This window comes from Arthrobacter sp. TJ-178 (assembly GCF_058269275.1).
Genome location: NZ_JBZCNK010000001.1, coordinates 284,600 through 398,309 on the forward strand (window position 1 = coordinate 284,600; position 113,710 = coordinate 398,309).

106 protein-coding genes, 2 tRNA genes and 1 pseudogene (2 of these 109 cut by a window edge) are annotated in these 113,710 nt (G+C 65.2%); 42 read left to right on the forward strand and 67 right to left on the reverse strand.

The window, feature by feature from the left end:
• The 3 genes and pseudogenes from AC4D2Q_RS01280 to AC4D2Q_RS01290 all read left to right on the forward strand — a co-directional run.
• Window positions 1-647, forward strand: partial view of a methionine ABC transporter ATP-binding protein gene (locus tag AC4D2Q_RS01280; protein ID WP_490944387.1) — the 3' portion only. 343 nt of this gene lie to the left of the window's left edge; 647 of the gene's 990 nt are visible here — the last part of the coding sequence; the start codon falls outside the window, past its left edge; its stop codon occupies window positions 645-647.
• Window positions 644-1,321, forward strand: a pseudogene (locus tag AC4D2Q_RS01285) (methionine ABC transporter permease); the annotation flags it as partial. The gene AC4D2Q_RS01280 and the pseudogene AC4D2Q_RS01285, both read left to right, overlap by 4 nt.
• A 321-nt stretch (window positions 1,322-1,642) precedes the next feature.
• A complete protein-coding gene (locus AC4D2Q_RS01290) occupies window positions 1,643-2,482 on the forward strand; it encodes a MetQ/NlpA family ABC transporter substrate-binding protein (RefSeq protein WP_490926569.1) in 840 nt (279 codons plus the stop codon).
• A gap of 135 nt (window positions 2,483-2,617) precedes the next feature.
• On the opposite strand, the gene hemL is transcribed toward AC4D2Q_RS01290, so the two are convergent.
• The 8 genes from hemL to hemE all read right to left on the reverse strand — a co-directional run bounded on the left by hemL (window position 2,618) and on the right by hemE (window position 11,448).
• Window positions 2,618-3,943, reverse strand: coding sequence for a glutamate-1-semialdehyde 2,1-aminomutase (gene hemL / locus AC4D2Q_RS01295; protein ID WP_490926568.1), 1,326 nt, complete (start codon window positions 3,941-3,943; stop codon window positions 2,618-2,620).
• Window positions 3,943-4,926: a porphobilinogen synthase gene (hemB, locus tag AC4D2Q_RS01300; RefSeq protein ID WP_400931423.1), complete on the reverse strand. Its 984-nt coding sequence runs from the start codon at window positions 4,924-4,926 to the stop codon at window positions 3,943-3,945. The genes hemL and hemB overlap by 1 nt, the downstream gene beginning before the upstream one ends.
• Window positions 4,927-4,960: 34 nt before the next feature.
• Window positions 4,961-5,842, reverse strand: coding sequence for a uroporphyrinogen-III synthase (locus AC4D2Q_RS01305; protein ID WP_490944390.1), 882 nt, complete (start codon window positions 5,840-5,842; stop codon window positions 4,961-4,963).
• 24 nt (window positions 5,843-5,866) lie between these two features.
• Window positions 5,867-6,823, reverse strand: coding sequence for a hydroxymethylbilane synthase (hemC, locus tag AC4D2Q_RS01310; protein WP_490944392.1), 957 nt, complete (start codon window positions 6,821-6,823; stop codon window positions 5,867-5,869).
• A complete protein-coding gene (locus AC4D2Q_RS01315; RefSeq protein WP_490944395.1) occupies window positions 6,823-8,031 on the reverse strand; it encodes a ferrochelatase in 1,209 nt (402 codons plus the stop codon). Before AC4D2Q_RS01315 ends, hemC begins: the two co-directional genes overlap by 1 nt.
• Entirely contained in the window at window positions 8,028-8,747 is a 720-nt protein-coding gene (hemQ, locus tag AC4D2Q_RS01320) for a hydrogen peroxide-dependent heme synthase (protein ID WP_490944397.1), read from the reverse strand. Before hemQ ends, AC4D2Q_RS01315 begins: the two co-directional genes overlap by 4 nt.
• A gap of 74 nt (window positions 8,748-8,821) precedes the next feature.
• Window positions 8,822-10,312, reverse strand: coding sequence for a protoporphyrinogen oxidase (gene hemG / locus AC4D2Q_RS01325; RefSeq protein ID WP_490944399.1), 1,491 nt, complete (start codon window positions 10,310-10,312; stop codon window positions 8,822-8,824).
• A 74-nt stretch (window positions 10,313-10,386) separates the two neighbouring features.
• Entirely contained in the window at window positions 10,387-11,448 is a 1,062-nt protein-coding gene (gene hemE / locus AC4D2Q_RS01330) for a uroporphyrinogen decarboxylase (RefSeq protein WP_490944400.1), read from the reverse strand.
• A gap of 157 nt (window positions 11,449-11,605) precedes the next feature.
• Between hemE and AC4D2Q_RS01335 the strand changes: the two genes are divergently transcribed.
• Complete coding sequence (locus tag AC4D2Q_RS01335; protein WP_490944402.1) at window positions 11,606-12,964, forward strand: glutamyl-tRNA reductase; 1,359 nt, start codon at window positions 11,606-11,608, stop codon at window positions 12,962-12,964.
• Window positions 12,965-12,978: 14 nt separating this feature from the next.
• On the opposite strand, the gene moeB is transcribed toward AC4D2Q_RS01335, so the two are convergent.
• Complete coding sequence (moeB, locus tag AC4D2Q_RS01340) at window positions 12,979-14,169, reverse strand: molybdopterin-synthase adenylyltransferase MoeB (protein WP_490944404.1); 1,191 nt, start codon at window positions 14,167-14,169, stop codon at window positions 12,979-12,981.
• A gap of 116 nt (window positions 14,170-14,285) precedes the next feature.
• On the opposite strand from moeB, the gene AC4D2Q_RS01345 reads away from it, so the two are divergent.
• From AC4D2Q_RS01345 to AC4D2Q_RS01355, 3 genes are all read left to right on the forward strand, one after another.
• Window positions 14,286-14,900 (forward strand): TetR/AcrR family transcriptional regulator, encoded by a 615-nt coding sequence (locus AC4D2Q_RS01345; protein WP_490926558.1) that lies wholly within the window; start codon window positions 14,286-14,288, stop codon window positions 14,898-14,900.
• Between the two features lie 47 nt (window positions 14,901-14,947).
• A complete protein-coding gene (locus tag AC4D2Q_RS01350; protein WP_290169651.1) occupies window positions 14,948-15,172 on the forward strand; it encodes a DUF3107 domain-containing protein in 225 nt (74 codons plus the stop codon).
• A gap of 74 nt (window positions 15,173-15,246) precedes the next feature.
• On the forward strand, window positions 15,247-15,549 hold the full coding sequence (locus tag AC4D2Q_RS01355) for a hypothetical protein (protein WP_490944405.1): 303 nt from the start codon (window positions 15,247-15,249) through the stop codon (window positions 15,547-15,549).
• 10 nt (window positions 15,550-15,559) lie between these two features.
• Here the strand turns inward: AC4D2Q_RS01355 and AC4D2Q_RS01360 are convergent, their stop codons facing one another.
• A complete protein-coding gene (locus AC4D2Q_RS01360) occupies window positions 15,560-16,648 on the reverse strand; it encodes an SGNH/GDSL hydrolase family protein (RefSeq protein WP_490944407.1) in 1,089 nt (362 codons plus the stop codon).
• Window positions 16,649-16,810: 162 nt separating this feature from the next.
• On the reverse strand, window positions 16,811-17,518 hold the full coding sequence (locus AC4D2Q_RS01365) for a ferritin-like fold-containing protein (protein WP_490944408.1): 708 nt from the start codon (window positions 17,516-17,518) through the stop codon (window positions 16,811-16,813).
• A gap of 454 nt (window positions 17,519-17,972) precedes the next feature.
• Between AC4D2Q_RS01365 and AC4D2Q_RS01370 the strand changes: the two genes are divergently transcribed.
• Window positions 17,973-19,592, forward strand: coding sequence for a DEAD/DEAH box helicase (locus AC4D2Q_RS01370; protein ID WP_490945689.1), 1,620 nt, complete (start codon window positions 17,973-17,975; stop codon window positions 19,590-19,592).
• 19 nt (window positions 19,593-19,611) lie between these two features.
• On the forward strand, window positions 19,612-20,511 hold the full coding sequence (locus tag AC4D2Q_RS01375; protein ID WP_490944410.1) for a DNA-methyltransferase: 900 nt from the start codon (window positions 19,612-19,614) through the stop codon (window positions 20,509-20,511).
• A gap of 4 nt (window positions 20,512-20,515) precedes the next feature.
• On the opposite strand, the gene AC4D2Q_RS01380 is transcribed toward AC4D2Q_RS01375, so the two are convergent.
• Window positions 20,516-21,364, reverse strand: a complete 849-nt coding sequence (locus AC4D2Q_RS01380) for a PHP domain-containing protein (protein WP_490944411.1) — start codon at window positions 21,362-21,364, stop codon at window positions 20,516-20,518.
• Window positions 21,365-21,466: 102 nt separating this feature from the next.
• On the opposite strand from AC4D2Q_RS01380, the gene AC4D2Q_RS01385 reads away from it, so the two are divergent.
• Window positions 21,467-23,065, forward strand: coding sequence for an aminopeptidase P family protein (locus tag AC4D2Q_RS01385; protein ID WP_490944413.1), 1,599 nt, complete (start codon window positions 21,467-21,469; stop codon window positions 23,063-23,065).
• A 120-nt stretch (window positions 23,066-23,185) separates the two neighbouring features.
• On the opposite strand, the gene AC4D2Q_RS01390 is transcribed toward AC4D2Q_RS01385, so the two are convergent.
• Window positions 23,186-24,040: a YflT domain-containing protein gene (locus tag AC4D2Q_RS01390; protein WP_490944415.1), complete on the reverse strand. Its 855-nt coding sequence runs from the start codon at window positions 24,038-24,040 to the stop codon at window positions 23,186-23,188.
• A gap of 219 nt (window positions 24,041-24,259) precedes the next feature.
• On the opposite strand from AC4D2Q_RS01390, the gene AC4D2Q_RS01395 reads away from it, so the two are divergent.
• Genes AC4D2Q_RS01395 through AC4D2Q_RS01405 form a run of 3 tightly spaced genes read left to right on the forward strand, consistent with a single transcriptional unit; the run spans window position 24,260 to window position 27,296 of the window.
• Window positions 24,260-25,546: a magnesium transporter gene (locus AC4D2Q_RS01395; RefSeq protein WP_490944416.1), complete on the forward strand. Its 1,287-nt coding sequence runs from the start codon at window positions 24,260-24,262 to the stop codon at window positions 25,544-25,546.
• Complete coding sequence (locus AC4D2Q_RS01400; RefSeq protein ID WP_490926549.1) at window positions 25,539-26,150, forward strand: DUF1003 domain-containing protein; 612 nt, start codon at window positions 25,539-25,541, stop codon at window positions 26,148-26,150. The genes AC4D2Q_RS01395 and AC4D2Q_RS01400 overlap by 8 nt, the downstream gene beginning before the upstream one ends.
• Before the next feature lie 3 nt (window positions 26,151-26,153).
• Window positions 26,154-27,296, forward strand: coding sequence for an Mrp/NBP35 family ATP-binding protein (locus AC4D2Q_RS01405; protein WP_490944418.1), 1,143 nt, complete (start codon window positions 26,154-26,156; stop codon window positions 27,294-27,296).
• Window positions 27,297-27,310: 14 nt separating this feature from the next.
• Here the strand turns inward: AC4D2Q_RS01405 and AC4D2Q_RS01410 are convergent, their stop codons facing one another.
• The 3 genes from AC4D2Q_RS01410 to sigE form a co-directional block, all read right to left on the reverse strand.
• Window positions 27,311-27,733, reverse strand: a complete 423-nt coding sequence (locus AC4D2Q_RS01410) for a twin-arginine translocase TatA/TatE family subunit (protein WP_400931384.1) — start codon at window positions 27,731-27,733, stop codon at window positions 27,311-27,313.
• 73 nt (window positions 27,734-27,806) lie between these two features.
• The gene (locus tag AC4D2Q_RS01415) at window positions 27,807-28,763 is read right to left on the reverse strand and encodes an anti-sigma factor family protein (RefSeq protein WP_490944420.1); all 957 of its coding nucleotides are present in this window, start codon (window positions 28,761-28,763) and stop codon (window positions 27,807-27,809) included.
• A gap of 5 nt (window positions 28,764-28,768) precedes the next feature.
• Complete coding sequence (sigE, locus tag AC4D2Q_RS01420) at window positions 28,769-29,380, reverse strand: RNA polymerase sigma factor SigE (RefSeq protein ID WP_490944422.1); 612 nt, start codon at window positions 29,378-29,380, stop codon at window positions 28,769-28,771.
• Window positions 29,381-29,618: 238 nt separating this feature from the next.
• Here sigE and AC4D2Q_RS01425 point away from each other — a divergent pair, with 238 nt between their 5' ends.
• Window positions 29,619-30,254 carry an O-methyltransferase gene (locus AC4D2Q_RS01425; protein ID WP_490926545.1) on the forward strand — a complete coding sequence of 212 codons (636 nt, stop codon included), beginning with the start codon at window positions 29,619-29,621 and terminating at the stop codon, window positions 30,252-30,254.
• 20 nt (window positions 30,255-30,274) lie between these two features.
• On the opposite strand, the gene AC4D2Q_RS01430 is transcribed toward AC4D2Q_RS01425, so the two are convergent.
• From AC4D2Q_RS01430 to AC4D2Q_RS01455, 6 genes are all read right to left on the reverse strand, one after another.
• A complete protein-coding gene (locus AC4D2Q_RS01430; protein WP_490944424.1) occupies window positions 30,275-31,948 on the reverse strand; it encodes a leucyl aminopeptidase family protein in 1,674 nt (557 codons plus the stop codon).
• 10 nt (window positions 31,949-31,958) lie between these two features.
• On the reverse strand, window positions 31,959-32,126 hold the full coding sequence (locus AC4D2Q_RS01435) for a DUF3117 domain-containing protein (protein WP_354177852.1): 168 nt from the start codon (window positions 32,124-32,126) through the stop codon (window positions 31,959-31,961).
• A gap of 155 nt (window positions 32,127-32,281) precedes the next feature.
• Window positions 32,282-33,538 (reverse strand): hypothetical protein, encoded by a 1,257-nt coding sequence (locus tag AC4D2Q_RS01440; RefSeq protein ID WP_490944426.1) that lies wholly within the window; start codon window positions 33,536-33,538, stop codon window positions 32,282-32,284.
• Window positions 33,528-34,106 carry a DNA-3-methyladenine glycosylase I gene (locus AC4D2Q_RS01445; RefSeq protein ID WP_490926542.1) on the reverse strand — a complete coding sequence of 193 codons (579 nt, stop codon included), beginning with the start codon at window positions 34,104-34,106 and terminating at the stop codon, window positions 33,528-33,530. Before AC4D2Q_RS01445 ends, AC4D2Q_RS01440 begins: the two co-directional genes overlap by 11 nt.
• Entirely contained in the window at window positions 34,103-34,459 is a 357-nt protein-coding gene (locus AC4D2Q_RS01450) for a DivIVA domain-containing protein (protein WP_490944428.1), read from the reverse strand. The genes AC4D2Q_RS01445 and AC4D2Q_RS01450 overlap by 4 nt, the downstream gene beginning before the upstream one ends.
• A gap of 57 nt (window positions 34,460-34,516) precedes the next feature.
• On the reverse strand, window positions 34,517-35,287 hold the full coding sequence (locus AC4D2Q_RS01455; RefSeq protein ID WP_490944430.1) for an LOG family protein: 771 nt from the start codon (window positions 35,285-35,287) through the stop codon (window positions 34,517-34,519).
• 137 nt (window positions 35,288-35,424) lie between these two features.
• Between AC4D2Q_RS01455 and AC4D2Q_RS01460 the strand changes: the two genes are divergently transcribed.
• The 4 genes from AC4D2Q_RS01460 (at window position 35,425) to AC4D2Q_RS01475 (ending at window position 38,832) form a co-directional block, all read left to right on the forward strand.
• Complete coding sequence (locus tag AC4D2Q_RS01460; RefSeq protein ID WP_490926539.1) at window positions 35,425-36,201, forward strand: amino acid ABC transporter ATP-binding protein; 777 nt, start codon at window positions 35,425-35,427, stop codon at window positions 36,199-36,201.
• A gap of 143 nt (window positions 36,202-36,344) precedes the next feature.
• A complete protein-coding gene (locus AC4D2Q_RS01465; protein ID WP_400931366.1) occupies window positions 36,345-37,190 on the forward strand; it encodes a glutamate ABC transporter substrate-binding protein in 846 nt (281 codons plus the stop codon).
• 101 nt (window positions 37,191-37,291) lie between these two features.
• Complete coding sequence (locus AC4D2Q_RS01470) at window positions 37,292-37,960, forward strand: amino acid ABC transporter permease (protein ID WP_490944432.1); 669 nt, start codon at window positions 37,292-37,294, stop codon at window positions 37,958-37,960.
• Window positions 37,957-38,832 (forward strand): amino acid ABC transporter permease, encoded by an 876-nt coding sequence (locus AC4D2Q_RS01475; protein ID WP_490926537.1) that lies wholly within the window; start codon window positions 37,957-37,959, stop codon window positions 38,830-38,832. The genes AC4D2Q_RS01470 and AC4D2Q_RS01475 overlap by 4 nt, the downstream gene beginning before the upstream one ends.
• Window positions 38,833-38,918: 86 nt before the next feature.
• On the opposite strand, the gene dapE is transcribed toward AC4D2Q_RS01475, so the two are convergent.
• Window positions 38,919-40,010, reverse strand: a complete 1,092-nt coding sequence (gene dapE / locus AC4D2Q_RS01480; RefSeq protein ID WP_490944433.1) for a succinyl-diaminopimelate desuccinylase — start codon at window positions 40,008-40,010, stop codon at window positions 38,919-38,921.
• An 88-nt stretch (window positions 40,011-40,098) separates the two neighbouring features.
• Between dapE and dapD the strand changes: the two genes are divergently transcribed.
• Genes dapD through galE form a run of 3 tightly spaced genes read left to right on the forward strand, consistent with a single transcriptional unit; the run spans window position 40,099 to window position 43,017 of the window.
• On the forward strand, window positions 40,099-41,079 hold the full coding sequence (dapD, locus tag AC4D2Q_RS01485) for a 2,3,4,5-tetrahydropyridine-2,6-dicarboxylate N-succinyltransferase (RefSeq protein ID WP_490944435.1): 981 nt from the start codon (window positions 40,099-40,101) through the stop codon (window positions 41,077-41,079).
• A gap of 12 nt (window positions 41,080-41,091) precedes the next feature.
• A complete protein-coding gene (locus AC4D2Q_RS01490) occupies window positions 41,092-41,964 on the forward strand; it encodes a hypothetical protein (protein WP_490944437.1) in 873 nt (290 codons plus the stop codon).
• Window positions 41,965-42,000: 36 nt separating this feature from the next.
• On the forward strand, window positions 42,001-43,017 hold the full coding sequence (galE, locus tag AC4D2Q_RS01495; protein ID WP_490944439.1) for a UDP-glucose 4-epimerase GalE: 1,017 nt from the start codon (window positions 42,001-42,003) through the stop codon (window positions 43,015-43,017).
• Between the two features lie 80 nt (window positions 43,018-43,097).
• On the opposite strand, the gene AC4D2Q_RS01500 is transcribed toward galE, so the two are convergent.
• The 3 genes from AC4D2Q_RS01500 to fdxA all read right to left on the reverse strand — a co-directional run bounded on the left by AC4D2Q_RS01500 (window position 43,098) and on the right by fdxA (window position 46,048).
• The gene (locus tag AC4D2Q_RS01500) at window positions 43,098-44,390 is read right to left on the reverse strand and encodes a citrate synthase (protein WP_490926532.1); all 1,293 of its coding nucleotides are present in this window, start codon (window positions 44,388-44,390) and stop codon (window positions 43,098-43,100) included.
• Between the two features lie 180 nt (window positions 44,391-44,570).
• Complete coding sequence (gene dapC / locus AC4D2Q_RS01505; protein ID WP_490944441.1) at window positions 44,571-45,725, reverse strand: succinyldiaminopimelate transaminase; 1,155 nt, start codon at window positions 45,723-45,725, stop codon at window positions 44,571-44,573.
• Entirely contained in the window at window positions 45,722-46,048 is a 327-nt protein-coding gene (gene fdxA / locus AC4D2Q_RS01510) for a ferredoxin (RefSeq protein ID WP_104052634.1), read from the reverse strand. Before fdxA ends, dapC begins: the two co-directional genes overlap by 4 nt.
• 120 nt (window positions 46,049-46,168) lie before the next feature.
• Here fdxA and AC4D2Q_RS01515 point away from each other — a divergent pair, with 120 nt between their 5' ends.
• A complete protein-coding gene (locus AC4D2Q_RS01515) occupies window positions 46,169-46,402 on the forward strand; it encodes a putative acetyltransferase (protein ID WP_490944443.1) in 234 nt (77 codons plus the stop codon).
• 160 nt (window positions 46,403-46,562) lie between these two features.
• Here AC4D2Q_RS01515 and AC4D2Q_RS01520 read toward each other — a convergent pair whose 3' ends face one another.
• The 7 genes from AC4D2Q_RS01520 to AC4D2Q_RS01550 all read right to left on the reverse strand — a co-directional run bounded on the left by AC4D2Q_RS01520 (window position 46,563) and on the right by AC4D2Q_RS01550 (window position 56,788).
• On the reverse strand, window positions 46,563-46,985 hold the full coding sequence (locus AC4D2Q_RS01520) for a hypothetical protein (protein WP_490944445.1): 423 nt from the start codon (window positions 46,983-46,985) through the stop codon (window positions 46,563-46,565).
• A 64-nt stretch (window positions 46,986-47,049) separates the two neighbouring features.
• Complete coding sequence (gene typA, locus AC4D2Q_RS01525) at window positions 47,050-48,972, reverse strand: translational GTPase TypA (RefSeq protein WP_490944447.1); 1,923 nt, start codon at window positions 48,970-48,972, stop codon at window positions 47,050-47,052.
• A 285-nt stretch (window positions 48,973-49,257) separates the two neighbouring features.
• Window positions 49,258-50,964 (reverse strand): ABC transporter ATP-binding protein, encoded by a 1,707-nt coding sequence (locus tag AC4D2Q_RS01530; RefSeq protein WP_490944449.1) that lies wholly within the window; start codon window positions 50,962-50,964, stop codon window positions 49,258-49,260.
• Between the two features lie 14 nt (window positions 50,965-50,978).
• Window positions 50,979-51,971 carry an ABC transporter permease gene (locus tag AC4D2Q_RS01535; protein ID WP_490944451.1) on the reverse strand — a complete coding sequence of 331 codons (993 nt, stop codon included), beginning with the start codon at window positions 51,969-51,971 and terminating at the stop codon, window positions 50,979-50,981.
• Complete coding sequence (locus AC4D2Q_RS01540; protein WP_400931337.1) at window positions 51,964-52,890, reverse strand: ABC transporter permease; 927 nt, start codon at window positions 52,888-52,890, stop codon at window positions 51,964-51,966. Before AC4D2Q_RS01540 ends, AC4D2Q_RS01535 begins: the two co-directional genes overlap by 8 nt.
• 133 nt (window positions 52,891-53,023) lie before the next feature.
• Window positions 53,024-54,667, reverse strand: coding sequence for a peptide ABC transporter substrate-binding protein (locus AC4D2Q_RS01545; RefSeq protein WP_490944453.1), 1,644 nt, complete (start codon window positions 54,665-54,667; stop codon window positions 53,024-53,026).
• Window positions 54,668-54,988: 321 nt separating this feature from the next.
• Window positions 54,989-56,788, reverse strand: coding sequence for an ABC transporter family substrate-binding protein (locus AC4D2Q_RS01550; RefSeq protein ID WP_490944455.1), 1,800 nt, complete (start codon window positions 56,786-56,788; stop codon window positions 54,989-54,991).
• Window positions 56,789-56,967: 179 nt separating this feature from the next.
• Here AC4D2Q_RS01550 and AC4D2Q_RS01555 point away from each other — a divergent pair, with 179 nt between their 5' ends.
• Window positions 56,968-57,579 carry an NAD(P)-dependent oxidoreductase gene (locus AC4D2Q_RS01555; protein ID WP_490944457.1) on the forward strand — a complete coding sequence of 204 codons (612 nt, stop codon included), beginning with the start codon at window positions 56,968-56,970 and terminating at the stop codon, window positions 57,577-57,579.
• Between the two features lie 6 nt (window positions 57,580-57,585).
• Here the strand turns inward: AC4D2Q_RS01555 and AC4D2Q_RS01560 are convergent, their stop codons facing one another.
• From AC4D2Q_RS01560 to AC4D2Q_RS01575, 4 genes are all read right to left on the reverse strand, one after another.
• Window positions 57,586-60,630 carry a DEAD/DEAH box helicase gene (locus AC4D2Q_RS01560; protein ID WP_490944459.1) on the reverse strand — a complete coding sequence of 1,015 codons (3,045 nt, stop codon included), beginning with the start codon at window positions 60,628-60,630 and terminating at the stop codon, window positions 57,586-57,588.
• A 114-nt stretch (window positions 60,631-60,744) separates the two neighbouring features.
• Window positions 60,745-61,677 (reverse strand): GNAT family N-acetyltransferase, encoded by a 933-nt coding sequence (locus AC4D2Q_RS01565; protein WP_490944461.1) that lies wholly within the window; start codon window positions 61,675-61,677, stop codon window positions 60,745-60,747.
• A 211-nt stretch (window positions 61,678-61,888) separates the two neighbouring features.
• Window positions 61,889-63,262, reverse strand: coding sequence for a hypothetical protein (locus AC4D2Q_RS01570; protein ID WP_490944463.1), 1,374 nt, complete (start codon window positions 63,260-63,262; stop codon window positions 61,889-61,891).
• A 512-nt stretch (window positions 63,263-63,774) separates the two neighbouring features.
• Window positions 63,775-64,788, reverse strand: coding sequence for a hypothetical protein (locus AC4D2Q_RS01575; RefSeq protein WP_490944465.1), 1,014 nt, complete (start codon window positions 64,786-64,788; stop codon window positions 63,775-63,777).
• A gap of 95 nt (window positions 64,789-64,883) precedes the next feature.
• On the opposite strand from AC4D2Q_RS01575, the gene AC4D2Q_RS01580 reads away from it, so the two are divergent.
• On the forward strand, window positions 64,884-65,450 hold the full coding sequence (locus tag AC4D2Q_RS01580; RefSeq protein ID WP_490944467.1) for a TetR/AcrR family transcriptional regulator: 567 nt from the start codon (window positions 64,884-64,886) through the stop codon (window positions 65,448-65,450).
• Window positions 65,451-65,534: 84 nt separating this feature from the next.
• On the opposite strand, the gene AC4D2Q_RS01585 is transcribed toward AC4D2Q_RS01580, so the two are convergent.
• Together AC4D2Q_RS01585 and AC4D2Q_RS01590 are read right to left on the reverse strand one after the other, a co-directional pair.
• Entirely contained in the window at window positions 65,535-66,257 is a 723-nt protein-coding gene (locus AC4D2Q_RS01585) for a hypothetical protein (protein ID WP_490944468.1), read from the reverse strand.
• 51 nt (window positions 66,258-66,308) lie between these two features.
• Entirely contained in the window at window positions 66,309-66,866 is a 558-nt protein-coding gene (locus AC4D2Q_RS01590) for a dihydrofolate reductase family protein (protein ID WP_490944470.1), read from the reverse strand.
• Window positions 66,867-67,053: 187 nt separating this feature from the next.
• On the opposite strand from AC4D2Q_RS01590, the gene AC4D2Q_RS01595 reads away from it, so the two are divergent.
• From AC4D2Q_RS01595 to AC4D2Q_RS01605, 3 genes are all read left to right on the forward strand, one after another.
• Window positions 67,054-67,698 (forward strand): NAD(P)-dependent oxidoreductase, encoded by a 645-nt coding sequence (locus AC4D2Q_RS01595; protein ID WP_490944472.1) that lies wholly within the window; start codon window positions 67,054-67,056, stop codon window positions 67,696-67,698.
• Between the two features lie 527 nt (window positions 67,699-68,225).
• A tRNA-OTHER gene (locus AC4D2Q_RS01600) sits at window positions 68,226-68,292 on the forward strand.
• A gap of 33 nt (window positions 68,293-68,325) precedes the next feature.
• A tRNA-Gly gene (locus tag AC4D2Q_RS01605) sits at window positions 68,326-68,399 on the forward strand.
• A gap of 65 nt (window positions 68,400-68,464) precedes the next feature.
• Here AC4D2Q_RS01605 and AC4D2Q_RS01610 read toward each other — a convergent pair.
• Window positions 68,465-69,019 (reverse strand): hypothetical protein, encoded by a 555-nt coding sequence (locus AC4D2Q_RS01610; RefSeq protein WP_490944474.1) that lies wholly within the window; start codon window positions 69,017-69,019, stop codon window positions 68,465-68,467.
• Window positions 69,020-69,716: 697 nt separating this feature from the next.
• Between AC4D2Q_RS01610 and AC4D2Q_RS01615 the strand changes: the two genes are divergently transcribed.
• The 3 genes from AC4D2Q_RS01615 (at window position 69,717) to AC4D2Q_RS01625 (ending at window position 72,745) form a co-directional block, all read left to right on the forward strand.
• Window positions 69,717-71,075, forward strand: a complete 1,359-nt coding sequence (locus AC4D2Q_RS01615; RefSeq protein ID WP_490944475.1) for a hypothetical protein — start codon at window positions 69,717-69,719, stop codon at window positions 71,073-71,075.
• Between the two features lie 276 nt (window positions 71,076-71,351).
• Window positions 71,352-71,582 carry a hypothetical protein gene (locus AC4D2Q_RS01620; RefSeq protein ID WP_490944477.1) on the forward strand — a complete coding sequence of 77 codons (231 nt, stop codon included), beginning with the start codon at window positions 71,352-71,354 and terminating at the stop codon, window positions 71,580-71,582.
• A 536-nt stretch (window positions 71,583-72,118) separates the two neighbouring features.
• On the forward strand, window positions 72,119-72,745 hold the full coding sequence (locus AC4D2Q_RS01625; RefSeq protein WP_490944479.1) for a hypothetical protein: 627 nt from the start codon (window positions 72,119-72,121) through the stop codon (window positions 72,743-72,745).
• Between the two features lie 219 nt (window positions 72,746-72,964).
• On the opposite strand, the gene ychF is transcribed toward AC4D2Q_RS01625, so the two are convergent.
• The 3 genes from ychF to AC4D2Q_RS01640 form a co-directional block, all read right to left on the reverse strand.
• Window positions 72,965-74,050 (reverse strand): redox-regulated ATPase YchF, encoded by a 1,086-nt coding sequence (gene ychF / locus AC4D2Q_RS01630; RefSeq protein WP_490944481.1) that lies wholly within the window; start codon window positions 74,048-74,050, stop codon window positions 72,965-72,967.
• A 24-nt stretch (window positions 74,051-74,074) separates the two neighbouring features.
• Complete coding sequence (locus AC4D2Q_RS01635) at window positions 74,075-75,154, reverse strand: 4-hydroxy-3-methylbut-2-enyl diphosphate reductase (protein ID WP_490926514.1); 1,080 nt, start codon at window positions 75,152-75,154, stop codon at window positions 74,075-74,077.
• Between the two features lie 130 nt (window positions 75,155-75,284).
• Entirely contained in the window at window positions 75,285-76,100 is an 816-nt protein-coding gene (locus AC4D2Q_RS01640; protein WP_490944483.1) for a hypothetical protein, read from the reverse strand.
• Window positions 76,101-76,164: 64 nt separating this feature from the next.
• Between AC4D2Q_RS01640 and xseA the strand changes: the two genes are divergently transcribed.
• Both xseA and AC4D2Q_RS01650 read left to right on the forward strand, forming a co-directional pair.
• Window positions 76,165-77,490, forward strand: a complete 1,326-nt coding sequence (xseA, locus tag AC4D2Q_RS01645; protein WP_490944485.1) for an exodeoxyribonuclease VII large subunit — start codon at window positions 76,165-76,167, stop codon at window positions 77,488-77,490.
• The gene (locus AC4D2Q_RS01650) at window positions 77,487-77,726 is read left to right on the forward strand and encodes an exodeoxyribonuclease VII small subunit (RefSeq protein ID WP_490944487.1); all 240 of its coding nucleotides are present in this window, start codon (window positions 77,487-77,489) and stop codon (window positions 77,724-77,726) included. Before xseA ends, AC4D2Q_RS01650 begins: the two co-directional genes overlap by 4 nt.
• 2 nt (window positions 77,727-77,728) lie before the next feature.
• On the opposite strand, the gene AC4D2Q_RS01655 is transcribed toward AC4D2Q_RS01650, so the two are convergent.
• From AC4D2Q_RS01655 to AC4D2Q_RS01690, 8 genes are all read right to left on the reverse strand, one after another.
• Entirely contained in the window at window positions 77,729-78,946 is a 1,218-nt protein-coding gene (locus AC4D2Q_RS01655; protein WP_490944489.1) for a pyridoxal phosphate-dependent aminotransferase, read from the reverse strand.
• A gap of 117 nt (window positions 78,947-79,063) precedes the next feature.
• Window positions 79,064-80,038, reverse strand: a complete 975-nt coding sequence (locus tag AC4D2Q_RS01660; RefSeq protein WP_490926509.1) for an ABC transporter substrate-binding protein — start codon at window positions 80,036-80,038, stop codon at window positions 79,064-79,066.
• Window positions 80,035-80,820, reverse strand: coding sequence for an ABC transporter permease (locus AC4D2Q_RS01665; RefSeq protein ID WP_490945690.1), 786 nt, complete (start codon window positions 80,818-80,820; stop codon window positions 80,035-80,037). The genes AC4D2Q_RS01660 and AC4D2Q_RS01665 overlap by 4 nt, the downstream gene beginning before the upstream one ends.
• Before the next feature lie 9 nt (window positions 80,821-80,829).
• Entirely contained in the window at window positions 80,830-81,603 is a 774-nt protein-coding gene (locus AC4D2Q_RS01670) for an ABC transporter permease (protein ID WP_490944491.1), read from the reverse strand.
• 1 nt (window position 81,604) lies between these two features.
• Window positions 81,605-82,747, reverse strand: coding sequence for an ABC transporter ATP-binding protein (locus AC4D2Q_RS01675; RefSeq protein WP_490944493.1), 1,143 nt, complete (start codon window positions 82,745-82,747; stop codon window positions 81,605-81,607).
• Window positions 82,748-82,852: 105 nt separating this feature from the next.
• Window positions 82,853-83,299: an NUDIX domain-containing protein gene (locus AC4D2Q_RS01680; protein ID WP_490944495.1), complete on the reverse strand. Its 447-nt coding sequence runs from the start codon at window positions 83,297-83,299 to the stop codon at window positions 82,853-82,855.
• A complete protein-coding gene (locus tag AC4D2Q_RS01685) occupies window positions 83,292-84,218 on the reverse strand; it encodes an N-acetylglucosamine kinase (protein ID WP_490944497.1) in 927 nt (308 codons plus the stop codon). Before AC4D2Q_RS01685 ends, AC4D2Q_RS01680 begins: the two co-directional genes overlap by 8 nt.
• A gap of 94 nt (window positions 84,219-84,312) precedes the next feature.
• Window positions 84,313-85,563 (reverse strand): MFS transporter, encoded by a 1,251-nt coding sequence (locus AC4D2Q_RS01690; protein WP_490944498.1) that lies wholly within the window; start codon window positions 85,561-85,563, stop codon window positions 84,313-84,315.
• A gap of 177 nt (window positions 85,564-85,740) precedes the next feature.
• Between AC4D2Q_RS01690 and AC4D2Q_RS01695 the strand changes: the two genes are divergently transcribed.
• Window positions 85,741-86,214, forward strand: coding sequence for an Lrp/AsnC family transcriptional regulator (locus AC4D2Q_RS01695; protein ID WP_490944500.1), 474 nt, complete (start codon window positions 85,741-85,743; stop codon window positions 86,212-86,214).
• Between the two features lie 12 nt (window positions 86,215-86,226).
• On the opposite strand, the gene AC4D2Q_RS01700 is transcribed toward AC4D2Q_RS01695, so the two are convergent.
• From AC4D2Q_RS01700 to galU, 4 genes are all read right to left on the reverse strand, one after another.
• Window positions 86,227-87,504 carry a phosphotransferase gene (locus AC4D2Q_RS01700; protein ID WP_490944502.1) on the reverse strand — a complete coding sequence of 426 codons (1,278 nt, stop codon included), beginning with the start codon at window positions 87,502-87,504 and terminating at the stop codon, window positions 86,227-86,229.
• A gap of 53 nt (window positions 87,505-87,557) precedes the next feature.
• Complete coding sequence (locus tag AC4D2Q_RS01705) at window positions 87,558-88,610, reverse strand: hypothetical protein (RefSeq protein ID WP_490944506.1); 1,053 nt, start codon at window positions 88,608-88,610, stop codon at window positions 87,558-87,560.
• Window positions 88,611-88,697: 87 nt separating this feature from the next.
• The gene (locus AC4D2Q_RS01710) at window positions 88,698-89,312 is read right to left on the reverse strand and encodes a GNAT family N-acetyltransferase (RefSeq protein ID WP_490944509.1); all 615 of its coding nucleotides are present in this window, start codon (window positions 89,310-89,312) and stop codon (window positions 88,698-88,700) included.
• A gap of 4 nt (window positions 89,313-89,316) precedes the next feature.
• A complete protein-coding gene (galU, locus tag AC4D2Q_RS01715) occupies window positions 89,317-90,222 on the reverse strand; it encodes a UTP--glucose-1-phosphate uridylyltransferase GalU (protein WP_490926498.1) in 906 nt (301 codons plus the stop codon).
• 79 nt (window positions 90,223-90,301) lie between these two features.
• On the opposite strand from galU, the gene AC4D2Q_RS01720 reads away from it, so the two are divergent.
• The 3 genes from AC4D2Q_RS01720 to cpaB all read left to right on the forward strand — a co-directional run bounded on the left by AC4D2Q_RS01720 (window position 90,302) and on the right by cpaB (window position 92,115).
• Entirely contained in the window at window positions 90,302-90,925 is a 624-nt protein-coding gene (locus AC4D2Q_RS01720) for a 5-formyltetrahydrofolate cyclo-ligase (protein ID WP_490944511.1), read from the forward strand.
• Between the two features lie 91 nt (window positions 90,926-91,016).
• The gene (locus AC4D2Q_RS01725; RefSeq protein WP_490926496.1) at window positions 91,017-91,337 is read left to right on the forward strand and encodes an FmdB family zinc ribbon protein; all 321 of its coding nucleotides are present in this window, start codon (window positions 91,017-91,019) and stop codon (window positions 91,335-91,337) included.
• A 172-nt stretch (window positions 91,338-91,509) separates the two neighbouring features.
• Complete coding sequence (gene cpaB / locus AC4D2Q_RS01730) at window positions 91,510-92,115, forward strand: Flp pilus assembly protein CpaB (protein WP_490944513.1); 606 nt, start codon at window positions 91,510-91,512, stop codon at window positions 92,113-92,115.
• A 9-nt stretch (window positions 92,116-92,124) separates the two neighbouring features.
• On the opposite strand, the gene AC4D2Q_RS01735 is transcribed toward cpaB, so the two are convergent.
• The 11 genes from AC4D2Q_RS01735 to groES form a co-directional block, all read right to left on the reverse strand.
• Window positions 92,125-92,337, reverse strand: coding sequence for a hypothetical protein (locus AC4D2Q_RS01735; protein WP_490926494.1), 213 nt, complete (start codon window positions 92,335-92,337; stop codon window positions 92,125-92,127).
• Complete coding sequence (locus AC4D2Q_RS01740; RefSeq protein WP_490944515.1) at window positions 92,334-96,242, reverse strand: AAA family ATPase; 3,909 nt, start codon at window positions 96,240-96,242, stop codon at window positions 92,334-92,336. Before AC4D2Q_RS01740 ends, AC4D2Q_RS01735 begins: the two co-directional genes overlap by 4 nt.
• A 135-nt stretch (window positions 96,243-96,377) precedes the next feature.
• Window positions 96,378-97,967 carry a glutamine-hydrolyzing GMP synthase gene (gene guaA, locus AC4D2Q_RS01745; RefSeq protein WP_490926492.1) on the reverse strand — a complete coding sequence of 530 codons (1,590 nt, stop codon included), beginning with the start codon at window positions 97,965-97,967 and terminating at the stop codon, window positions 96,378-96,380.
• A gap of 75 nt (window positions 97,968-98,042) precedes the next feature.
• Window positions 98,043-98,465, reverse strand: coding sequence for a DUF3817 domain-containing protein (locus AC4D2Q_RS01750; RefSeq protein ID WP_400931272.1), 423 nt, complete (start codon window positions 98,463-98,465; stop codon window positions 98,043-98,045).
• Window positions 98,462-99,286: an SURF1 family protein gene (locus tag AC4D2Q_RS01755; RefSeq protein ID WP_490926490.1), complete on the reverse strand. Its 825-nt coding sequence runs from the start codon at window positions 99,284-99,286 to the stop codon at window positions 98,462-98,464. The genes AC4D2Q_RS01750 and AC4D2Q_RS01755 overlap by 4 nt, the downstream gene beginning before the upstream one ends.
• A gap of 63 nt (window positions 99,287-99,349) precedes the next feature.
• A complete protein-coding gene (locus AC4D2Q_RS01760; RefSeq protein WP_490945691.1) occupies window positions 99,350-99,790 on the reverse strand; it encodes a PTS sugar transporter subunit IIA in 441 nt (146 codons plus the stop codon).
• A gap of 55 nt (window positions 99,791-99,845) precedes the next feature.
• Window positions 99,846-101,570: a glycerol-3-phosphate dehydrogenase/oxidase gene (locus tag AC4D2Q_RS01765; RefSeq protein WP_490944517.1), complete on the reverse strand. Its 1,725-nt coding sequence runs from the start codon at window positions 101,568-101,570 to the stop codon at window positions 99,846-99,848.
• 59 nt (window positions 101,571-101,629) lie between these two features.
• Window positions 101,630-102,769, reverse strand: coding sequence for a GuaB3 family IMP dehydrogenase-related protein (locus tag AC4D2Q_RS01770; protein WP_490926488.1), 1,140 nt, complete (start codon window positions 102,767-102,769; stop codon window positions 101,630-101,632).
• 108 nt (window positions 102,770-102,877) lie between these two features.
• Window positions 102,878-104,398, reverse strand: a complete 1,521-nt coding sequence (gene guaB / locus AC4D2Q_RS01775; protein ID WP_490926487.1) for an IMP dehydrogenase — start codon at window positions 104,396-104,398, stop codon at window positions 102,878-102,880.
• Window positions 104,399-104,636: 238 nt separating this feature from the next.
• Window positions 104,637-106,250 carry a chaperonin GroEL gene (groL, locus tag AC4D2Q_RS01780; protein WP_490926486.1) on the reverse strand — a complete coding sequence of 538 codons (1,614 nt, stop codon included), beginning with the start codon at window positions 106,248-106,250 and terminating at the stop codon, window positions 104,637-104,639.
• 80 nt (window positions 106,251-106,330) lie between these two features.
• Window positions 106,331-106,627 (reverse strand): co-chaperone GroES, encoded by a 297-nt coding sequence (groES, locus tag AC4D2Q_RS01785; RefSeq protein ID WP_152219702.1) that lies wholly within the window; start codon window positions 106,625-106,627, stop codon window positions 106,331-106,333.
• Between the two features lie 362 nt (window positions 106,628-106,989).
• On the opposite strand from groES, the gene AC4D2Q_RS01790 reads away from it, so the two are divergent.
• The 5 genes from AC4D2Q_RS01790 (at window position 106,990) to AC4D2Q_RS01810 (ending at window position 111,281) form a co-directional block, all read left to right on the forward strand.
• Entirely contained in the window at window positions 106,990-107,940 is a 951-nt protein-coding gene (locus AC4D2Q_RS01790; protein ID WP_490926485.1) for a siderophore ABC transporter substrate-binding protein, read from the forward strand.
• Window positions 107,941-108,002: 62 nt separating this feature from the next.
• Window positions 108,003-109,061 carry an ABC transporter permease gene (locus AC4D2Q_RS01795; RefSeq protein ID WP_490944519.1) on the forward strand — a complete coding sequence of 353 codons (1,059 nt, stop codon included), beginning with the start codon at window positions 108,003-108,005 and terminating at the stop codon, window positions 109,059-109,061.
• Window positions 109,054-110,094, forward strand: a complete 1,041-nt coding sequence (locus AC4D2Q_RS01800; protein ID WP_490944521.1) for an iron chelate uptake ABC transporter family permease subunit — start codon at window positions 109,054-109,056, stop codon at window positions 110,092-110,094. The genes AC4D2Q_RS01795 and AC4D2Q_RS01800 overlap by 8 nt, the downstream gene beginning before the upstream one ends.
• Window positions 110,091-110,849 carry an iron ABC transporter ATP-binding protein gene (locus AC4D2Q_RS01805; RefSeq protein ID WP_490944523.1) on the forward strand — a complete coding sequence of 253 codons (759 nt, stop codon included), beginning with the start codon at window positions 110,091-110,093 and terminating at the stop codon, window positions 110,847-110,849. The genes AC4D2Q_RS01800 and AC4D2Q_RS01805 overlap by 4 nt, the downstream gene beginning before the upstream one ends.
• A 132-nt stretch (window positions 110,850-110,981) precedes the next feature.
• Window positions 110,982-111,281: a hypothetical protein gene (locus AC4D2Q_RS01810; protein ID WP_490944525.1), complete on the forward strand. Its 300-nt coding sequence runs from the start codon at window positions 110,982-110,984 to the stop codon at window positions 111,279-111,281.
• Window positions 111,282-111,383: 102 nt separating this feature from the next.
• Here AC4D2Q_RS01810 and AC4D2Q_RS01815 read toward each other — a convergent pair whose 3' ends face one another.
• Window positions 111,384-112,556, reverse strand: coding sequence for a MalY/PatB family protein (locus AC4D2Q_RS01815; protein WP_490944527.1), 1,173 nt, complete (start codon window positions 112,554-112,556; stop codon window positions 111,384-111,386).
• Between the two features lie 54 nt (window positions 112,557-112,610).
• Between AC4D2Q_RS01815 and AC4D2Q_RS01820 the strand changes: the two genes are divergently transcribed.
• On the forward strand, window positions 112,611-113,710 hold the 5' portion of the coding sequence (locus AC4D2Q_RS01820; protein ID WP_490944528.1) for a THUMP-like domain-containing protein. The gene runs 127 nt beyond the window's last position; the window shows 1,100 of its 1,227 coding nt (coding positions 1-1,100); its start codon is at window positions 112,611-112,613; its stop codon lies beyond the right edge, outside the window.

Below are 113,710 nucleotides of genomic sequence, written 5' to 3' on the forward strand. Positions count from 1 at the left end.
AGGACATCAAGGACAAGGTCTCCAGCCTCCTTCGCCTGGTGGGACTGGAAAGTTTTGCCGGCGCCTATCCCGCGCAGCTTTCCGGCGGGCAGAAACAGCGGGTGGGCATTGCCCGCGCGCTGGCCTCCGATCCGGACATCCTGCTGTGTGACGAGCCCACCTCGGCCCTGGACCCCGGCACCACCGATGACATTCTGGATTTGATCTCGGATCTGTCGCACCGGCTGGGCCTGACCGTGCTGATCATCACCCATGAGATGAACGTCGTGAAGCGCATCTGCGACTCCGTCTCCCTGCTCGAAGCAGGACGGGTGGCGGAGCACGGCCCGTTGAACGAGGTGGCCTCGAACCTGGGCGGCCGGCTGGCCAAGCAGCTCATTCCGCTGCCCGCCACTCCGCTTCTGCCCGGTGATCCCACCGGCCCCGTGCTGGAACTGCTGCTCACCGGCGGCAATGCCACCGAGCCCGTGCTCTCCGCCCTCACCCGGCGCTTCAACACCGATGTCAATGTCCTCGCCGGAAGCGTCGAGACACTGGCCGGCAGGCGCTTCGGCCGTCTGCGGATCCAGCTGGACGTGCATACGGACATGACCGCCGTAACCGACTACCTCGCCAATCAGGGCGTCGCCGTGGAGGTGGCCGCATGAATTTCCTGACTGAACTCTTCAACAACCCCGGCATCACCAAAGCCCTGCCGGACGCCCTGGTGGAAACCCTCCAGATGGTGGGAATCTCCGGGCTGGTGACCCTGCTGATCGGTGTTCCGCTGGGCATCTTCCTGCACACCAGTGCATCCGGCGGGCTGCGGCCCATGCCGGTCACCAACCGGATTGTCAGCGGCGTCATCGTCAACATCACCCGCTCGGTTCCCTTCGCGATCCTCATGGTGACCCTCATTCCGCTCGCCCGCTTCATCACCGGCACCTCGATCGGCCCGATCGCTGCGTGCGTGGCCCTGAGCATCGGCACCATCCCGTTCTTCGCCCGGCTGGTTGAAACCGCACTGCGGGACGTTTCCGGCGGCAAGATCGACGCGGCCCTGGTCATGGGCTCCACCAAAATGCAGATCATCACCAAGGTGCTGCTTCCCGAAGCGATGCCTGGCCTGGTTGCGGCCCTGACCACCACCATGGTCACCCTGGTGGGCTACTCCGCCATGGCCGGAATCGTCGGCGGCGGCGGGCTGGGCAAGCTGGCCTATAACTACGGCGTCCAGCGCTTCGACAGCGGGGTCATGCTGGTCACCATCATCGTGATTGTGGTGATTGTCCAGATCATCCAGATCGCCGGAGACATCGTGGCCCGCCGCGTCGACCACCGCTCGGCCGACGGCGGAGCCCGGCGCCGCCGTCGTTCAGCCGCCGCAGCCCCGGACGCCGGCGTCAGCGCTTCCATCGGCGCTGCCGGCTCCGCTTCCTCCTCCGACCAGAGTGTGCAGGGCCGGACGGATTCGTCCTCCCTCTCCCGCTGATTGCCGCCGCTTCCATCCGACGGCGGCCCCGTGCCGCCCCGAAACCTTCCGTCCGGCAGGCCCCGCAGTTGCGGGGAATGCCGGACGTGAAACCGCAGCCAGTAGCCGCTAGCTGCCCACTGTCCGGGTTGGACGTCTCCTGACCCGTGTCATTTGAAAGGAACGCATCAAATGCGTAAATCACTGACCCTCGTTGCCACCGGTGTGGCCGCAGCCCTGGCGCTGTCGGCCTGCGGAGGCTCCGACGCCTCCAGCGACGCCGTCGACACCCTGGACCCGGCCAACCCGGTGACCCTGACAGTGGGCGCAAGTCCGCTGCCGCACGCCCAGATCCTGCAGTTCGTGTCCGATCATCTGGCACCGGACGCGGGCCTGGAGCTGAACATCAAGGAGTTCGACGATTACGTCACTCCGAACATCGCCCTTGATGACGGCTCCCTGGACGCCAATTACTTCCAGCACCTGCCGTACTTCGAAGAGCAGGTGCAGAGCCGTGGCTACGACTTTGAGCACGGCGAAGGCATCCACATTGAGCCGTACGCCGTCTTCTCCGAAAAGCACGAGGACATCTCGTCCGTGGGCGACGGCGCCCGGGTGGCCATCACCAACGACCCCTCCAACCAGGCCCGCGCACTGACGCTCCTGGAGGAAGCCGGCCTGCTGGAGAACGTGGAGGACGACGCCTCCGTGCTCGCCCTGACGGACGAGCAGAACCCCAAGCACCTGGAATTCGTGGAGAACCAGCCGGAACTGCTGGTCAATGACCTCAGCGATGACACTGTTGATCTGGCCATCCTCAACGGCAACTACATCCTGGCAGCAGGCCTGAACACCGACGATGCCCTGCTGGTGGAATCGGTGGAGGACAACCCGTACGCCAACTTCCTCGCCTGGAAGACCGGCCACAGGGACGCCCGGATCGACAAGCTTGAAGAGCTGCTCCACTCCCCCGAGGTGAAGGCCTTCATTGAAGAGACCTGGCCCAACGGTGACATGACCGCTGCCTTCTAGCAGCAGCTTTGGCAGCAGGCGGCATCAGCCGCACTGAAAGCCGCATCAAAAAACCCCGCACCTCCCGGATCAGGGACGTGCGGGGTTTTTTGTCGTGCGGCCGGGAACCGGCTGCGCGCTGAGGCGGCCGCCCGGCTACGGCGTGGCGTCCGCGGCAGCCTTCGCGGCCGCCGGAAGCGCCGCGTAGATGCGTTCCATGGCGGCGTCGTCGTGCGCCCCGGAGAGGAACCAGGCTTCAAAGACGGACGGCGGCAGGTACACGCCCGAATCCAGCATGGAGTGGAAGAAGGGCTTGTACCGGAAGGCTTCCTGCGCCTGGGCCTGCTCATAGTTGTGCACGCCCGTGGCGGAGGTGCCGAAGGCAACGCTGAAGAGGCTTCCGGCCCGCTGGATGCTGTGATCCACTCCGGCCTCCGTCAGAGCGGCGGACACCGCGGCGGAGAGCTCGGCGGAGCGTGCGTCCACGGTGGCGTAGACCTCCGCGGTGGCGGCCTTCAGCGTGGCAACCCCGGCAGCCATGGCGATCGGGTTACCGGAGAGGGTGCCGGCCTGGTAGACCGGGCCCAGCGGGGCCAGGTAGTCCATGACGTCGGCACGGCCGCCCAGTGCGGCGACGGGCATGCCGCCGCCGATGACCTTGCCGAAGGTGAACAGGTCCGGAGTCCAGCCTTCCTGCGCACCGGTGAGGCCCCAGTAACCGGCCGGACCCGTGCGGAAGCCGGTGAGGACCTCGTCCAGGATCAGCAGGGCGCCGTTTTCGGCGGTGATGCGGGACAGGGCCGCGTTGAAGCCCGGAGCCGGAGTCACGACGCCCATGTTGGCCGGCGCTGCTTCCGTGATGACGGCGGCAATGTCCGCGCCGTGGTCGGCGAAGGCCTTCTCAACGGCAGCGACGTCGTTGTACGGCAGCACCAGCGTCTCGGCGGCGGTGGCAGCGGTGACGCCGGCGGAGCCCGGCAGGGCCAGGGTGGCCAGGCCGGAGCCGGCGGAGGCCAGCAGCCCGTCCAGATGGCCGTGGTAGCAGCCGGCGAACTTGATGATCAGGTTCCGGCCGGTGTAGCCGCGGGCCAGCCGGACCGCGGTCATCGTGGCTTCGGTGCCGGTGGAAACCATGCGCAGGCGCTTCACGCCCGGAACCCGGTCCATGACCAGCTGCGCGAGTTCGGCTTCGGCCGGGGTGGACGCGCCGAAGGACAAGCCGTTATCCACGGCGGCGTGCACCGCCGCCAGGACGTCCGGGTGGGAGTGGCCCACCAGGGCGGGGCCCCAGGAGCAGACGAGGTCCACGTATTCGCGGCCTTCGGAGTCCGTGATGTACGGGCCCTTGGCGGAGACCATGAAGCGCGGCGTTCCGCCCACGGAACCGAAGGCCCGGACCGGTGAGTTCACGCCGCCGGGCATCAGTGCCCGGGCGCGGTCGAAGAGTTCTTCGGAGGAAGACGGTGAGACAGGTGAGGACATTACTTGCTTTCCTTCAGCCAGGCCGCCAGCTCGGTGGCCCAGTAGGTGAGAATCATGTTCGCGCCGGCCCGCTTGATGCCCAGGACGGACTCTTCGATGGACCGGCGGCGGTCAATCCAGCCGTTGGCGGCGGCGGCTTCAATCATCGCGTACTCGCCGGAGATCTGGTAAGCGCCCACCGGGACCGGGGACATGGCGGCTACGTCGGCCAGCACGTCCAGGTAGCTCATGGCCGGCTTGACCATCACCATGTCCGCGCCTTCTTCGAGGTCCAGTTCCACTTCGAGGAGGGCTTCGCGGCGGTTCGCGGCATCCATCTGGTAGGTGCGGCGGTCGCCCTGCAGCTGGGAGTCCACGGCTTCGCGGAACGGGCCGTAGAACGCCGAGGCGTACTTGGCGGCGTAGGCGAACAGTGAAACATCGGTGAAGCCGGCCTCGTCCAGGGCCTGGCGGATCACGGCGATCTGGCCGTCCATCATGCCGGACGGGCCCAGGACATGCGCACCGGCACGTGCCTGTTCCACAGCCATCCGGCCGTAGATCTCCAAAGTGGTGTCATTGTCCACGACGCCGTTTTCATCCAGCACGCCGCAGTGTCCGTGGTCCGTGAATTCGTCCAGGCAGACGTCGCTCATGATGACCAGGTCATCGCCGACTTCCTCGCGGACGGCGGCAATCCCGCGGTTCAGGATGCCGTTGGGGTCGGTGCCGGCGCTGCCGACGGCGTCGCGCTCTGCGGGAATGCCGAAGAGCATGATGCCGCCCACGCCCAGCTCAACGGCCTCGGCGGCGGCCTTCTTCAGGGAGTCCAGGGTGTGCTGGACGACGCCGGGCATGGAGGTGAGCGGGTTGGGCTCGGTGATGCCTTCGCGGACAAAGGCGGGAAGGATCAGCTCGGCGGGATCCAGCCGGTATTCGGCGGTCAGCCGGCGCATGGCGGGCGTGGTGCGGAGCCGGCGGGGACGGTGCTGGGGGAAGCTCATAGAGGTAAATCTGCCTTCCGGTAATGATGGGAAACTAGTTTGTAGGACCCGTAGACATAGCAACAGACAGTGCCCGCGCTATTCCCTCAGGGGTTGGCTGGTTCGCCACTGCATCCGCCGGCATGTCGAGTTCAGCCATTTGCGCGGCGGTGCTGTCCCCGATGGCAACGAGCACGGTGCCCGGCGGCACGGGAGCACAGAGCCGCAGGAACCGGCGGACGATGCTCGGTGAGGTCAGCACCACGGCGCGGGGGCCTGCGGGTGCAGCGGCCGCGAATTCCTGCGGCGTCAGCAGGAGGTTTCCGCCGGAGGGGCCGGCCTCGGCGGCGGGGGTGAAACGGACGCCCGCGGCGGGATAATCCACGGTGCAGTATGCGGTCACGGCCCGGACGTCCCATCCCAGGGAGGTCAGCGCATCGCGGAGAGCAGGGTCCGCAAGGTCTGCCTGCGGCAGCAGGATGCGCAGTGCCCCGCCCTCGGGATCGGAGTCCTCGGGGTGCGGCCAGGATTCAGCGAGTCCGCGGGCGGACTGGTCGCCGTCGGGCATCAGGTCAAGGTCCTGCCCAATGTCCTCCAGCGCCTTCCGCGTACCGCTGCCGACAGCGGCGATGCGGGTGCCGGCGGGAATCACCGAGGCCACCGGCACGCCCAGGGCAGCGCAGCGCCGCACCATCGCACGCACCGTGGTCACGCTGGTGAAAATCACCCAGGCGAACCGTCCGGAGCGCAGGGACCGCAGCGTACCGTCCAATTCTCCCGTGTCGGCGGGGAACTGGAAATCGATCAGCGGCATCAGGGACACCTTTGCGCCGCAGGCCGCCAGTTCGGCGGTCATTGCGGCGGCGCGGTCCGGGGTGCGCGGCAGCACGACGTTCAGCCCGGCCAGATTCGGCCGCGCTTCCTGCTGCTCCGGCATGTCAGCGGCTCCCGGTCAAGGACATTAGCTGACTGCGAGATCCGTCAGGGACGCTGCGCCGGCGGCGAGCAGATCCTCGGCCAGGCGGATGCCCAGGCCCCGGGCGCCGTCTTCGTCGAGTTCGGCGGTAGCGGCCGATCGCCGCAGCACCCTAACGCCGTCGTCGCTGCAGACCACTGCTTCCAGGTGCAGGCGCGCGTCGGTCAAGGTGGCAAGCGCGCCGATGGGAGCGGTGCAGCCTGCTTCCAGCCGGTTCAGCAGCGCCCGCTCGGCAGTCACCGTCAGACGGGAGGCGTTGTTGTCATAGACGGCCAGCGCACGGCTCAGCGGACCTTCTGCGGCATCGGCGGTGCGGCATTCCACGGCCAGCGCACCCTGGCCCGGGGCCGGCAGCATGACGGAGGGATCAAGGAATTCCGAAACCATCTGCAGCCGGCCCAGGCGGGCCAGTCCCGCGGCGGCCAGTACGACGGCGTCGAGGTCGCCGGGGGCGCCCTCAACCAGCCCTGCCACGCGTCCCAGACGGGTGTCCACGTTGCCGCGGATGTCCACGATCTCCAGATCGGGACGTGCCGAGCGCAGCTGCGCGGCACGCCGCGGCGATCCGGTGCCCACGCGCGCACCGGACGGCAGCTGGGCCAGGGTCAGGCCATCGCGGGCGCACAGGGCGTCCCGGACATCCACCCGGGCCGGGATGGCGCCGATGGTGAGGCCGTCCGCTGCCCCGGTGGGCAGGTCCTTGAGGGAGTGCACGGCGACGTCGCAGTCCCCACGCAGCAGCGAGTCCCGCAGCGCCGCCACGAATACGCCGGTGCCGCCGATCTGGGACAGTGCTGCGCGGTTGATGTCGCCCTCGGTCCGGACCCGGACCAGTTCAACGTCAAAGCCGCCCAGTTCAGCAAGCGCGTTGGCCACGGTGGTGGTCTGGGTGACGGCCAGGGCACTGCCCCGGGTTCCAATCAGGACGGGCGAATGGGCCACTACTGGATCCCCACTGTGGAATCGGCGCCCGCAATGGTGGGCTTTTCGCCGCGCAGGTTGGCGCAGCAGCCGGGGCGGCAGACGTCGTACCAGGGTCCGAGCTTGGTCAGGGCCGGACGGTCGGAGATGTTGTTCTCGACGGTGCGCTCGCAGAGCAGGTCCACCAGGCCGGCGACGAAGGTGTCATGGATGCCGGGCGTGGGCGCGCGGTGGGCGGCCAGGCCCAGTTCCTTGCACGTGTCCATCGCCTCGGTGTCCAGGTCCCAGAGGACCTCCATGTGGTCGCTGACGAAGCCCAGGGGAACAATCACCACGCCCTGGACGCCCTTGGCGGGCAGTTCAGCGATGGCGTCGTTGATGTCCGGTTCCAGCCACGGGGTGTGCGGGGATCCGGACCGGGACTGGTAGACCAGCTGCCAGTCCAGGCCGGCAGCTTCCGGGATGCGGTCCATGATGGCGCGGGCATTGGCCAGGTGCTGTGCCACGTAGGCGCTGCCCTCTTCGAACTCGCGGTCGCGCGGGCCGGAGGCTTCGGCGTCGGCCGTGGGAATGGAGTGCGTGGAGAAGAGGATCTCGATCTTCCCGCCCTCCTCGCCGCGTTCGGCCAGCTGGGCTCGGACCTGCGCCAGGGAGTCGCGGACGCCTTCCACAAACGGCTCAACGAAACCGGGGTGGTCGAAGTACTGGCGGACCTTGTCCACCTGGAGCTTCTTGTCCAGTCCGGTGGCCAGCAGGTTCATGCCCAGGTCCTCGCGGTACTGGCGGCAGCTGGAGTACGAGGAGTACACGCTGGTGGTGACCATCAGCAGGCGGCGGTAGCCGGTGTCATAGGCTTCCTGCAGCACGTCCTTGATGTACGGCGCCCAGTTGCGGTTTCCCCAGAGCACCGGGGTGTCGATGCCGCGGCGCTTCAGCTCAGCCTCGAGGGCTGCCTTCAGCGCGCGGTTCTGCTCATTGATCGGGCTGATGCCGCCGTTGGCGCGGTAGTGGGTGGCCACTTCTTCCAGCCGCTCGTCCGGGATGCCCCGGCCGCGGGTGACGTTGCGCAGGAACGGGATGACGTCTTCCTGCCCTTCGGGACCGCCGAAGGAGGCCAGCAGGATGGCGTCGTAATGCTTGGGCTCCATCCGGCCGTTCTCGTCCACACCCTCAAGCGGGTTGAAGGAAGCGGGCTCGCCGGCGGACTCGTGGTTCAGGGATGTCGTCATTTCAGTACCTCGGCAACCTCGGCGGCGGCGATGCGCCGGCCGGTATAGAAGGGGATTTCTTCGCGGACGTGGTTGCGGGCCTCGGTGGAGCGCAGGTGGCGCATCATGTCCACCAGGTCAACCAGGTTGGGAGCTTCCAGGCCCAGGATCCATTCCCAGTCCCCCAGTGCAAAGGAAGCCACCGTGTTGGCGAGGACCTGCGGGAATTCGCGGCCCAGCATGCCGTGGTCACGCAGCATCTTGCCGCGTTCCTCGGCGGGCAGCAGGTACCACTCGTAGGAGCGGACAAACGGGTAGACGCAGATCCAGGCTTCCGGATCGATGCCCCGGGCGTAGGAGGGCCAGTGGTTCTTGGAGAATTCGGCGTCGCGGTGCACGCCCATGGCGGACCAGGCGATCTCCGTGCCGGTGAAGAGGCCGGAGCGGCGGATGTCGCGGATGGCGGACTGCAGGTCCTCCGCGCGGCCGCCGTGCAGCCACACCATGACATCGGCGTCGGCACGCATCGCGGAAACGTCGTACAACCCGCGAAGAGTTACGTGGCGATCAGCCAGTTGGGCAGCCAGCGCCTCAAAGGCCCTGACGTTTTCCTCGGAATCCTCAGCCGCTGCGGTTACTCCACCTGCGGCGGACCGCTTGAAAACGGTCCAGAGGGTAAAGAACTGTTCTTCGGTGTCGGCTGTTTCTGCGGTGCTCTGACCCATGGGCTCACTCATGATTAACAGTCTGCCCTTTTGGACAGCCTTAGACGAAATACTCCACTTCTACTTGTTGTAGAAAGTGCTTAATGTCACACCCGGTCCAGCTGCTCCAAGAGGCGGGTCATCCGGGTGCGGGTGTCGGCAGTAACGGCAGCCAGCCCGGTTCCCGCCAGCCAGGCCCCCACCACTTCCAAGCCGGGCACTTTTTCCACTGCGGCGCGCACCGAAGCCACCCGGTCACGGTGCCCGACGGCGGCCGAGGGCAGGGCGCCGACCCAGCGGACAACGTCCCAGCCAACAACGTCATCGACACCCAGGGGCACCTGGAGCAGCGCCGAAGCGTCCGCCAGTGCCTGGGCAAAGAGGTCATCGTCGTTCCGGTCCACCGCGCTCGGCCGGGAAGCCGCGGCAGCATCGGCAGCACTCAGTGCCCGCCCGTAGGAGAGCCGCAGCACGTGCGTTCCCGGTCCGGTGGAGTCGGCAAGCCACTGCCATTTGGCGGTGGCGTGGGTCAGGGCTTTGGCATCCACGCCCTCAACATCTGCGGCAACCAGGATCCCGGTGCCGCGGGGGTGCGCGTCCAGGTCCGGCTGGTCCACCACCAGGGTGACGAGGGCGACGCCGGGTCCGGCACCGGGGCGGGCCGCCGCCAGTTCCGGAACGTTTCCGGCCAGCAGGTCCACGGCGGACGGGCCGTCGGTGGCCGTCACCAGCACGTCCGCGGACACCGTTGCCTCGGCCGTCGGGTCAGGTGCAGCCGGGGTAACCAGCCAGCCGCCGCCGCTGCGCCGCTCCACGGCGGCAACGGGTGTGCCGGTGCAAAGATTGACGCCCAGGGCCACCAGTTCCTTTTCCAGGGCGCGGGTGAGCATGCCCATGCCGCCGGCCAGGCCGGCTACAGCGGAGCCGGCCGGTGCCGAGGCACGCATGGAGGCCACTGCTCCGGCCAGGGAGCCGTGCTTGGCCAGCGCTGCGCGCAGTCCCGGGGCCACCGAGTCCACGTCCAGGACATCCGGATCCGAGGAGTACACGCCGCCCACTACGGGAGCCACCAGACGGCGCAGCACAACCTCGCCCATCCGAGCCCGGACCACTTCGCCCAGGCTCACGGTGTCCCGGCGGGTCAGGCTGCCCACGGGCAGCACTTTGTCCAGCGCTGCCCGTGCGGCCGCGGTGCGTCCAATGGCCTGGACAATTTCCGGAGCACGGGGGTCTGCCGGAATGCCGAGCAACCCGCTCTGGGGCATCCGCTGGGCAGCGGAGGGGAGGTCATCTCCGGCCAGCTGGAGCCAGGCTCCGCCGGGAACGGGGGCCACGACGGCGTCGCCCAGCCCAAGTTCCTCGATGAGCTCAGGTACTGCCCGGGAGCGGGTGGCGAAAGATTCGGCCCCGCTGTCCAGAGTCAGTCCCGCCACCTGATGGGTGCCCACGCACCCGCCCAGTTCGGTGCCGGCCTCAAACAGGGTCACGGCCAGGCCGCTGAGGGCCAGGTCGCGGGCTGCTATCAGTCCGGAAATACCGCCGCCCACCACGACGGCGCTGACGCGCGGTGCAGCGGGCTCTGCAGCCTCAGCTTCCACAGCGGCTTTCCGTGCTGCAGGGAAATGGGGCAGTGCCGTGGAGAAATGGGGAAGAACGGGACGGTGCGGCATGGTTACGGCTCCACCGAATGGATGAGTTCGACCACCCGCGTCAGCACGTCAGGATCCGTCTCCGGCGGAACGCCGTGGCCCAGGTTGACCACGTGGCCCGGCGCGGCGGCTCCGGCGGCCAGGACCTCACGGACATGTGCTTCCAGGACCGGCCAGGGAGCGTTCAGCAGCGCGGGGTCAATATTGCCCTGAAGCGGCGTGGTCCCGCCGAGGCGGCGGTTGGCTTCATCCAGCGGCAGCCGGTAATCCACGCCCACCACGTCAACACCGACGTCGCGCATGGCACCGAGCAGCTCGGAGGTGCCTGTGCCGAAGTGCACCAGAGGCGCTCCAAGGTCCCGGACATGATCCAGTGCACGGGCCGACGCCGGAGCCACGTGGGCGGTGTAGTCAGCCAGACCCAGCGAGCCGGCCCAGGAGTCGAAGAGCTGCCCGGCACTTGCGCCTGCTTCAAGCTGCGCACGCAGGAACATCCCGGAGGCATCGGCCGCCCACCGGGTGAGGGCGCTCCACGCTTCGGGGTCGGCGTGCATCATGGTGCGCGGACCGAGGTGGTCTCGGGACGGCTTGCCCTCCACCATGTAGGCGGCCAGCGTGAAGGGGGCACCGGCGAAACCGATCAGCGGCGTGTTTCCCAGCTCCGCCACGGTGAGCCGGACAGCCTCACGGATTGGTTCCAGCGCATCCTCGGTCAGGACGGGCAGGGCAGCCACGTCCGCTGCGGAGCGCACCGGAGTGCCAAGGACGGGGCCCACGCCGGGAACTATGTCCACGTCCACGCCGGCCAGTTTGAGCGGAATGACGATGTCCGAGAAGAAGATGCCGGCATCGACGTCGTGCCGGCGGACCGGCTGCAGGGTGATCTCCGAAGCCAGCGCCGGATCCAGGCAGGAGTCCAGCATGGCGATGCCCTGCCGGAGCTTGCGGTATTCCGGCAGCGACCTTCCGGCCTGGCGCATGAACCAGACCGGCCGGCGGGACGGAGTTCCACCCCGGTATGCCGTTATCAGGGGGGAATCGGCCGTGCGGCCATCCATGAGCGGATGAGAGGCGCTAAGAGTCATACCCTGATTCTCTCCAAAATTCTCCGCGAAGGATAACCGGGCGGTCCTGACGAGCCTTTCCTTAGCTTTACGGTGACGGGAAACACGGCCCAAAAGGGCCCAGGTAAGGGCGCCCTATTGGGGTGTTACCGAAGACGGTGGCTAGTATTGAGGCACTGTGGTTCTACTTTCACTTATTGCGACGCACTCCGATGTTGATCTGGAAACCGTTGCCCGCCTCAGCGCCGGCGCCTCCCAGGTCTCTTCCTCCCTGCTAGAAACCGGATCGGCGGTGACCGGATCCGTGGTCCTGGCCACCTGCAACCGGTTTGAGGTCTACTGCGAGGCCAAATCGGAGGCGGACATTGAAGCAGCCCGCTCCGCCGTCGTCGCAGAAATCAGCCGGCATTCCGGACTCACCAAGGATCTGGTGTCCCGCTCCTTCGCCACGAATACCGGCGAATCAGTGGCGAAGCACCTTTTCGCCGTCGGAGCCGGCCTGGACTCCGCCGTCGTGGGCGAACGCGAAATCGCCGGCCAGGTCCGGCGGGCCCTGATCGAAGCCCAGGAAAAAGGCACCGCCAGCGGCGGCCTGACCCGGCTTTTCCAGACAGCCTCACGCACAGCCAAAGATGTTGGAGCACTGACAGCCCTCGGCAAACGGGGGCTTTCCATTGTGTCCGTGGCGCTGGAACTGGCCACTGACCTCTCGATGGACGCGGACTGGTCCGCCAAGGACGTCGTGGTGTTCGGCACCGGCGCATATGCCGGAGCCACCATGGCCCTGCTCAAGGAGCGCGGCTGCACCCGCGTCAGCGTCTATTCCTCCTCGGGCCGCGCCGAGTCCTTCACCGCATCGCGCGGCGGCACCCCGCTGACCCGTGATTCGCTGCCGGCAGCACTGGCCGCAGCGGACGTCGTGATTGGCTGCAGCGGCAGCGAAAGCCAGGTGGGAGCCCAGGACATCCGCCGCGTCCGCACCGCCAGCAACAAGCCGCTGATCATCATCGACCTGGCCCTGACCCACGACTTCGACCCCGACGTCCGCGAAGTGGACGGCGTGGACCTGATTACTTTGGAGTCAGTGCGGCTGGCGGCCCCGGCAGAGCAGGCGGAATCGCTCAAGCAGGCCAGCGGCATCGTGGCCGATGCAGCCAAGGCGTTCTCCGAGCTCCAGCTGAGCCGCCAGATGGATTCCGCCATTGTGGCCCTGCGCCGGCATACCCTGAACGTCCTGGATTCCGAGCTGGAAAAGGTGCGTGCCCAGCACGGCTGCACCGGCGCGGCGGAGGAAGTTGAGTTCGCCATGCGCCGCATGGTCAAGCAGCTCCTGCACGTTCCCACCGTCCGGGCCCGTGAACTTGCTGCCAGCGGGCAGCAGGATGACTACATCAAGGGCCTCGAGGCCCTGTTTGGAATCACCCCTGACCAGCCGGTGGAACGCCGGCGCCCGGCAGCGCCCCACGCAGAACACGGACAGCCCGACGCCGGTTCCTCCGCTTCCGAAGACGGCACGGACACCGCAGCCTCCGCCTGAACCGGCGCCCTGAATCAGTAGACGGTTTTCGCGGGTTCGATGTCCCGCACCCATTCCAGGATTCCACCGGAAACGTTGAACACCCGCTCGTAACCCCGGCTCTTGAGGAACGCTGCCACTTCCGCTGAACGTCCCCCGGATTTGCAGTGCACATACAGGTCGCGGCCGCGCTCGGGAAGGCTTTCCCCGGAGAGTATTCCGGCCCGCGGCATCAGCACTGAGCCGTCGATGCTCACGATCGCGTATTCCCCGGGCTCCCGGACATCCAGCAGATCAAAGTCCCGCTCCCCCGCGGTCCGGGCTGCCAGCAGCTGCTGCAGTTCCCGGACGCCGACGGCGGGAACTTCCTCCCGGTTTTCCGTGCTTTCCGCGCGGGGCGGCAGCCCGCAGAAAGCGTCATAATCCGCTTCCAGCTCCGTCACCGGCACGGCTGCCGGGTCCTTGCGGACCCGGATTTCACGCCAGGACATGTCCAGGGCATTGAGCACCAGGACCCGGCCCAGCAGCGTTACTCCGGTACCGGTGATCAGTTTGACGGCTTCATTGACCATTACCGCGCCGATCTGGGCGCAGAGCACGCCGAGCACGCCGCCTTCAGCGCAGGAGGGGACCGAACCGGCCGGCGGCGCCTCGGGATAGAGGTCCCGGTAGGTGGGTCCGTGCCGGCCCCAAAACACGCTGACCTGGCCGTCAAAACGCAGGATGGAACCCCACACATAGGGTTTGCCCAGGATCTCGGCCGCGTCATTGACCAGATACCGGGTGGCGAAGTTGTCGGTGCCGTCCAGGATCAGGTCATAGTCGGCGAAGATCTCCAGGGCATTCGTGACGTCCAGGCGCACCGGGTGCAGCCGGACATGGACCAGGGGATTGAGTTCGTGGATGCTCCGGCGCGCGGATTCGGCTTTGGAGCTGCCAACGTCGGACACTCCGTGGATGATCTGGCGCTGCAGGTTGGAGGCGTCCACGGTGTCGTCGTCGACAATGCCCAGGGTTCCCACTCCTGCCGCGGCGAGGTAAAGCAGCGCAGGAGATCCGAGTCCGCCGGCGCCAATGACCAGGACGCGGGCATTCTTCAGCCGCTGCTGGGCAGGAATTCCAAATTCCGGAATGATCAGGTGCCGTGAATAGCGCAGTGTTTCCTCGTCTGTCAGTCCGGCGGCGGGTTCCACCAGCGGCGGCAGCGCGGCGTTTGGCTCACTCATGACTCCCAATCTAGTCCCCAAACGTGCTGCGGAACCTGTTGGGCGCAGTACCCGTGGGTAAACTGGGGGCTATTGTCCGGCCACCTTGGCCCGCAGCCCTTGAGAGGTCCGTACACGTGAGCAACCAGCAAACCGGCAAGTCGACCAGGCTCCCCCGGGAGGAACGCCGGCGCCAGTTGCTGAACGCCGCGCAGGAAGTCTTCGTCAGCAATGGCTTTCACGGTGCGGCCATGGATGACATCGCGGAGGCGGCCCAGGTCAGCAAGCCGGTCCTTTACCAGCATTTCCCGGGTAAGCGGGAGCTGTATCTGGCGCTGCTGGAGGATCATCTGGGAACCCTGACGGAGTTCCTCACCACTGCCTTGAACTCTACGACGGACAACAAGCTGCGGGTGCGCGAAACCATGCGGGCCTACTTCCGTTTCGTGGCCCAGGACAGCCAGGGCCACCGGCTGGTTTTTGAGTCCGATCTGACGAATGACCTGGAAATCAGCGCACGGATTGAAGAATTCAATGCGCGCTTCGCGGCCAGCATCGCCGGTGTCATAGCCGAGGACACCAAGCTCTCCCCCGTGGAGGCAACCCTGCTGGGGCGGGCGCTGGCAGGAATGGCGCAGGTCAGCGCCCGTTATTGGCTCGAGACGGACGGGGACCTGGACATCGATGCGGCCTCCGAACTTGTCTATCGTTTAGCTTGGCGCGGAATCAGCCGGTTCCCCAAGGAAATCTAGAGTAGATTTTTCAGCAGCTACGTTTCGTTAATACAGGAGGCACCACGGTGGAAGTAAAAATCGGTATTCAGAATGTTGGCCGGGAAATCGTCTTTGAGTCGAGCCAGAGCGCTGACGCCGTTGCCGACGTCGTGGCGGAGGCCCTGAACGGCCAAAAGGAACTGCGCCTGAAGGATGACAAGGGCCGCCTCATCATGGTTCCCGCAGGAGTCATCGGCTACGTGGAAATCGGCGCCGAAGAGGTCCGCCGCGTCGGTTTCGGCGCTCTGTAGGTTTCTCCGTCATTCACAGCGGGTCCGCACATGCGGTCCCGCGCAGTACGTCCCGTCGCTCAGGAGTCCGGACAATGATCAGCCTGGTGGTTGTTGCACTCGCCGCGCTGTCGGCCGGTTTCCTGATCCGGGCAGTGGACCGCCGCCGGTCCCGCTACGGTCTTTTCCTGCTCCCGGGCGTCTGCGTTGCCGCTGCCATGGTGCTGTGGGTTTTCCTGCAGCTGGGCGGCATCGGATCGGATCCGGATCTTCATTGGCTTGCGTGGGCGTTGCCGCCCTGTGCCGGTGCGGTGGCCGCAGTCATAACAGCGCTGGCCGTGGCTCCCCTGCGGGAATCGCAGGACACCGCCGAACTCGAGCGGGTGCTGCGCCTCTAACTGTCCCGGTTCAGCTGCCGGCTCCGGTGCTTCCCGAGTCGGCAGCGAGCAGGGTCCCGAGTTCGCGTGACAGAATTCCGCCGGCCGCCTTCTGTCCGGCAGCAGTGAAATGCCGGCCGTCAGGCTCTAGATAGCCGCCCAGCCCAAACCTGGTCCACCAGTCCCCCACGCTCAGGAACTGAACGCCGTGTTTCGAGGCCACGTCGCCCAGCAGGGAGTTCACTGCAGTGCGCTGGCTTCCGAAGGAGTCAGTTCCGGAGGAAATAACCCCGATCATCACTAAGCGGGAGTGCGGATAGGTGCGGCGGACTTCGCCGATCATGCGAGCCGCCTCTGCGGCAATCTCCGCATTCGTTGCCCTCCCGGCATCATTTCCCCCGCCCTGAAGGACCACCAATTTGGGGTTCCCCCACGGCAGCAGCCACTGCTGCGTGGTTAGAGCGGTGTAATAGTTGTCGACGGTTCCGTTGCCCGAGACATAGCCCGTACCGCCGGCGCCCCGCAGATATGTCCGGTAACCCAGCCCGGCCAGTCCCTGGTCCATCCAGCTGCCGGGGCCGGCCTGCGAGTCGCCGATGACGACGGCTGATCCGGCGACGTTGGCTTCCAGGGTCATAATCCGGTTCAATTCCGGCACGCGGATCAACGCACCGTGCTCAAAGTCGGTGCGGTACACGCCGGCACTGCTGTATTCGGAGCTCACCGGCCGGCCCAGATACGCAAAGTCCTCCCGCCGGCTCAGCTCATCCACCGATTTGTTCAGGGTCACGGCTCCCGTTTCGGCGGTCCAGCGGACCACTTCCGTGGGGAGCGGCCGGGTGCAGGCGACCGGTGCCGGACATGCTGCGGGCAAGTCCGGGCCGGCGGAAACTTCCGAATCTGCCCCCGGCCTCCCGACAGCGCCAATGTCCTGCCGGTCGGTCCCGGAGAGTATTTCCTCGGCCTCGGCAGCCTCCTGACCGTTGCCTGCCGCGGCCTGCACCGAAACGCGCTGCTCATCAGGTTGGGGGGCAGAGCTGTCTGTCGACGCTCCCGACACCGCCAGTGCCGCTGCGCAGGCATACAACACAGTGCGTTTCAGAGCAGATTTGCCGGCCATGCCGTCCCCCAAAGACTGTCCCCCCGGGGACGATAAGGTTTCGCCGGCGCTGATGACCGGCTTCGGGGCGGGAGAACAGTCCCTGCCCGACGGGCACAGCGTATATCGGCCGCCGTCCGGTTCAGGTGCGCCGCGCCCGCCCAAAACTACAGATTTTTCCGGCTAGGCGGTGAGTCCCAGCCGGCTCATTCGGCGCGAGTGGTTGCGGGTCAACGCAGCGAACACAGACTTCAGCTCATCCTCATAGAGTCCCTGGTCCGTTCCCTGCAGCAGCCCGCCCAGGACAGCGCGTTCCAGGACCACGCGCTGGGCCTGGGTCAGCGCCTCGCCCACCAGCCGCCGGCCCCACAAGGCCAGCCGGGAGGCAAGCCGCGGATCATCGGAGAGCGCCTGCTGCAGCCGGGCTTCCAGGATGTCACCGGCGGGCTCCGGCTCCTGCAGCCCCAGCACCAGCTCGGCCGTCACGGCATCCAGCCGGGAGGCAATCTGCTGGTAAAAGTCATCGGAGATGGCCTCGGTGACATAGAACTTCATCAGCGACTCAAACCAGTCCGCCGGCCTGGTCCGGTCGTGGAATGCGTCCAGCGACGCCTGGAACGGCCGCATTGCCGTCTCGGGGTCGATTCCCAGCGTGCGCAGGTGCCCGGTGACGCGCTCAAAATGCTCGTATTCGCGCACCGCCAGCCCGCCAAGAACCGTGCGGTCGTGCAGTGTCGGGGAAAACCGGGCATCTGAGGACATGCGTTCAAACGCAGAAAGCTCCCCGTAGGCCATGACTCCAAAAAGATCAGCCAGGAACCGGTGGTAAATGCCGCCCGAAACCGGCTGGGTGCTAACGGAATCAAGCTCGGGAGGAGTCCGGTGTGTCATGGAACCCAGCGTACCGCCGCCTGCGGACGAAACCCGCAGCCGCGAATCCGTGCCGCCGCGCCGTTCACGGCGGATCTGACGCTCCGCGCGCCTGCGCCGCCAATGCGCAGTCACCGGCGCCCACCGGGTAGACTTAAAGGGTAGTAATGGATGCCCGGTCGTCTTACACATCTCTGATAGACCTTAGCCAGACCCGCAATACCTACGCGATCTTGATATTTTTGGCCGTCGCCCGTGCCCGATGCACCGCGGCGGACCTGCAGTTGTTAGCCCGCGATCGGCTTCCGCTGGACGCATCCTGCGCGCGCCATTAGCTCCGGTATGGGCTTCCACAGCCACTCGTTGAGCATGGTGCCGCGATGCCTAACTGAACGGTATTTAATTGAACTCTGAACTCTCCCAGGTAGACGAAACCCGGCATCTCACCGCTGATGACAGCAATGAAGCTTTGAACGTGGCCGAAACACTTGCCACGTCGCAGGCAGCGGCCATTATTCCGGAACTGACGTTTGCAGATTTCGGCGTCCGCTCCGACATCGTGCAGTCCCTTTCCGAGGCCGGGATTACGCATCCCTTCCCGATCCAGTCGATGACGCTGCCCGTAGCCCTCGGCGGCCATGACATCATCGGCCAGGCCAAGACCGGTACCGGCAAGACGCTCGGGTTCGGCATTCCCGCCATCCAGCGAGTGATCGCGCCCGACGACGAAGCGTACGCGTCCCTCGCCGTGCCCGGTGCTCCGCAGGCCCTGATCGTGGTGCCCACCCGTGAACTCGCAGTCCAGGTGGCCGGTGACCTGTCCACCGCAGCCAAGCGCCGCGGTGCCCGCATCGTCACGATCTACGGCGGCCGCGCCTACGAGCCCCAGATAGAGGCCCTCACCGCCGGCGTGGAAATCGTCGTCGGTACTCCGGGACGCCTGATCGACCTGTACAACAAGAAGCACCTTTCGCTGAAGAACGTTCGCATCGTCGTCCTCGACGAGGCCGACGAGATGCTGGACCTCGGCTTCCTGCCGGACGTTGAAACGCTGATGGCGGCTACTCCTGCAGTGCGCCAGACGCTGCTGTTCTCGGCCACCATGCCCGGCGCCGTCGTCGCCATGGCCCGCCGCTACATGACCAAGCCCACGCATATCCGGGCAGCGGATCCCGATGACGAAGGCCTGACCAAGAAGGACATCCGCCAGGTTGTCTACCGTGCCCACAACTTGGACAAGAGCGAAGTTGTGTCCCGGATCCTGCAGGCCGAGGGCCGCGGCCGCACCATCATCTTCACCAAGACCAAGCGCACCGCCGCCAAGCTCTCCGAGGAGCTGACGGACCGCGGCTTTGCCGTCGCCGCCATGCACGGAGACCTGGGCCAGGGCGCCCGCGAACAGGCTATGCGAGCCTTCCGCAACGAAAAGGTGGACGTGCTGGTGGCCACCGACGTTGCCGCCCGCGGCATCGACGTTGATGACGTCACCCACGTCATCAACTACCAGTGCCCGGAAGACGAGAAGACGTACCTGCACCGCGTCGGCCGCACGGGCCGCGCCGGCCACAAGGGAACCGCCGTCACGTTTGTTGACTGGGACGACGTTCCCCGCTGGGGCCTGATCAACAAGGCCCTGGGCCTGGACCAGGGCGAGCCCGTGGAAACGTATTCCTCCTCGCCGCACCTGTACACGGACCTGAACATTCCGGCAGGCACCAAGGGACGGCTGCCGCGCAACAAGCGCACGCACGCCGGCATCGACGCGGAGAAGATTGAGGACCTGGGCGAGACCGGCAAGAAGAACGCCGCCGCCCCTGCCCGTGACGGCTCCCGCGACAGCACCCGCGGCGGAGACCGGAAACGCGCCGGCGGCACCCGCGGCGACCGGCCCCGCAGCGGCGGCGGAGATCGTGCACGCACCGAAAAGCGGAACGATTCACGCCGTTCGGATGACCAGCAGGCAGCACCGGTACGCACTGCCGAGGCACCCGCTGCAGCCGCTGATACTTCTGCGGACCGTCCCCGCCGCAGCCGCAGCCGCACTCGCCGCCGCAACGGCGAAGTAGTGGGCAATTCAGCACCCGCAGCCGAATAGCCGGGCAGCACCACAGCCCATGAGCATTCCCCTTTGGTCACCGTCCGGCAGGTCGCTGGTGGTACACGCGGACAACGCGGTGTTCCTGCCAACCCTGCCGGACGGTGCCTTCACCATGATTTACGTGGACCCGCCCTTCAATACAGGCCGGTCCCAGCGCCGCCAGCAGACCACCATGGTCCGCAACACCGACGGCAGCGGAGACCGCATCGGCTTCAAGGGCCGCAGCTACAGCACCGTTAAGGGCCTGCTGTCCAGCTACGACGACGCCTTTGAGGACTACTGGGCTTTCCTGGAGCCCCGGCTGGCTGAAGCCTGGCGGCTGCTCGCCGACGACGGAACGCTGTACGTGCACCTGGATTACCGCGAGGTGCACTACGCAAAGGTCATGCTGGATGCCCTGTTCGGCCGGGACTGCTTCCTCAACGAAATCATCTGGGCCTACGACTACGGCGGACGGGCCAAGAACCGCTGGCCCGCCAAGCACGACAACATCCTGGTCTACGTCAAGAACCCGGCCTCCTATCACTTCGACAATGCTGAAGTGGACCGCGAGCCGTACATGGCGCCGGGCTTGGTCACTCCGGAAAAGGTGGCACTGGGGAAGCTGCCCACCGATGTCTGGTGGCACACCATTGTTTCTCCCACCGGCAAGGAGAAGACCGGCTATCCCACGCAAAAGCCCGAGGGCCTGCTCCGCCGCACCGTGGCTGCCAGCAGCCGCGAAGGCGACTGGGTGCTGGATTTCTTTGCCGGGTCCGGCACTCTCGGCGCCGTGGCTGCCAAGCTGAACCGCAGGTTTGTCTGCGTGGACGCCAACCCGCAGGCCATCGAGGTGATGTCCAAGCGGCTCGGACATGCGGCCGACGTCGTTTCCCTCGGCTCAGCAGCAGAGTCAGCGGCAGCCGGCGCGGTGTAGCGCCTTAGTTCCGGACCACGGGCGAGCCGGTGGCTCGGAACTCGATCTGTTCCAAAACCTCCGGCGCGGTGGTGCATTCACCGAGCCGGTTGGGTTTGCCCGTCCCGTGATAATCGCTGGAACCGGTCATCAGCAGCGAGTTCTCTTCGGCCAGCCGGCGCAGCCAGGCACGGCCCTCATCCGGATTGTCGCGATGGTCCACCTCCACCCCCATGAGACCGGCGTCGATCATCTCCCGGAATGTCGCTTCACCCACCACGCGGCCCCGCGAAGAGGCCACGGGGTGGGCAAACACCGGCACTCCCCCGGCTTTCCGGATCAGTTCGACGGCGCGGGCCGGGTCCGGGGCATAGTGGGCAACAAAGTAGCGTGAGCGTGCCGTAAGAATGCCGGAAAAGGCGGCCGAGCGGTTCGGCACAACGCCCGCGGCCACGAGCGCATCCGCAATGTGCGGCCGTCCGATGGTGGCCCCGGGAGCCACATGCTGCTGCACCAGCTCCCAGTCGATGGGGAAATCCTCCGAAAGACGCTGGACCATCATCTCCGCCCGGGACACCCGCGCCGAGCGGGACCGGCCGATTTCTGCCAGCAGTTCCGGACTTGCGGGGTCGTGGAGGTAGGAGAGCACATGCACGCTGATGCCTTCGCTGCTGCGGCAGGACACCTCCATCCCGGGCACCAGGGTGATCTCCAGTTTCCGGGCGGCGTCTGCAGCTTCCTGCCACCCCGCAGTGGAGTCGTGGTCCGTCAGCGCCACTGCGTCCAGCCCGGCTTCTTTGGCTGAGCGCATCACCTCCGCCGGCGGCTGGGTTCCGTCGGAAACTGTTGAGTGCGTGTGCAGGTCGATTCTCACCTGATCAATCTACTTGCTCCGGCGCTTTCCCGGGTTGGACCCGCAGGCAGAACCTTCCGCTGATGTTTGGCCGCCCCGTCCGCTCAGTGAGACCATTGAAGGGTGACTACTGATGCGAATCCATTGACCACCGCCGACACGTCGGGAATCGGGGAGTTGTCCGAAGGGCAGCCCTTGGATGACCGCGTAAACAACCGCTCGCAAAAGCCCTCCAACGAGGCCTACAAGGCATTCATGTCCACCGGCTGGGCCGAGGATAACGCAGAGCTTCCCGCCCGCGACGAAGTTGCCCCGTACGCCGCCAAGCGCCGTCGTGCCCTGTCCGAGCGTTTTCCGGGTGAGCGCCTCGTCATCCCCGCCGGACCGCTGAAGGTCCGCTCCAATGACACTGATTACCGTTTCCGGCCGCACTCCGGTTTTGCCCACCTGACCGGTTTGGGCCTGGACCGCGAGCCCGACGCCGTACTGGTCATGGAGCCGGTGGAACCGGGAACGGGCGACGACGGCGGCAACCACACTGCCGTCCTGTACTTCCGTCCGCTGGCCGGAACCGACAGCGAAGAGTTCTACTCCAACGCCCGCTACGGCGCGTTCTGGATCGGCTCCCGCCTGGGCCTGGAACAGGTCAGCGCCATGCTGGACCTGCCGACCCGCCACCTGGATGAGGCCGAAACAGCCATCACCAACAACGTAGGCGACCCCCAGTTCGGAGGCATCTCCGTGCGCCTGCTCCGCAAGGTGGACGAGATGGTTGATGCGCTGGTGGACACCGTCCGCTACAACACCGCCATGGATCCCGAAAACGTGGACCTCAGTGCCCTCGATGCTCTGGACGGTGAACTCACCGAGGCCCTTTCCGAGCTGCGCCTGATCAAGGATGACTGGGAAGTGAAGCAGATGGAGGCCGCGGTTGCCGCCACCGTCAACGGTTTCACCGAGGTCGTCAAGGCACTGCCCCGCGCCATTGCCCATCCCCGCGGCGAACGAGTTGTCGAAGGCGCATTCTTTGCCCGTGCCCGGGAAGAAGGCAATGACCTCGGCTACGACACCATCGCTGCCGGCGGCAACAACGCCACCGTGCTGCACTGGATCCGCAACAACGGAACCGTCAACGCCGGTGAACTGCTGCTCCTGGACGCGGGCGTTGAGGCGGACAGCCTCTACACTGCCGACATCACCCGCACGGTGCCCGTCAACGGCACCTACTCGCCGGTCCAGCGCAAGATCTACCAGGCGGTCCTCGACGCCGCTGACGCCGGCTTTGCTGCGGCCAAGCCGGGCGCGAAGTTCCGCGATGTCCATGCAGCGGCCGTCAAGGTCCTGGCCGAGCGCCTGTCCGACTGGGGTCTGCTGCCGGTGTCCCTGGAAGAGGCGCTTTCGGATGAGGGACAGCAGCACCGGCGCTGGATGCCGCACGGCACCAGCCACCACCTCGGCCTGGATGTCCACGACTGCGCGCAGGCCCGCAAGGAACTGTATCTGGACGGCGTCATCACCGAGGGCATGGTGTTCACGATCGAGCCGGGCCTCTACTTCAAGAACGAGGACCTCTCCGTTCCCGAGGAGTACCGCGGCATTGGCGTGCGGATCGAGGATGACATCCTGATCACCGCCGAGGGCCCCGTAAACCTCAGCGCCGCGTTGCCGCGCAACCCGGAAGATGTTGAAAACTGGATGGCCGGAATCTACGCCGCCGAATAACGCATGGCCTGCCCGGAAGCCGTCATCCGGCTGACACGGGCAGCAGCAACAGCAGAGGCTCCGCACCTTGGGTGCGGAGCCTCTGCTGTTAATGATGCCTGCCGTTAATGATGCCTGCTGTTACCTGTTACCTGTTCCGGCGTCGCCGTCGGAATTCTGTCCCTCACCGGTGTGATGAGCAGCAGTAACCGGCGGCGTCTTCGGGGCGTCAGCGTCCTGGTTGGGCCGGTCACTTCCGGGGGCCGAGGCAGGAGCGGCGGGAAGCCGGACTCCATACTGCGGACGGCCGTCGGGCAGATCCGGGAACTGTCCGCGGGGCACGCCTCCGGCAGGTGCCTGAGCATCCGCAGCGGGGTTGGATCCGACGCTGTGCGCACCGGTGCCGGCAGGCTGGTTTTGGCCGTTCCCGCCGGCGTAGGGATCGGTCCATCCTGCGGGCCGTTCCGGTGCGGGACCGGCGGGCCCGCCCTGCTGGCCCTGGTACGGGCCCTGACCCTGCTGCGGGCCCTGGTAGGGAGGACGGTGCGGCGGCTGCGGATGGCCGTGCTGTCCTACCATCGGCAGCTGCTGAAGCAGCCGCCGGGCATCGTTGGCAGCCTTCGGTGCCACGATGACGTCGTAGCTGGTGGCAACCACCTGGCTGATGGAGGTGAAGTCCCGCCTGCCGCGCTGAAGGGCGTAGGCCAGCACCCCGAAAAGCAGCCAGAAGACCGCACCCAGTGCGATCGGCGGAAGCAGGGAAATGTAGCTCTCTCCGCCGGCAAAAAGCATTAGCGCCAAACCGACGAAAAGGCCGAACCAGGCACCGGTGGCGGCGGAGGACAGCGCCACCTTGGGATAGGACAAGCTTCCGGTGACGCGTTCCACCGACTTCAGCTCGTTTCCGATGATGGAAACCATCTGAACCGGAAACTTGTTGTCTGCCAGATAGTCCACTGCTTTCTGGGCGTCCAGGTAGGCGGTGTAACGGCCCACCGTTTCCCCTTGTGGGAGGGCGCGGCCTTGATCGCTTGGCGGCTTTGAACCGAAGAGGTTAGACATTTCTCCATTCTCTCCCACAACGGGTCTGCGTGGTGGAGGTATCGCTCGAAGTGAACGAACGGCACCGGAACCGCTCCCGCCGGGTCGAGGAAGGGGTGCCGGGCAGTGGTCCCCGATACGGCGGAAGGGGCGGGCACCACGTAGCCTAAGAATGTGAGCAAAAATCCTACCCGAGTCTTCATCGCACGCCTGCTCGGCCTCGACGTTTTCGACCCCCTGGGCGACCGTCTGGGCCGCCTGCGTGACGCCGTCGTACTGGACCGCGGCCCCGGGCGCCCGCCGCAGGCCGTGGGCATTGTGGTGGAGGTTCCCGGCAAGAAGCGGGTATTCGTCCCGCTGACCCGCGTCACCTCGATGGATCCGGGGCAGATCATCTGCACCGGCCTCGTGAATCTGCGCCGCTTTGATCAGCGCGGCGCGGAGATGCTGGTGGTCGGAGAGCTTTTTGACCGTCGGGTGGAGCTGCGCGACGGCAGCGGCACCGCCACCATCGAAGACATTGCCATTGAACAGAACCGTGCCGGTGACTGGCACGTTTCCAACCTCTTCGTGCGCCGGGGCGGATCGGAATCCCGTCTGCGTCCCCTGCGCCGCCGCGGCGAACAGATGATCGTGGACTGGAAGGACATCATCCACTGGGATACCTCCGGTCCCCAGGCGGCCACCTCCTTTGTGGCGCAAAACGATGACCTGAAGGCCGCGGACTTCGCCGATGCGCTGCACGAGATGAGCGGCAAGCGCCGCATCGAAGTGGCCAGCGAGCTCCAGGACGAACGGCTCGCCGATGTGCTGCAGGAGCTGCCGGACGATGACCAGGTCCAGATCCTGCAGTCCCTGGACGTCGAGCGCGCGGCCGATGTGCTGGAGGAAATGGACCCCGACGACGCCGCGGACCTGCTCAATGAGCTGCCGGAAGAGCAGAAGGAAGAGCTCCTGCAGCTGATGGACCCCGAGGACGCACGTGATGTCCGGCGGCTGCTGAATTACGAAGAGGACACCGCCGGGTCGCTGATGACCCCTGTTCCGGTCATTCTCCCGCCCGAGGCAACAGTCGCCGAAGCCCTCGCACATGTCCGCCGCGAGGAGCTGACACCCGCGCTGGCCTCCTCCATCTATGTGTGCCGGCCTCCGCTGGAGACCCCCACGGGACGCTACCTCGGCGTCGTGCATATCCAGCAGCTGCTCCGCTCGGCTCCCCCCGAAGCGCTGGGGAATATCCTAGATACGGACTTGGAACCCGTCCGGGACTACGCGAGCATCAGCGAAGTCTCCCGGATGCTGGCCACCTATAACCTCAACTCGCTGCCCGTCGTCAACGACGGCGGCCGTCTGGTGGGGGCGGTGACAGTGGATGACGTCCTGGACCACCTCCTCCCCGATGACTGGCGTGCCTCCGACGACGCCCCCACAGATGCAAAGCAGGGAAGGACCCATGGCTGAAAAAATCAAGTCGCAGACCAGCGGCCTGGATACACCCCGGACCGCCCGTACCCGGTGGCTTCCCCGGCTGTCTCCCAACCCGGACGCCTTCGGCCACGCCACCGAGAATTTTGCCCGTTTTATGGGCACCCCGCAGTTCCTGGTCTACATGACCGTATTCTGCGCCGTCTGGCTGGCGTGGAACACCTGGGGCCCTGAACCCCTCCGGTTTGACCAGGCCGCGCTGGGCTTCACCGTGCTGACCCTGATGCTCTCCCTGCAGGCCTCCTACGCCGCTCCCCTGCTGCTGCTTGCCCAGAACCGGCAGGATGACAGGGACCGGGTCTCCGTGCGTCAGGACCGCGAACGCGCCGAGCGCAACCTGATGGACACCGAGTACCTGACCCGGGAAATCGCGGAGCTGCGCATTGCCCTGCGTGAAGTCGCCACCCGTGACTACGTCCGATCAGAGCTGCGCAGCCTCCTTGAAGAATTGCTCGAAGCCAACGATCCGTCCGATGATGCCCCTTCGAAGCGCAGCCAGCGCCGTCGTCCGGATAATTCGGGAGCCTCCGCGGTGACTGAACACATGCCCAAGCTCAATCCCGGCGGGAGGGAAAACTAAAGCGTGGCACCACTGCAATCCGCGGCCGACCGCGCCCTGGCCGCGCTGGATGCGGTCCTGGACCCGGAGCTTCGACGGCCAATCACCGAACTGGGGATGGTCAGCGCCGTCTCGGTGGACGACGACGGCGTCGCCTCCGTAGGCGTGCTGCTCACCATTGCCGGGTGCCCGCTGCACCAGACGATTACCGCCGACGTCGAGCGTGTCCTGTCCGGCGTCGAGGGAGTAACCGGGGTCCGGGTGGACCTCGGTGTCATGACTCCTGATCAGCGCACCGCCCTGAAGGAAAAGCTGCGCGGCCCCGGCGGCGTCAAGGACATTCCCTTCAACCGGCCGGGCTCGCTCACCCGCGTCTACGCGGTAGCCAGCGGCAAGGGCGGCGTGGGGAAATCAAGCGTCACCGTGAATCTCGCCGCGGCAATGGCCGCCGCCGGCCTGCGGGTGGGAATCGTGGATGCGGACGTGCACGGGTTCTCCGTTCCCGGCCTGCTGGGCATCACGCAGGCCCCCACACGGGTGGACGAAATGATCCTCCCGCCCGTGGCTTACGGCATCAAGACCATTTCCATCGGCATGTTCGTTGCGGACAACGCTCCGGTGGCCTGGCGCGGGCCCATGCTGCACCGCGCGTTGGAGCAGTTCCTCACTGACGTGTATTTCGGGGACCTCGACGTCCTTTTCCTGGACCTTCCGCCCGGAACCGGAGACATTGCCATTTCGGTGGCGCAGCTCCTGCCGCAGTCGGAAATTTTGGTGGTGACCACCCCGCAGGCAGCCGCAGCTGACGTCGCCGAACGTGCGGGAACAGTGGCTTCCCAAACCGGTCAGAGCGTGGCAGGCGTCATCGAGAACATGTCCTGGCTGCAGCTGCCGACGGGTGAACGGATGGAGCTCTTCGGCTCAGGCGGAGGAGCCCTGGTGGCTCAGCGGCTCAGTGATGCGCTCGGCAAGGACATTCCGCTGCTGGGCAGCATTCCGCTCGATGTGGATCTGCGCACAGGCGGGGATTCCGGAGCGCCGGTGGTGCTCTCGGAGGCAGCTGCTGTGGAAGGCTCTGCGGGTGCGGAGCTGCGGCGGATTGCAGCGTCCCTGGCGCGCCGTCCCCGCGGGTTGTCGGGTTTGCTGCTGGGCGTTACTCCGCGCTGAGCTGTCCGCCGGGCCTAGGTGGCTTCGGTGTCGAAGGGAGCGCGTTCGCCGTTCTGCAGCCGCATCAGCGGCTTGACCGCCGGCGGAGCAGACGGTGCCGCATTTTCCGTGCCCGGGGCGTGGGTGCTGCCGCGCGGAGCAGCAGCGGCTGGCCGTGTGTTGACAGGCTTTACGGCGTTCTCGAAATCGTCAAGCAGGGCTTCCTTGATAATTCGGCGCGGATCGTACTGGCGCGGATCAAGCTTGCGCCAATCCACCTCGTCGATTTCCGGGCCGACCTCTTCGCGGAGCTGCTCCCGGGCGCCGGTGGCCATCCGCCGCACTTCGCGGACAAGACGGGCAAGCTGGGAGGCATATTCCGGGAGCCGCTCAGGGCCCAGCACCGCCACGGCAAGGATTGCCAGGACGAGCAGCTCATAGCCGTTGATTCCGATCACCTGTGAAGACTACCTTTCCAGCGGCGCTGCAGGCCAGTTGACGGGCGAGTGGGATTTCCTGTCCGCAATCCGGTCATTCCCGCGGCCCTCCGCCGGCCATCACGGCCAGCCCGTTCCGAATCCTGTCCCAGATGCCCTGTGCTGTATCCGGTGCGTGCAGCACCAGGCGGGAAGACTCTGACAGGGAGATCTCGGAGACAGCTTCTTCCAGGACATCCCCCGGCGGCGCTGCCTCAATGGTGTAAGTCACCCGGTGCGAGGCCAGGACGGCCCGGTGCGGACGCTGCGGATGCGTCCAAACCTGCGGGCGTCCGGGGGTCTGTTCCCGGAGGACGAATCCCTCCTCTGAAACCGGGCGTCCGCTCACCCCGTCCACCGCTGCTTCTTCGGACGAGGATTCGGGGTGTGTCTCGTAGACGGTCACTGTGCCGCCGTTGCCTTCCAGCGTCATGATCACGGCCGGCTGCCCGTCAACGCGTGCTGCCCTGGCCCCCACCATGGTCATGCCCGCGGAAGCCAGCTCGGGGCATGCCCAACCTCGCACCCGCAGTTCTGCCAGCTGCTCCGGCGCCAGCGCGTGGACCTCTTCGCCCCCGGTGACTTCGGTCCACCCCGCAGCCAACCCCGGCGATGCCTGCTGGGGGGAGGAGTCCTGCGCCCATCCGCCCAGGAGGTAGGCAGTGGACAAGACCATCCCTGCTGCGGCTGCGAGGAGTCCTGCTGCCGTCACGATTCTGCGGCGATGTGTTCTGGAGGGGTAAGACGCAGGTTTGGCGGCATAGCCCCCGCTCTCCCCGTTCCCGGCTGCCTGGTTCCCGGCTATGTGTACGGTGCGCTCAATCCGTGCACGCAGATCCGGGCTGGGCGCAGGTACTTCCAGGGAGCGCAGGCGGCTGCGCAGGCGGCGTTCCTTGGCTACGTCGGCTCGACACGCAGCACAACGCTGGAGGTGGGCCTGCACTGCCGCAGCGCGGGAGGGGGTTGCCTGACCGTCCAGATACTCCTGCAGGAGGCGTTTGGGATGTCGCATGGATGTCAGCTGGCGCCCGCCACTCGGGGAAGCTTGAGCCGCGGAGCGCTCTGGGCGCGAAGCCCGGGGTTCCTGTGTGCCAGCTTCTCTTTCAGCATGGTCCTGCCGCGGTGTATCCGGGACCGAACAGTGCCCAGCTTGACTCCGAGGGCATTCGCCACTTCGTCGTAGGACAGCCCTTCAAGATCACAGAGGACCACGGCAGCGCGAAAGTCAGGGGGAAGCTCGTCCAAAGCCCGGGCGATGTCGACATCAAGGTTGTTGAACTCGAAGCTCCGCTCGGGCCCGGGCCCGTTGCTCGGCAGCCGGCTTTCCGCTTCTTCGGTCATGCCGTCAAATCGGATCCGGCTCTTGCGCCGGGCCTGGTCGAGGAAGAGATTCGTGGTGATGCGGTGCAGCCACCCGTCGAGGGTGCCGGGCTGGAAGTTCGCCAGGGAACGGAAGACACGGACAAACACCTCCTGGGTGAGGTCCTCGGCGTCGTGCCGGTTACCGGTCAGACGGTAGGCCAGCCGGTAGACTTTGGCCGAATGTGCCGTTACCACTTCCTCCCAGGTGGGCCGAACCCACTCAGGTTCCGCCGGGCCTTCGGCTGGCGCTGGGGACGTGTTCGTCAAGGTCTTCCTCCTTCCCTGGGGCAATGCCATCGCGCACGCGGCGAAACGAATCCCTTGCACTAATCCTGCATATAATGTTGACGCATCAATCTGGGAATTCTCTGTTAGCACCCCCAGCGCATGCGCACAAGGCAGAGCGGGCGCGGCGGAGCAGTCCAGGTCCCGCCTGGTGCGGAGCAGACCGCCGCCGGGCCTTAAGCTTGACTGAGCACTGACCACTCCAATGAAAGTGACACCAATGAGCGCCGACAAGCAGACCAGCTGGTCCTACACGGAGGGGCTGCCCTTCGAGGACGAAGTGCTGCTGCGCGCGCGGGAACGTTCCCATGAGCTGGGGGTCACTCCGGTGTCCACGGGGGTCGGAGCCGCTCTCACCGTTCTGGCTGCAGCGTCCAAGGCGCAGACAGTGGTGGAAATCGGCACCGGCGCCGGCATCTCCGGCGTCTGCATGCTGCGGGGACTGGGCCGCCAGTCGGTCCTGACCACCATTGATTCGGACGTGGATCACCTGCGTGCAGCACGGGAGGCCTACCGTGAGGCCGGAGTGCCCGGGAACCGGACGCGCACCATTTCCGGACGGGCCGCCGAGGTCCTCCCCCGGCTTACCGACGCCGCCTATGACATGGTCTTCATCGACGCGGACAAGCCGTCCTTCCCGCTCTACGTGACGCAGGCCGTTCGCCTCCTCAAGCGCGGCGGGCTGCTGGTGGTCAACGATGCCCTGGACCATGACAAGGTTTCAGACCCCGCCATCCGCGAAGCCACCACGAACACCATGCGCAAGGTCGGAAAAGCCATCCGGGAGAATGAAGCGCTCGTTTCGTCCCTGCTCCCCACCGGCGACGGCCTCTTGCTGGCCGTGAAGATCAGCTAGCCGGACCGGTAGGGGCCCGGCTACTCCGCAGCCAGGTTCAGGCTCGACGCGTCCCGCAGGAAGCTGATCAGCAGACGCGTGCCGAAGCCGGTGGCGCCCCTCGCGATTTCGTGGCTGTCCGTACCGGCCCGCATTGGCCCTGCAATATCAAGGTGCACCCAGTGAGCACCGTCCACGAACTTCTCCAGGAACAAAGCGGCAACAATTGCTCCGGCACCGAACTTCAGGGCCGGAGGCGCCACATGGGCAAGGTCGGCAGTGTCCGAGGCAAGGGCGTAGTCATACTCCTGCACCAGCGGCAGCGGCCAGACCCGGTCACCTGAGGCGCTTCCCGCCTTCTCCATCGCGCTGAGCAGCTGCGCGGTATTGGAGAATACGGCCCCGTACTGCTGGCCCAGGCCCAGAGCCGCGGCACCGGTGAGGGTGGCGATGTCCACCAGGACGTCCGGAGCCAGCTCGGCAGCTGCATAGGCGAGCGCGTCAGCCAGGACAATCCTGCCTTCAGCGTCCGTGTTGCCGATCTCCACCGTGGTTCCGCCGTAGGTGGCAACAACGTCGCCGGGACGGTAGGCGGAGGCACCAATGGCGTTTTCGGCCAGGGCCAGGATTCCGGTGACCCGGTGGGGCAGTTCCAGTGCCGCGGCTGCCTCAACAGCGGCCAGGACTACGGCCGCTCCGGCCATGTCCATCTTCATGCTCATCATCGCTTCCCGCGGCTTCAATGAAATGCCGCCGGAGTCAAAGGTGATGCCCTTGCCGGCCAGCACAATATGCTGCCCGGAAGCAGCTGCCCCGCCGGAGGGCTGATAGGAGACCTGCACCAGCCGCGGTGGATTTGCCGAGCCGGATCCCACAGCCGTCAGGCCGCCGAATCCCTGCTGTGAAAGTTCTGCCTCGTCCAGCACGGAGATGGAAAGGCCGGAACGGTCAGCGACTACACGGCTTTGGGCCGCCATCCATTCCGGAGTGGCGACGTCCGGCGGAAGGTTGGTCAGGTCCCGCGCGAGCCAGACGGCGCGGGCAGTGATTTGGGCCAGACGGAGAGCCTCGGGATCCAGGCCGGTCAGCTGCATTTCCTGGGCCACGGGCGGCCCGGCCGGTGATTTACCCTGCCGCGGGGCGCGGTATCCGCCCAGGAAGAAGCCTTCCAGGAAGGCCTGCTGTGCCTCGGGGACCAGACCGTCAACCACGGCTGCCCGGATCCGGCGGGCACCCCGGGTTGCCCGGGCAAGCGCCGCACCTGCGCGGCGCATGCCCGCAACGCTTTCATCCCCGACACCCAGATAAATCAGTTTTGCAGGCAGCTCACCGGTTTTACCCGACGGCGGCTCCACCAATAGGGTTTCCCCGGCCTTGCCGGTGATCCCCGCCGTTGCCGCCCGGGCGGCAACATCAACCCCGTACCAGAGTGCCGTTTCAACGGCACCCCTCCGGGGCTGCGGAGTGGGATGCAGCGCTTCCTCGGTATCGTCCCGCACTGAGGTTTCCGGAGCCGCCGCCATGGCCACGGCCAGGACGTCAATTCCCTCCTCAGGTGCCGGGTGCAGCCCGGTGCCGGCGGTGGGGGCGCCGGTCCGTGGGTGCAGCCGCTCCGCTGCGGACACAGCCGTCGTGGCGGTGTCCGGCATCGCAGGCCCGGAGGCCTCCCCGGTGGACGGGGCGGCCTTGGATGAACCTCTGGGAGCTCGCTGCATGGGTGGTGTCCTAGCTCGTAACGCCCAGAAGGCAGTCCTTGAGCATTCCCGCTTCCTCGGCGTTCAGCTCAACGACGAGACGCCCCCCGCCGTCAATCGGCACCCGCAGGATCAGGCTTCGCCCTTCCTTGGTGACCTCCATTGGCCCATCCCCTGTACGCGGTTTCATAGCAGCCATGTTCCAGTTCCCCTTTCACAATGCGCTGCGGGCTGTCCCCCAGTCACATGTAATCCTCTGTCGCACGGCTTCAAAAGCTGCTCCGGCGGCAATTGCCTTCATTATTCCGCACAAAGGTGACGCAAACGAAATTTCGTGTGTTCCCCGCCACAGGCCTAGGGTGGATAATCCCCTCCGCCGGGCAGCGGAGTCCATCTCCACAGCCATGCCACCCATACGATCTGCAGTGCCAGGAAGGCCAGCGCCACAGCTGTGCGGTAGGCGCGGGAACCGCTGAGGGACGCCAGGGCCAAGCCCAGCGGGAAGAGCGGCAGCAGCAGCCGGAACGTACTGGTCAGCGGGTTCAGGAAAGCCAGCAGGTACAGCACGTACGCCGCACACCACATTTGCATCTCAACGCCGAGCCGGCGCACCGGTTCGGACATCAAGCATGCTGCCGTAAGCGCCAGCAGCACCAGCAAGGCCGCCGGACCCATGACCGGCCCGAAAAGACGTTCAGCTTCACCAATCCACGGCTGAAACAACAGCAGGGTGTCTCCGCGCCATGCGGTCTCTGTGTCCGTGTATGCACGCAGGTCGCCCGTGTACACCCAGGCGATTGCCGGCCAGACGAGAGCTCCGATGCCGGAGGCCGCCGTCAGAACGCCCATCTGCAGCGCTTCGGCCCGGGGGAAGGCTGCCTGCTTGCGGAGCACCCAGCGGCGCAGGAAGAGAATGCCCATCATCAGGGCAAAGGCCACGCCCACCGGCCGGGACAGGCACATCAGCAGGACCACGGGCACTGCGGGCAGATACCGGCGGGTCACCAGCAGATACAGCGACGCCGCCAGCAGGAGCAGGTTCAGCGACTCCGCGTAGGGTATCTGCAGGATGGGTGACACCGGGCTCACGGCCACTAACAGGACTCCCCAGAGCGCCGCTGCCGAAGAGGCCCGCAGCACAAAAAGGCGGTACATCATCAGGGCGGCACCAAACCCCGCGGCGGTGGCGACCAGCGGGGCGAGGATTTCCCAGCCGAGCCCGGTGACGGCCGCGAGCGCCCGCACAAGTGCCGGAAAGAGCGCATAGAAGGCCCATTGATTCTCCTGCGCCCGTCCCGTCGCGTCGCGCGGGATTTCGTCGGGGTAGCCGCCGGCAAATATGCGCTGGTACCACTCGCTGTCCCATGCTCCGATGAACTGCAGGTACGACGGCGGTCCCGCCCACCCCCAGGGGTTCAGCCCCTGTTGGGCAGCCACTGCCACCAGTACGGCGAACGAGAAGAGGCGGGCCAGTGCCCAGATCGCCAGGACCTTCCAGTACCACGGCCATCGGTGGAAGACCGCAGCCGCGCGGCCCGCGGTGCGTATCAGGGCAGCGTTGACGCGCGACGGCGGACGGATCTCCCGTTCCGGGGCCGCGCTATCCGGCATTGCGGACCCAGCAGCTTTCCAAATGGTCGTTCACATAACCGGTAGCCTGCAGCATTGCGTAGGCGGTGGTGGGCCCGACAAAACGGAAGCCCCGCTTCTTGAGGGCCTTCGCCAGGGCTGTTGACTCCGGCGTAATGGCCGGAACGTCGGAGATGTCCCGCGGTGCGGGCCGTTCAGAGGCCGGCCGGTGCGCCAGGAGCAGCGACTCCAGGCTCTCGCCGTCGGGCAGGTCCAGGAGCGCACGGGCGTTGGCGATGGCGGCGTCGATCTTTGCGCGGTTGCGGACAATGCCTGCGTCTGCCATGAGCCGTGCCCGGTCCGCGTCGGTGAACCGGGCCACCGCTTCCGGATCAAAGCCCGCAAAGGCCTCCCGGAAGGCGGGACGCTTGCGCAGGATCGTGATCCAGCTCAGGCCGGACTGGAAGGCCTCCAGGCAAAGACGTTCATACAGGGCACTTTCACCCGTGACCAGACGGCCCCATTCCTCATCGTGGTACTGCTGGTAATCGGGGCTCGCGACGGCCCAGGGGCAGCGCAGCAGCCCGTCGGCTCCCGCCACAGTGCTCATGAAGGCGTCCCCGGATCCTGGGGAGCGCGGCCCGGAGGCCGTTCGGCCGCTGCCGCGAGCGCAGCATCACGCTCGGCAAGGGCGGATTCCAGCCGGGCCAGGACAGCGTCCACCTGGTCCATCCGGTACCCGCGCAGAGCCACCGAAAACCGGAGCCTGCCGATATCCGCCGGCTGGACGTGGTCCGGCAGCAGGACCGGCGGCAGCCGCGGATCAGGTTCGGCCAGACCGGGACCGCCGGCGGCAACTGGACCGGCAACCGGACCGGACGTGCGGCGGGGCAGGATCCCTGTTGCTGCCAGAGCCACGGCCCCTGCTGCTATTACGGCTACGAAGACCAAAAAGGTTGTCACAGGACCATCGTGCCAGACCGGACCCGGACCCTTCCTGTTTCCGGCGCCGAAGCCGGACTACGGCGAGACGTGCCCGGCACTGTCGCTGATCATCAGCTCAACGGCTTCCGCCGGGTCGTCCACGACGTGGATCAGGTCCAGGTCCCTCGCGGAAACCATCCCCTCAGCCAGCAGGGTGCCCTTGATCCAGTCCATCAGGGGGCCCCAGAAGTCCGTTCCGATGAGCACGATCGGGAAGGAAGTGACCTTCTGGGTCTGGACCAGGGTCATGGCCTCGAAAAGTTCATCCATGGTTCCGAACCCGCCGGGAAGCACAATGAAGCCCTGGGCATATTTGACGAACATGGTCTTGCGCACAAAGAAGTAGCGGAAGTTGATGCCCAGATCCACCCACTCATTCAGGCCGGTTTCGAACGGAAGCTCAATCCCCAGGCCCACCGACAGTCCGTCGGCCTCGACGGCCCCTCTGTTCGCTGCTTCCATGGAGCCCGGTCCGCCCCCGGTGATGACGGCCAGCCCCTCTTCCGCAAGCAGCCGGCCCACTTCTTCGCCCAGCTTGTAATAGGGAGAACCCGGCACGCTGCGGGAGGAACCAAAAACACTGACCGCCGGACCCAGCTCCGACAAGCTGCCGAACCCTTCCACGAACTCGCTCTGAATGCGCAGCACCCGCCACGGATCCGTATGCGTGAAATGCGTGTGATCGGAGGAGTCAAGCAGGTAGCGGTCCGATTGGGGTGCCCGGGCCTGCGCCCGGCGCAGCTCCACGGGACCGCGCTTACGGGGTGCGCCTGTTCGTCCACGGGATGTGTTGTCGCTGAATTCCATGCTTCAAGGGTAGCCACATGCATGTCCGGGATCTCACACCCGCCGCCGGAGCGGTTTGGTTGCTCTTGCGTCACGATTGCGGACGAAATGTGGACCAGGACACATCTTGGACACAATCATTGGATATCTTTCTTCTTATGACCCGTGACACAACTGAAGGCGCGACGCCTGATTCTGCTGCTCCTCTTGTCTCGCTTAAGAACGTCAACAAGCACTTCGGCGACCTCCACGTCCTGCGCAACATCAACCTTGATGTTGCCCGCGGCGAAGTGGTGGTGGTGATTGGCCCCTCCGGTTCCGGAAAGTCCACACTCTGCCGCGCCATCAACCGGCTCGAGACGATTGATGACGGAGAAATCTCCATTGACGGCAAAGTGCTGCCGGCAGAGGGAAAGGCACTCGCAAAGCTTCGTGCCGACGTCGGCATGGTCTTCCAGTCCTTCAACCTGTTTGCCCATAAGACCATCCTCGACAACGTGTCCCTGGGCCCGGTCAAGGTAAAGGGCATGAAGTCCGCCGAAGCCAAGAAGCTCTCGATGGAACTGCTGGAGCGGGTGGGCGTGGCCAACCAGGCCAACAAGCTTCCGGCCCAGCTTTCCGGCGGCCAGCAGCAGCGGGTGGCTATTGCCCGTGCACTGGCCATGCAGCCCAAGGTCATGCTCTTTGATGAACCCACTTCGGCACTGGATCCGGAAATGATCAACGAAGTCCTGGACACCATGGTGAGCCTGGCCAAGGAAGGCATGACCATGATCGTGGTTACCCACGAAATGGGGTTTGCCCGCAAGGCCGCCGACCGCGTGGTGTTCATGGCCGACGGACAGATCGTTGAAGAGGCCACTCCGGAGGAGTTCTTCACCCGCCCGCAGAGCCGCCGCGCCAAGGATTTCCTGGGCAAGATCCTCGCCCACTAGGGCGCCGCACCTCATGGCCGGAGCTCCACAGCTTCGGCAGTTTTCCTCGTTCCACCCGCACCAGATCCACCCGATTCACCAGATGGGGGCAACCCCTTGAAGAAGGCCAACCCGTCCGGGAGGCCGCTATGCAAGGAGAAATCATGCGCAAGACCCGTTACGCCGCAGTGGCATTCGCTGCTGCCGCCGCACTGTCCCTGTCCGCCTGCGGAGGCGACTCCGGCAACGAAGCCGGAAGCGGAGAGTCAGGCTCCGGAGACAAGGTCACCATCGGCATCAAGTTCGACCAGCCCGGCGTTGGCTTCATGGAAGGCAACGAGCCGAGCGGCTTCGACATTGATGTTGCCAAGTATGTGGCAAACGAACTGGGCTACTCCGAAGACCAGATCGAGTGGAAGGAAACCCCCTCCCTGCAGCGTGAGAATGTGCTGGAGAACGGTGAGGTGGACATGATCTTCGCGAGCTACTCCATTACCGATGCCCGCAAGGAACGCGTCGCCTTTGCCGGACCGTACTTCGTGGCCGGCCAGGACCTGCTGGTCAACGCGGACAACACTGACATCAACGGTCCCGAGGATCTGAACGGCAAGAACCTCTGCTCCGTCAGCGGTTCCACGTCCGCCCAGAAGGTCAAGGACACGCTGGCCTCGGACGTAAACCTGCTGGAACAGGGCGGCTACGCCAACTGCGTGACCGCCATGCAGGGCGGCCAGATTGATGCAGTCACCACTGATGACATCATCCTGGCCGGCCTGGCATCCACGGACGCCAACGCCGGCAAGTTCAAGGTGGTCGGCAACCCGTTCACCGAGGAGAAGTACGGCGTCGGCATCTCCAAGGACAGCGACCAGTGCGAGGCCATCAACACGGCCATCCGCAAGATGATTGAGGACGGTTCCTGGGAAGAGTCCATCAAGGCCAACACCGAAGGTGCCGACTACACCTACAACGAAGCCCTGAACCCGCCGGAGCCCGAAGCCTGCGCCTAACCGCGACATCCGGCCCGCCCGCCGGCTCTCCGCCACAGTGCATGTGCAGGGAGGGATCCTTCCTGCACATGCACCGGTTTCCACCATAGAAGAGGTACAACATGGGTGAATTCTTCGCCCTCTTCGAGGACGTTCCCGCCGCGTTCTGGGTCAACATCAAGCTCGCGTTCTGGGCCGGCCTCGCATCACTCGTGCTCGGAACGCTCCTGGCGGTGATGCGGATTTCCCCGATCGCCAGCCTGCGCTGGTTCGGCACCGCCTACGTCAACATCTTCCGCAACACTCCCCTGACCATCATCATGGTCTTCTCCGTGCTGGGTCTCTGGGGGCAGCTCCAAATCAGCCTCAGCTCCGACTTCACGCTCAACTTCTTCCTGCTGGCAGTGGTGGCCCTGAGCGTCTATCACGCCGCCTTCGTCTGTGAGGCGATCCGAAGCGGCGTGAACACCGTTCCCCTGGGCCAGGCGGAAGCAGCCCGGTCCATCGGCCTGTCCTTCCTGCCCGCTGCCCGGCTGATCATCCTGCCGCAGGCCTTCCGCGGGGCAGTGGTGCCGCTGGGCAACGTGCTCATAGCCCTGGTCAAAAACACCACTGTCGCCGCCGCGGCCGGCGTGGTGGAATCCTCCAACCTCATGAAGACGCTGATCGAATTCCGGCCCGACGTCATGACCCAGATCTTCCTCGTCTTCGCGCTCGGATTCGTTGTGCTTGTCATCCCCATCGGCCTGCTCACCACCTGGGCTTCGAAGAAACTGGCGGTTGCCCGATGAGTACACAGGCAGTTCTGTTTGACGTCCCGGGACCCAAGGCACGCAGCCGGATCCTCATCTTCAACATCCTCGGCGCGCTCGTCGTGCTGGCAATCCTTGCCTTCATCGTGAACGGAATGGCGGCAAAGGACCAGTTCGAGGCGGCCAAATGGACGCCGTTCCTGGAATGGTCCACCTGGCGCTATACGCTGCTCCCGGGGCTGCTCCAGACCCTCAAGGCGGCCGGAGTTGCCGTGGTTACCTCCATTGCCTTCGGCCTGCTCTTCGGCTTCGGACGGCTCTCCGGGCTGGCTCCGCTGCGCTGGGTGTGCGACGTCGTCGTCGAATTCCTGCGTGCCGTGCCGGTGCTGCTGATGATGATTTTCCTGTACCAGTTCTTCGCCAAGTCCACCCCGATGGAGGCAGCGAACGCTCCCTTCGCAGCCGTGGTGGTGGCGCTGACCCTCTACAACGGCTCAGTGATTGCCGAGCTGGTCCGTTCGGGTGTCTTCGGGCTGCCCAAGGGACAGCGGGAGGCAGGGCTGGCGATCGGCCTGACCCCCGGGCAGTCCCTGCGCAGCATTGAAATACCGCAGGCCCTGGTGGCCATGCTGCCGGCCCTGCTGGGCCAGTTCGTGGTCATCCTCAAGGACTCGGCCCTGGGCTACATCATTGGCTACTCCGACCTGCTGGCCAACGCCCAGCGGCTGGGGGCCGGTGAAGGCAATATGCTGCCGGCACTTCTGGTCGCAGCCGCCATTTTCATCGTGATCAACATCCTGCTGACCTTCACCGCGCAGCGGCTCTCGCGCCTGCTGGGCGCACGTGCCGGCAAGCTCCTGGTCCGTGAAGACGCCATTGACCCGGAAGGCGTGCAGGCTCCGGTGAAATAGCCGGTCGGTTGAAACAACAGAACCGCAGGAAACGTCATAAAGGGGAGGTCCGGCAGATGCCGGGCCTCCCCTTTATTGCATCGGCGCTAGCCCAGCCAGGTCCGCAGCGCAGCCAGGCAGGCACGCACCGCCCCGGCCGTAACATGCTCATTGTCGGTGTGGGCCAGCAGGGCATCCCCCGGACCGAAGTTCACGGCAGGGATGCCCAGCGCACTGAACCGGGCGACGTCGGTCCAGCCGTACTTGGGCCTGGGCTCCTCCCCCACAACGGCAACAAAGCTCGCCGCGGCAGGGCGGTCCAGCCCGGGGCGGGCACCGGCGGCTGCGTCGGTGCGGACCAGGTCAAAGCCGGACAGCAGGTTCCGCACATAGGCCTCCGCCTCCTCCACCGATTTATCCGGAGCGAAGCGGTAGTTGATTTCCACCGTGGCGGCGTCGGGAATGACGTTTCCGGCTGTGCCGCCCCAGATCTTCACGGCGTTGAGGGACTCACTGTAATCCAGGCCTTCCACGGAGACGGTAGCCGGTTCGTGGTCCCGCAGCCGGGTCAGGATCTCAGCGGCGGCGTGGATGGCATTCTCCCCCATCCAGGCGCGGGCGGAGTGAGCGGCCCGACCCGCGGTGCTGGCATGGAAGCGCATGGTTCCGTTGCAGCCGCCCTCCACGGTGCCGTTCGTGGGTTCCAGCAGCACCGCGAAGTCGGCCTCCAGCCACTGCGGGTAGCTTTCCTGCAGGCGTCCCAGCCCGGACAGCGAGGCCTCAACCTCCTCATGGTCATAGAACACGTAGGTTACGTCCCGGGAGGGATCGGTCAACTCTGCGGCCAGCGCCAGCTGTACGGCAACCCCGCCCTTCATATCCGTGGCTCCGCGTCCGTACAGCACTTCTCCGTCCCAGGACGAGGGCACGGTTCCGCGGGAGCCCGGAACAGTGGGCAGCGGAACGGTATCCAGGTGCCCGGCCAGGATCACGCGCTCGGCGCGGCCCAGCGAGGTGCGGGCCATGACGGAGTCTCCGTCGCGCACCACCTCCAGATGGGGCAGGGCGCGCAGGGCTTTCTCCACGGCGTCGGCCAGGCGCTTTTCGTTGCCTGACACGCTTTCAATGTCCATGAGGTCTGCGGTCAGCAAAGCCACGTCACGGGTCAGGTCCAGGGGCACGGCGGAAGAATTCAACATGTTTCCACCCTACCGATGTTGGGGTGACGGGCCAGAAGCCGGGCCGGTGCCGCCATTGCCGGCAGACACCGATCGGTAGACTTGCTCCATGACTTCACGCTCTTCCTCCCCGACCGCCCGCATCGCCTCCGGCCTGGGCCTGGCCACCATCACCGAAGACGGCACGGTGCTGGATGTCTGGTACCCGCGGCCCGTGCTCGATGGCCGGGACGCAGCCGATTCCTCTGCCGGCAATACCCTCGCGCCCGAGCTGGAAGCGGCCGCAGCTGCCATGACCGATGCCGACCGCGGCACACACGGCGAGGTGCTGCGCACCGAAATCGACCTCGACGCCGCTCCGGCGGACACCGCCGACGCCTACCTGCGCCTGCACCTGCTCTCCACCCGCCTTGCCGCTCCCAATTCGCTCAATCTGGACGGCATCTTCGGCAAACTGCCCAACGTTGTGTGGACCAACTTTGGGCCCTGCGCCGTGGAGGACTTTGAGACGGTCCGGCTGCGCCTGCGCGCGCGCGGCCCGCTGACGGTTTACGGCGTGGACAAGTTCCCGCGGATGACCGATTACGTGGTTCCCTCCGGCGTGCGCATCGCCGACGCCGGACGGGTGCGCCTGGGCGCGCACCTCGCCGAAGGCACCACCGTGATGCACGAGGGCTTCGTCAACTTCAACGCCGGCACGCTGGGCGTCTCCATGGTGGAGGGCCGCATCTCCGCCGGCGTCGTGGTGGGCAACGGAACCGATGTGGGCGGCGGCGCCTCCATCATGGGCACCCTTTCCGGCGGCGGGCGCGAGAAGATCGCCCTGGGTGAGCGCGTCCTGCTGGGTGCCAATTCCGGCGTCGGCATCAGCATTGGCGACGAGTCCGTGGTGGAAGCCGGCCTCTACGTCACCGCCGGCACCCGGGTGTCCGTGCTGGTTCCCGGCAAGGAACCGAAGGTGGTCAAGGCCGTGGAACTTTCGGGTGTCCCCAACCTGCTGTTCCGCCGCAACTCAACCACCGGGGCGGTGGAAGCCCTCGCCCGCAGCGGTGCCAGCGTGGAACTCAACGCTGCCCTGCACGCCAACTAGCAGCAGGTGCCCGTGCCTCCGGATTCCCGCTCACGGAACCGCTTCGGTTATCTCCCGGTCATGGTGCTGGTGATCCTGTTCCTGGTGGCCGTCACCGTGTATGCGGTATCGGTGCTCAGGGAACCGGAGGAGAAGAGGCGGGCGCCTGCTGCCTGCACGGCAACGGCGAACGGTGCTTCCTATTCACTGCCTCCGTCGCGCGCTGAAGTGGCCGCGCTGATCTCGGGGATCTCTGTCCGACGAGGCATGCCGGCGCGTGCCGCTTCCATTGCCGTGGCCACCGCCATCCAGGAGTCCAGCCTCCGAAACCTCGACTACGGGGACGACGCCGGTCCGGACTCCCGCGGCCTGTTCCAGCAGCGCCCGTCCCAGGGCTGGGGCAGCGAAGACCAGGTGATGGATCCGGTCTACGCCGTCAATGCCTTCTATGACGCCCTGGAAAAAGTACCGAACTACGCGGATCTGCCGCTGACGGTCGCGGCCCAGACTGTCCAGCGCAGTGCATTCCCCGACGCATATGCCGATCACGAGGCGGAAGCGAAGGCCTTCGCTTCCGCCCTGACCGGCCAGTCTCCGGCTGCCCTGACCTGCACCCTGGATCCGCCCACGGCCTCCGGCAGTCCGGACGCCGTCCTGGCGGCGGTGACCGCGGTGTACGGCTCGGTGGATGCCACTGTTGAAGGAGACCGCATCACCATTGCCGGGACCGGCACGTACGGCTGGTCCCTGGCCCAGTGGTCCGTGGCCAACGCCGCCGCGCTTTCCCTGGATTCCGTGGCGTTTGACGAACGGCGCTGGACCCGTGCCAGCGGTACATGGGATGCGGCTCCCTCCTCGGGAAGCGCCGTCGTCGTCACTGTCTTTCGGGCGATGGACCAGTCCTAACCCGGATTGATCCGGGGAATCCATTAGTCTGTTGGTATGCGAATACTAGTTACCGGAGGCACGGGATACATCGGATCCCATACGACATTGGCGCTGCTGGAAGCGGGCCACGACGTTGTGGTCCTGGACAATCTGGCAAACTCCAGCGAGGAATCCCTGAACCGGGTCCAGGACCTGGCCGGGCGCAGCGCCGTCTTCGTGCGGGCTGACCTGCTGGACGAGGACGCCGTGGACAGTGTTTTTGCCGAGCACCGGATTGACGCCGTCATCCACTTTGCCGGCCTGAAGGCCGTGGGCGAATCCGTGGCGAAGCCCCTGTACTACTACCACAACAACGTGGGCGGCACCCTGAATCTCCTGCGGATGATGGACAAGCACGAAGTCCGGACCCTGGTCTTCAGCTCCTCGGCCACCGTCTACGGAGCCAGCGAAGAGGTTCCGCTGACCGAGAAGATGCCGATGGATGCCGTGAATCCCTACGGCCGCACCAAGGAACAGATCGAAGACATCCTGGCTGATCTGGGAGCTTCGGACGAGCGCTGGAACATTGCCCTGCTGCGCTACTTCAACCCCGCCGGCGCCCACGAGTCCGGCCGGATTGGCGAAGACCCCACGGGCGTACCCAACAACCTGCTGCCGTTCGTAGCGCAGGTGGCCGTGGGCCGCCGGGAGAAGGTCATGGTCTTCGGCAACGACTACGACACCGAAGACGGCACCGGGGTGCGCGACTACATCCACGTGGTGGACCTCGCCGCAGGACACCTCGCCGCGCTGGAATACATCACCACGAAGCCCGGCGTGCACCGCTGGAACCTGGGCACCGGCAACGGATCCTCCGTGCTGCAGGTCCTCGCCGCCTTCTCCAAGGCAGCGGACAAGGAGATCCCGTACGAGTTCGCCGACCGGCGTCCCGGCGACGCCGCCGTGAGCTACGCCGATCCCTCCGCCGCCCTGGCCGATCTCGGCTGGTCTGCGGAGCGCAGCCTGGACGCCATGTGCGAGGACCACTGGCGCTGGCAGAAGAACAACCCGCAGGGTTACGCCGCCTCCTGATCCAAGCGCTGATACGGAAAGGCCCCCGGAATCCAAGCGGATTCCGGGGGCCCTTTCCGTATGTTCAGGCTTTTGCGGGCCTAGCGCACGGGGTAGTTGCGCTCGGGCGAGCCCGTGTACAGCTGGCGCGGGCGGCCGATCTTGGTCTGCGGGTCCTGCATCATTTCGCGCCACTGGGCAATCCAGCCCGGCAGGCGGCCAATGGCGAACAGCACCGTGAACATCTTTTCGGGGAAGCCCATGGCCTTGTAGATCAGGCCGGTGTAGAAGTCCACGTTCGGGTACAGCTTGCGCTCGATGAAGTAATCATCGGCCAGGGCCTTTTCTTCCAGGCGCATGGCGATCTCCAGCAGCTCATCATTGCCGCCGAGCTTGGCCAGGATGTCGTGGGCGGTGGCCTTGACGATCTTGGCGCGCGGATCGTAGTTCTTGTAGACGCGGTGCCCGAAGCCCATGAGCTTCACGCCGTCTTCCTTGTTCTTGACCTTCTCCATGAAGGTTTCCGGTGCCATGCCCGTGGACTTGATCTCGCGGAGCATGTTCAGCACGGCCTCGTTGGCACCGCCGTGCAGCGGACCCGAGAGGGCGCTGATCCCGGCGGAAACGGAGGTGAACATGTTGGCGCCGGCGCTGCCGACCAGGCGGACCGTGGAGGTGGAGCAGTTCTGCTCGTGGTCAGCATGCAGGACCAGCAGCTGGTCCAGGGCCTTGATCAGGTCCGGGTCAATTTCGTACGGCTCGGCCGGAAGACCGAAGCTCAGACGCATGAAGTTCTCCACGAGGTTCATGGAGTTGTCCGGGTAGAGCATGGGCTGGCCCATGCTCTTCTTGTGCGCGTACGCAGCGATGACGGGCAGCTTGGCCATCAGGCGGATGGTGGAGAGCTCCACCTGCTCTTCATCGAAGGGGTCCAGAGAATCCTGGTAGAAGGTGGAGAGTGCGCTTACCGCCGAGGACAGCACCGGCATCGGGTGGGCGTCCCGGGGGAAGCCGCCAAAGAAGCTCTTGAGATCCTCGTGCAGCATGGTGTGCCGGCGGATCCGCTGGTCAAAATCTTCCAGCTCGGAAGCGGTGGGGAGATTCCCGTAGATCAGCAGGTAGGAAGTCTCCAGGAAACTGGAATTTTTCGCCAGCTGTTCAATGGGGTATCCGCGGTAGCGCAGAATGCCGGCATCGCCGTCAATATACGTAATGGCGGACTTTGTGGAGGCGGTATTCATGAAGCCGGGGTCATACGTGACGGTTCCGGTCTGCTTCAGCAGCTTGGAGACATCAAAGCCCTCGTTGCCTTCCACGGCGCGAACCCGGGGAAGCTCCAGGCGGTCTTCGGTGTTTTCCCCGTAGTGCAGCTGTGCACTGGGACGCTCAGTCATTAAGTCTCCTTCAGGAGTTTGAAGAAACCAGAGCTACAGGCGCTGCATGGATGGGAGCGCCCATAGTGTCAATTCCGCTAAATCTATTTAGGCAAAACGCTACCCTTTAGGCGGGCTCTACGACTAATCGAGGAGCGCGTTGTTGTGTAGCCGATACATACAGCTTTTGGTCAGGTGCGGTTATAAGCCGGCAGCAGTGAGCCGGGCAGCGGCAGCGGCCACCCGCTCGTCGGAACCGGTCAGGGCTATCCGGACGAAGCCGGCCCCGGCGTCACCGTAGATGACGCCCGGTCCGGAGACGATGCCCAACCGGGCCAGCCGCTCCACCGTTGTCCAGGTATCCTCCCCCGCTGTGGCCCAGAGATACAGGCCGGCCTCGGAGTGGTGGATCTGCAGCCCGAAGGCCTCCAGCGCAGGCACCAGCAGCTCGCGGCGTGCACGGTAGCGGTCCTTCTGCTCTGCCACATGCGCGTCATCCGCCAGCGCGGCCTGCATGGCAGCCTGCACGGGGGCGGGGACAATCATGCCGGCATGCTTGCGGCTGTTGACCAGGTTGGCCATGATCGCACTGTCCCCGGCCACAAAAGCGGCCCGGTACCCGGCGACGTTGGACTGCTTGCTGAGGGAGTAGACGGAGAGCAGCAGTTCATTGCTGCCGCCGCTTACTGCGGGATCCAGGATGCTCGGCACCGGGGAACCTCCGCGGGACGGGTCCCACTGTCCCCAGCCGAGTTCGGCGTAACATTCATCCGAAGCAACCACCGCGCCCACAGCCCGGGCGGCATCCACCAGGGTGCGCAGCGAGGACGCAGACCGCACGATCCCGGTGGGGTTGCCGGGCGAGTTGACCCAGACCAGCCGCACCCGGGCGCGGACCTCGTCATCGAGCTCGTCCAAGTTGTCGGCGGCCACCGGGGTGGCACCGGCCAGGACCGCGCCCATGTCATAGGTGGGGTAGGCAACCGTGGGACGGACGACGACGTCGCCCTCCCCCAGCCCCAGCAGCAGCGGCAGCCAAGCCACCAGCTCCTTGGAGCCTACGGTGGGCATAATGTCCTGCGGATCCAGCCCGGGCACATTGCGCCGTCGTGCGTACCACTGGGCAATTGCTTCGCGAAGGGACTGTGTTCCGTGCGTGGTGGGATATCCGGGAGCATCCGCGGCCGCAGCCAGGGCCTCGCGGATCACCGCCGGAGTGGGATCCACCGGTGTTCCGATGGACAGGTTGACCCCACCGTCCGGGTGTTCGGATGCCAGCTTGGCGTACGGCGCCATGGCTTCCCACGGGTACTCCGGCAAATCCAGCCCGAAGGCGCGGGACGGTACGGTGCTCATGCCTCTTGGTTCTGCGGCGGCAGCACGGCAATGATCGGGTGATCCTTGTGCGTGTTGCCGATCTTGGCGGCTCCGCCGGGAGAACCAAGGTCATCGAAGAACTCGACGTTGGCCTTGTAGTAGTCGGCCCATTCTTCGGGCGTGTCATCCTCGTAGTAAATGGCTTCGACGGGGCAGACGGGCTCACAGGCACCGCAGTCGACGCATTCGTCCGGGTGGATGTAGAGGGAGCGTTCACCTTCGTAGATGCAGTCCACCGGGCATTCCTCAATGCATGCCTTGTCTTTTACATCTACGCATGGCTGCGCAATTACGTACGTCACGTCCCTTGCCTTCCTGATCTGCGGACCGTCCCGAAGGAAAAAATCCGCGAAGTGTTGGTTCCACGTTAGTAGCCCAGACCATTATCTCCCAGCCGGGCAGTGCCCGCGTACCATGTAACGGTGAACGTTCCGAGCCCCGCCGCCCTGCTCCAAGCCCTGCCCGACGGCGCACGGGTGGTGGTGCGGTACCGCATCGAAGGCGGCTTCACCGACGTGCTCGGCTATGTGGTTGAAACAGACGCAGCGGGCGTGACGGTCGCCGGGCGCCGCGGAAACGTGACGGTGCCCTATGCCCTGATAACGGCCGCGAAGCAGGTCCCCCCGCCCCCGGAACGGCGTGCTCCGCGGCACTGAGGGCCGCTCCCTCCGGGGCTGCCGGGACCGCCGCTGCCGCCGTTGTCAGAGCCACACCGCCGTCGTCAGGGCCACACCCCCGTTAAACAGAACAACGGACGCTGCGGTTTCCCGCGGCATCCGTTGTTCTGTTTAACGATTTCTTGCTTTGACCTTGTTGCTATCCCGGATACGGGTGCTGTACGGCAATCTGCTCCGCCGCCGCATTTTCAGCGGCAGCACGGCGGTCACCGGCCAGGACCCGCGAGGTGATCATCAGGGCGACGATGGTGGCCGCAGCCTGGCCAAAGAGCCAGATACGCCCGGACAGGACTATGTCTGGCTGTTCCGCGAGGGATGTGCCGGTGATGATCAGCGGACTGTCCCACAGGTCCAGCGTAAAGAGTCCCAGCACCAGGTAAGCCAGCAGCCCTGCCACCGCGCTCCACACCACTTTGCCTGCCCAGAGGCCGGCAAACACGGTGGCGGCGCAGCTGAGGATCAGTGCGGCAAGCGCACCCAGGGGCAGACCCGTATCCCCGAGGTAGAGGATTTGGGCGTGCAGCCCGGTCCCCAGCACAGAGGCCAGCAGGCCGCCGAGCACCGCAGCAACCGGGCCCCGCCAGCGCGGGACCCGGTGCAGCGGCGCTGATGCCGTGGTAATGGGATTAGCTCTTGGCGCGGGCGCGGGTAACCTTGGCACGCTCGGATGCACCGAGGACGAGCTTGCGGATACGGATGGCCTCCGGGGTAACTTCCACGCACTCGTCTTCGCGGGCGAATTCGAGGGACTCTTCCAGAGTCAGCTTGCGCGGCGGGGTCAGGTTCTCGAAGGTATCCGAGGAAGCGGCACGCATGTTGGTGAGCTGCTTTTCCTTGGTGATGTTCACATCCATGTCATCGGCGCGAGAGTTCTCGCCAACGATCATGCCCTCGTAAACCTCGGAGGTGGGCTCCACGAAGAAGGAGCCGCGTTCCTGCAGCTTGATCATCGCGAACGGGGTGACGACGCCGGAGCGGTCAGCGATGAGCGAGCCGTTGGTCCGGTACTCGATCGGGCCGGCCCAGGGCTCGTAGCCCTCGGCGATGGATGCGGAGATGCCTGCACCGTGGGTTTCCGTCAGGAACTTGGTGCGGAAGCCGATCAGGCCACGGGCGGGAACGATGAATTCCATGCGGACCCAGCCGGTGCCGTGGTTGGCCATGTTGACCATGCGGCCCTTGCGGACGGCCATCAGCTGCGTGACGGCGCCGAGGTATTCCTCGGGTACGTCGATGGTCATATGCTCCATCGGCTCATTGATCTTGCCGTCAATCACCTTGGTGACAACCTGCGGCTTGCCGACAGTCAGCTCGAAGCCTTCGCGGCGCATCTGCTCCACGAGGATAGCCAGGGCGAGCTCGCCGCGGCCCTGAACTTCCCAGGCATCCGGACGCTCGGTCGGAAGGACCTTCAGCGAAACGTTACCGATCAGTTCCTTGTCGAGACGGTCCTTGACCTGGCGGGCCGTGACCTTGGCACCCTTGACCCGGCCGGCCAGCGGCGAGGTGTTGATACCGATGGTCATGGAGATCGCGGGATCGTCCACGGTGATCAGCGGCAGGGGCTTGGGGTTGTCAACGTCGGTCAGGGTTTCACCAATGGTGATGTCCTCGATACCGGCAACAGCAACAATTTCACCCGGACCGGCGGATTCGGTCGGTACGCGGTCCAGGGCCTTGGTGGCCAGGAGCTCGGTGATCTTCACGGTCTTCATGGTGCCGTCAGCGCGGGCCCAGGCAACGGTCTGGCCCTTGCGGAGGGTGCCGTTGAAGATGCGCAGCAGTGCCAGGCGGCCCAGGAACGGGGACGCGTCCAAGTTGGTGACGTGAGCCTGGAGGACGCCCTCGGGATCGTAGGTGGGAGCCGGGATGTGATCAATGATGGTCTGGAACAGCGGTTCCAGGTTGTCATTGGCGGGAGCTTCGCCGTCGGCCGGCTGCTCCAGGGAGGCAGCTCCAACGCGGGCTGCAGCGTAGACAACAGGAACGTTCAGGACGAGGTCCAGATCAAGGTCCGGAACTTCGTCCGCGAGGTCGGAGGCCAGACCCAGCAGCAGGTCCATGGCTTCGCTGACAACCTCATCAATGCGGGAGTCAGGACGGTCGGTCTTATTGACCAGCAGGATAACGGGCAGCTTGGCGGCCAGGGCCTTGCGCAGGACGAAGCGGGTCTGGGGCAGCGGGCCCTCGGATGCATCGACCAGAAGGACAACGCCGTCAACCATGGACAGGCCGCGCTCGACCTCGCCGCCGAAGTCAGCGTGGCCGGGGGTGTCGATGACGTTGATGGTGATGGTTTCACCCTTGGCAGCCGGTCCGTTGTAGAACACCGTGGTGTTCTTGGCCAGGATCGTGATGCCCTTTTCGCGCTCCAGGTCACCGGAGTCCATCACGCGTTCTTCCACGTCACCATGGGCGGCAAACGAGTTCGTCTGCTTCAGCATGGCGTCGACGAGCGTCGTCTTACCGTGGTCAACGTGGGCCACAATCGCAACGTTGCGGAGATCGCTTCGTACTGCGGTGTTTACAGCCGTGTTGGTTTCTGACATGCGTGAGGACTCAATTCATAGGAGATAAGTTCGAAGGTGGTGCACAGTAGCCCGGTCATGTGTCCGGGTTGATCCGGCCGTTCTGTACGAATCCCGCTCTGCACGTATGCTCCGTAAGAATGTACCGAAGGCGCCGCCGTCAGCGGGCACGCTACTATTCTAATCCGAAGACCATAAGTTCCCTAATGGGCGTGTTTTGCACCCCATGGCAGGGTTGCAGATACAGGGAAGGCAGGCGGCCCGACGGGCTGCCTGCCTTCCCTGTATGTCGCGGTGTACGAGCCGTTAGGCGACGGCCGGCGGGAGCATCAGCCCCGCACCGGGAATCGCTGCCAGCAGGGCACGGGTGTACTCCTGCTGCGGGTTGTCGAACACATCGTCGGTGGAGCCGGTCTCGACAATCCGGCCCTTCTGCATGACGCAGACCTGATCGGCGATCTGGCGCACGACCGCGAGGTCGTGGGTGATGAACAGGTAGCTCAGGCCCAGCTCCGACTGCAGGTCGGCCAGAAGGTTCAGGATCTGTGCCTGGACCAGGACGTCCAGGGCGGACACCGCCTCGTCGCAGATCACCACTTCAGGATCCAGTGCCAGCGCCCGGGCGATTGCCACGCGCTGCCGCTGTCCTCCGGAGAGTTCATTGGGATAGCGCTGCATCATTGACGCCGGCAGGGAGACCTGGTCCAGCAGTGCGCGGACCTTCTTCTCCCGGCTCTTGGAGTTTCCGATGCCGTGCACCCGCAGGGGCTCTTCAATGGTCCGGTAGATGTTGTACATCGGATCCAGGGAACCGTAGGGATCCTGGAAGATCGGCTGTACCCGCCGGCGGAAGTCGAACATCTTCTTGCGGTTCAGCGTGGTGATGTCCACGCCGTCAAACAGGATGTCGCCTCCGGTGGCCTTTTCCAGGCCGAGCACCATGCGGGCCACGGTGGACTTGCCGGAACCCGACTCCCCCACCACAGCGGTGGTGGTGCCGCGCGGAATTGAGAAGGACACATCGTCAACGGCCGTGAAGTCCGTGGACTTGCCCAGCGCACCGCGCAGCTTGAACACCTTCGAGAGGTGCTTGACTTCGATGATGCTCTCGTTCGTGACCGCTTCAGGGCTGGAGGCCAGGACCTCCGAACCCTCCATGCCCAGGGACTTGGCCGTCTGAATCCGCCGGGAAGCGAGGGACGGTGCTGATTCCACGAGCTTGCGGGTGTACGGGTGCTGCGGGTTGGTCAGGAGCTCCAGTGCGGGGCCGGCTTCGACCACCTGCCCCTTGTACATCACCACAACCTTGTGCGCGCGCTCGGCGGCGAGGCCGAGGTCGTGCGTGATGAGCAGGACAGCAGTGCCCAGCTCATCCGTCATGCGGTCCAGATGGTCCAGGATCTGGCGCTGCACCGTAACGTCCAGGGCCGACGTCGGCTCATCAGCGATGAGCAGGCGCGGACGGCAGGAGAGTCCAATGGCAATCAGCGCGCGCTGGCGCATGCCGCCGGAGAACTCGTGCGGGTACTGGTTGGCGCGCTCCGCAGCATCCGGCAGGCCGGCTTCGCTGAGGACCTGTGCAATGTCCTTGGCATCGTGCGGCAGGCCGTTGGCCCGCAGCGTTTCCTTGACCTGGAAACCGATCTTCCAGACCGGGTTCAGGTTGGACATCGGGTCCTGGGGAACCATGCCGATCGAGTTTCCGCGCAGTTCGATGATGCGCTTTTCACTCGCGTGGGTGATGTCTTCCCCGTCGAAGATGATGCTTCCGCCGGACACCGAACCGTTGGAGGGCAGCAGGCCGATGGCGGCAAGCGCCGTCGTCGACTTGCCGGATCCGGACTCTCCTACGATCGCGACCGTTTCACCGGGCATGATCGTCAGATGTGCGTTGCGGACGGCCGGAACATCGCCGTTGTTCGTCTTGAAGGTAATCGCGAGGTCCCGCAGTTCGAGCAGCGGTTGGGGCTGCCCGCCCAGGGCCTGCGCCTGGTTCATGCTTTGCGTAGACATGTTTAGATCCTTAGTCATCGCTTACGCGACTTGGGGTCGAGCGCATCCCGCAGGGCATCGCCGAGCATGATGAAGGACAGCACGGTCAGGGACAGTGCCAGGCCGGGCCAGAACATGGCCCACGGATTGCTGCGCAGGGAGGACTTCGCGGAGAAGATGTCGTTGCCCCAGGACATGACGTCCGGCGGCAGGCCAATGCCCAGGAAGGACAGCGTCGATTCGGCCACGATGAAGGTTCCCAGTGAAATGGTCGCGATGACGATCACCGGGGCCAGCGCGTTCGGAATGACGTGCTTGATCAGCGCGGACATGCGGGACACACCCAGCGACTGGGCCGCCGTGACGAAGTCCGCGTTGCGGATCTCGAGGACGGCGCCGCGGGTAATGCGGGCCACCTGCGGCCATCCGAAGGTCACGAGGATCAGGACGATTGTCCAGACATTGCGGTTTTCACGGAAGAACGGGAGCTGGACGACGACGATTGCGCCCAGGATCATCGGCAGTGCAAAGAAGATGTCTCCTACGCGGGCCAGGATGGCATCCACCCAGCCGCCGAAGAAGCCGGCGAGGGCGCCGATGACGCCGCCAAGAACCACGACGCCGAGAGTGGCGAAGAGGCCAACGGTCAGGGACGAGCGTGTTCCGTAAACCACCCGTGCCAGGACGTCGCAGCCCTGCTGGGTGAACCCGAGCAGATGGCCGGGAGCCGAGCCGCCGTCGGAGTTGATCAGCAGGCAGTTGTCGTTCGGCTGTTCATTGGTGAAGATGCCGGGGAAGAGAGCCACCACAAGCACGGCCAGCAGCAGCAGGGCGCTGATGATGAACAGCGGCTGCTTGCGCAGGCTGCGCCAGGCTTCACTCCAGAGGCTGCGGGGAGCGCCGTCGGCGGTGGAACTGTCGACCGCCGCGACCGGAGTTTCCTCTACGTCGGCCACGAAGTGTTCAATCGGGTATTGCGAGACCTTGCCGCGGTTTGCGGGGGTCAGTGCTTGGTTATTCTCAGGCATATCGAATCCTCGGGTCCAGCCACGCGTACAGCAGATCTACCAAAAGGTTGGCGAGGCAAAAAATCAGGATCAGCACGGTGACGATCGAAACGACCACCGGAGCCTCTCCGTTAAGCACGGCGCGGTACAGGGTGTTGCCGACGCCGTTGACGTTGAAAATTCCTTCGGTCACGATCGCGCCGCCCATGAGGGCGCCAAGGTCCGCACCCAGGAAGGTGGCCACGGGAATCATGGAGTTGCGCATGATGTGTACGACGACGACGCGGCGGCGGCTCAGGCCCTTGGCCGTGGCCGTGCGCACGTAGTCCGCATTGGCGTTTTCGATCACGCTGGTGCGGGTCAGGCGCAGTACGTAGGCAAAGGAAACCAGTCCCAAAACGATTGCGGGCAGCAGCAGTTCAGTGAACGTGGCGTCGCCGCTGACAGTCGGATTGGTCCAGGCGAGCTTGACACCGAAAACAAACTGCATGAGGAAGCCGAGCACGAAGATCGGAACGGCGATGACGACCAGGGAAAGGACCAGGACGGAGGAGTCGAAGATCTTGCCCTTGCGCAGTCCGGCCAGAAGACCGAAGACAATACCGAAGACGGCTTCGAAAACCAGCGCCATGATGGCCAGCTTCGCGGTGGTCGGGAAGACCTCGGCGATGATCGTGGAGATTTCACGGCCGGCAAAGTTGGTGCCCAGGTCGAAGGTCAGGACGCCTTTAAGGTACGTGAGGTACTGGATCCAGAAGGGCTGGTCCAGATTGTACTGGGCGCGGAGCGCGGCCTCGACGGCGGGCGTGCAGCCCTTTTCGCCGCAGATGGCTGCCGTGGGATCGCCCGGCAGGCTAAAGACCAGGAAATACAAAAGCAGCGTGGCACCCAGGAAGACGGGGATCAGCTGCAGGAAGCGCCTCAGGACATAGCCGGCCATCAGACGTCAGCCTCTGGCACGTGACGCGCATTCTGTGGGGGGTTGGTGAAACTCATTCGAAAGAGCACCTTTACATTGGAGCGACCCAAGGGCCCGGCTGCAGTCGCAGCCGGGCCCCTTAGGCTGTGAGGGATTACTTGCCGGTGATGGCGTGGTACAGCGGCACGCCGTTCCAGCCGAACTCAACGTTGTCTACGTTGGTGCTCCAGCCGCCCTGGGCAACCTGGTACCACAGGGGAATGGCGGGCAGATCTTCCAGGAGCATTTCCTGCGCCTGGTTCATCGTCTCGCTGCCTTCTTCAACCGAGGTGGCAGCCAGGCCCTTGTCCAGCAGGGCCTCGAACTCGGGGTTGTCGTAGCGCGCATCGTTGGAGCCTGCACCCTTGGTGTAGATCGGGCCCAGGAAGTTGTACAGCGACGGGTAGTCAGCCTGCCAGCCGGAACGGATGGAACCGGTGAGGACACCGTTGGTGGCCTCGGTGCGGGCTTCCTTGAAGGTTGCGTACGGCTTACCGGTCATCTCGATGCCGAGGTTGTTCTTGACACCGTTGACTACGGCTTCAACCCAGGTCTTGTGATCGCCCTTGTCCGCGTTGTACGCGATGGTCAGGGGCTGCGAGGCGTCGTACGGGGAGATTTCCTCCGCCTGGGCCCACAGGTCCTTGGCCTTGTCCGGGTTGAACTCGAGGTTTTCGCTGCCCGGCAGGTCGGCGTCGTAACCGTCCAGCACCGGTGCGGTGAAGTCCTCGGCAGGCGTGCGGCCGCCGGCGAAGATCACCTGGGTGATTTCGTCGCGGTTGATCGCCATGGAGAGGGCCTGGCGGCGGAGCTTTCCGGCTTCACCGCTCCAGTTCGGGAGGTAGTACGGGATGGCAATGGTCTGGTTGCCGGCGTACGGGGACTCGATGGAGCGCTCCTCGCCGAGGTCGCTCTTGAAGTTCTTGACGTCAGACGTCGGGATGGTCTTCAGGACGTCCAGGTTGTCGGAGATCAGGTCCTGGTAGGCCGTCGTGTCGCTCTGGTAGATCTTGAACGTCACGCCGGCGTTCTGGGCCTTCTGGGGTCCCTCGTAGGACTCATTCGGCACCAGCTTGATCTGCTGGTTGTGCTCCCAGGCGCCTTCACCGTCGAACTTGTACGGGCCGTTGCCGACGGGGTTTTCGCCGTAGGCAGCCGGGTCCGCCAGCGCTGCCGCAGGCAGCGGGTAGAACGCGCTGTAGCCAAGGCGCAGCGGCCAGTCGGACTCGGGCTGGCTCAGGGCCACCGTGAAGGTGGTGTCGTCAACGACGGTCAGGCCGGACATCGTGTCCAGGGTGGAGCCTTCAGCGCTGGCTTCGGCGTAGCCTTCGATGCTCTCGAAGAAGGTGCCGGAAAGCTGGGCGTTCTTGGCAGCTGCACCGTAGTTCCAGGCGTCCACGAAGGACAAGGCGGTAACCGGGTCACCGTTGGTGAAGGTCTTGCCCGACTTCAGCTTGATGGTGTAGTGCTGGGCGTCATCAGTCTCGATGGACTCTGCCATCTCGTTCTGCGGCTTGCCATCTGCGTCATAGCTGACGAGGCCGGCGAACAGCAGGTCCAAGATGGCGCCGCCGCCAACCTCGTTCGTGTTCGTGGGGATCAGCGGGTTCTGGGGCTCGGAACCATCCGCGATGATGACGCGACTGGTGTCGCCTTCCGCGCCGGACTGGGCCGAATCGTCGCCGCCGCCGCAGGCGCTAAGCGCCAGTGCAGCAACTGCCGCGACGCTGAGCAATTTGGAAGTGCGTGTGTAGCGCATTCCGCCTCCTATGTTCTGAAATAAGGCTGACTGGGCGTCAGCACTGCGGCTCTCGGGACAGTGAGCCGACTCACAAGTTCAAAAGCATATTGCTTTGGAGTACACCGTACTAATCACCGGCGGGAGCAAATGACCTGCGGAGAGCTTGAGGCGGTTGTGAGAGGGGCCTCAACCGGCCCCTCGTGAGGGAATATATAGAAAAACATGCACATGTAACGATTTGGCATACGGCGGTCGTGTTACGACACAAAGCTATCTTTCTGCTTCACCACGTGGCACTATTCCCGCCCGAAGCCCCGGGGCCGCGCAGGCCGTACGCTGTTAGCGGGCAACGGACCATTCCCAGAAGTTCCACCACAAACCGGTGGAGTTGGGCATGTACTCCACATGTTCAATGGTGTCCGCCGAGGCCTGCAGGCCCGGAACCTGGTACAGCGGCAGCCCGTAGCGTGCCTCCCAGATCAGCCGGTCGACACGGGTTTGCAGCTCATCACGGCGCTGGGAACCGGTCTCGGCGAGAAGGTCATCCATGAGGGTGTCCGCCTCGGGGCTGGAGAACCCGTTGTAGTTGGACGCCGCGCCGGTGCGGAAAACCTGGGGTGTGCCGGAAACGCCCACGCCCGATGCCGTCCATCCAAAGATGGCTGCGTCGTAGGTGTCCGTCCCCAGTTGGGCGGCCCATTGGTCGGCCGGGAGGCCGCCGTCGACGACGTCGAACCCCGCCTCCTCGGCCGACTGTTCCATCAGCTTGAAAGCCGTTGCACGGTTGGCGTTGTCCCGGTTGTACAGGAGCCGCACCTGAGGCGCTGCGCCGTCGAGCAGTTTCCGCGCGCGGTCCAGGTCCACCTTCGCAAACCCCTCGGATCCGTTCGTGGCCGCCGCATCCTCGTAGCCGGCCTGATCAGTCAGGAATACTTGCGAGTCCAGCGGTTCCACGCCGGGCTGGAGCTGCGCCGCGGTCTCTTCGACGATGGCCGCCCTTGGCACCGTTTTCAGGAAAGCCTCACGGACGCTTTCCTCGGCAAAAACACCGGTGAAGTTCAGGTCCACATGCTCATAGGCGAGCTGGTTCCCCTGATGCAGGTTGATGTTGCCCATGGTGTTGAGGGCCGGCAGTGTGCCAGGGTCCGGCTGCGGCGAGATGATATCCACCGAACCGTTCCTTAGCGCGGACACCTGGGCCGAAGGATCCTGGATGAAACTGACGACGATTTCGTCTAGCTCCGGCACCGGCCCCCACGTGTAGTCCGCGTTCCGGACCAGGGTCAGGGAAACGCCCGGATCGATCTTTTCCACAATGTACGGACCCGTGGAGAGGTAGAGGGCGGGATCCTCGGGCAGGGTCGGGGCAGTGAAGGCAGTGTTCCAGTAGTCGGCGACGGCGCGCAGCTGCGGATTCTCCGGCGCCGGGGCCAGGACATCCCCTGCCGGGGTGTCCCGGATCAGCGAGGTCAGCTCCTTTTCATCCGCCAGCCCGGCACGCTGGGCCACAATGTGCGCCGGGACGCCGATTCCGCCGCCGTCCGTCAGCGACCCGAACGCGGTCTCCCAGTCCGCATACGGCTGGGAGTAGATCAGCGTGATCGAGCGGTTGTCCTCGCTGACTTCAGGCAGGCCGGTCAGCGCCAGGGCTTCGGTGGATCCGGCGTAGTCAAAATAGCGCGTGCCGGAGAGGACCGTGCCGTTGGTGGCCCTGAGCTCGTCGTTGAAGCGGCCCGATGCCGCTGCCCACGCGAGCATCATGTCATCCGCTCCCACCGGGGCGCCGTCGGACCAGGCGACCCCCTCGTTGACCGTGTACTTAACCGTCAGCGGATCCTCGGATACTCTCTCGTACGTGCCGAACTCATCCAGTGGAACAATGTCCAGGTTGTTGTCCACATAGTTGAAGCCGGAGTGGGTGGCGTACGCGATCCGATGGTTGATTTCCGTGTTGCCGGATGCCGCCTGGGGATTGAATGAACTGAAAGTTCCGGACTCGGCAACCTGGACCTGGCCTCCCGGAGTGGGTGAGGCGCCGGGCGATTCCTCAGTGTTTTCAGCTTCGGCGGTACAGGCACTGAGTGCCAGGGCGGCGGCAGCGCATGCGGCACCCAACTTGGTCAGGCGGTTCAAACGCATTCTGGGCTCCCCGGGATGTATGGCGTCGATCGCACACCCAGTGATAATTGCACACCGCCCGGGTTCCCACGAGCATTCGGGCGGGGCCCGGCCAGCCCCCCGGCCCTGCTCCGGCACGCGGGGCATGGATACGATGGACACAGGCTTCAACAGCGCGGCCATCAAACCGGAGGACTCTCATGAAAATCACCATTGTCGGCGGATCCAAAGGCACCGGAGCCCTATTGGCCGCGCTGGCGCATGAAGCGGGCCATGAAGTCACCGTCGTTTCCCGCACCGGGAGCGCACCCGCCGGCATCCGGGCCGTCGCCGGGGATGCCTCCGATCCCGCCGTGGCAGCGCAGGCCGTTGCGGGAGCCGACGCCGTCGTCGTCACCGTGGGCGGCGCCAAGGGAGCTCCCCGGCAGCGCGCTGCCGTTACCAAGACTGTCATCGCGGCGATGCAGGATGCCGGAGTGCGCCGGCTCCTGGTGCAGTCCTCGCTGGGCGCCGGAGATTCGGGTTCGCAGATGCCAGCCCCGCTGCGCATTGTTATGCAGGCCGTGCTGGCCAAGGCGCTGGCCGACCACAACGAGCAGGAAGCTGCCGTTCAGGGTTCCGGCCTGGACTGGACCATCGTCCGGCCCACCGGGCTCACGAACAAGGAGCCAACCGGCACCTGGAAGGCGCTGGAAACGGGCGACGGCGGGCGGCTGGGCGGCTCGATCCCCCGCCGGGACCTTGCTGCCTGCATGCTCGGGATTCTTAGTGACGATTCCACCATTGGCAAAGCCCTTGGGGTAAGCAGCTAACCCTGGTTAGATTTTTCCGAGGCGGTAGAGGCTAAGCAGTATCGCCTGAATCTGTGGCGTGTACATGATGGAGTCGTATTGCTCCCCTGCACTGTTGGCCCGCTGTTCCACCACCGCGCCCAGTGTTCGGGCCAGCTTCGACGGCTCCCATGCACCCGGCTCTCCGTCGAGAACTCCTATCTCTCCGAGCCGCTTGTTCAGGGCAATGGCACTCATGCCGGCATCCTCCGGGCGAAGCTCGCCTGCTTTCGACCATGAACTGATAACGGTAGTCAGCGTCACGGCCCGCGGAAGCTCAGCGTCCAGGGGCGCGGACTCCGACGGCGCTTCACCCTCGAGTGCCTCGGTGCCTGTTGCCTTGCACTCCCCCTCCACTGCGGTATCGAACTCCTCAATGGGAGCGGGCACTGAAACTGAGCGCTGGGCGAAGGCGGACATCACGCTGAAGACTTTGCCGTTGTCCCATCGGTTCGCGGCCGCGAAAACCACAAGAAGGTCCTTCGCACGTGAAACTGCCACGTTCATCAATTCCGGATTCGCATCAATGAAGCCTGCCTCCGGACTGCCCTCACCGTACACAGCGGAAAAGAGAACGATTGGCCGCTCCGCACCTTGGAGACGGTGTGCCGTGCCCACCGTAATCTTCGTCCATAGCTGTTCCGGCAGATCCGCTGACGCCTCCGCCGCTTTCGCTGCCTTCTCCAGCTCCTGGCTGATCAACCGGGCCTGGGCGCTAAACGGCGTCACGACCGTGATCAGGGCATCCTCGGCAACGCGCTTGTTCGGATCCGGTTCAGAGGTGGAGTAGACATCCCGGAAGCGTGCATAGTTCTCCACGATCCAGGCGGCGACCGCTTCCGCCTCCGCCTGGTTGGTACGGCTGGACCCTTGCTGGGAATCATGCGAACCCGGCACGTCAATCCAGAGGAAGGCGGGAGACGCCCCATGGAGCTTGGATTCTTGTGCATTACGCTCCGCCTTGAGCAACCCGTCATACAGAAGGGTGTTGCAGAATCCAATAATGTCCGGGTGGCACCGGAAATGCTCCGCGAGGAACAGCCCCGGAGATCCTTTTCCGTAGCTCCAGCTTGAAGCATGGGCAGCCGTCCGCATCAGGCTTGAATGCTCGGAACACGTCACGCCGCGCTTCTGTAAATCCTCTGACCATGCGGGTGCAGAAATGCCGGCACTCTGCGCCACTTCACAGTCCGTTTGCTCGTCAATGGACCACACGGGCGGCAACTGTTTCTCATCGCCGACTACCAGGGCACGCGAGGCCAGCGCGAAATTCGGCAGGCCAAGCGCGGTATCCACCTGACCGGCCTCGTCTACGATCAGCAGGTCGATGCGCCCGGTGTCAAAGCGGGCGGGTTCTCCTTGCTTTGTCCAAAGCTTGAAGTACTTCGGCACCTGATAGACGGTCATGACGAAGCACGGTGTCAGAGCAGCGGCCTGCCGCCAATACCGCTCCATGACGCCTGAGGTTTGTTTGAACCGTTCTTCGGGCTCGATGAAGTCCTTGGTGAGAAGCCACTGGGCCTCGAAATAGTGCACGGCCAGCCAGAATTCGGCATACCGGAGCGTCACATCGAGCTTCTGATCGAGCAGCTCCAGGGAATCGCACTCCTTCAACTCCCGCACCCGACCGAGGGTCCGCAGATGCGGCGACGCCTCCACTTCTTCGCAAAGGCTGACGTAACGGTTAGAGCGCCCCTGCGACCTCATGGTGGTCACCAGTTCGACGCGGTACCCGTCCAATTCCGTCAGAGCGTCGTGAATCCACTGCTGCAGCTGGGGAATATCGGTGATGCTGCCGAAAAAGGCATGGGCGCTGAGTGCAAAGCGGTCCTTCGCCCCGGCTATGTAGGCTTGGCTGCTGTACGCGGAATACGTCTGGCCCTTGTCCTTTTGTTCGACCAGGAACTTCGTCCTGGCTTCGGCCAGCTTCCCTGTTGACGGACAGTAGACCGCCAGCGAGCGCAGCGCTTCATCGGCGGATGCCTCCCCGTTCCGCTCCTGCGGCAGCCAGCGGAACTCCAGCGGGCCGGGCTCGTCCTTCGCTACCGAGGCGAACGAGGAGATGATGTTGGTGACCGCCTGGTTGTTGGTGGAAGTGCCCACGATGACAGGCGGAGATCCCTTTTCCAGGGCACGGCGAGTCACGAGGTTAGCTACGACCGCCTGCAGCATCGTCGTCTTGCCGGTGCCGGGAGGACCGCTGACGGCAGTGACCTCACTGCCCGCCCCACTGAGGAACGCATGCACAGCGCGTCGCTGCGAATCCGCCAACGGGTTTCGGTCTCCCATTGATCCGCATGACATGAGGGCAGCCCCGTACAGCCCGCCGCCGTCGTGGATCCCCACCTGATGAGGTCTTTCACCTGACCATCCGGCCGTCATCCGCTCCACCAGGGCTGGCATCTTCTTCGCCGTGCCGAGAAAGTCATAAAGGTCCAGGAGGGCAGCCACCGCGTAGATCCGGTCTGTCTTCTGGACAAAGCACAGCTCATGCTCAACCGTTTCCCCGCGCATCTTCTGGCTGGACGCGTAGTCCGCAATGGGTTGCTTTGCGACCTCCTCGAACAACCGGTCCGCCACCTTCATCGCGTCAGCGAAGGACTCGTTCTGGGAGACATCGGAACCCAGCACGGACCGTGCATACTGCCAAAAATCGCTCAGCGACCCGACCATGACCTTTTTGCCGCTGACCAAGGGTGATTCCAGACGTTCGGACGGTATCCATGGAGAGGAAGCCGTCTCCAGCACGGGCACCAGCCGTCCGTCCGGAAACAGGTTTGCGGCTAGGAGCAGCAGACCGCTGTGAGCTGCCGGGCCGCTATTGGTGAGTTGGCTCAGTGAAACGAGGGACACCACCACGGAAATCGGTGTGGCTCCATTCGATTCAGCCTCGGTGGGCCGCGGCGAGCCTGATGCGTTCTGCGGAGCGCGGCGTCCGGCCTTCTCCTTGTCAGGATCGGAGAACAGTGTTGCGGTGTCCTCCGCGCTCAAGGCTCCCGTGGCAAGCTGCTCACGTCCTGTTAGCACGTACACGGAGGAGTCCTGCAAGGTGATCTCCTCCAACCGTCCCCGTCTGAGCACCCTCGAAAAATAATTCGCCACCTGAACCGCGTCCACCATGTCTGGTTCCTCCCCCATCAGCCTCAGTCAGTGGTCGGTCACGCTACCGGAACCATCCGTCACTGCACAGTGCGTAGTCTCCGCAAGCCCGCCCAGCCGCGCCCCAAAACCGGCACACAGGACGTGTGCGTCCTGCAGGGGCATCCACCAGCACGTCCATGACTGAGGTTCACCGCCGTCGGACGGGTGGTCTTCTCCGGCAATCCAGCGCTCCTCGAACGTCTCATCGAGAAGCTCGAGCTGGAAGAAGTGCCGTTCATGAACCTCGGGCTTCGAGGGCCACACGTCGTATTGCTCTACACCGAGCGCCTGGACGACGCGCGTCCGCAGCCCGGTCTCTTCGTACACTTCACGGACCACCGCTTCGGCCGGCGGTTCTCCCGGCTCGATGGTTCCCGCGGGTACCTGCACGCCGGTGATTTCCATCGATACGTGATTGTGTGTGAACACCAGGAGGCGCTCCTCGTGAAGAACGTAGCCGACAGCCTTCTGCACGGTACGCCGGTGAGGGTGGCCGGACGAGGATTTCGAAACCAGCGGCTTCACCATAATCAGGCAGGGCGTTCCAGCACCCCACAGGTCCGTTTCCTCCAGAGCAAGGAAGCCCCACTTCTCGTAGAAGTGCCGGGTCAGCGCGTACCCGGCGTCCGGATGCGACGGACCGAGAGTCTTGACCTCCAGCAGACGGACGCCCCGCGCGATCGCATCTGCCTCGACGGCGGCGAGCATCGCGGTTCCGACGCCGGTGCCGTGGACTGCGCGGTCCACCACCGTGAGGTGGATTTCGGCCGCGTGGGGAAAGTGCCGGTCAACCAGCGTGACTCCGACGACGCTGCCGGCGTCGTCGCGCACGGTCCACGTTTCCTTGCTTCGGGCGGCCTCGATGTACTCGGTATTTGACTCCGGCTGCCCGAACCACTCCGGCACGCTCGCCAGCAGGCGGGCGACGTCGTCGGGCACCGCGCGGTCCCTGGCCGCCCTCCACCGTGGGTATCTCTCCTCCAGCCCCCTGGTTCCGTCCTCCACAGCGCACCCCGTTCCGGCGATTGGTGCGTCCATATCGCCGAGCTGATCGTAGCTGTCGGTACACACGCATTAGGTACCCGGCACTCAGCACGCGCGGCGGGCCAGCTGACGTGAATTCCCAGGGCTCCGCCGGCGCTTGCTTCGCTCAGCTGCGACGGCGCTGGACCACTCCCGATATCCCTACGATGAAGAGACCGAACAATGTGATCGCCAGCAATTTAAGGACCGCAAATACCACTGTGAGCAGCGGAGCGGTCGGCCAAACAGCACCAAATCCGAGTTGCAGCGGAGAAATGACGATATCGAGGCCGTACGCGATTGCCCACAGGACCCCGTTGGTCCCGGCCTCGAGCGGGCCGCCGGGGGCAGACCCGGTACCATCCCGGTACAGATCTTGAATGTTGCACCAGGCGAGGGTCGCAACGACCAACCAAATCAACGCAAGCCAGCCAATGGCGCGGACATTTCTATAGAAGTACCGCACGGTCACGTCGAGCGTAAGCCACCGAACCACGCGAGTGAGCCAGCGTTGGCTCGAGTCTCGGTGCCGCTCGGCAGCGATGCGAATCGCCATCGCCGGCTCTTCTAGATAGTCGCGATCAAGCGCATCAGCGAACTCAGACCAGACTTGTCGGCGGTGCGGATTGAGCGCCGCGCGTGCCGCACGCTGTTTGCGCAACGGGTGTGGGATGACCCCTCCAGCGAGCCACTCCTGAATCCAATTGGCCTTCCACGCGTCAGTCCGATGGCGCGCGTCATCCCATCCCCACACCTTCAACCGCTGAATTCGTATTCCGTCGAGCCCGTCCTTCGCTGGAATCGTTTCCTTGGGATCGTTGTCTCCAAAGACGATGAACTGGTTGATCGTCGACCCCGTTAGGACGAGGCGGAATTTCTCCTCGGTACCTCCCGGATGGTCCCGAAGTTCGAATGTTCCCAGCTCACAATCCAACAGGAAGAGCTGGCTGAGTCCCTCACAATCAAGAAATCGAATCGCGCTGTCGAATTTGGACTCCGTTGCATTGAATGCGCTGCTCCCCCAGCGCGGCGGTCCGAAGAGGCACCCGTCAAACACGAGCCGGGGGACGCGCGCATGGTCCAGGTTCATGAAGAACTCATGAAATGCGCAACCCCAGAATCCGATCGGGAAAGGCAGATCCAGCCATGACCAGTTCATGTCTCCTGTGATGACCACTTGCTCAAGTCGCAATCCACGGGGGTCGTACCTTGCATCGCCGCGAGACTGGCCCGCGTAGCGAAGAAGCACCTTCCGAAGCGTGCCTCCATCCAGGACGGCGGTTGCCAACGGTGGGTCGGCCTCAATATCCAAGTAACGGCCGGTGACGTCTTCGTCAGCCGGGATATCCTCGACTGCGGCAGGATCACCACCTGAATTCAGCACTCTGCCAGATTCGATGGCTTGAACGATCTCGTCCTCCGCAACCTGGCGGAGTCCCAAGTGAGCGAAAGCAGTCCCGCTGGCGGATAAGTCCCCATATGCCTCAGTCAACGCACCCAACGTTTCTCCATCTATGCTCGTCGTAATCCGGATTGGCTTCCGCTACTGTGATCGGCATCCTTGGTTTGACGGGACTCTCGGAGCCCGCCCCCCCTATCTGGCCAAATCATCTCGTTTGCGCCAAGAGTAGCGTGACAAGCGTCAAGGGCGCGGGGTCGCAAACACGCCGGGCCCTACCACGCAGTTTTCGCCCCGGTCACAGTTCCGGACCGGATATTGATAGGAGTTGCAATAGCTGGGAATTCGTCCCGTCAAAGTCTAGGCCTGCACCGGATGAAGTTCACGGAGAGCTAATCACCTGCCGGCCCTCGATTCTGTTATAAGAAATGCCGCCCTTATCTGCTTTCGCAGAGGACGGCATTCCTTCTGATTCAGAAGACGGAACTAGACGTTGAGGCGGAATCCATGTTCCGTACTCGAACAACCTCGTGTCGCCGACGCTCTCTTCCGGGCCACCGGCTTCGCCAGCACCAGACATGGGGCGCCTGCTTTCCACAGGGCGGCCGCACAGCTCAGACCGTCGCGAGTGCTGCCTTTTTCCGGTCCTTGGCAGCCGCGATGCGCGGGCCGCTAAACCACAGCACGATCCCCGCCAGCACCCAGATGCTCAGGGTCAGAGCCGCAGCACCCCCGCCGACGCCGTCGAAGTACGCCACGGAACGGACCAGGGTGCCGGCAGCCCCGGGCGGCAGGAGCTGGCCGATCATGGCCACCCCGGCGGGAAGCCACTGTGCGCTGGTGGAGATTCCGGCGAAAGGATTGCCCACAAACATCATGGACATGGCAGCAATGGTGAATCCTTTGGTGCCGAAGCACTCGTTGAGGCCGGCCAGGGGCAGGGCCAGCGCTGCGATGCCAAGGGCCACGCTTGCGGCAACTGGAACCAGGGGCCCCTCGATGCTGCCGAAGAGGTACTTCAACACGGCAGCAACCACGAATCCGCCCGCGACCGAAAAACCGGTGAGGCCGGCGAAGATCCACCAGCGTTTCCCGGACAGCATGGAGCGGAACGCTACCGCAGGGACAATGCCGCCGAAGACCAGGGGGAACGCCAGACCGCCGATGCCCACGCCCGTCGGGTCTCCGGAGGGAAGCGGAACCACATCCACAATCTCAGCCGTTTGCCCCATGCTGCCCGCCATCGTGGCACCGACATTGCTGACCGTCCCGGACACTGCGGTTGAGCCGGCGCTCGCCACGTACACTTGCATGTCTTCGGGATCCGAGAAGTCGACGCCGCCGACGATTTCCCGGTCCCGGATTCCCTGCTCCAGCGCGTCGGCACTTCCATAGGCGTGGACGGCGAAGGCGCCCGGTGACTGCGACTCCAGGGTTTCCGAGACCGCCTCGGCTTTCTCCTGCGATCCGACTACGCCCAGGCCCAGGTCCCGCGGCCCGGAATGGAGGGAGGGTGAGATGAAAAGCATCAGCAGGGCAAGCAGGATGACCGAGAGTCCGACGGTCAGGCCCGCCCAAATGGCTGCGTGCTTGCGATGGGAGCCGGATGCCGGCGCTTGAGCTGTCATGGTCCTTCAAAGTTCCTATCTGGAGGAATTTCCTCCGCAACTAACGGATGATATTCCTCCGGTTTAGACTGGAAGTCAACTTGAAGGGAGCCGGAATGAGGGCTGACGCCGCACGTCGGAGAGAAGCGATCATTAGCCATGCGAGGCACATCTTTGCCCAGCGGGGCGGGGATGTTGCGCTGGAGGCCGTGGCAGCGGCGAGCGGCGTGGGTATAGCCACCCTCTACCGCAATTTCCCGTCCCGCGATGATCTGGTCAGGGCCGTCGTCCAGGACACCGTCGAGGGCATCCTTGACGCCGCCCGCGAAGCTCAGGCGGGACTTGGGACAGATGCTGCCGCATCCTGGGAACGGCTTTTGTCGCAGTTGATGTCGATGGAACTGGGTGCGCTGACCGACGGTCTCGCCTTGCAGGCAGGCAGCGCCTCCGATCTGGAAGCAACTCCCCTGGCGCAGGTGCAACGCCCTGCCGTAGAGGCGTTGGATGAGGTGCTGGCTGGCCTGAAGGCAAATGGGGCGGTCCGGCAGTCGCTTACGGCGCTGGAGGTTATTGTTGCGGTTGCGACGATCACGCGCCCGCAGGTCGCTGCCATCCGCAATGCTGCCCCGGATGCCCAGGCGCAGCTGGCTCAGGCTTACCTGCTGTGGAGCCGTGCCGCGTAGGGCCGTGGAGCAGGAGACGCAGCGGGCCAATGCGTCCATAATCGGTGGCGGCAAGGGTGACGCCGCCCCCGGGTAGCCGCTCCCCTATTCGCGCCAGGGAACGTACTGAGACCGGCCTTCCCAGGAACCATGCTCTGACAACGGTCGAAAGCGCAGCGTGGTGAATTCGTGGTGGAAGTCCCGGCGTTCGCGTTCAACCATTGCCTTCGCGTGGCGGCGGGCGGCTTCCCCGTCGTCGCGGCCGGACACCATCCCGGTCATCGCGCGGGTACTGGTCCAGATGGAGAACGTTGAGACTGTCCGAGGGAGCCGGAGCCCTGCCAGGGCCAGTGTTGCTTCGGGGTGGTCCCGAATCTGGCTCTCCACCGGGCGGCCCCACTGGATGAACCGCGGCAGTTCCGGAAGGCGGAGCCGGGCAAGTGTCACGGCGACGACCGGCTCATCCGGCCTCGAGGGCTCCGCCGTTTCCGGCAGCCCGCTGAACTCGGAAACCTCGCCCCAGCGGCGCAGGTACCGCAGCCGGACGTGCCAGCCCTGGTCCAGTTTGCGTCCCAAGGGATCGCTGGAAAGAAAGGACGACAGCGCCTGCTCGTCCTCCCACTGCGCGAAAACCGCCGTGCGCTTTAGCTGCATCCGGCGAGGGGAAACGATCGGCGCACCCAGCGCCATTCCGGCGAACACTTCGGCGTGAACCAGGCCGGGCGCTCTCAGTGGCCGCAGCATGGCGCCGACGGCGGTGAGCGGCGGCAGGGCGGCGAGGTGGAACGAGTAAAGGCTCATGGTGCCGGTGCCGGTTGTTTCCCCCATCCCCTGATCCTTGCCCGGCCCGGCGACAAACGTCAAATAGCCCGAGCCGTGTTAGTCTGCCCGCCGGTAGTGCACGGAGATCGCACCGTTGCGCATCGGTTCGGCAGAGATTAGCTCCAGGCGGCGCGTGCCGGGCAGAAGGTCCTGATACAGGGTTGGCCCATGCCCCGTGATCATCGGGTGGACGAGGAATCTGTACTCATCAATCGCGTCCAGCCGGTCCAGCGCTGCGGCGAGCCTGCCGCTGCCGAGGAGAACGCCGTCGGGAGTCCGGTCTTTGAGTTCCTGCACTGCGGTGCGCAGGTCGCCCTCGATTCGGTGGCTGTTGTTCCATGGGAAATCGCTGCGTGTCGCGGACACGACGTACTTGGGTTTGGCCTCCAACTTGAGCGCCCAGTCGCGCATCGCCGTCGGCGCTTCGACGTCCCCGCGGGCGACCAGGGGCCAGTAGCTTTCCATCAGCTCGTATGTGGTTCGACCCCAGAGCATTGCCCCGCTCTCGTCCAGAAGCCCCGTGTAGTGGGCATGCGTCTCGTCGTCGGCAATCCCCTCCCTGTGGTCGATGCAGCCGTCCAACGTGACATTGAAACTGAAAGTGAGCTGGCCCATAGTGCGATTCTCGGTCGCCCCCGGTCCACGCGCAATGCTCCGCCGACGCAGCTTCCAAAGGAATCCCGACCACCGCGGATGGGCATACATTCCTCCCCCAATCTCCGGACCGGGAATACGCTGCTTACACCGGGAGTTCCCCCTTCGCCGGCAACGGCCGGCGAGTAACTGCGAGGAGAGAACAGACATGTCACGAGTAGTCATCTTCGGCGGAACCGGATACGCCGGCGGAAACATCGCCCGCGAAGCGGTTTCCCGCGGGCACCAGGTCATCTCCTACTCCCGCAATGCCCCGGACCAGCCGCTGGACGGAGTTCAATACCGCACCGGTTCACTGGCCTCGCCGGAGGTACTCGCGGCAGCCGTGGAGAACGCTGACGACCTTGTCGTGGCCGTGCACGGAGCCGACGTCGACGGCGCCCCGCTCACCACCCTTGTGCCCCGGCTGATCGACGCCGCGCGCACCAACGGCGTGCGCCTCTCCTTCGTGGGCGGTGCCGGTTCGTCGCTGGTAGCTGAGAACGGCCCGCGCCTGGTCGACACCCCGGACTTCCACGACGACTGGAAGCCTGAGGCCCTGGCACACGCGGAGGTTCTCGAGGCACTGCGGCAGGCCCCCGAGGATCTCGACTGGTTCTATGTGAGCCCGGCCGCCCTCTTCGGTTCCTTCGTTCCCGGCGAGACCACCGGCGCCTACCGGACCGGCGGCGACGTCCTGGTATCCAAGGACGACGGATCCTCGGAAATCTCGGGTACCGACTATGCGCTGGCCTTCGTCGACGAGATCGAGAAGCGCGCGCATCCGCGCCAGCGGTTCACCGTCGGGCACTGACCCAAGACCTCAGACGGGAAGCACAGCACGGGACCGGAAGAACGGCAGAAGAACGACACCATACAGAAGCAGCCCCTTTCCTCGGCTGGAGGAAAGGGGCTGCCGGCTGTTTTTAGCGTCGCCTAAACGTTGAAGCGGAACTCCACCACGTTCCGTAGCTGAATAACGTCATAGAACACCTATGGATGAGAACGCGCCCGTACAGCCATCGGCGCTTGATCTGCGTTGGACACCTGTTACAGCTCCGCCGCTCGCGGGGGGCGTCGAGACTCTGCACCGCCATTATGTCTCGCGGGGCACGAACAGCTATAGCCGTTTCTTGGCGGGTAAGGAAGCAGCTCGCCGGCGCACCCGAAGCAGAGCGTGCGAACTGGAAGTCTTGAGACAATCGCTGCACTGCCGACCGATGGCAAGCCCATTGTCTAGCCGCCTAGGACACTGCGCTTCAAGGCAGCGGCGCGGGTTCAATCCCCGTTTCCGCTCGAACTCCTGCCCCGGCAGGCGCACACCCCAGGGTGTTTCAGCCCGGTTAGCTCAGTGGCAGAGCGCGTCCTTGGTGTAAGGACCAGGCCGCGGGTTCAATCCCCGAACCAAACTCGAGGTCGCCGGTTCGCCGGCGGCCATCACGCGGGAGTAGCTCAGCTGGCCAGAGCTCCTGGCTTCCATCCAGGTTGTCGTGAGTTCAAATCCCGTCTCCCGCTCTGGTTCTTTCGTGCCTGTACCCTTGGGTGTTCGTGGCTCGGTCGTAGCGGTTGGTGGACCTGCCTCAGTCGATGGCAGCGTTGTAAGCCGTCTCGAACGCGTCGCTCAGAATAAGGGTGCGGCCCTCGGAGCTGTCCATGGCCTTCGGGACCCGGGGCAAAGCCTCCTCCGCGTTCCTGTCCAGCGTCCACTGCCGCGAGGGTCCGGGCTCCAGGGATTCACGCCCCATACGGATTACCTGGGGGTCACCGTCAACCCACGCTTCGATAGCGATCACGTAGAGACCGGTCTCGGGGTCCTGCACGGCGGCTGCGTTGCCGCCGCGATATACGTTAGGAGCACTGGCCAGCATGCCGTCCGTAATCTCTGCCGGGACAGGCTCAATGACTTCCAGCGGTTCCTTTTCCGGGGCCGCCGTTTTAGCATCCTGCTGAGACTGGTCGGGGGACTTGGTGGCCTCCTGGGTGACAGTCACCTCGGGCTTCGGGGCCGGTTCCGGATTCTCTCCGCCGACGGCGCCGGCGATGCCTCCAAAAAGGATGAGGGCGGCAACACCGGACGCGATCTTCTGCTTGCGGGTGAGTCGGGACAACGCTGATTTCACGCCGTCAAACCTCATGATTCTGTCTGCTCCTCCTCTCTTCCTCTGCTGTTAATTTTATCGCCATGGGGTGTCGCAGACCATGGAAAAATGGAAAAGCCGGTGCTATCCAACGGGCGGTGAGAGTTGCTCGGCCGTCCGTACACATTCCTCGCGGCTCCTCGGCTCTGCCATCTCACGCTGAGGCCGGCCCTCCAACCTCCCCCCCCACGGAACCAGTCCCGACTCCCTTTTCGCACGCTGCCACTCGAGCTTGAGCACGGCTTAGAAGTGCGCGACCAACGATATGCGCTCATTCGGAACAGCCATTCTAGGAATCCTGGCCAAAGACAGTGCCGTTCCCTCCGAGGAAGGAGTGTCGGAATGCTTGTCTTGTTCAGTATTCAATCCAAACAATTGAATACAGTGGCCGCCTGCGCTCTCCAAAAGTGTTGTCTGCGTCGGTCCGGTCTAAAGCGCGGCGGGCAGCCGTTGAGCGCTGATTAGATATCTATCGAACTGATCAACGAGGCTGATAGCCCCAAAATCTCCCTGTTGCTTCATATCATCGCTTTGAACCCGAGCAGCGTGCCGTTGGACGCCTACAACCGAGCCTCGAAATAGCCAGCTGACCATTCCCGCTATGCTGTCGTTGCATCAGTACTAATGACCGCCTTGGGGAGGTGGCTTCCGTCGTCCGCACATGGTGGCTGAATACCCACCGTTGAAGGACCCGTTGACCACCGCACCTGAGACAGCCGTCACCTACTCGACGGTCGATACGCCCAGTGACGCCCTCGACCTCGCAGCATTCCTTTGCCACCCGGAGCGGGACCACCCGGTCGTGGTGATCTCCTCCACCAAGGACGGGCCCCGGATTGATCCGGCCGCCGTCGCCAGGCGTCTCGGAAACAAGGCCACGGTCTGCCTCCTGGCCACACCCGCGGTGGCTTACCCCTTCGATGAGGCCATGCCTGAGGAGACATCCGTCTACGGCGGCGCCGCCCGCTCCTACCCGACCGGGAACGCATGGCACAGCAACCAGAGGATTTCCGTCCTCCGGCTGGCCTACTCGGATACTGAAGCTCGCGACGCTGTCGATCTCCTCGCCCGCGACGTCGACAAGATGGACCCCTACGCGCCCCCCGTCACGACTTCAAGCAGCCCGGCCCGCTCGACTGTGACCCAAGTTGTTGGGTGCGAGGTCTCCATGCTGCTGCCCCCGGACGGGGTACTGGTGAAACTGGCTGACGGCATGGCCCGCATCGACACCGCCACTCTGGCGCCCGGAATAGAGCCGGAGCGCCTGTTCACACTCGGCCAGAAGCTGACCGGCACCGTCCGGGACGGGCTGCTCACCATCACCTCCGGCATCCACACCGTCGCCGAAGCCGCCGCCCACGCCCCCGCCGGCATCATCCACCCGGCCCTGGTCCTGAACGAGAAACGCATCGCACTGTTCCCCGGTCTCGTCGTCCGCCACGCCTCCCCACGGGAGCCGGGCAGTGTCATTGCCGTCCCCGTTGAGCTTTCCGGCCGCGCCGATGGCAAGGGCTGGAAGTTCTCCACCGCGGAGGACCCCGAACCGGAGTCAATCACACCGGCCCTGCCGTTCTGCGTCGGCGCCGAACCCTGGATCACCTGGAGCCCTCGGGCCGCGCAGCCTGTGGAGATCGCTGAGTCAATTGAGTCTGCGGAACCGAAACCGGGTCCAGAAGGGGAAGAACGTGCCCCAACTCAAGACAACGCGCCAGCCGCGGCCGACGACGGTGAGACGCCGCCTTCATCGGTGCCTCCCGCTGCTGCGCACACCGACGTCGCCTCCGCCCTGGAATTGATCCGGACGACACTTCACGATCTCGACGAATCCAACCGCCGCCTTGAAGCCGAGGCCACCGCGTTGCGTCTGACGGCCTCAAATCAAAAGTCGGCTGGCCCGGTGCCCTCACCCGGACCCGGCGGAGCCGCCCTGGACCAGGCCCAGCGGCAGGTTGCCCTGTTGACACGGGAGCGGATTGAACTCGTCAGGGACCTTACCCGGGCGCTCGGTGATGCGGACACCCTGGCTGCTGAGAACACCGCCTTGGCCCATTAGAACGAACGCCTGCGAGAAAGTGTCCGTACCGAGCAGACCCGTGCTGCCCGTGCCCGTCAGCTCTCCCGGGAAATCTCGGCGGGCGCAGACACCGGCCCGCTGTTCGCCGACCCCGCCGAACAGTTCCGCCACGATGTCTACCTTGAATGGGCGACCCGCATCCCGGCCGCGTCCAAGGACGAAACCCCTCTGGCGGACTACGGCTTCACGGGAAAATTCCTACAGAGTGTCGACCGGATTCAGGGCGTCGACCGGTCCAAAATTGTCGCGGTCGCTGTGGAGGTCCTCACCGGCATCGCCGACACCTCCGCCGGCCGCGACATGCACCGGCTCCGCGGCGGACCCAAGACCGGCACCGGCTTCATCGAGCACGCAGAGTATGGCACCGCCTGGCGGGTTGCCCTGCAGGTCGCCACCGCATCGGCCCGCCGGCTGCACTTCTGGCGCGGCACAGACGGAAAGGTCATGTTCGCCACCGTCGGTGTCCACGACGACATGGGCATCTGAGCTGGATGAGCACGTCGGTGGGATGTCCGGGGGCCGGTCCGCGGACCTCAATGTCGGGGTGGCGAGGTAGGGGTCGCCCACACCGCGCCTTCAGAAGTTAGAGCGCAAACCTAAATTCCACCGTCGCCGTCGCTGAATTACCTCTGGAAGCTGCCAGTCGAGCCCGGCGCCCGGGACCAACCATCCTGCGTCCATAGTCGTGCGCGCTCCGAGACGCGGACCAGCAAGTTCGGAACGGCAGCATCCTGAGCGACCACCAGTCGGAACCCCCGCTGCTGCCGCCCAGAGCGGCCGGCCATTGGACACGTACGAGCAATGCGAGGCAAGGGAACCGCCCACCTTCGGATTCAAGGCACCCGACACGTCCGCATCGGCTCGCAGCCGCATATCTAGGTCGGAAGGCGCGTCATAATCGGCCAACTTCTAATTGCGTATATGGTTCGAGGGGACTTGACGCCGCGATCTGTTGTGACCATTCAACACCGCGGAATATCGAAAGCGTTTCGACGTCGAACAAAACTGGAGACTGAATCGTAATGCACTTTATTAAAAAACGGGTTCTGCTTTGGCCTTTCCTACTGATCAACTTCTTCGTTCTCGCGGGAATGGGCGCCGCTTTCGTTTTCGGTGGACTCAACTCTCTCGCTCTCGGTTCGCTATTCACCAGCAGTTCGAGCGAACGCGATTCTCAGGTGGTTCAGTCCGTCACGCAAATGCAAGAGGTCGCCTTGCTGAGCCTTTACATCGAGGGTGTCGAGAGACAAGAAAGCAATGGCGAGATTTTCGGCATGGCCATACCCGAGAGCGAGAAAACGACGCTGATCCAGTACAAGTTCGACGCAAAATTAGGCATCGACGGGTCACAGGTGAAGATCGAACCCACCGGCGCAGGGTCGTTTCACGTGACTATCCCTGAATTCATCGGCATCGGCTTTGACGATCCCGTGTTCGAGGACCCCCTCGAGAGCCACAACGCGCTTAGCTGGCTGACACCGCCAGCCGTTCAAACCCGCATGATCAACAACATTCTCAGCGACGAGAACAAACAGACGTACATCAGCAAACATGAAGCAGCATTGAAAGACCAGGCGAAGGCGGTCTACTCCGCGATTATCGCAACCGTCGATCCCGAGGTCACCATCACCTTTGAGTTTGCAGGGTAGATGCCCGCAGCACAGCGTCCTTGTATAACTTAGGTTCTTCGGGCCCCTACGGGGCGCGAAATCCTGGTTGGTGGCATAAGCATCGTTGGCAAGCAGTCGAAGGTAACCGACTGGCGCACGGCCTGAATAGACACTTATCAAAGCTTTTGCCGCCGATATAGAAATGCCGCCCTCTTACGTTTTCATGAAGGACGGCATTTCTATTGATTCAGGCAAAAACTAAACGTTGAAGCGGAACTCCACCACGTCGCCGTCGGCCATGACGTAGTCCTTGCCTTCAATGCGGACCTTGCCGCGGGACTTGGCCTCAGCCATGGAACCGGCCTCCACCAGATCATCGAAGGAGACAACTTCGGCCTTGATGAAGCCGCGCTGGAAGTCGGAGTGGATGACGCCGGCAGCCTGCGGCGCGGTGTCGCCCTTGCGGATGGTCCACGCACGGGTTTCCTTGGGACCGGCCGTCAGGTAGGTCTGCAGGCCCAGGGTGTGGAAGCCAACACGCGCCAGCTTGTCCAGGCCGGACTCTTCCTGGCCGCTCATCTCGAGCATCTCGCGGGCTTCTTCTTCGTCCAGCTCCACCAGGTCGGCTTCGAGCTTGGCGTCCAGGAAGATGGCATCCGCAGGGGCCACCAGGGCGCGCAGTTCCTCCTGGCGCTCCGGGTTGCCCAGCACGGCGTCGTCCACGTTGAACACGTAGATGAAGGGCTTGGCGGTGAGCAGGCTCAGCTCGCGCAGGTGTTCCATGTCCAGCTTGTCCTTCTCCACGGAGGAGAAGATGGTGTCGCCGCGCTCCAGCACGGTCTGCGCGGCCTGCATGGCCGCCAGCTGCGCGGCGTCGCGCTTCTTGATCTTGACTTCCTTTTCCACCCGCGGAATCGCCTTTTCCAGCGTCTGCAGGTCGGCCAGGATCAGTTCGGTGTTGATGGTCTCCATATCGGAGCGCGGATCCACCTTGCCGTCCACATGGATGACATCGGGGTCATCGAACACGCGGATGACCTGGGCAATAGCCTCGGCCTCACGGATGTTCGCCAGGAACTGGTTGCCCAGCCCTTCGCCTTCCGACGCGCCCTTCACGATGCCGGCAATGTCCACGAAGGACACCGTTGCCGGGAGGATGCGCGCGGAACCGTGAATCTCGGCCAGCTTGGCCAGGCGGGGGTCCGGAAGGGACACGACGCCGACATTCGGTTCGATGGTGGCGAACGGATAGTTCGCCGCCAGAACGTTGTTGCGGGTCAGCGCATTGAACAGGGTTGATTTGCCGACGTTGGGCAGGCCGACGATGCCAATAGTAAGAGCCACGTTAACCAATCATACCGGTGGCCGTCAGGCTCCGGCGCGCCGCCCGCCCAGACCGCGGGAGGTGTCCCCCATGGCCTTGAGCGTGGCGCGGATTTCCTTGGGCAGGGAGAAGATGATGTCCTCCTGCGCCGTCACCACTTCCTCGACGTCGCCGTAGCCGTACTCGGCCAGCAGGTGCAGCACGTCCTGGACCAGGTTTTCCGGCACCGAGGCACCGGACGTCACACCAACGGTGGCAACGCCCTCGAACCAGCTCTCGTCAATTTCGTTGGCGAAGTCCACGCGGTGCGAGGACTTGGCGCCGTATTCCAGCGCAACTTCCACCAGACGGACGGAGTTCGAGGAGTTCGCGGATCCCACCACCAGCACCAGATCCGCCTCGGGGGCGATCTTCTTAATGGCAGCCTGCCGGTTGGAGGTGGCGTAGCAAATGTCGTCGCTGGGCGGGTCCTGCAGGGTGGGGAACCGCTTGCGCAGCAGGTTCACCGTGTGCATGGCTTCGTCCACGCTCAGGGTGGTCTGGGACAGCCAGATCACCTTGTCCGGATCCCGGACCACAACCTTGTCCACGTCTTCGGGACCGTTGACGATCTGCGTGTGTTCGGGCGCCTCGCCGTAGGTGCCTTCCACTTCCTCGTGGCCGGCGTGGCCGATCAGCAGGATGTCAAAGTCGTCGCGGGCAAACCGCACCGCTTCCTTGTGGACCTTGGTCACCAGCGGGCAGGTGGCGTCGATGGTCTGCAGGTTCCGGTCCTTCGCGGACTGCACGACGGCGGGAGAGACGCCGTGCGCGGAGAAGATCAGCCGTGCGCCTTCCGGGACCTCGTCCGTTTCGTCAACGAAGATGGCGCCCTTTTCCTCAAGCGTCTGGACCACGTGGAGGTTGTGGACAATCTGCTTGCGGACGTACACGGGCGGGCCGTAGGCTTCCAGCGCCTTTTCCACGGCAATCACTGCGCGGTCGACGCCGGCGCAGTAGCCGCGCGGTGCAGCCAGCAGGACGCGGCGGGCACCGGAAACGGGTGCGGCGGCGGCTACCTCCTGCGGACTGCGGCGCCTGCGCGGCACGGTGGGCATAGGCACGGAAACGGCAGTGCTGGTCATGCCTCCATGGTATCGGGTGCCCCGGCACCGAATGTCCGCACCGGCCCTTCGTCCGCTGAGGGCGCAGGAGCTGTGACCAGGGCGATACCCGGAGCGGAACCGGACCGGCCGCGGGCCTGCACCGCCGGGGTCAGCGCCGCCGTCGCCCGCCCACGGCGCCCAGGAGCAGCCCCAGCACCAGCAGCACTGCGGAGCCGAGAATGAAGGGAATGGTCCACGCCTGCAGGCTGCCCGATGCTTCGGATGCAAAACCGGCGGCGAAGGTTTCGGCGAGCGCACTGGCGTAGGCCGGGCGTTCGGCCAGCGACGGAAGACTGCCGGCGGCAAACCAGAGCGCTCCCCCCGCGAGCAGTGCACCCGTTCCCATCCAGGCCAGGGCCGAACCGCGGCGCCGGGCTGCCAGGAGCGACAGCACTGCGGCCACGCCGGCTCCCAAAGCCAAATAGGGCCAGGCATTGGCGGCATTGACCGCCAGCTGAATGTCATCGCGCTGGTCCGCTCCGCCAAGTTCAATCAGGGACTGTTCCGGCGCCGGAATATCAATCCCGGTTCCGCCGCCGAGCTCCTGCGACACAAGCCCGACCACCGGGGCGAGGTCCAGCGTGACTCCGCCGTCGCCGTCGAACGTCTGGGCCTGCGAGCGGCGCAGCGTCTCATCCCAGGCCTCGGGGTAGCCGGGCAGCGACTGCACTCCCTGCACCGCGCTGGTGATCAGGGGCTCCACAAAGGAGGCGACGGCGTCGGGCAGCTGGATGCTCTGTGCCACCTGCGAGCCGATCTCCTCCGAGAGGTCCTGCTGAAAGGCTGCGTCCGTGCCCAGCGGCTGACCCAGGGCAACAAACCCGTCTTCAGACACGACGCTGTCCGCCAGCCAGGCCGAACACAGCGCCGCCGCTGCCAGCAGGACGGCAACCAAACCCAGGATGGCCGAGCCGAATGTGCGCATCTGTTGTTTCCTCACTCGAGTTCCGGAACCACCGATGGGGGCGGCACCTGATAGACATTAACTTATGCAAGACCCCACAGACCGACCCGGTCCCGACGAGCCCGCCGTTCCGACGAGCCTGCCGAAGACTGCCGCGGAAACCAGTCCCGAGAATCCGTGGCCGCTGCAGCTGCTCTCACGGAACCTCAAAAGCTACATTGACCGTGCCCCCGCCACCTGGGTGGAGGGGCAGATTATCGAGCTGAACAAGCGCGCCAACGCCTCCTACATCACGCTGCGCGACGTCGATGCGGAGATCTCGCTGTCCCTGACCGTCTGGAGCACGGTGATGAACCGGATGGAGCTGCCGCTGGAACGCGGCGCCCGGGTGGTAGCCCAGGTCAAACCGGATTTCTGGGTCAAGACCGGACGGCTCTCCATGCAGACCCGGGACATCCGTCCGGTGGGCGTCGGCGATCTCCTGGCCCGGATTGAACGGCTGCGCCAGTCACTGGCTGCGGAGGGACTGTTCCGCGACGACCGGAAGCTGCCACTGCCGCTGCTGCCCGGGCGCATCGGGCTCATCACCGGCCGCAACTCCGACGCCATGAAGGACGTCATGCGCAATGCTGCGCTCCGCTGGCCCGCCGTGGCCTTCGAAGTGCGTGAAGCGGCAGTGCAGGGTGTCAACGCGGTGGCGGAAGTTACCCGGGCGCTGGCACAGCTGGATGCGATGCCGGAAGTTGACGTCATTGTCATTGCCCGCGGCGGGGGCTCCCTGGAGGATCTGCTGCCGTTCAGCCATGAGGACCTGGTCCGTGCCGTTTCGGCCGCAGGCACCCCGGTGGTCAGCGCCATTGGACACGAAGCGGACCGTCCGCTGCTTGACGAGGTTGCGGACCTTCGGGCTTCCACACCCACTGATGCGGCCAAGCGGATTGTTCCCGACGTCGGCGAGGAACTGCAGCGCATCGGCGCGGCCCGCGCCCAGCTGCGCCGCATCGTGGAACTGACAGTCGGCCGCGAAACGGAACGTTTGAACCACATCCGTTCCCGGCCGGTGATGGCTGCTCCCCAAACCATGATCGACGGGCGGGCCCAGGAAGTCTCCCGGCTCCGGGAGCGCGCCCTGTCCTTCATGAGCTCCGAAGTGCGGCGGGACACCGACCGCATTTCCTACCTCCGCGCCCAGGTCCGCGCACTCTCGCCGCAGAACACCCTGGACCGCGGCTACGCCGTCGTGCAGCTGGCGGACGGCGCCGTGGTCCGGGAAGCGGCAGCCGTACCGGAAGCAGCGCACCTGCGCATCCGGGTTGCCGTGGGCGAGCTGGCGGCCACCGCCGCAGCCACCGCATACTCAGCGCCGGAACCCTCACCGAACACCACGCCAACAGAAGGAAACACCCCATGAGCCCCGCAGCAAACGAAGCAACAGCAATCCCGGCGGACATTGAAGCCATGAGCTATGAACAGGCCCGGGACGAACTCGTGTCAGTCGTTGGCCGGCTGGAAACAGGCGGCGCGTCGCTGGAGGAATCCCTGGCTCTGTGGGAGCGCGGCGAGCAGCTGGCCACCCGCTGCGAGTCCTGGCTGGAAGGTGCCCGCCGCCGCCTGGACGCCGCCCGGGAGCAGGCCAACGGGGAGTAGGCCTACTGCTTGTAGGTGCTAAGGAACTCCGCGAGCCGGACCATGGCGTCCTCGATGTCGTCCACGTTGGGCAGGGTCACCATCCGGAAGTGGTCCGGCCGCACCCAGTTGAAGGCTGTGCCCACGGAGATCAGGATTTTCTGCTGCTTGAGCAGGTCCAGCGCAAACTGCTCGTCGCTGGCGATCGGATAGACCTCAGGGTCCAGCTTCGGGAACAGGTACAGGGCGCCCATGGACAGTTCGCAGCTCACACCGGGGATCTCATTGAGCATCTTGTGGGCCAGGTCGCGCTGCGCCTTGAGCCTGCCGCCGGGCAGGATCAAATCGTTGATGCTCTGGTAGCCGCCCAATGCGGTCTGGATGGCGTGCTGCGCGGGAACGTTGGCGCATAGCCGCATGTTGGCGAGCAGGTTGATGCCCTCAATGTAGTCCAGCGCCTCATGCTTGGGTCCGGAGATGGCCATCCATCCGCTGCGGTAGCCGGCAATCCGGTAGGCCTTGGACAGGCCGCTGAAGGTCAGGCACAGGACCTCTTCGCCGGTGATCGTGGCTGAGTTCACGTGCACGGCGTCGTCGTACAGGATCTTTTCGTAGATTTCGTCGGAGAAGATGATCAGCCCGTGCTTGCGGGCAAGGTCAACGATGGCCTTGACGATGTGTTCCGGATACACCGCTCCGGTGGGGTTGTTGGGGTTGATGAGCACAATGCCCTTGGTGCGGTCGGTGATCTTGGACTCGAGGTCCTCGACGTCCGGCCACCAGTGCTGGTCTTCGTCGCAGAGGTAGTGCACGGCGGTGCCGCCGGCCAGGGAAACCGACGCGGTCCACAGCGGATAGTCGGGTGCGGGCACCAGGATCTCGTCGCCGTTGTTCAGCAGGGCCTGCAGTGAGAGCGTGATGAGTTCGCTGACCCCGTTGCCGAGGTAAACGTCGTCTACGTCGATGTTCTGGATGCCGCGGCTCTGGTAGTACTGTACGACGGCGGTGCGGGCGGAGAAAATGCCGCGGGAGTCGCTGTAGCCCTGGGCCTTGGGGAGGTGGCGCATCATGTCCACCAAGATCGCTTCGGGCGCCTCGAAACCGAAGGGCGCCGGGTTGCCGATATTCAGCTTTAGGATCCGCTGCCCGGCCGCTTCCATACGCTGTGCATGCTCCAGCAGCGGCCCACGGATGTCATAGAGAACGTTGTGGAGCTTGTGGGACTGCTTGAATTCGGCCATGAAAACATGGTGCCACAGGCAGGGACCCCTCCCCGCACATGTGAAGCGGAAAGGGGTCCCTGCGACTCGGTTATCCGGAACCGGTTACTGCGGCAGCCCGGGCTGCCTACGGTCCGTCTAGGACTGGACGAAGCCCTTCTCTACCAGCCACATCTGGGCCGCTTCGCTGGGATCCAGCTTCTGGTCACCGCTGACTTCCTGGTTCAGCTGAATGAGGTCCTCGGTGGTCAGCTGTGCTGACACCTTATTGAGCACCTCCGCGGCTTCATCAGTGATCACCGCGGAAGAGCCAAGCGGAACCACCTGCTGGGCAGGCCAGTTCTGCTTGGGATCTTCCAGGACCACCAGATCATTCTCCGCAATCGCCGGCGTGGTGGTGAAGATGTCCGCCACCTGCACATCGTCCTTGAGCAGGGCATCGACGGTCAGCGGTCCCCCGCCGTCTCCGATGGGCGTGAACTCCTTGAACTCGCAGCCGTACTTGTCCTTGAGCCCGGCCAGCCCCTGGGCGCGCTCCGCGAATTCCGCCGGTGCGGCGAGGGTGAGCTGGTCACACACCTTGGCCAGGTCCTCGATGCTCTCCAGATCGTATTTCTCCGCCGTGGCCTTGGTGACCACCATGGCGTCCTTGTCCTCCGCGTCGGAGGGTTCCAGGATCTCCAGCCCCTCGGGCAGGGCCGCCGGCAGGGCGTCAACAATCTCACCGGCGTCCACGAGTTCGGTGTCCGGGTCCACGCCGACCAGCAGCGCGCCCGTGTACTCCGGAATCAGGTTGATGGACCCGTCCTGCAGTGCCGGCAGGTATACCTCGCGCGAACCGATGCTGAGCTTGGTCTCCGCGGGGATGCCGGCGCCGTTCAGGGCACCTGCATAAATTTCGGCGAGGGTCTCGGACTCGGGGAAGTCGGCGGAGCCCACCACGATGGTGGCGGCTGCGGCACCGGAAGCTGCGCTCTCCGACGGCGATTCCGAGGCCAGGGGGTCCCCGCCTCCGCCGCTGCAGCCGGCCAGGGCGAGGGCGGTCAGAGTGAAGCCTCCGGCCAGGACCGTCAGGCCCTTGGGCCGGGAGTTCCGGCGCTTGTGCTGCATCATTGTTTTCCTCCTTGTGAGCCGGCGGCGGCAGATCCGCCGCCGGTCGGTATGGTTGCTGTCCCGGCGGCTGCATCCGCCGCTAAGACGCGGCCTTCCTGCAGCCCGGGCGAAATCAAAAGGCGTGCGGCCAACGCAATCACGCCGTCCACGGCAAGAGCCAGTGCGGCGATGATGACCGCTCCGCCAAAAACGCGTCCGTAATCGGCCAGTGCGACGCCGTCAATCAGGTACCGTCCCAGCCCGCCGAGGTTGATGGTTGCCACCACGGCCACTGTGGCCACCACCTGCAGGGTGGCTCCGCGCAGCCCGCCGAAGAGCACTTTCAGTCCGTTGGGGATTTCCACCTTGAACAGGACCTGCAGCTCGGTCATGCCCATGCTGCGGGCCGAGTCCACAATGCTGCGGTCCACGGAGGCGATGCCGGAATAGGTTCCAGCAAGCAGCGGCGGAACGGCCAGCAGGACCAGGGCCCAGATGGGCGGCATCAGGCCCAGGCCGGCCAACAGGACAAAAAGGGTCAGCATGCCCAGGGTTGGCAGGGCACGCAGCAGTCCGGACGCCGTCACGACGGCGAGCTGGCCGCGGCCGGTGTGGCCGATGTACAGGCCGATCGGCACGGAGATCACCACCGCGATCAGCAGGGTCAGGCCGGTGTACCCCAGATGCTCCATTGTGCGCATCGGGATGCCGGCCGCGCCGGTCCAGTTGGCGGGATCGGTCAGCCACTCCCAGCCCTGGCCCAGGGCGTTGGTGGAGGTGTATTGGGTGCGGGGAATGTTCAGGGCCACGGGTTATGCCCCCTTCAGTGCGGCGTCCGGGGCGGCCGGCGTGCCGTGTGCCGCGGCGGTTCCGGTGCTGCCCTCGGCGTCCGCGGCCGCTGAGCGGCGGTTCTTCCGCGTGCCCCGTCCGCCCGCCGCGCTGCCGCCGGTGTTTCCCGCGCGCAGCCAGGGGGTCAGCGCCCGCTGGAGCAGGACAAAGACCAGGTCCATGAGGAAAGCCAGGACCAGGGTGGCAATGATGCCCACCATGATCTCGGTGATGAAGTAGCGCCGCAGGCCGTCCCGGAAGAAGAAGCCCAGGTTTTCCACTCCGATCAGTGCCCCCACGCTGACCATGGAGATGTTGCTGACGGAGACCACACGCAGGCCGGCAATCAGCACCGGCACCGACAATGGCAGGTCCACGGTCAGGAAACGCCGCAGCGGCCGGTAGCCCATGGCCACGGCGGCCTGCCGCACGCCGTCGTCCACTGAGTCGAAGGCATCCACCGCCACCCGCAGCATCAGCGCCACGGCATAGATGGTCAGGGCAATGATGATGTTGCTGATGTCCAGGATGCGGGTGCCCAGGATGGCCGGCAGGGTGACGAAGAGCGCCAGGGACGGAATGGTGTAGAGCAGCGATCCGATGGCGAGCACGGCCCCACGCAGGCGTTTGTTTCTGCGGACCAGGGCGGCGAGGGGCACCGCAATGATGATGCCCAGGACCAGCGGAACGATCGACTGGTACAGGTGCAGCCCGGTCAGCCGGAACACCTGGTCAGTGTGGGCGAGGAACCACTCCATCTCAGCCCGCGCTCCGCTGCAGCCGGGCCGCCTCGATCCGGGCCAGCACCTCATCGGGACGGATGGCACCGATCACCCGGTTGTCACCGTCCACGGCGACACCCAGGCCCGCGGGCGAGGACAGGGCGGCGTCCAGGGCCTGGCGCAGGTTTCGGCCTTCCCGGTACAGCGATCCGCCCGGGACCAGCTGCGCCGGTGCGGTGATCTGCGCCCGGCGGGAGGCGGGCACCCAGCCCAGCGGCAGCCCGCCGTCGTCCACTGCGAGCGCCCAGTCCCCCTCCACAGCCACGGAGGGATCGGCCAGCCGGGCGGGATCCAGCAGCTGGATTGGATGCAGCGGCACTCCCTGCCCCGTCTGGAAGGAGAGATGCCGGAAGCCCCGGTCACGGCCGACAAAGCTCGCCACAAAGTCGTCCACGGGGGCGCGCAGGATTTCCTCGGGGGCTGCGTACTGGGCCAGCCGTCCGCCCACGGCAAAGACGGCCACCTTGTCTCCCAGAATGGTCGCTTCATCAATGTCGTGGGTGACAAAGACGATGGTCTTGGCCAGGTCCCGCTGCAGCCGCAGCAATTCCTGCTGCAGCTCCGCCCGGACCACCGGGTCCACCGCGCTGAAGGGTTCATCCATCAGCAGCACGGGCGGATCGGCTGCCAGTGCGCGGGCCACTCCCACGCGCTGCTGCTGTCCGCCGGAGAGCTGGGCCGGGTAGCGCCCGCCCATCGAGGAGGCCAGCCCGACGACGTCGAGCAGTTCCGCCGCGCGCGCCCGGGCGCTGGCCTTGGACTGCCCGTTCAGCCGGGGAATCGTGGCGATGTTGTCCAGAACCGTGCGGTGCGGCATCAGGCCGGCGGACTGCATGACGTATCCCATGGAGCGCCGCAGTGCAGGGGCCTTGACGCCGCTGACATCCGTGCCGTCCACGGTGATGGAGCCGGCCGTGGGCTCGACCATGCGGTTGATCATGCGCAGCGAGGTGGTCTTCCCGCATCCCGAAGGCCCCACGAAGACCGTGATGGCCCCGCGTTCAATGTCCATGCTGAGGTTTTCGACGGCAGCTGCCGCAGACCCGGCAAAGGATTTGGTGACACCGCGGAAACTGATCATGGGCTGGGCGGCCCGCGGTGCGGGGTCCGGCGGGGTCATGGGGATACCTTCCGTTGGGTTTTGGGGAGTCCTGCGGAGCGTGTGTCCTGCCGTGTGTTCACGGTAGGACACACGGTGGACGCAGTCCAGCAGTTCGTTCTGAGTTCATTCGGAACCGGCGGGCGTCCGGATGGCCATCTCCAGCCCCACCTGTATCAGGGCGGCTTCACCCAGCTCGGCAACCTGCTCCAGTGGCACCCAGGCCGCCTGGTCCGTGCTGCCGCCGAGTTCGTGGGTCAGCACCCCCGAGGTTACCCGTGCCCGGTAAATAATCCGCAGCGCGTGGAGGAGCCGGGGATGTTCACCGGGGAACCGGTGTTCGGGCGGGATGAAGATGCTGTCCACCCCGAGCAGCTCTTCCAGCTCCACGTCGTAACCTGTTTCCTCGCGGACCTCCCGGATGACGGCGGCGGGAGCGTCTTCGCGCATTTCCAGTCCCCCGCCGGGCAGGGTCCAGCTGGAGTAGCCGTGGTCCTTCCAATGGGACAGCAGGATGCTGCCGTCGCGGATGATTACGGCATAGGCGCCGACGCGCGTGTCGAAATCAGCCACGCTGGATGTCCCGGCCGGCCAGGTACCGTACGCCGTGGACCGGGTCCTGTGTCAGGAACCGGATCCCGGTCAGTCCGGACCGCTCCAGATCCTGCCGCAGGCGGTCCTGCAGCAGCGGCTGGTTCATTCCGAGCCCGCCGCCAACCACCACCGGTCCGTCGATGCCGAGCAGACGCGCGGTATCCGCAGCCAGCCCGGCCAGGTGGCGTGCCGCAGCTGCCACAATCTCCAGCGCGGCGGCGCTGCCCTGCACGGCAGCAGCAAAGACGACGGAGGATTTGGACGCCCAGTACCGCCTGCCGGTTTCGGCGGAGTGGAACAGGGAAATCAGCTCCTCCGGTTCGTCAACCGAGCAGGCGGCGAGCAGCAGGGCGGACAACTCATCCGGTTCCTGCCCGAGGTTGAAGCGGCGCAGGGTGTGGCGCACGGCTTCCCGGCCCACCCAGTAGCCGCTGCCCTCATCACCCAGGAGATAGCCCCAGCCGCCCGAGCGTGCCTCTTCGCCTGAGGAGCTCAGTCCCCAGGCCACCGATCCGGTGCCGGCGATCAGGGCAATGCCTGCCGGGCTTTCACCCGCCGCCAGAATGAGCCGCGTGTCGTGGATGACGTCCACCGCCGCGCCCGGCACATGCGGGCTGATCAGCGTGCGGAGGGCGGCGGCGTCGTCGTCGGTATCAATGCCGCCGGAGCCGGCAATGACGCGGTGCACCGTTCCGGCTCCCAGGGAGGCAAAGATTTCCGCCAGGTTGGCCGCTGCCTGCGCCGGGCTCACGTTCTGAACATTGGCGCTGCCGGCCATGGCCTCGGCCGCGGGGACGCCGTCCACCAGGAGCAGCCCGTGGGTCTTGGTTCCGCCGATGTCCAGCCCGATGACTCGGGTGCCGGAACCCGCGGCTGGTTCGCCCCGCAAAATATCCATTTGCCCAGCCTACTTTCCGCCGGCACCGATCGGCACGTCTTAGGCAGCGGTCAGGGGCCGCCCGGTCCTTCCGCAGGATCCGGAGCCAAAGCGGTCAGGCTCCGCGCCGGGCGGCGCGGACGGTCCGGACCAGGGCAAAAGCGCACAGGACCATGCAGCTCACGGCAATAGCCGCGGCAAACCAGATGACCGACACCGACAAACCCCAGGCTGCACCGGCAGCACCCAGGCCCAGGACGGGAATCGCGCTGCCCAGGTAGGTAATGACGTACACCGTGCTGATGATCTGCGCGTGCTGGGCGGCCTCAACGCTCGCCGCAACGTCATTGAAGACGGCACGGAACGCCATGCCCTGGCCGAATCCTGCTGCCAGGGAGGCAACCACCAGGAGGGGTACGCTGCCCAGGGCGCCGGCGGCCGGGATGAGGGCAACGCCCGTGGCCATCAGGGCCAGGCCGCCCGGAACCACCCAGCGGCCGCGGATGCCGGTGAGCTGGCTGACGGCGGAGGCGGCCAGGGCCAGGGCGGCCAGCAGGCCGATGACGGGCCGTGAGGACGTCCCGGCAATGCCGGCGAAGTACGTCGGTGCCAGGGACAGGTAGAAGCCAAAGACGGCGAAGCTCAGGAATCCGGTGACCGAAGCCATCCAGAACTGGGCCCGGGCCCGGTGGGAAACAGCCAGCCGCCGGGGCCGCAATGCCTTCAGCGCACGGCCGGGCGGCGGAGCGGCAATGGCGGGACGGGCTTTGATCCGGCACAGGGGAATCAACAGCCCCGCCAGAACGGCGGAATGGATCAGGAATGGCGTGAGCGTGGGGGCGGGAAGCAGCGAGAGCAGGCCGCCGATCACCGGTCCCGCTGCCACTCCCCCGGCGGAAACCATCAGTGTGAAGCGGGTGGCCCATTCCGGACGGTGCGGCAGCAGTTCCCGCAGCGCCGCGGAACTGGCACCCGTTGCCAGCGCCACCGATGCTCCCTGCAGGGCACGCCCGACAATCAGGGCACCCATGCCCGTTGCGGTTCCAAACAGCACGCCGCCCACAAGGCTCACGACGCCGGCGAGCACCAGGGCTGCCCGGCGGCCGATGAAGTCGGACCAGTGCCCCACCAGCAGCAGTCCCGCCACCAGGACAATGACATAGGAGGCGAAGGCCACGGTGACACCAAAGGAGGTCAGCCCCAGGCGGTCTCCCAGCAGCGGATAGAGCGGGGTGGCGATATTGGCGCCCACCAGCAGCATGGTCATGACCGCGAGGGTCAGGAGCAGCCGCGGCCGGCGGGCAGCGTCCCATTCGCGGCGTCCGGCCGGAGCCGGCTGCATCCGCAGTTCACTAAGGACTGTCAACGCGCTTTTCCTACCCTTTTTGCTCGGTGCCGATGGCCCATCCATTTGTCACCGGGTGAACGGTTCTGATGGAATTCCCTTTAGGATGGAGCCTGCTGCACCCGATCCGAGCCAAATGTGCCCGATTTTGACGGTTTTGATCAATATCTCCGTTTTCGTTGAGAGGAGATGAGCGCTATGGGCAACCTCGACGCCCTTGACCTGAAGCTGCTGCTGGAACTGGTTCGGGATCCCCGCGCGCAGATTGGCGAGCTCAGTGAAACGCTGGGCATTGCCCGCAACACCACCCAAAGCCACTTGAAACACCTGGACCGGGCCGGGCTAATCCGCCCGGGCGGACGCGACGTCGACCTGGCCCGCCTGGGATATGACGTCCTCGCCTTCGTGACCCTCGAGGTCTCCCACCGGGAACTGGATACGGTCATTGCGGGACTGCGGACCCTTCCGCAGATCCTTGAGGTGCATGAGATTTCCGGCCGCGGCGACGTCTGGTGCCGCCTCACCGCCACGGACACCCAGCACCTGCAGCAGGCCCTGCGCTCTGTGCTGCGGATCAAAGGGGTCATCCGCAGCGAAACGGTGCTGGCGCTGCACGAACACATCCCGTACCGGACGGAGCCGTTGCTGGAAAAGCTGGCGCCCACCTTCTAGGGGGGCCGCTCATCAGGAACTGCTGCGGGAGCGGCCCAGGAGTTCTTCTGCCGCGGCGAGCGTTTGTTCTGCGCCCAGGCGTCCCCGGCCGGCGGCTCCGGCAACCAGTGTCAGTGCGACGGCGCCGGACCGCGAGTAGAGTGCCGCCGGGTCCGTCTCGTCTGCGAACGCTGCAGCGCAGCGTGCGGCGGTGCTGCGCAGTGCATGGACACTGGGATTCAACGCGGCAAAAACGAACAGATGCCCGAGGAAACACGCCAAGTCATCCACCCGGTGTCCGGGTCCGAGCCCGTCCAGATCCAGCAGTCCGCTGAGTTCAGGGCCGCCGCTGCCGGAAATGGCCAGCAGGTTTCCGCCGTGAAAGTCGCCGTGGACGGGCACCACCGGTCCGGCATCCACGGCACGGACGGCGGCGTCGGCTTCCCTGGCACAGTTCATGATCCGCCCTGCGTAGGCCGGAAGCACTGCAGCCGAAGCCGCTGCATAATCCAGTACCCGCTCGGACCAGGACGGTCTGCGCGGAAATTCAAGGGCTGCGGCGGGCAGCCCGGCCAGAAGATCCGTCAGGGCGTCCGGATCAAAATCCGCATCATGGACGGAGCTGAGCCGGCGATGGAGGGACTGGCCGGGCAGCGCGCCCAACGCCAGGACCGACGTCGATGCGGGATTTTCTCCCGGTGCGATGGCCAGCAACGGCGGAACCGGCAGGCCGGCGGCAGCTGCCACTTCCACACGGCGACGAAGACCTGCGGCCAGATCCGGCTGCGGGACTTTCAGATACACGGCGGATTCTTTGAAGGTCGCCCGGATTACCGCCCGGCGCAGGGGGCGGTAAGCGGCCAGCTGCAGCACGCAGTGCTCGCCGTCCGTTTCTCCGCCAAACAGACCGCGTGCCACGGCGGCGGCATTGGTTGCCCAGGGCAGCCCGGTCAGGACAGGGTCGCGCGGGTGAACCCAGAGCCGCATGTCCGTGTTGCCCACTGCACCCCGCACCGTGTTCCTGCTTTGTTCCGGGGTAAGAGACGCCGTCGTGGCACCGATCTGAAGGCGCACCGGTCCGCCTGCGGCCTGGCCGGCGGAGCCCCGGCGACGGGGCACGGCCTGCACCCGGTAGAGGGCGCTGACGCCGGCACCCGGCCGGTGATGGGAGCGCAGGTGGATAAAGGAAAGCGGCACCAGCCCCAGGGGGCGCAGTGCCGCTGTCAGGGGACCGGACATGTCCGGGCCCTCCAGCCTGGCTTTATGAACAGCTTCCGCGCCGGTCACGACGGTCCGGGCGCTGCGGTTCATGCTGCGGGGTTCATGCTGTGCGGTTCCTGCCGGTTCGGCGTCGACGCGGTGTTCTAGGCGCGGCGGCGCTGCAGGACATCATCCAGGTTGATCTTGCCGGTCACCGGGGCTGCACCGGGGCGCAGGGGGGTCCGGGCGGTGGACTTGGGCGTCTGCGGCGGAACCAGGGGTGCCGGAACGGGACGCTGGGCCACGGGTGCTTCAACATAGATGGGCTTGGGAACAGCTACGGGTTCCCATGGCGTGGTGGAGGTTTTGGGCGGGCCTGCGGGACGGTCCGAAGACTTCTTCGCCGAAGCGGCGGCACTCTCAAGAGCGGCGGTGCGAAGTTCCGCCGGAGTCAGCGGGCGGTCCGAAGATCCCGGTGCCGTAATGATCTTCGCTTGGGCGGACGCGCCCTTGCCCGCGGCGGCTTTTGTGCCCGCCGAGTCCTCGCGGTCGAACAGGACTGTTTCCCGCCGCTGCACGGGTTTCTCGGGAACAGGCAGGGGCTCGGGATCGGGCTGCGGCGCGGGCGGCAGCTGCCGGCCCACGCTCATGGCGTCACGGAACGCTGCCTCCACGCGAAGCCGCCGGCCCCGCACGGCCAGGGCGCGCAACGAGGCGACCGCCCCTGCAGCCACGAGCAGGGCGTTCACCGGCAGCCACCATGAGGCAGCACCGAAGACGGCCAGCGGCAGCCCAATGATGACGACGGCGAGGGCCAGGGCGCCGGCGAGGGCCAGAGCGGTCCGGCCGTAGCGGATCGAGAAATCGGAGTGCGGCTGAGCTGTTTCCGGTGTGCCCGCGGCGCCCCGGGCAGCGGGGGCGGAGCCGGTTCCTGTTGCGGGGTGTCCGGGCTGATGGAAAGTTGCGGGGTGTCCGGGCTGATGGAAAGAGTCGTTATGCATGGTGTTCCCCTGCTGGGACAGTCCATCGGCGGAGATGGAAGAGCGGATGGCTGTTGACGAGGGAGCCGGCAGGACCGCGGGTGCGGCAGCTGCGGGTGCCGTAGCGGCAGGCGTGCCAGCGGTCTTGGATCGGCGGAAAAAATAGGGGGCAACCCACAGCAGCCAGAGACCAACGGTGACGGCCAGGATCAGGGAGCTGTTAAGAGGGAAGTCCACATCTATGACGGTATGAGAAAGTCCACATCGGACAGCGCATTACTGCCGGTGTGTCGGGCTTCACCGGCAAAAAAGATCCATTTTCCCTTATCGGGACGCCAGCCATCGTTTCAGCAGGCCGTCGGGCACGTCTTCGGTTGTCAGCGCAAAACTTCGGTGGTCCGCCCACTGCCCCGCGATATGCAGGTACCGTTTCCGCAGTCCCTCGTCACGGAAACCCAGCTTTTCAACAACGCGAAGGCTGGCTGCGTTTTCCGGCCTGATGTTGATTTCCATGCGGTGCAGTCCGAGCGACTGAAAACAATGGTCGGTGGCCAGCGCGACTGCCGTCGGTGCGAGCCCGCGGCCGGCTCTTGCCTCATCCACCCAGTAGCCCAGGGTTGCCATGCGGGCAGATCCCCAGACGATGGTCGAGACGGTCAGCTGGCCGGCAATGGCCGGCACCGAACGCAGATCGTCGCGTTCGGTGATGACGAACGGAAGGGCGGAATCCTGACGGGCCTGCTGATTCAGGCTGCGCACCATGCCCGCGTAGGACGGCAGATCTCCGCCGGGAAGCGGGTTGCTCGCTTCCCAGGGTGCCATCCAGGCTGCATTGCGGCTGCGGAGGCCGGTCCATTCACGCTGGTCGCGGTAGCGGATGGGGCGCAGCCCCACGTCACCGCATTCCAGCGTTACCGGCCAGATGGCCGACCCCCACACAGCATCAGCTTTCGAGAGTCCCGGTGAATTCCTTGAGCCACTCGCGCAGGTCCGGGCCAAGGTCCTCGCGCTCGGAGGCCAGTGATACAACTGCCTTCAGGTAGCTGAGCTTGTCACCGGTGTCGTAGCGGCGGCCGCGGAACACGACGCCGTAAACTCCCGCGCCTTCGCCCTCTTCGCGGGCGGCGAGGGTCTGCAGCGCATCGGTCAGCTGGATTTCTCCGCCGCGGCCGGGGCCGGTGTTCTCCAGCACTTCAAAGACTGACGGGTGCAGGACGTAACGGCCGATGACCGCAAGGTTGGAGGGCGCCTCGTCAACATCGGGCTTTTCCACCAGCTTGTTCACGCGGACGTAATCTTCACCCTCGACCACGGAGATGTCGGCGCAGCCGTAGGCGCTGATCTGGGAGGGCTCAACTTCGATCAGTGCGATGACCGAGCCGCCGGTCTTGGCCTGGACCTCCACCATTTTCGTCAGAAGTTCGTCACGGGCGTCGATCAGGTCATCACCGAGCAGTACGGCAAACGGTTCGTTGCCTACGTGAAGCTTGGCACGCAGCACTGCGTGGCCCAGACCCTTGGGGTCACCCTGGCGCAGGTAGTGGATTTCTCCCAGTTCGGAAGCCGCCCGGACCATGGCCAGCTTTTCAAGGTCGCCCTTGTCTTCCAGCGTTTTTTCGATGAAGGGAACGCGGTCAAAATGATCTTCCAGCGAACGCTTGTTGCGGCCGGTGATCATCAGGATGTCCGACATACCGGAATTTACCGCTTCTTCCACCACATACTGGATGGCGGGTTTATCAACTACCGGCAGCATTTCCTTCGGCATGGCTTTAGTTGCCGGCAGGAAACGGGTACCCAACCCGGCTGCGGGAATTACGGCTTTGGTTACGGTGGCGCGAGAAGTCATGTCCGTAAGAGTACATAAGCACGGCCCCTTTTTCCCAAATGCCCGTCATTTGGCAAGGGCCATTTGCGACAATGGACACATGATTCGCTCTGCTGTTCCCAAGGACGTTGCCCGGACCGCCTACCGCAGGCGCCGCCGGGAGCTTCCCGCTGACGTCCCGCCGGCTGCCGGCCGCGCACTTGCCGCCCGGGCGTTCAGCGCCATCGCGGATATTGTTCCTTCTTCGGCCACCGTTGCCGCGTATCTCTCGGCGGGACGGGAACCGGACACTGCACCGCTGCTGACAGGGCTGCATGAGCGCGGATACGACGTCGTCGTGCCCGTCTGCGAGCCCGACCGGATGCTCTCCTGGTGCCGGTGGACACCCGGGGTGCCTCTGGTGCCGGGGTTGTTCCCATCCGTTCCCGAACCTGCCGGACCGCGCCTGCCGGTGGAGGATCTTCCGGACCTGGGACTTCTCCTCGTTCCCGCCCTGGCCGTCGACCGGGACGGAGTGCGGCTGGGGAAGGGCGGCGGCTACTACGACCGTTTCCTGGCGGAACTGCGGTCGGCCGGCAATTCGATTCCCGCGGTGGCTGTGGTCTATGACTCCGAATTTGCTCCCGCAGGGTCCTGGATCTCCGATTCCCTGGATCAGCCTGTCACCGGCGTGTTGACCCCCTCACAGTGGACGGAGCTCCCGGCACCCCCGGTGTATAGTTAGCACTCAAGGCCACCGAGTGCCAGCTGCCGTTTCCGACGGGCCAGCCCGGCCGGGGGCCTGACATCTTGGTTCTCAGGAGGAGTAAGTAACAGTGCCTACGTATGCCTATGCCTGCAAGGACTGCGGTCACGCTTTTGACATCCAGCAGTCCTTTACCGATGACACCCTGACGGTGTGCCCTGCCTGCAGCGGCAACCTGCGCAAGAAATTCAACAGCGTAGGCGTGGTCTTCAAGGGGTCCGGTTTCTACCGCACTGATTCGCGCGACGCGAAGAACTCGGTTCCCGCGGCCCCTTCCAAGACGGACTCATCTCCCGCCTCCGCCCCTGCCAAGGCATCTTCAGGTTCGGACTCTTCAGCTTCCTCCTCTGCAGCAGGCGCATCGGCCGGGGCCGGTTCCTCCGCCTCCTAGGTACCTCGATCGATAGCCCTCCTCCCCACCGGACGTCCGGGGAGGGGCCATCCACAATTCCCCGGGGCGGTCTTCGCCCGGCGTGCATCCGACCTACGGTCGGAGGGTGCATCCATATCCAGCGGCAACTTCCCGCTCTGCTTCCCGCCTTATGCTCCGTCTGCGGCGGTTCATGCTGCGTAGGCGGCGTCTGCTTGCCGCCCTGACGTGCTGCGCTGCGGCCGGAGTTGCCGTCCAGTCGCTGCTGCCTCCGGAGTCCGGCGGCCATGCGTTGGTGGTCTCCGCCGCGGATCTGCCCGCGGGTGCAGTGCTCACCGCCGGGGACCTCCGCACGGTCGCGGTGCCCGAGGCAGCCGTCCCGCCGGATTCCTTTACCTCGCCAGATCAGGCTGCCGGCCGGCGGCTGGCCACTCCCCTGACCCGCGGCAGTCCGCTGATGCAGACATCCCTGGTGGGAACCGGACTCCTGACCGGCGCTCCGCCCGGGACCGTTGCGGTGTCCGTCCGCCCCGCAGATCCGGCCATGGCGCGGTTGCTCTCTCCGGGGCAGCTGGTGGACGTGGTGGCGGGCAGTTCAGACGGCCAAGTATCCGCAGATCCCGTTCTTTTGGCATCCGCTGTGCCGGTGCTGTGGACTGCGGCCGACGGCGCTTCGGCCTGGCCGGGATCTGCTGAAACCGGTGCCCTGGTGGTGCTGGCAGCAGCCCCCGCGCAGGCTGCAGCACTGGCGGCGGCATCGGGGACCGGCCAGGTCCATCTGATACTGACCGGCGGCTAGTTCCCTGCCTCAGCCCCAGTGCGGGGGACGCTGTTCCAGAAGCCAGGAATCCCGATCTTCCGGTGCGTCCCCCCACACGCGGGGATCATCTTCGGCCGCCTTCACCTTCGGGACCGCCCGTTCAGCGGAAGGCTTGCCGGCAGCCGCCGGAGGCGTCTCCCGGTTTGCCTTCTCGCTGACGGTTCCTCCGCTGGCGCGGCGGTGCGGCTTCCTCGGCGTCACGGCCGGTGCGCCTCCTGTGCAGGGCCTTCCGAACCGTTAGCCTGCGCGGGCTGGGCTGACTCCGCAGTCCTTGCCTTCGCCCGGGTGCTGCCGTGAGGAGCTGAGCGAAGGCTGCCGCGGCGCGCAAGTGAGCCGCTCACCGAGGTGCCCCCGGTTCGGGCGGACCTTCCGTCATTTTCACGGGGAGCGGGCAGGTTCAGATAGCGTCCCACCAGGTCGGCGCAGGCGGACGGGTCGCTGAAGACCTCTATGGTCCACAGCGGCATGTAGCGCCACCCCATCCGTTCCAGCAGCTGCGGCCGCAGCCGGCTGCGTTCACGCACACTCATAGTCCGGTAATGCTCCGTGCCGTCAGACTCAATGGCCATGGGCACGGTCGGTTCACCGTCAGCGTTGCTGCGGTCAACTGTGGCCACAATGTCGATGGTTCCCTGATAGTGGTCCCAGACTTTGGCGCCGCGGGCGCGCAGCCGCTCCACCAGATCTGCCACCAGGGCATCTTCATCCATGATTCCGCCGGCGCCGTCGGACCTGCGGGAAGCGGAATCCGCTGCCGCGCTGCTGCGCCGGGCGGTGTTTGCTGCGGATGAATCCAGTTCACGGCTGATGAGCTCGTAGAAATCCAGAGCACCGTAGCCCAACCGTGTTTTGTCCAGATCCTCAGGCCGGAAGCAGGTCAGAACGTGCATCCTGCTGCGTGCGCGGGTCATGGCGGTGAGGAACTTTCCGCGCCCGTGGGACGAGGAGAGAGGACCGAAAGTGTGCAGCGCGCGGCCGTGCGGGGTGCGGCCGAAACCAAGCGAGAAGATCACGCTGTCCCGAACCAGCCCCGCTGCCCGGTCCACCGGAACCACACGGAAGGATTCCTTGCCCGGGGTGAAGAAGTCCGAGGCCCACGGGAAGTTGGCCATTTGGACTCGGATTGCTTCGGCAACCCGTACGGCGTGCCGCGGGCTTGCCGTAACCACGGCGAGTGACTCGTGGGGGCGGCGGCGGATGTGCTCAAACACCAGGTCGACCACTCGGTTCACTTCGGCCGCGACGCTTTCCACGCCTTCATGCTCCGAACTGGGCATGCCGGTGCCGTCCGCAAGATATTCGACAACCAGCGAGCGTTCGTTGGAGGAAATGTCGGAGCCGCGCGGAACAGTGGTCAGCCGGCCGTCGTAAAAACTGCGGCTCAGCTGGTTCAGCAGCGCACGGTCCGTGCCGCGGTAGACAGTGGACAGGGTGCGGGTGGGAAGGATCTTGGTCAGGGCTTCAAAAACACTCACCATGTCCTGCTGCACCGCGGCTGCCGGTACGGGCTCCACGCCGATCGTGAACGGACGCGGGCCGCCAAGCTGTCCGTCGCCGAACGCCACCACTTGCGCGGCACGCGCCAGGGCGGGAACAGCGGCCTGCAGGGAGGTGGACTCGGCGTCGAGCACCAGGACTGCGTCAAAGGACCAGTTGCCGGGCAGGACCATCGGCAGGACCAGCGGGCTGGCGGTCCAGACCGGCAGCAGCGAAGAAACCAGTTCCGGGGACTGCGTGCACAGGTCCGCCAGCGTCAGCGGACCGTTCTTGATGGCGTCACGCAGGATCGTGGCATCGGATTCCGATGCCTTGACGCCGCGGCGCCAGCGGTCAGCCAGGGAAGACCGGACCCGTGAACTGCCGGAGGCAATATGGGCGTTGTCTGCCAGCCGGTATTCGGCTTCCAGACGGCGCAGGCTGTCGCCATCGGACATGGCGAGGTAGTCGTCGCCGCTGATCATGGCTTCAAGGGCAGACTGCCACCAGGCCAGTTCCAGCTCATAACCCACCTGGCGGGCCTCTACTTCACGGGCTTCAAGGTCGTCAAGCAGTTCGCCAAGGCCCTGGTCCCGCATTTCGTCCAGCAGCAGGGTGCGTTCGGGCAGCGTTTCCAGTGTTTCGCGGTCCCCGGCCAAGGCATCGAGCTGCTTCTCCAGCTCATCCAGGGGCAGCTCGGCGAGGTCCGGCTTGTTCGGGGTTCCCTCGAGGATACCGGTGAGGGTGTCCAGCTGGTCCTTGACGGTGATGTAGGACCGGTTGATGTCCGCCAGTCCGGTGGGCACTGACGGATGGCGCTGGGTAGTGGCGTACCGTGCCCATACCGCGCGCTGCTGCTGGACCTCAACGAGAGAGGAATGCAGGTCCGAAATGTGCACGCCGGGACGGATGTATTCCTTGGCCACGCGCCGGAGCCGGGAGCGGGTCATGGAACTCATGTCCACGGCGCGTTCGCGGCGCCAGGATGAAGAAGCGGTGGCGGAAATCAGGTCGCTCACCGGCCGGTCAAAGATATCCGGGGTGAACTTGTCCAGGCTTTCACGCACGGCGACCATCAGTTCAAGCTGCTCGCCCCACTGGGAAAAGGTTTCCCCCAGCCGGATCTGTGAATGCTCGGCAACAGCCAGCACCTGCGCCCGGAGCTCGGGAAGGTCCTTGGCCAGGCTCTGGGTCAGCTCGAAGGCTTCTTCGGTTTCCTTGCGGTTGAGCAGTTTGGCGCCGAACCAGGGGCTGCTGGTGGCTGCACGGCTGAAGCTTCCCAGCTCGGCGGCCCGGCGGAGCCGGCCGGTCAGCTCGGTGCGGTCAGTGATGCTGTCCAGCACACTCCGCTTCAGCCGGACAGGCGTGGCCGGCGCCGGGGACATGGAGGTGAGCTCCGCCAGGGACTGCATGGCCTGGTAGGGCGAGCAGCCCCAGCGGTCGCGGACGTTGTGAAGGGACTTCACATGGTCGCGCAGCTGATGCCGGTTGGAGACCAGGACCCGGTGCAGGCTCTCCAGCTCGGGAGCTGTGGACTTCTCGTTCCGGACAATGGCCCTCACCAGCTGGTCCTTGATCTGCTGCTCGGTCAAACCGGCGTTGAGCTGCAGGACCGCGGATCCCAGGTGGAGGGAATCAAGCTCGGAGACAAACTGGTTCAGTGTTCCCCGGCGTTCGGCAACCACAAGCACGGACTTGCCGGCGTTCATCAGCGCGGCAGCGGCGTTGAGGGCAGTCTGCGTCTGGCCCGTTCCGGGAGGCGATGAGACCACCATGGACTGGCCGTCCAGGATCAGGTCCAGGACGTCCTGCTGCTCGCTGTCAGCGTCCAGGATCAGCAGCTCATCCGCGGGAAGCCGGTCGTCAAGGGGCGGGAGTCCGGGGTCCGTCATTTCCGGGATGGAGGGATTCTTGCCGCGGGCAGCATCCATGAGCGCGCGCAGGATAGGGTGCGCCGGATCCAGGGCGCTGTCCTCGGCCAGATCCGAGAGGTCGGCGAAGGTGGACACCAGCAGCTGGTGTTCGATGTTGATGCCCCGGACACCCTCCGTGACGGCCCGCAGTTTCTCCAGCACGGGATGCGGATCGAGGCGTGCGGTGCCGTAGGCCAGGCGGGCCAGGGCTTCCGCATCGAGGTCCAGGTTCTGCTCGTACTGCAGGTGGCGGACAAATGCCGGGTTCAGGGCTGCCTTGTCCGTCAGCTGCAGCTCATAGTCATCCTGGGACGGGTGTACGGTCAGTGAAATCGGAGTCAGCAGCACCGGAGCGGTGAGCGACTCGGGGCGGACGGCGTCGTCCGCGGCGTAGCGCCAGGAGGCCGTACCTGCAGCCAGATAGCCGACGTCGATCCCCCGGTCCGTGCCGAGTTCGTAGATTTTTGCGCGCAGGAGGCGCCCGGCCTTCATGGCCGCTCCGTACTGCTCCGAGTCACGCAGCAGGGTGGACAGCCGCGTGCGGCGTCCTGCCAGCAGCTGGGCCAGCCCTGAGGGATGCGCGTGAGTCAGGTCGATGCTGTTGGACGCTGACGGGGTGAAGTGAAGCAACGTGTCCGATCCGGCATGCTGTCCCAGTTGTCCCAGCCACGGCAGCAGGAAGTCCGAGGCGTTGTCCCCGGGATTCTGCTCAGACACTGATGCCCTCTTTTCTGCACTTCCGCGCGACGATCTTGACCAAATTGGCATACCTTCCAAACTATCGCTTTTTGCCGGGTTTGCCCGACATAGCAACGCGGGGGACAGCCTGTTCGGCTGTCCCCCGCGGTCAATCTACTCCCACTCGATGGTTCCCGGCGGCTTGGACGTGACGTCCAGAACCACTCGGTTGATCCCGTCGACTTCATTGGTGATGCGGTTGGAGATGCGTGCCAGCAGGTCATACGGCAGGCGTGACCAGTCAGCGGTCATCGCGTCTTCGCTGGACACCGGACGCAGGACGATCGGATGGCCGTAGGTTCGGCCGTCACCCTGGACGCCCACGCTGCGGACATCTGCCAGCAGGACAACGGGCATCTGCCACACGTCATTGTCCAGGCCGGCTGCGGTGAGCTCGGCGCGGGCGATGGCGTCGGCGCGGCGCAGCAGATCCAGGCGTTCCTGGTTGACCTCGCCGATGATGCGGATACCCAGGCCGGGGCCGGGGAACGGCTGACGTCCGACGATTTCCGCCGGCAGGCCCAACTCGCGGCCCACGGCGCGGACCTCGTCCTTGAACAGGGCGCGCAGCGGTTCCACCAGCTCGAACTTCAGGTCTTCGGGCAGGCCGCCCACGTTGTGGTGGCTCTTGATGTTGGCTGCACCCTCGCCGCCGCCGGATTCGACGACGTCCGGGTACAGCGTGCCCTGGACCAGAAAGCGGATGGGTTCACCGGTTGCTTCTGCTTCGGCCATAATGGCGCGTTCAGCTTCTTCGAACGCGCGGATGAACTCACGGCCAATAATCTTGCGCTTGGTTTCGGGGTCCGTGACGCCGGCCAGGGCTTCCAGGAAGCGCTGCTGCTCATTGGCGACGTAGAGGTTGACACCGGTGGATGCCACGAAGTCGCGTTCCACCTGCTCGGCTTCGCCTTCGCGCAGCAGGCCGTGGTCCACGAAGACGCAGGTCAGCTGGTCGCCGACGGCGCGCTGTACCAGTGCTGCTGCCACGGCGGAGTCGACGCCGCCGGAGAGTCCGCAGATCACCCGGGCGCTGCCCACCTGCTCGCGGATCTTTTCGACCTGCTCTTCGACAATGTTGCCCGTGGTCCAGCTGCGGTCCAGTCCTGCGCCCTTGAAGAGGAAGTTCTCCAGGACGGACTGGCCGTGCACGGAGTGCTTGACCTCGGGGTGCCACTGGACGCCGTAGAGGCGCTTCTCTTCGTTTGCAATTGCGGCAACCGGAGCGCCGGCGGTGGTGGCCAGGACGTCGAATCCGGGAGGGGCTTCCTGGACGCTGTCACCGTGGCTCATCCAGGTGTTCTGGTGCTCGGGGGTGCCTTCGAGGATGGAGCGGGCGCCGCCCACCACTGTGGCGTCGGTCGAACCGTACTCGCGCAGGCCGGTCTCGGCGACTTTGCCGCCGAGGACGCTGGCCATGGCCTGGAAGCCGTAGCAGATCCCCAGGACGGGGACACCTGCGTCGAACAGGCCTTCGCTGACAGCAGGTGCACCTTCCGCGTACACGCTGGAGGGGCCGCCGGAAAGAATGATGGCTGCCGGGTTCTTGGCCATGATCTGTTCCGTGGTCCAGGTGTGGGGCACCACCTCGGAATAGACATCTGCATCGCGTACCCGGCGGGCAATGAGCTGTGCGTACTGGGCGCCGAAGTCCACAACTAGGACAGGGCGCTCTTCTATGGGAGGGGTCGCGGAATTAGTCACCCTACAAGGATAGTCTCCGGAGCTTGCAAGCCGCACATCCGCCGGCAGGCTGTGGCGCGCAGCACTCCCGGTTTTTCAGTAGCGCTTAGCGGCTTCGGGGTGTGCAGCCAGCTCGGCGAGGACCTGCTTGTGCGTCCGGGCTTCCACAATGAAGGACAGGAAGGGGACGACACCGCCCAGGGCAATCAGGATGAACTTGGAGAAGGGCCAGCGCATCAGCTGCCACAGGCGGAAGTCGGACAGCAGGTACACCACGTACAGCCAGCCGTGCGCAATCAGGACGCCGGTGAACAGGTTCAGCGGGCCTACGGTGATTTCTTCGATTTTGAGGCCGTACTTGAGGATCATCTCCACGCACAGCAGCAGCAGGAACACACCCGTGACGTAGGAGAACACCTTGTAAAACGTCAGGGCAGAACGGATCTGCGCGTGGGTGCCGCCGAAACGGCGCTTCTTCCGGCGCGGTTTCCGGGCTGCTGCAGTTGTGGGATCACTCACTTTTGTACCTCACTGGTTGGGGCCGGACGCACGGGCGCGGGGCCCTCGTCGTCGTCTTCGTCGTCGTCTTCGTAGTACTCGTCGTCGTCCTCGAGGGAGCTCCGGTAGGCATCCGCGACGAGGCGCCACCACAGGAAAACAGCGAACCCGGCAAAGACAAACCACTCGACGGCATAAAAAATGTTCATCCAGTTTACCGAGGTTTCCTGGGGCTGGGCCGCCACGTCCACGGTGCGCATGCTGCCGGTCGGGACAGCCTCGCCGCCAACGGTGATCTCGTTCGCGGACACAAAGCCGGCATAGCCCGGGGTGTCCCAGACATTGATCAGTTCGGCGCTGGCGAGGCTGGGCAGGATGCCGTCCTCGTCCGGAGCCTGCGGAACGGGGCCTTCCGGCGGGAGGAGGCGTCCGACGACGGCGGCGGCACCGGAGGGGGCCGGCTCAACATCGTCCGGATCGGCAACCCAGCCGCGGACCACCGGCATGACGGCGTCCTGGGGCGCTCCGTCGACGGCGAAAGCCGTCACCACCCAGTAGCCGGTCTCACCGTCGTACAGCCGCTCGCTGATCAGCACCGTGTCTTCGTCGTTGAAGGATCCGTTCATGGACACCACCTGGTCAGCTGCACTGCCCATCATTTCCACCCCGGGGGTGAAGACGTCGGTCAGGGGCCGGACTTCCTCGGTGGTGGAGGCTGCGGGAGGCGGCTCGCTCTCGGCGGTTGAAAACTGCCACTGGCTCAGAAGGACAAATACCGCGGACAGCGCGAGGGCAAAGAGCAGCGCGAGGATCCAGCGGGGTTGCAGGGCAGTTTTCAGCACGCTTTAACCGTACGTCGTAACCGTGCGGAAAACCCAATGCCGGCGCCTTGGCCTCCGCAGCCCTCAGTGGTCAAAGAAGACCAGTGAGGAGTTAATCAGTTCGGCAATGACTTCGGGATCATTGGCCCGGCGGAGGGAATCCCGAAAGGCCGGGCGGAACAAAGACCGCGCCAGGGTGGCCAGGACTTCCAGATGTTCAGAGAACGCACCCGCGGGCGTTGCTATGAGCAGTATCACGGTGGCCGGGCCGTCGGACGCGCCAAAATCGATGCTGTGCCCGTAGCGGGTGATCCCCACGGCAATCGAGGTCTGCAGCACATGTTCACTGCGTGCATGCGGCACGCCGATTCCGCCGGGCAGCCCGGTGGCCATCTGGTGTTCCCGGGCGTTTACCTGTTTGAGGAAGGCGTCCAGATCATCAATCCGCCCCTGCTCATACATCTTTTGGGCAAGCTGCGCGGCGGCGTCCGTGCGGTCGGCCGCCTCCATCTCCAGGATCACCATTTCAGGCACCGTCAGCACTGCGTCCCTTTCCTGCAGGGAGAGCTCGGGTTCCACCTCAGCTGAGCGGCGCAATATCGTGGGCCTTCAACCGGGCGGCGTCCGCCGAGATGTCGTCCGGCTGTTCCTGGCTGAGCCGTTCGGCTTCCACCCGTGCCTCGTAGTGGGCCACTTCCTGCTGCACCCGCTCGGGCCCCCAGTTCAGGACCGGAGCCATTAGCTCCGCCGCGACGGGAGCCGCGGACACTCCGCGGTCCCAGGACTCAATGGAGATGCGGGTGCGGCGGGCCAGCACGTCTTCCACATGGCGGGCCCCCTCGGAGGTGGTGGCATACACGACTTCGGCGCGCAGGTAGTCGTCGGCTCCCGGCAGGGGCTCCCCCAGTTCAGGGTTCTGGCGGATCAGTTCCAGGACCTCGGTGGCCAGGGAACCGTAGCGGTTCAGCAGGTGCTCCACCCGTGCCACGTGCACCCCGTAGTGCTCTGCGGTGCGGTGCCGGCGGTTCCAGGCGGCCTTGTAGCCCACCGCACCCAGCAGCGGGATGGTGGAGGTGCAGCTTTCGGGCACCTTCTCGTCCAGGGCGCGGGCCGCCTCGTCCACGGCGTCCTTGGCCATCACGCGGTAGGTGGTCCATTTGCCGCCGGCCACCACCACCAGTCCCGGCACCGGATGCGCCACCACGTGTTCCCGGGACAGTTTGGCCGTGGAATCATTTTCGCCGGCGAGCAGCGGCCGCAGCCCGGCGTACACGCCCTCAACGTCTTCGCGCGTCAGCGGGGTTTTGAGGACCCGGTTCACGTGCTCGAGGATGTAGTCGATGTCCGCTGAGGTGGCCGCGGGATGCGCCTTGTCCAGGTTCCAGTCCGTGTCCGTGGTGCCCACAATCCAGTGCCTGCCCCAGGGAATGACAAAGAGGACGGACTTTTCCGTGCGCAGGATCATGCCGACGGTGGACTGGATCCGGTCCCGCGGCACCACCAGGTGCACGCCCTTGGAGGCCCGGACCTTCAGCTGCCCGCGGTCGGTGACCATGGCCTGCGTTTCATCGGTCCATACCCCGGTGGCGTTGACCACCTGGCGGGCGAAGATGTCGAATTCCCGTCCGGACTCGGAGTCCTTGACCCGGGCGCCCACCACGCGTTCGCCTTCGCGCAGGAAATCCACCACGGAGAGCCGGTTGGCCACGGTGGCGCCGTAGTGCGCCGCGGTCCGGACCATGTTCGCCACGTACCGGGCGTCATCCACCTGGGCATCGTAGTAGCGGATGGAGCCGATCATGGCGTCATCCTTGAGGCTGGGGGCGGCCCGGAGCGTGGATTTCTTGCTGAGGTGCTTGTGCATGGGCACCCCGCGGGAGTTGCCCGAGGTCAGTCCCATGGTGTCGTACAGCATGATGCCCGCACCCACATAGGGCCGCTCATAGAAGCGGTGCGTCAGGGGGTACAGGAACGGTACGGGCTTGACCAGGTGCGGAGCGATCCGCTGGATCAGGAGCCCGCGTTCCTTGAGTGCCTCCGCCACCAGCGCGAAGTCCAGCATCTCCAGGTACCGCAGTCCGCCGTGGATGAGCTTGGAGGAGCGCGACGACGTGCCCGAGGCCCAGTCCCGGGCCTCCACCATGCCCACCTTGAGCCCGCGGGTCACCGCGTCCAGGGCTGCTCCGGCGCCCACCACGCCGCCGCCCACAATCAGGATGTCCAGTTCCTGGCCTGGTTCTGCAGTGGACCGCAGCGCGGCCAGGGCGTCTTCCCGATATTCCGGGCTGAGTGCATCTTTGCTCATGGAACAGATTCCTCTCTGGGACCCGCCGGCGCTGCGTCCGCTGCAGCCACTCTAGGGAACTACATGCTGGATAGGTAGGGCGCGACAAGCACCTCGATGCGCTGGAACGCTTTCACGTCCGAGTAGCCGGTGGTGGCCATGGCACGCCGCAGTGCGCCCATGAGGTTGGACGTGCCGTTGGTGTGGTGCGAAGGCCCCCAGAGGACTTCCTGCAGCGGGCCAACCGTGTCCAGCCGGACCCGGTCCCCGCGGGGAAGTTCGCTGTGGTGTGCTTCCTGGCCCCAGTGCCATCCCTGGCCGGGAGCTTCCTCGGCGCGGGCCAGCGCGGAGCCGAGCATGACGGCGTCGGCGCCCATGGCGATGGCCTTGACGATGTCGCCGCTGGTGCCCATGCCGCCGTCGGCGATCACGTGGACGTACCGGCCGCCGGATTCATCCATGTAATCGCGCCGTGCCTCGGCGATATCGGCGATGGCGGTGGCCATGGGTGCGTGGATGCCCAGCGCGCGGCGGGTGGTGGTGGTTGCTCCCCCGCCGAAGCCGACGAGGACGCCTGCTGCGCCGGTGCGCATCAGGTGCAGGGCCGGGGTGTAGCCCGCGGCGCCGCCCACGATGACGGGAACGTCCAGTTCGTAGATGAACTGCTTGAGGTTCAGCGGTTCAACGGTCTTGGAGACGTGCTCGGCGGAGACGGTGGTGCCTCGGATGACAAAGATGTCCACGCCGGCGGCCAATACGGTCTTGTAGAACTCCTGGGTGCGCTGCGGGGTCAGGGACCCGGCAACGGTCACGCCGGCGTCGCGCACTTCGGCGAGCCGGGAGGTGATCAGTTCCGCCTGGATGGGTGCGTCATAGATTTCCTGCAGCCGGCGGGTGGCTGCGGGGTTGTAGTTCTCCTGGCTCAGGACGGCGATTTCATCCAGCAGGGGCTGCGGATCCTCGTAGCGGGTCCACAGGCCCTCCAGGTTCAGCACGCCCAGTCCGCCCAGCTTGCCCATGGCAATTGCCGTAGCCGGGGACATCACCGAGTCCATGGGAGCACCCATGACCGGCATCTCAAACTGGTAGGCGTCTATCTGCCAGTTGATTGAAACGTCCTGCGGGTCCCGCGTGCGCCGGGACGGCACAATTGCCACATCATCGAGGGAGTAGGCTCGGCGCCCACGCTTGCCACGGCCAATTTCAATCTCATTACTCACACCCCTAGGTTATCCCAGGCACGCGCCCGGAGCTTAAAACAGCAGCAGCCGCGTCCTTCCCGGTGCGGGACGGGACGCGGCTGCTGCTGTTTTGCCGGTCTTGGCGGCTTAGCGGCGGGTGCCGTAATTCGGTGCCTCGGCAGTCATCATGATGTCGTGCGGGTGCGATTCCTTCAGGCCTGCCGGAGTGATCCGGACAAATTTGCCCTTCTGCTTCAGTTCCTCGATGGTGCGTGCACCGGTGTAGAACATGGTCTGACGCAGGCCGCCCACGAGCTGGTGGGCCACGGCGGACAGCGGTCCGCGGTAGGGAACCTGGCCTTCGATGCCTTCGGGGATCAGCTTCTCATCCGAGGGAACGTCCGCCTGGAAGTAGCGGTCCTTCGAGTAGGAGGTGTTCTTGCCGCGGCTCTGCATGGCGCCGAGGGAACCCATGCCCCGGTAGGACTTGAACTGCTTGCCGTTGACGAAGACGAGGTCACCCGGGCTTTCAGCCGAACCGGCGAGCAGGCCGCCCAGCATGACGGTGTCGGCGCCGGCAACGATGGCCTTGCCGATGTCGCCCGAATACTGCAGGCCGCCGTCGGCGATCAGCGGCACTCCGGCCGGGATGGCCGCCTTGGAGGCCTCATAGATGGCGGTGATCTGGGGAACGCCCACACCGGCCACTACACGGGTGGTGCAGATGGAGCCGGGTCCGACGCCGACCTTGATGGCGTCAGCACCGGCGTCGATCAGGGCCTGCGCGCCCTCGCGGGTGGCCGCCTGTCCGCCGATGATGTCCACGTGCGCAACGGCGGGGTCCTTTTTCAGGCGGGCGATCATGTCCAGCACGCCTGCACTGTGGCCGTTGGCGGTGTCCACCACGAGGATGTCCACGCCGGCTTCAACCAGGGTCATTGCGCGCTCGTAGCCGTCACCGAAGAAGCCGATGGCGGCACCGACCCGGAGGCGGCCTTCCTCGTCCTTGGTGGCCAGCGGGTACTGCTCGGCCTTGTCGAAGTCCTTGACCGTGATGAGTCCCTGCAGGCGGCCGGCGTCGTCGACCAGCGGCAGCTTCTCGATGCGGTGCTTGCCCAGCAGCTCCATGGTCTCTTCGGCGCTGATGCCCACGCGCCCGGTAATCAGGGGCATGCGGGTCATGACTTCGTTGACCTTGCGGCGGGGGTAGTCTGCCCGCGGAATGAAGCGGGTGTCGCGGTTGGTCACAATGCCCAGGAGCTTGTTCTCTGCGTCTACGACCGGCAGGCCGGACACACGGAAATGCGCACACAGGTCATCGAGTTCCTGCAGGGTGGCGTCCGGGGAAATGGTGACCGGGTTGGTGATCATCCCGGATTCGCTGCGCTTGACGCGGTCCACATGCTCAGCCTGGTCCGGAATGGACAGGTTGCGGTGGATAACGCCGAGGCCGCCCTGGCGGGCCATGGCGATGGCCATGCGGGATTCCGTGACCGTGTCCATGGCAGCGGAAAGCAGCGGCGTGTGCACGGTGATCCGCTTGGACAGCCGTGAGGAGGTGTCCGCCTCGGACGGGATGACGTCCGTAGGGCCGGGCAGCAGCAGGACGTCGTCGTAGGTCAGGCCGATGAAGCCGAACGGGTCATGCTCTGGGGACTGCTGGCTCAAAACTGCGCCTCTTTCGCGAAGGACCGGAGGGATGGAGAAATGGAAGAAAAAGCCGGAGAACGGACCGGCGGGCTTCTTACCATCCTAAAACGAAAGACGGCCGGTCCCTATTCCAAATCCTTACTGGTGGCATCCATCACAGCGGTTCCGCCCCCTGCTGCGGAGGGGCAGATCCCCGGACACGCGAAAGCCCCGGTGCCGCACGGGTTTTCCGCGGGCACCGGGGCTAACAGGTCACCTAGTGCTGGTGGCCGTTGCTTTCGTCGTCGTCGTCGGCCGGCTTCTCCACCACAAGAGCTTCGGTGGTGAGGACCAGCGCGGCGATGGACGCAGCGTTGCGCAGGGCGGAACGGGTGACCTTGACCGGGTCAATGATGCCGGCCTCGATCAGGTTCTCGTACACGCCGGTGGCGGCGTTGAAGCCGTTGTTGACCTCGAGGTCGGTGACCTTGGCGACAACAACCATGCCTTCGGCACCGGCATTTTCGGCGATCCAGCGCAGCGGCTGTGCCAGGGCGCGGCGCACCAGGCCCACTGCAGTGGCGGCGTCGCCCTCAAGCTTGAGGACCTCGGGATCGGTGTCCAGGGCCTTGGCAGCGTGGACCAGCGCGGAACCGCCGCCGGCCACAATGCCCTCTTCCAGGGCAGCACGCGTCGAGGACACAGCGTCTTCGATGCGGTGCTTCTTTTCCTTCAGCTCAACCTCGGTGGCTGCGCCAACCTTGATCACGCCGATGCCGCCGGAAAGCTTGGCCAGGCGTTCCTGCAGCTTTTCGCGGTCCCAGTCGGAGTCCGTGCGTTCGATTTCGGCACGGATCTGGGCGACGCGGTCCGCGACGTCGGATTCCGAGCCGGTTCCGTCAACAATGGTGGTGCTGTCCTTGGTGACCGTGATGCGGCGGGCGGAGCCCAGCACCTCCAGGCCAACCTGGTCCAGCTTCAGGCCCAGGTCCGGGGAGACAACCTGCGCACCCGTGAGGGTGGCGATGTCCTGCATCATGGCCTTGCGGCGGTCACCGAAACCGGGGGCCTTGACGGCAACCACGTTCAGGGTGCCGCGGATCTTGTTGACCACCAGGGTCGACAGGGCTTCGCCTTCGATGTCTTCGGCGATGATGAACAGCGGCTTGGAGGCCTGCAGTGCCTTTTCCAGCAGCGGCAGGAACTCGGCCACGGAGGAAATCTTGCCGGAGTTGATCAGGATCAGCGCGTCTTCGAGGACGGCTTCCTGACGCTCCGGATCGGTCACGAAGTACGGGGACAGGTAACCCTTGTCGAACTGCATGCCCTCGGTGATGACCAGTTCGGTCTGGGTCGAGGAGGATTCCTCGATGGTGATGACGCCGTCCTTGCCGACGGTGTCAAAAGCCTTGGCCAGCAGCTCGCCGATCTCCATGCTCTGCGCGGAGATGGCAGCGACGTGCGCAACCTGGTTGCCTTCAACTTCCTTGGCGTTTTCCAGCAGGCGTGCGGCCACTGCTTCCACAGCAGTCTCCATGCCGCGCTTGAGCTGGCCCGGAGCTGCGCCTGCAGCAACGTTGCGCAGGCCTTCCTTGACCAGGGCCTGGGCCAGGACGGTGGCCGTGGTGGTGCCGTCGCCGGCAACATCGTTGGTCTTGGTGGCGACTTCCTTGGCCAGCTGTGCGCCGAGGTTCTCGTACGGATCGTCCAGCTCAACTTCACGGGCGATGGTCACGCCGTCGTTCGTGATGGTGGGAGCGCCCCAGGTCTTGGCGAGCACTACGTTGCGGCCGCGCGGGCCGAGGGTCACCTTGACGGTGTTGGCCAGCTTGTCGACGCCGGCCTCCAGCGAGCGGCGGGCGGAGTCGTTGAACTCCAATTGCTTTGCCATGTGTGTGTCCTTTCCGACAGCTACATCTGCACCTGCATCAGAAAACCCCGGCCAGATTGGCCGGGGCTTCCCTTTTTCAACTACTTAACGACGATGGCCAGCACGTCGCGGGCGGACAGCACCAGGTACTCCTGGCCGCCGTGCTTGACTTCAGTTCCGCCGTACTTGGAGTAGATGACAACGTCACCTTCGGAAACATCCACGGGAACGCGGTTGCCGTTGTCATCAACGCGGCCGGGGCCTACTGCAACAACTTCGCCCTCCTGGGGCTTTTCCTTTGCAGTGTCCGGGATGACGAGGCCGGAAGCAGTGGTCTGCTCGGCTTCGAGGGGGCGGACAACAATGCGATCCTCAAGGGGCTTAATCGAGACCGACACTCGGGCTCTCCTTTGCGTAGTTACTAACGGATGGGGACCGTCGGTGGGCGCTGGCCGTCGTCGCGGTGCCGGTTGGCGCTTCCCTCGGGAATTAGCACCCTCCCTAGGAGAGTGCTAGGTCCGACTTTATGCAAGGGCTGGCACTCGGTCAAGGCGAGTGCCAATTTTCGCGGCATTCAGTGCCGCGGGGAGAATATGCGTTACCTCATGAGATGCCAAAGTTGCTTAGGCTGTCCTAACAAGGTAGTTTTCAAAGGCGCGCAGAATTAGCAAATGTTTTTGTGTCCTAATGAAAATATCTGTCCTATTGGTGGGGTTCCCCACCGGGCCGGACGATCGACCCAAGCAGTTGGAGCCCTACCGTGAAAACTCCCACCAAGTCCCGCCTTGTTGCCGGGACCGTATTTGCTTCCCTTCTTGCGCTGAGCGCCTGCGGATCGGAAACCGAAGCCTCGGCGGATGCCTCGGCCGAGCCGTCCATGATCACCGTGGAGCACGCCCAGGGCAGCACCGAGGTTCCGGTCAATCCTGAAACCGTGTACACCTTTGACCTGGGTGCGCTGGACACCATGGATGCCCTCGACGTCGATGTCGACGGTGTCCCTGCCGCCACGTATCCCGAAAGCCTCTCCAAGTACGCCGGAGACGAGTACGCGAAGATCGGCAGCATGAAGGAGCCGGACTTCGAAGCCATCAGCGAAGGCGACCCGGACCTGATCATCATCTCCGGCCGTGTTGCGGGCTCCTATGAGGAACTCAGCAAGATTGCCCCCACCATCGACCTCAGCGTGGACGCTGCGGATTCCATCAATTCCTTCAAGGAAGCGGCAGGCACCCTGGGCCGCATCTTCGAGAAGGAAGACACGGTTGAGGAAAAGCTCGCCGCGATCGACAAGCGCATCGAGGAAACCAAACCCGTTGCAGCGGAGGCCGGCACCGGCCTGATCGTCATGACCAGCGGCGGTGAAATGACCGCCTACGGCGCCGGTTCCCGTTTCGGCATCATCCACGACGTCCTCGGTGTAACACCGGTGGCCGACATCAAGCACGAGGGCTCCCACGGCGAGTCCATCACCGCGGAATTCATTGCCAGCCAGAATCCCGACCACCTGTTTGTGATTGACCGCGACGTCGCCGTGGGCCAGAGCGGCGAGGCCGCTTCCGCCGTGATGAGCAATGAGCTCGTGGACGGCACCAAGGCCGCGAAGAACGGCAACATCACGATGCTGGATGCCTCCAGCTGGTACCTCGTCGGATACGGGCTGAACAACGTGGACAGCATGGTTTCCACCGTTCAGGACGCCGTCTCCTAACCCTCTCTCACCGTTTGGGTTCCGGCGCCGGCGCCGGAACCCAAACGAGACCGGACAGAATTATGAGCGCCGCCGCCGTGCCCGCCCCCAGCCAGGTTCCTCCCCCGGCACCGATTCCACCCTCCGCCGCCGCGGCCCCCCGACGACGGCGGCTTCCGCGTACCGCTGCAAGCCTTGCCCTGGGTGCCGCTGCGGTCCTGGTGCTGGCCGTGGCCAGCATGTTCGTGGGGGTCAGCGACGTCTCCCTGTCCTCGCTGCTGTCCGGCGACCCGGTTGCCTGGCAGGTGTTCTGGGTCAGCCGGGTTCCCCGCACCCTCAGCGTCATCCTTGCGGGCACGGCGCTGAGCGTCGCCGGGCTGATCATGCAGCTGATGGCCCGCAACAAGTTCGTGGAACCGGGCACGGTGGGCACCGTGGAATCGGCGTCGCTGGGTATTTTGGTGGTCACCGTCCTGCTGCCCGGCGCGTCCCTGATGATGAAAATGTCCACGGCCACGGTGTTTGCCATGGCCGGGACCGCCTTGTTCCTGCTCATCCTGCGCCGCCTTCCGCTGCGCAACACCCTCCTTGTTCCCCTGGTGGGCATCATGCTCGGCGGCGTCATTTCCGCTGTCACCACTTTTTTCGCCTACCGCACGGATCTGCTGCAAACCCTGAACAGCTGGATGGTCGGGGACTTCTCCGGTGTCCTGCGCGGCCGCTATGAGCTGCTGTGGATCGTTGGAATCCTCACCGTCATCGGTTACCTGGCGGCGGACCGCTTCACGGTTGCCGGCATGGGCGCGGATTTCACCACCAATCTGGGCCTGAACTACAACCGGGTGATGGCCCTGGGCCTGGTCATCGTGTCCCTGATCAGCGCCGTCGTCGTTGTCAGCGTGGGCTCCATTCCGTTCCTGGGCCTGATAGTTCCCAATCTGGTGTCCCTGCTGATCGGTGACAATGTCCGGCGGGCCGTGCCCTGGGTGGCGGTCTTCGGCGCCGGGTTTGTGCTCGCCTGCGACATCATCGGGCGCACCATCCGCTACCCGTATGAAATTCCGGTGGGCGTGATCGTTTCCGCCATCGGCAGCGTCCTGTTCCTGTACCTGCTCCTGCGAAAGCGTGCCTCCCGTGGCTGAATCCGGCACCAAATCCGGCACTGAAGCCCCCACCAGCCCGCTTCCCACCGCCCTTGTCTCGCACCGCCGGCACCCGGTGCGGTCCCTGCCGCCCAAGTTCTGGATCATCACGCTCGGAATTGCCGCCGCCGCCCTCGTGGCCCTCTTCATGACCATCGAGCTGCGCGGCAACCTCGGATACATCCTTCCCCGCCGCGCCGTCAAGGTTGCCTCCATGATCCTGGTGGCCTATGCCGTGGGCGTGTCCACCGTGCTCTTCCAGACGGTGACCTGCAACCGCATCCTGACGCCGTCGATCATGGGCTTTGACGCCCTTTATGTGCTGCTGCAGACCGTTCTGGTCTTTGTCCTCGGCGGGCAGTTTGTCCTCACCATGTCCGAACCGCTGCGCTTTGTCATCGAAATCGTGCTGATGGTGGGTTTCTCATTCCTGCTCTACCGCTGGCTGTTTACCGGCGGCGGCAGGTCCCTGCACCTCATGCTGCTGGTGGGCATCATTTTCGGCACCATGTTCCGCGGCTTTTCCTCCCTGCTGCAGCGGCTGATCGACCCCAGCGAATTCATCATCCTGCAGGATCTGTTCTTTGCGTCCTTCAACAACGTGGACAGCGCGCTGCTGGGGTACTCCGCCGCCGCCGTGGTGCTGGTCAGCATCCCGGCCTGGCGGATGCGCCGGTCCTTCGATGTGCTGGCACTGGGCCGGGACACCGCCGTCAACCTTGGCGTGAACCATACCCGCGCTGTTACCGCCACGTTGGTGATCTGCTCCGTGCTGGTGGCAGTCTCCACCGCCCTGGTGGGTCCGGTGACGTTCTTCGGCCTGCTCGTTGCCTCGCTTGCCTACCAGCTGTGCTCCCACTTCCGCCATACGGCGGTGCTTCCCATCGCCGTCCTGCTCGGGATCATTGCCCTGGTGGGCGGACAGCTGGTTCTGGAGCGGATCTTCGCATTCGACACCGCGCTGAGCATCGTCATTGAGTTCGTGGGCGGCATTGTCTTCCTTATCCTGCTGCTGAGAGGCAACGTCAAATGATCTCCGTAACCGGCGTCTCCAAGTCCTACAACGGCCAGATGGTGGTCGACTCCGTCAGCTGCGAGATCAAGGAAGGCGGCATCACCTCCATCATCGGGCCCAACGGCGCCGGAAAATCCACCCTGCTGTCCATGGTTTCCCGGCTGCTGCGGATGGACAGCGGGACCGTGGAAGTGGATGGCTTGGATGTCACGGCAACCCCGGGCAAGGATCTGGCCCGCAAAATGGCCATCCTCCGCCAGGACAACACACTGACGGTCCGCCTCACCGTGCGGGACCTGGTGGGCTTTGGCCGCTACCCGCACAACGGCGGACGGCCCACCGCCGCCGACAAGGCGTTTATCGACGAGGCCATGGCCTACCTGGACCTCACGGCATTGGCGGACCGGTTTGTGGATGAGCTCTCCGGCGGCCAGCGCCAGCGGGCCTTCATTGCCATGGTGCTGGCCCAGGGCACCGATTACCTGCTGCTCGACGAGCCGCTGAACAACCTGGATATGAAGCACTCGGTGGAAATGATGCGCCTGCTGCGCCGGCTCACGGACGACTTCGGGAAAACCGTGGTCCTGGTCATCCACGACATCAACTTTGCCTCCTGCTACTCCGACGACATCATTGCCATGCGCGAGGGCCGGCTGATCCACCAGGGACCCCCGGCGCAGATCATGCAGCCGGCGGTGCTGCGCGACATTTACGACATCGATATCAGGATTGAAGAAATCGACGGCAACCGGATCGGCGTTTACTTCGCCTAGTCCGTTGACCCCGCCCCGCCCAAAGTGGGCTCCGTCTGACGGAGTATCGGGCTCCACCGTTGCGGCGCGCCGCGGGCGCCTTTTAGCGTGGGGATCCGGCCAAAGGGCCGGGCACACCGAGGAAGGCCGTCCATGGAGCCCAAGCTGCGCGTCGTCATCCAGCTCGACATCGATCTGAGCCAGATACGGCTGGTGGTGCGGGGCAGGGTCACGGAACAGAACAGCAGGGTCCTGTATGTGCTGGCCCGCCGCGCCAATGCCACGCTCCCCGGGTTGAACGTGGTGCTGGACCTCCATCAGGCCACGAGTACCCCCGAGGCCCTCTCGGAGCTGCGCCGTACGTCCGAAACCGGGGCGCTGCCCCTTTTGGGCGGGCGAGGGAGCGCAGCTCTTGCGCCGCGGCAGCTGAGCATCCTGGCCCCGGCAGCCTAGCTCCGCCCGGCGTGGCAGCCGGGCCGCCCAGCAAATCCCCCGTAAATGAAGCTGAGCAGGCAGCTGGAGAAGGCGGGCAGCACCCTTCCAGCCTGCCGGTCCTCAGGGCTGGTCGCCGCCCGCTGAAGTCTCCCGCACCCGGGCCAGGCGCGCCACGGCCTCGGTCAGTACCTCCGGTGAGCAGGCAAAGTTCAGCCGGGCAAAGCCCGCCCCCAGCCGGCCGAACTTCAGGCCCGGTTCCAGGGCCACCCGTCCCTGTCCCAATGCCACTGCGGCGGGGTCCGCACCCCAGCCGAGGCCGCGGAAGTCCAGCCAGGCCAGGTAGCCGGCCGACGGCGGACGGTAGGTAACTTCGGGCAGCTCGGCTGCCAGCAGCTCGCCCAGCAGCCGCCGGTTGTCCGTCAGGGAGGCGAGGACGCCCGCGAGCCACGGTCCGCCGTCGTCGTACGCGGCCACCGCGGCGTGCAGTCCCAGGATGGAGGTCCGTGCGGACACCTCCGCCGGCATGGAATCCAGCTGCAGGCGGGTGCGGGCGCTGGAGGCAACCATCACCGCGCACTTGGTTCCGGCGATGTTCCAACCCTTGCTGGCGGCCGTGACGCAGATGCCGAATTCGCGGGCATTGTCCGAGACCGAAAGGTAGGGGGTAAACGTGTTGGGCGCGTAGGTCAGCGGTGCGTGGATCTCATCGCTGATCACGGCAACCCCGTACTTGGCGGACAGGTCCGCGAGCGCGTGCAGGGTTTCCGCGGAGTGCACCATGCCCAGCGGGTTGTGCGGATTGCACAGCAGCAGGGCATCGGCACCGCGGGCAAAGGCCCGTTCCACTGCCGGCAGGTCCAGCTGCCAGCCCCTGCCGGTGAGCAGCAGGGGAACCTCAACCACTGACGCCTCCGCTTCAAGCGGCAGTTCGTAGAACGGCGGGTAGACCGGCGGGGTAATGACCACCGAGCCGTCCACGGGCACGGTTTGGCGCAGGCATTCCACAATGGCCACGCTGACATCGGTGGTGGTCCGCACGTCCCCGGGGTCCGGATTCCAGTCCCAGGTCCGTCCGGCGTACCGGGTAAAGGCTGCGGCAACGGGATCGGGTCCGGCAACGTAGCCCGTGTCCGAGGCAAGGACCCGGCCGATGATCGCCTGCTGCACGGGTTCGGCCAGCGGATAGTCCATTTCCGCCACGAACAGCGGGAGGACGTCAGCCGGATAGGTCTGCCATTTGTAACTGGTGCGCGCACGCAGCACGGACAGCGGTTCGGCGGCAATCTTCGTCATGCCGCCCAACCTACAGCTAACGTGCGCGGCGGCAGAACTACTACGCTGGTAAGCATGCCCGATACCTCCCTTGCCCATGTTCTGACCTCCGAAGGCTGGGAGCTGCTGAACTCCCTGGGCCCGTATCTGGAGTCCGAGTCCTTCAAGCTGAACACTGACCTGCGCAAGGCCGGCCACTCCCCCGACGTCGTCGCCGCCGTCCTCACCCAGGCGAAGCTGCGGATGAAGGCGCGGACCAAATTCGGGCCGTTTGCTGAGCACATGCTGTTCACGGCACCGGGGCTGGAGCAGGCCACCCGCCTGAACGTCGCGGCCCTGCACGCCCAGCGCTATGTCCAGGCCGGGCTGGAGAAGGTTGCGGACCTGGGCTGCGGCATCGGTGCCGACTCCCTGGCCCTGGCCACCCTGGACCGGAAGGTCACAGCCGTGGAGCTGGACGAGATCACCGCCGCTGCCGCAACCATCAACCTCATGCCCTGGCCCAACGCGTCGGTGGTGCAGGGCGCGGCCGAGGACTTTGACCTGAGCGGGTTCGACGGCGTCTGGCTGGATCCTGCCCGCCGCACCACCTCCACCTCGGGCACCACCCGTATTTTTGATCCCGAGGCCTTCTCCCCGCCCCTGTCCTTCGTGGAAGCGCTGGCCGGCCGCGGCCTGCCGGTGGGCGTGAAGATGGGCCCCGGCATCCCGCACGAGGCGCTGCCGGAAAACTGCGAGGTGCAGTGGGTATCCGTGGACGGCGACGTCACCGAGGCCACACTGTGGTTCAACGCCCTGCGCCGTGAAGGTGTCCGCCGGGCGGCCCTGGTGATCGGGCCCAACGGTGCGGCCGAGCTGACCTCGCCCCTGGACTATGCCCCCGGTGAGGAGGATGTTTCAGTCGGCCCCGTGGATGCCTACCTGTATGAGCCCGACGGCGCGGTCATCCGTGCGGGCCTGGTCGCCGACATCGCGCGTTCCCTCGGCGGGCATCTGCTGGATCCGCACATCGCCTACATCGGGGCTCCCGAACTGCTGGAAACCCCCTTTGCCCGTGCCTACAAGGTGCTGGAAGTCCGGCCCTACAACGTCAAGGCGCTCAAGGCCTGGGTCAAGGCCAACGGAATCGGTGTCCTTGACATCAAAAAGCGCGGCATGTCCGTCACGCCCGAAGA

Excerpts from the sequence above, each read along its gene's own strand:
- AC4D2Q_RS01360 (WP_490944407.1), bottom strand. The coding sequence starts at position 16,648 with ATGGCCGGCAAATCTGCTCTGAAACGCACTGTGTTGTATGCCTGCGCA.
- AC4D2Q_RS01795 (WP_490944519.1), top strand. The coding sequence starts at position 108,003 with ATGAGCGCCGCCGCCGTGCCCGCCCCCAGCCAGGTTCCTCCCCCGGCA.
- AC4D2Q_RS01540 (WP_400931337.1), bottom strand. The coding sequence starts at position 52,890 with ATGGCCGGCTATGTCCTGAGGCGCTTCCTGCAGCTGATCCCCGTCTTC.
- AC4D2Q_RS01435 (WP_354177852.1), bottom strand. The coding sequence starts at position 32,126 with ATGGCTGCTATGAAACCGCGTACAGGGGATGGGCCAATGGAGGTCACC.
- AC4D2Q_RS01430 (WP_490944424.1), bottom strand. The coding sequence starts at position 31,948 with ATGCAGCGAGCTCCCAGAGGTTCATCCAAGGCCGCCCCGTCCACCGGG.
- dapD (WP_490944435.1), top strand. The coding sequence starts at position 40,099 with ATGACTTCACGCTCTTCCTCCCCGACCGCCCGCATCGCCTCCGGCCTG.
- cpaB (WP_490944513.1), top strand. The coding sequence starts at position 91,510 with ATGCTGCGTAGGCGGCGTCTGCTTGCCGCCCTGACGTGCTGCGCTGCG.
- AC4D2Q_RS01475 (WP_490926537.1), top strand. The coding sequence starts at position 37,957 with ATGAGTACACAGGCAGTTCTGTTTGACGTCCCGGGACCCAAGGCACGC.
- AC4D2Q_RS01415 (WP_490944420.1), bottom strand. The coding sequence starts at position 28,763 with ATGCGACATCCCAAACGCCTCCTGCAGGAGTATCTGGACGGTCAGGCA.
- AC4D2Q_RS01585 (WP_490944468.1), bottom strand. The coding sequence starts at position 66,257 with ATGGGGGAAACAACCGGCACCGGCACCATGAGCCTTTACTCGTTCCAC.
- galE (WP_490944439.1), top strand. The coding sequence starts at position 42,001 with ATGCGAATACTAGTTACCGGAGGCACGGGATACATCGGATCCCATACG.
- AC4D2Q_RS01685 (WP_490944497.1), bottom strand. The coding sequence starts at position 84,218 with ATGGATATTTTGCGGGGCGAACCAGCCGCGGGTTCCGGCACCCGAGTC.
- AC4D2Q_RS01660 (WP_490926509.1), bottom strand. The coding sequence starts at position 80,038 with ATGATGCAGCACAAGCGCCGGAACTCCCGGCCCAAGGGCCTGACGGTC.
- AC4D2Q_RS01625 (WP_490944479.1), top strand. The coding sequence starts at position 72,119 with ATGCACTTTATTAAAAAACGGGTTCTGCTTTGGCCTTTCCTACTGATC.
- AC4D2Q_RS01315 (WP_490944395.1), bottom strand. The coding sequence starts at position 8,031 with ATGACGACATCCCTGAACCACGAGTCCGCCGGCGAGCCCGCTTCCTTC.
- galU (WP_490926498.1), bottom strand. The coding sequence starts at position 90,222 with ATGACTTCTCGCGCCACCGTAACCAAAGCCGTAATTCCCGCAGCCGGG.
- AC4D2Q_RS01460 (WP_490926539.1), top strand. The coding sequence starts at position 35,425 with ATGACCCGTGACACAACTGAAGGCGCGACGCCTGATTCTGCTGCTCCT.
- dapC (WP_490944441.1), bottom strand. The coding sequence starts at position 45,725 with ATGAGCACCGTACCGTCCCGCGCCTTCGGGCTGGATTTGCCGGAGTAC.
- AC4D2Q_RS01465 (WP_400931366.1), top strand. The coding sequence starts at position 36,345 with ATGCGCAAGACCCGTTACGCCGCAGTGGCATTCGCTGCTGCCGCCGCA.
- AC4D2Q_RS01635 (WP_490926514.1), bottom strand. The coding sequence starts at position 75,154 with ATGACCAGCACTGCCGTTTCCGTGCCTATGCCCACCGTGCCGCGCAGG.
- AC4D2Q_RS01445 (WP_490926542.1), bottom strand. The coding sequence starts at position 34,106 with ATGAGCACTGTGGCGGGAGCCGACGGGCTGCTGCGCTGCCCCTGGGCC.
- AC4D2Q_RS01805 (WP_490944523.1), top strand. The coding sequence starts at position 110,091 with ATGATCTCCGTAACCGGCGTCTCCAAGTCCTACAACGGCCAGATGGTG.
- AC4D2Q_RS01535 (WP_490944451.1), bottom strand. The coding sequence starts at position 51,971 with ATGCCTGAGAATAACCAAGCACTGACCCCCGCAAACCGCGGCAAGGTC.
- AC4D2Q_RS01760 (WP_490945691.1), bottom strand. The coding sequence starts at position 99,790 with ATGGTGATCCTGGAGATGGAGGCGGCCGACCGCACGGACGCCGCCGCG.
- AC4D2Q_RS01670 (WP_490944491.1), bottom strand. The coding sequence starts at position 81,603 with ATGGAGTGGTTCCTCGCCCACACTGACCAGGTGTTCCGGCTGACCGGG.
- AC4D2Q_RS01650 (WP_490944487.1), top strand. The coding sequence starts at position 77,487 with ATGAGCCCCGCAGCAAACGAAGCAACAGCAATCCCGGCGGACATTGAA.
- typA (WP_490944447.1), bottom strand. The coding sequence starts at position 48,972 with ATGTCAGAAACCAACACGGCTGTAAACACCGCAGTACGAAGCGATCTC.
- AC4D2Q_RS01530 (WP_490944449.1), bottom strand. The coding sequence starts at position 50,964 with ATGTCTACGCAAAGCATGAACCAGGCGCAGGCCCTGGGCGGGCAGCCC.
- AC4D2Q_RS01425 (WP_490926545.1), top strand. The coding sequence starts at position 29,619 with ATGAGCGCCGACAAGCAGACCAGCTGGTCCTACACGGAGGGGCTGCCC.
- AC4D2Q_RS01550 (WP_490944455.1), bottom strand. The coding sequence starts at position 56,788 with ATGCGTTTGAACCGCCTGACCAAGTTGGGTGCCGCATGCGCTGCCGCC.
- AC4D2Q_RS01400 (WP_490926549.1), top strand. The coding sequence starts at position 25,539 with ATGGCTGAAAAAATCAAGTCGCAGACCAGCGGCCTGGATACACCCCGG.
- AC4D2Q_RS01375 (WP_490944410.1), top strand. The coding sequence starts at position 19,612 with ATGAGCATTCCCCTTTGGTCACCGTCCGGCAGGTCGCTGGTGGTACAC.
- AC4D2Q_RS01580 (WP_490944467.1), top strand. The coding sequence starts at position 64,884 with ATGAGGGCTGACGCCGCACGTCGGAGAGAAGCGATCATTAGCCATGCG.
- AC4D2Q_RS01810 (WP_490944525.1), top strand. The coding sequence starts at position 110,982 with ATGGAGCCCAAGCTGCGCGTCGTCATCCAGCTCGACATCGATCTGAGC.
- AC4D2Q_RS01440 (WP_490944426.1), bottom strand. The coding sequence starts at position 33,538 with ATGCCGGATAGCGCGGCCCCGGAACGGGAGATCCGTCCGCCGTCGCGC.
- AC4D2Q_RS01355 (WP_490944405.1), top strand. The coding sequence starts at position 15,247 with ATGATCAGCCTGGTGGTTGTTGCACTCGCCGCGCTGTCGGCCGGTTTC.
- hemE (WP_490944400.1), bottom strand. The coding sequence starts at position 11,448 with ATGACTCTTAGCGCCTCTCATCCGCTCATGGATGGCCGCACGGCCGAT.
- AC4D2Q_RS01545 (WP_490944453.1), bottom strand. The coding sequence starts at position 54,667 with ATGCGCTACACACGCACTTCCAAATTGCTCAGCGTCGCGGCAGTTGCT.
- AC4D2Q_RS01675 (WP_490944493.1), bottom strand. The coding sequence starts at position 82,747 with ATGACCCCGCCGGACCCCGCACCGCGGGCCGCCCAGCCCATGATCAGT.
- xseA (WP_490944485.1), top strand. The coding sequence starts at position 76,165 with ATGCAAGACCCCACAGACCGACCCGGTCCCGACGAGCCCGCCGTTCCG.
- AC4D2Q_RS01610 (WP_490944474.1), bottom strand. The coding sequence starts at position 69,019 with ATGAGGTTTGACGGCGTGAAATCAGCGTTGTCCCGACTCACCCGCAAG.
- AC4D2Q_RS01720 (WP_490944511.1), top strand. The coding sequence starts at position 90,302 with ATGATTCGCTCTGCTGTTCCCAAGGACGTTGCCCGGACCGCCTACCGC.
- hemQ (WP_490944397.1), bottom strand. The coding sequence starts at position 8,747 with ATGAGTGAGCCCATGGGTCAGAGCACCGCAGAAACAGCCGACACCGAA.
- AC4D2Q_RS01305 (WP_490944390.1), bottom strand. The coding sequence starts at position 5,842 with ATGCCGGAGCAGCAGGAAGCGCGGCCGAATCTGGCCGGGCTGAACGTC.
- AC4D2Q_RS01455 (WP_490944430.1), bottom strand. The coding sequence starts at position 35,287 with ATGGAATTCAGCGACAACACATCCCGTGGACGAACAGGCGCACCCCGT.
- AC4D2Q_RS01655 (WP_490944489.1), bottom strand. The coding sequence starts at position 78,946 with ATGGCCGAATTCAAGCAGTCCCACAAGCTCCACAACGTTCTCTATGAC.
- AC4D2Q_RS01575 (WP_490944465.1), bottom strand. The coding sequence starts at position 64,788 with ATGACAGCTCAAGCGCCGGCATCCGGCTCCCATCGCAAGCACGCAGCC.
- AC4D2Q_RS01700 (WP_490944502.1), bottom strand. The coding sequence starts at position 87,504 with ATGAACCGCAGCGCCCGGACCGTCGTGACCGGCGCGGAAGCTGTTCAT.
- AC4D2Q_RS01290 (WP_490926569.1), top strand. The coding sequence starts at position 1,643 with ATGCGTAAATCACTGACCCTCGTTGCCACCGGTGTGGCCGCAGCCCTG.
- AC4D2Q_RS01595 (WP_490944472.1), top strand. The coding sequence starts at position 67,054 with ATGTCACGAGTAGTCATCTTCGGCGGAACCGGATACGCCGGCGGAAAC.
- AC4D2Q_RS01555 (WP_490944457.1), top strand. The coding sequence starts at position 56,968 with ATGAAAATCACCATTGTCGGCGGATCCAAAGGCACCGGAGCCCTATTG.
- hemL (WP_490926568.1), bottom strand. The coding sequence starts at position 3,943 with ATGTCCTCACCTGTCTCACCGTCTTCCTCCGAAGAACTCTTCGACCGC.
- AC4D2Q_RS01640 (WP_490944483.1), bottom strand. The coding sequence starts at position 76,100 with ATGCGCACATTCGGCTCGGCCATCCTGGGTTTGGTTGCCGTCCTGCTG.
- AC4D2Q_RS01365 (WP_490944408.1), bottom strand. The coding sequence starts at position 17,518 with ATGACACACCGGACTCCTCCCGAGCTTGATTCCGTTAGCACCCAGCCG.
- AC4D2Q_RS01470 (WP_490944432.1), top strand. The coding sequence starts at position 37,292 with ATGGGTGAATTCTTCGCCCTCTTCGAGGACGTTCCCGCCGCGTTCTGG.
- hemB (WP_400931423.1), bottom strand. The coding sequence starts at position 4,926 with ATGAGCTTCCCCCAGCACCGTCCCCGCCGGCTCCGCACCACGCCCGCC.
- AC4D2Q_RS01815 (WP_490944527.1), bottom strand. The coding sequence starts at position 112,556 with ATGACGAAGATTGCCGCCGAACCGCTGTCCGTGCTGCGTGCGCGCACC.
- dapE (WP_490944433.1), bottom strand. The coding sequence starts at position 40,010 with ATGTTGAATTCTTCCGCCGTGCCCCTGGACCTGACCCGTGACGTGGCT.
- moeB (WP_490944404.1), bottom strand. The coding sequence starts at position 14,169 with ATGAGTGAGCCAAACGCCGCGCTGCCGCCGCTGGTGGAACCCGCCGCC.
- AC4D2Q_RS01695 (WP_490944500.1), top strand. The coding sequence starts at position 85,741 with ATGGGCAACCTCGACGCCCTTGACCTGAAGCTGCTGCTGGAACTGGTT.
- AC4D2Q_RS01765 (WP_490944517.1), bottom strand. The coding sequence starts at position 101,570 with ATGAGCAAAGATGCACTCAGCCCGGAATATCGGGAAGACGCCCTGGCC.
- AC4D2Q_RS01590 (WP_490944470.1), bottom strand. The coding sequence starts at position 66,866 with ATGGGCCAGCTCACTTTCAGTTTCAATGTCACGTTGGACGGCTGCATC.
- groL (WP_490926486.1), bottom strand. The coding sequence starts at position 106,250 with ATGGCAAAGCAATTGGAGTTCAACGACTCCGCCCGCCGCTCGCTGGAG.
- AC4D2Q_RS01500 (WP_490926532.1), bottom strand. The coding sequence starts at position 44,390 with ATGACTGAGCGTCCCAGTGCACAGCTGCACTACGGGGAAAACACCGAA.